Here is a 115,343-nt window from a genome sequence, read left to right on the forward strand (position 1 = left end):
TGCGAGTAAGCATAAATTAAGTTTACCTGGAAGGCTTCCTTCGCCTGGAGGGGCACGGGGCGCCCGGGTGCCGGCGACCGTGAGCCGCGCGACGCATCCGCGCGGGGAGGACGGAAGGGCGCGGAGGACGGCATGCGGCGCCCGAAGCCCGGCCGCTCCTCCTGGAGGGAGGAGAGAGGGAAAAGCGGCGTGAGACGCCGTGGGGGCCGTCCTCTCGCGGGAGGCCTTACCGGAAGGGCGAACGGCGGAATACGGCGGGCGGGCCGGCGGCGGTCCAAGAGATCGACCGGAGCGGAGAGATGAACGAAAGATATGACTTCAAGGCCATAGAGGAGAAATGGAGGCGCCGCTGGGAGGATTCGGACCTCTACCTTTCCCGCGAGCTTCCCGGCGTGCCCAAACGATACGTGCTGGTGATGTTTCCCTACCCCTCCGGGCCCGCCCATATCGGCCACGTGGCCAACTACAACCTCGGTGACGTGCTGGCGCGCTATCTGCGCCGGAAGGGGTTCAACGTGCTTCACCCCATGGGCTGGGACGGCTTCGGTCTCCCCGCGGAGAACGCGGCCATCCGCTCCGGGGTGCATCCCGCCAAGTATACCTGGGACAACATCGCGCTGCTCAAGGAGGGACTGCAGCGCCTGGGGTATTCCTACGACTGGGGTCGCGAGCTGGCCACCTGCGCGCCCGATTACTATCGGTGGACGCAGTGGCTCTTCCTGCGCTTCCTGGAGAAAGGGCTCGCCTACAAGGCGGAGGGATGGGCCAACTGGTGTCCATCGTGCCGCACCGTGCTGGCCAACGAACAGGTCATCGCGGGCCACTGCGAACGCTGCGACACCCTGGTGGAGCAGAAGGCCCTCTCGCAGTGGTTCCTGCGCATCACCGCCTACGCGGAGCGGCTGCTGGAGGACATGCGGGAGCTGGAGGGCTGGCCGGAGAGCGTGCTCACCATGCAGCGCAACTGGATAGGCCGCTCCGAGGGGTGTGAGGTCTTCTTCCGCATCAAGGGCATGGACACCGAGATACCCATCTTCACCACCCGCCCAGACACCCTCTGGGGGGTCACCTTCTTCCTCCTGGCGCCCGAGCATCCCCTGGTGGACGAGCTCACGCGCGGCACTCCCCGCGCGGAAGAGGTGGCGCGTTTCCGGGAGAGGCTGCGGGGGGTCTCCAGCATAGAGCGCACGGCCATGGACACGGAGAAGGACGGGGTCTTCACCGGCGCCTACGCGGTGAACCCGGTCAACGGCGAGGAGGTTCCCATCTGGACCGCCAATTTCGTGCTCATGGAATACGGCACGGGGGCGGTGATGGCCGTGCCCGCCCACGACCAGAGGGATTTCGAGTTCGCGCGCAAGTTCGGCCTCCCCATCCGCGTGGTCATCCAGCCCCCCGGGGGGGGACTGCGCCCGGAGGAGATGGAGGAGGCCTACGTGGATCCCGGCATCATGGTGGATTCGGGGGATTTCGACGGCCTGGACAGCGAGGAGGGGAAGCTGCGCGCCGTGCCCGACCTGCTGGAGGAGCGCGGCTGGGGGAGGCGCGCGGTGAACTACCGCCTGCGTGACTGGCTCATCTCCCGGCAGCGCTACTGGGGGGTGCCCATACCCGTGGTTTACTGCGGCGAATGCGGCATGGTGCCGGTGCCGGACGAGGAGCTGCCGGTGCTGCTCCCGGAGGACGTGGAGTTCGAGTTCGAGGGCCCCTCGCCCCTGGAGCGTTCGCAGGAGTTCAGGCGCACCGTCTGCCCCCACTGCGGGGGGGAGGCGGAGAGGGAGACGGACACCATGGACACCTTCGTGGATTCCTCGTGGTACTACATCCGCTACGCCAGCCCCCACTGCGAAGAAGCGGCCTTCGATCCCGAGGCGGTGCGCTACTGGCTGCCCGTGGACCAGTACATCGGAGGCATCGAGCACGCCATTATGCACCTCCTGTACTCGCGCTTCTTCACCAAGGTGCTCAAGGACCTGGGGCTGGTGGATTTCTCGGAGCCCTTCACCAACCTCCTCTGCCAGGGCATGGTGGTCATGGGCGGGGCGAAGATGAGCAAGTCCAAAGGGAACATCATCACCCCCGAGCAGTTCATCGACACCTACGGGGCGGACACCCTGCGCCTCTTCATCCTCTTCCTGGGCCCCCCCGAGGCGGACAAAGAGTGGAGCGATTCCGGCATCGAGGGGGCGCATCGCTTCCTCAACCGCGTCTGGCGCCTCCTGTACCGCTACCTGGATATCCTGACCTTGAAGACCCAGCCCGTCCCCAGTGACTCCGAGGTGCGCAAGCGCCTCTCGCACCTCACCCACCGCACCATCAAGAAGGTGACGGAGGACATCGAGCGCTTCGCCTTCAACACCGCCATCGCCGCCATCATGGAGTTCACCAACGGGTTGTACCGCGAGATCGAGGCGGCGCCGGATGCCTTCAACACCTTCGAGGGACACGAGGCCATGCGGACCCTCGTCCTCCTCCTCGCCCCCTTCGCGCCCTTCATCTGCGAGGAGCTCTGGGAGGAACTGGGAGGAGAGTTCAGCGTTCATTCCCAGTCCTGGCCGGAATACGACCCCGAGCTGGCGAGGGCGGAACGTATCACCCTGGTGCTGCAGGTGAACGGCAAGGTGAGGGAGCGCGTGGAGGTCGACGCGGACGTCACCCCCGAGGAGATGGAGAAGATCGCCCTCTCCTCGCGCCGCGTGGGGGAATATACCGCCGGAAAGGACATCGCCAAGGTGGTGGTGGTGCCGGGCAAACTGGTCAACGTGGTGGTGCGCTGATAACGCAAGGCGCGCCTCCTCCTCCCGGCGGCCACGGGGAGAGCCGCCACGGCGAGATCCCTGTATCACGCGATTGAAGCACGCAGGGTAACGCCGCGCTCGTTGTGCGCACGCGCCTTGGAGGCCGGCCGCTCAGGGGGACACGCCGCCGGCAGCGGGCCGGGGTGTCCCCGGGCCGCCGGGTCACCGCGTCGATCGCCTTCAACTCAACCTCAGAAGAGCCCTCCGGGGCGGGGCGGCGCCGCCTTCGGCGAACCGCCTGTCCGACCTTCCGGACCGAACGGCGGGCCATCCCGGCCGGGCCGCGGGCCGGTGCCCGAACGCCGGTCTCCGGGACGACGATACGGGAGGAAGACCTTGTCCACGATGGACCGCCTGACCGACCTTCTGGACCGCTTGGCGGACTTGCCCCGCTGGCAGCTGGCCGTCATGGCCCTTTGCGCGGCCGCCCTCGTCGCGGGGGGATACGTGCTCCTGCGTCCTCACTCGCGTACCGCCGCTGAGTTCATCTCAGCGGAGGGCGGCGGGGAAGAGTTATCCCCGGAGGCGCGGGAGGTGGTGGTCTATGTGGCGGGGGAGGTCGCGAGCCCCGGGGTGATGCGCCTACGCGAGGGGAGCCGCGTCGTCGATGCCCTGGAGCAGGCCGGAGGCCCCACCCCCGACGCCGACCTGGAGACCCTCAACCTCGCGCAGCCCCTGCAGGACGGACAGAAGATACAGGTTCCTCGCGCGGGCGAGGGGGCGGGCGCACCGGGTGGGGGTGGGAGCGGGAAGGTCAACATCAACCTCGCCGGCCGCCAGGAGCTCGAGAAATTGCCGGGAATCGGGCCGACTCTCGCGGAACGCATCATCGCCTATCGCGAGAGCAAAGGCGGGTTCAGAAGCGTGGAGGAGCTAAAAAAGGTATCCGGCATAGGGGAGAAGAAGTTCGCCGAGATACGGGACCTGGTGGAGGTCTAGGGTTGTCCGGGGAGGGGACAGCCTACCGGGGGCGCCTTCTGTGGTGCGCGTGCGCCATGGCCCTGGGGGCGCTGGCGGGATGCACGGGCTCTCCTCTGAAGGTCTGCACGGCGCTGGCATGCATGGCGGCGTGCGCCGTCGGCGCTCTCCTTGTCCCCCGGGGATGGAAACGGGGGACGGTGTGCGCCTGCGCCGTCTTCGCGCTGGCGGGACTGTGTCTGGGAGGCGCCCGCCAAGCCCGCTGGCGGGGCAGGGAGGGAGCGGCGGGGGAGGTGGCGGTGAGGGGGGTGGTGGAGCCGGGCTGCCGCGGAGACCGCAGCGATATCGCCAGCCTTTTTCGGGTGGAGGAGGTCCTGGAGAGCGTGGGCTCCGGAGGCGGGAAGGGCTCCGCCAGGGGAGACCTGTACCTGTTGCGGGCGGGAGAGGGGACGGTGGAGGGACTGCTCTGGGGAGACCGCGTGGAGGTCAGGGGCTCGCTATACCTGTACGGCAGGGCGAAGGGAGGGGTGGGCGGCAGTCTGGCGGCGGAGGAGATAAGGGTATTGGGCCACACCGGGAACCCCCTGCTGCGGGCCGCCAATGCCTATCGCGCCTCCCTGCGAAAAGCGGTGGCGGGAGTGGCTCCCGGAGAGGCGGGGCTCATCCAGGGCATGGTGCTGGGTGATTACCGTTTTCTGGAAGCAGGCGACCTGAGGGCCTTCCGCCTCTCCGGACTGGTGCACCTCTGCGCCGCGTCCGGGCTGCACGTGGCCATGTTGGCGGCTTTCCTTGACCGCCTGGGACGCCGGGCGCGCCTTCCCCGCCGCCTGGTCTTGCTCCTGCAGGTGCCGCTGCTGGCCACCTATGCGCTGGCGGCCGGCCTCACCGCTCCCGTTTTGAGGGCGGCGGCGGTGGCGGTGGTGGCGACCTGGGCCTTTCTGCGCGGGCGGGATTTCGACCTTCTGCCCGCCCTGGGAGCGGCCATGATCTACATGGTGGTGCGGGACCCCGGCGCCGCCGGGGGCACCAGCTTCCAGCTCTCCTTCGCCGCCGCGACGGGGATCTCGCTCCTGCACCGTCCGCTGGAGTCCCTTCTTCCGCGGACACCCCGCCGTGGTCCTTCCCTGCTCGCCGCCACCCTGGCGGCCCAGCTCTCCGTGGCCCCGTTGCTCCTGTACCGTTTCGGGGAGGTGTCGCTGCTGGCGCCAGCGGGCAACCTGCTGGCGATACCGCTGTTGGCGCCGCTCATGGCCCTGGCCATGCTCTCCCCCCTTCTGGAGATGGCGGGGATCCCCGCCGCCGGGATGCTCATGCGGGGGGCGGCCCTGTGCGCGCGTGCCCTCACCCGGGTGGCTCACTGCGTGTCCTCGCCGGGATGGGCGGCCCTGCGCGTGTTCCCCCTCTCCCCCGCATGGCTGGCGTTATATTATCCCGCGCTGGCGGCGGCTTTCCTGGGCGGCGGGAGATGGAGGAGGGCGGGAAGGGCGGCGCTCGCCCTGCTGCTGGCGGCGGCCATCCTCGCGGGCCTGCCATGGCCGTCTGGAAATGCCTTCCGGGGAGGCGGTGTTACGGTGACCTTCCTGGACGTGGGGCAGGGGGATGCCGCGCTGCTGCGGGCGCCCTCCGGCGCCTGCGTGCTCATAGACGGCGGCAGGGATGACCGGGTCCTGGCAGCGGGCCTGCGCTCCCGGGGCATCCGGTACCTCGAGGCGGTGCTGGTCAGCCACCTGGAGATGGACCACATCGGGGGCCTGGAGGGCGCCCTCGAGTCATGTGGGGTGGGGATGCTGGTCTACCCCGAGGTAAAGGAGACGGAGAGGGCGGGGGAGAGGCTGTTGTCCCTGGCGGGGGAGCTGGGGATACCCCTGCGGGCCATGCGCAGGGGCGACCGCCTCTCCCTGGGAGGGATGACCCTGCAGGCCCTGGGACCCGGCGGGGACATGCCCCCGGAGCTTCCCGCCAACGAGCGCTCTCTGGTGCTGAGGGTCAGCACCCCGGGTCTCTCGGTGCTCTTCGCCGGCGACGTGGAGGAGAACGGCGAGGAGGCGCTGATGCGGGACGCGGCCTCCCTGAAGAGCGACGTGCTCAAGGTCCCGCACCACGGCGGGTATGCCCGGACCGGCGCCGATTTTTTCGCGCTGGTCGATCCGAGGGTGGCGGTGGTCAGCGTGGGGGAAGATAACCCTTACGGACATCCCGCGCCGGGGACCCTTGAGGACCTCCGGCGTACGGGATGCGCCGTCTACCGCACCGACCGGAGCGGTGATATATTGGTCCGTGTCGGCGACGGGGGCTACCGGGTGGAGTGCGAGAGAGAGGGCGCGCCCCCGTAGTCCAAGCGCTCTTCGGAGGAGGGACGTAAGTGAGCCCCGTGGGCAGGACCCCCGTATATCTCATCCACGGAAACCAGAGGCTGCTGGTGGAGGAGGAGCTGACGAAGCTGCGCTCCGCCATGGCGGAGAAAGTGGACCCCGAGTTCAACCTCGACGTCTTCGAGGCGGGCGAGGACCCGCTGGAGAGAGCCCTGCAGTCGGCGGAGACGGTGCCCCTGGCCGCGGACCGCCGCTACGTGATCGTAAAAGAGGCCCAGAGGCTCACGCCCTCCGAGCTCAAGCAGCTGTCCGGCTACCTCGAGAACCCCGCGGAGAGTGCCCTCCTGGTGCTGGCGGCGGTGGACATCAAGCCCGGGTCCTCGCTCCTGCGCATGGTGGAGAAGGCGGGGAGGGTCAAGGAGGTGGCCCGGACCAGGAGTCAGATCCCGGGATGGGTGAGGGAGAGGTTCAAAAAAAAAGGACTCAAGGTATCGGGCAAGGCCTTGGCGTATCTGCAGGAGGCCCTGGGGGACGACCTGATGGCCATAGAGAACGCGGTGGAGAAGGTGGCCGCCTACCACGAGGGGGAAGGGGAGGTGGACCTGGACGAGGTCCTGGCCCTGGTCTCCCCCTCGGCGGAGAGCCCGGCCTTCGAATACGTGGACCGGGTGGCGGCCGGAGACACGGAGATGGCGGTGAAGCTGATGCGGAGGCTGCTCGAGCAGGGCGAGCGCCCCGCCAGCCTCCTAAACGCCCTTTCCCGCCGCTTCCGCGAGCTGCTCCTCTATCATGCCCTGCGCGAGGAGGGCAGGCAGGAGGGAGAGATCGCCGCCAGCATGTCCCTGCCCCCGAACCGCGCCTGGATGGTGTCCAGGAAGCTCAAACCGCAGTCCGTGGGGCTGGAGGAAAAGGACTTCCTGGCCATCCTCTCGCTCCTCCTCGACGCGGAATGGGGCATGAAGTCGGGGAGGTGGGAGGACGAATACGCCCTGGAGCGCGCCACCGCTGGCGCCGCGGGGCTGGTGGCGGCCGGGAAGCGGCGCAGACCCGCGCCCCGCGCCCGCTGAGTCCTCGCGGGCGTGCGTCCGCGGGATCTCTTCCCTCACCGAGGCCGTGGGCGTGTGCTGCATATAAAATAGCCCTTGCGTTTTTTGCAATAATATGCATCAATATACATATATGAACCGGAAAAAGAAGGGGTGAGGCAAAGGTATGAGAGCGGGCATCATCGGGGCTTCCGGATACACGGGAGCCGAGCTCATGAGGTTATTATGCCTGCATCCGGAGGTCGAGGTCACCTACTTGACCGCGCAGACCTACGCGGGAAAACGGGTGACGGATCTCTATCCTCATTTGCATAAATATGCAAATATGCGTTTCGAGAAGTTCTCCCTGGAGCGGGCGGCGGAGGCGGCGGACCTCCACTTCCTGGCCCTGCCCCACGGCGAATCCATGCAGGTGGCGCCGGGGCTGCTTGATTCGGGGGCCAGGGTCATCGACCTCTCGGCCGATTACCGCCTGCTTGACCCGGAGGAATACGGGCGCTGGTACGGCGCAGAGCATACCTCCCCGGGGCTGCTCTCGGAGGCGGTCTACGGGCTGCCCGAGATAGCGGGGGAGGGGCTGGCGGGGGCGAGGCTGGTGGCGGTTCCCGGCTGCTATCCCACCGCGGCGCTCCTCGCCCTGGCCCCCCTGGCGAAGGCGGGCGTCCCGGGACTGGACGGCGCGGTGGTGGACGCCAAGTCGGGGGTGTCAGGGGCGGGAAGGTCGCTGTCGCTGGCGGCGCACTTTGCGCAGGCGGAGGGGAGCGTGAAGCCTTACGGGGTGGGCTCGCACCGGCATATGCCGGAGATGGAGCAGGCCCTGGGGGGGCTGGCGGGCAAAAGGTGCAGGCTGGTCTTCACCCCTCATCTGGTGCCCATGAGCAGGGGCATCCTGGCCACCTGTTACGTGCGCGTCGGGGATGCGCTGGAGCAGGAGGAAGTGGACCGCATCTACGAGGAGTTCTGCGCTTCGCGGCCCTTCCTTGTCCCCCTGGGAAGGGACCGCTTTCCGGAGACCAAGGCGGTGTGCGGCAGCAATTACTGCCACCTGGGATGGCACCTGGATCCCGAACGCGGGATGCTCACGGTGGCCGCGGCCATAGACAACCTGGTGAAGGGAGCTTCGGGACAGGCGGTGCAGTGCATGAACCTGGTGTGCGGCTGGGAGGAGAGCGCGGGCCTCGAGGCCTTGGGGCTCTTCCCGTAGTACGCCATGCCGGCGGGGGCGCGGCGTGGGCAAGCGCCTCCGGCGCCGGGGATAGAAAGACATGAAGAGACAAGAGGAAACAGGAGGAAACAAGAAGAGGCAAGAAGAGGCAAGAAGAGGGACAAGAAGAGCATCTAAACGGAGCAGGATCGCGAGAGGAAAGGAAGGGCGGATCAGTTGGGATTTGCGAGGACGCGGGGAGGCGTATGCGCGCCCGCTGGGTTCAGGGCCGCTGCGGTGGCCTGCGGTCTGAAAAGGAGCGGGGAGCCGGACCTGTGCCTGATCGCGGCGGAGGAGAGGTGTGCCGCCGCGGGGACCTTCACCCGGAACGCCTTCAAGGCGGCCCCGGTCCTGGTCACCATGGAGCACCTCCGGGATGGATACCTCCGGGCGGTGGTGGTGAACGCCGGCAACGCCAATGCCTGTACCGGCGAGCGCGGGCTGCGTGACGCCGAGGCCATGGCCTCCATGGCCGCGCGGGAACTGGGGATAATCCCGGAGGAGGTGGCGGTGGCCTCCACCGGGGTCATCGGGCGCTTCCTGGAGATGGACAGGGTGGAGGAGGGCATCGTCAGGGCCGCGCGGCGCCTGGACGCGGGGAGCGGCGGCGAGGCGGCGCGCGCCATCATGACCACCGATACCCGGCCCAAGGAGGTGGCCCTGGACTGCGGCTCCTTCAAGGTGGGGGGCATGGCCAAGGGAGCGGGCATGATCAGGCCGGACATGGCCACCATGCTCGCCTTCCTGACCACCGACGCCCGGGTAGATCACGAGACCCTGGCCCGCGCCCTGCGCGGGGCGGTGGAGGGGACCTTCAACCGCATCACCATAGACGGATGCACGAGCACCAACGACATGGTGCTGTGCATGGCAGGCGGCGCATCCGGGTACCGGCCGGACGAGGAGGAGCTGGGGGCCTGCCTCCGGGAGGCATGCTCCGAGCTGGCCCGCGACATCGTGCTGGACGGCGAGGGCGCGACGCGGTTCGTGACCGTGCGGGTACGCGGGGCGGCCGGCGAGGAGGAGGCCAGGACCGCGGCCATGGCGGTGGCGGAGTCCCCCCTGGTGAAGACGGCGGTCTTCGGGGGGGATCCCAACTGGGGCCGGGTGGTACAGGCGGTGGGAGCGGCGCTGCAGCACATCGACCCCCGCGCGGTGAGCGTGGATATCTGCGGTATCCGGGTGGTGGAGAGGGGAACCCCCGCGGACACGTCCGAGGACCTGGAGGCGGCGGTGTCCGGAAGGGAGGTGACCCTGGAGGTGAGCCTGGGCCGCGGGGAGGCCGAGGTAGAGGTGTGGACCTGCGACCTGTCTTACGAATACGTGCGCATCAACGCCGAATACCACACGTGAGGGACGAGAGCGGGGACCTGTCGAAGGGGATTCGACGGAAGGCATCGCGAAGGCGGCTGAGCCGCCCGGAGGTAGGTGAGGCGACGCCGGTCTCTATAACCGGAAGGAGGCGAGCGGAGACCGGAGGGGATCGGGCACGTCAAGGTCGTCAAATAGGGGCATGACAGGAGAGAGAGGATGGAAAAGGCGCGGGAGAAGGCGAGGGTGCTCATGGAGGCCCTCCCCTATATCAAGGACTACTACGGCAAGACGGTGGTGGTGAAGTTCGGCGGCAACGCCATGGAGAACGAGGAGCTCAAGGAGCGTTTCGCCTCGGATATCGTGCTCATGCGCTATGTGGGCATGAACCCGGTCATCGTTCACGGCGGAGGCCCCCAGATCACGGAATATATGCGGCGCCTCTCCCTTGAGGTGCGCTTCGTGGACGGACACCGCGTCACCGACGCCGCGGCCATGGAGGTGGCGAAGATGGTGCTGGTGGGAAAGGTGAACAAGGAGATCGTCTCCCTCATCAACGGACACGGCACCCTGGCGGTGGGCCTTTCCGGGGAGGACGGCAACCTGCTCATGTGCAGGAAGCGCGTGCACCGCGGAGAGGAGGGGGAGGTGGACCTGGGTTTCGTGGGCGAGGTCGAGAGGGTCAACCCGGGCATACTGAACAACCTCATCCGCGACGAGTTCATCCCCGTGGTGGCGAGCATCGGGGTGGACGGCAGGGGACAGAGCTACAACATCAACGCCGACCTGGTGGCGGGGGCCCTGGCCCAGGCGCTGGGGGCGGACAAGCTCATCTACCTCACCGACGTGGACGGCATCTACCGCGACCTCTCCGACCCGCAGAGCCTCATCCCCGAGCTCGGGGTGGAGGAGGCGGAGGAACTGCTGGCCGCGGGCAGCCTCTCCAGCGGCATGCTCCCCAAGCTGCGGAGCTGCGTGGAGGCGGTGCGGGCGGGGGTGAGGAGGGCGCACATCATCAACGGCACCATCGATCACGCCCTCCTCCTGGAGCTCTATACCGACGCGGGGATCGGCACCATGGTGAGGGCGGCGGACGACGGCATCTGACGGAGGAGATCGAGGGATGACGGCGGGAGGAAAGATGGAATATGACCTGCAGGCGGCCAGAAGACAGGAGGAGCTCTTCCTGATCGGGAACTACGGGCGCCTCCCCGTGCTTTTCGTGCGCGGCCACGGCACGCGGCTCTGGGACGACACCGGGAAGGAATACGTGGACTTCGTCTCCGGGCTGGGGGCATGCGTGGCCGGCCACTGCCACGCCGAGATCATCGCCGCGGTGGCCAGGCAGGTCTCGCAGCTCATCCACGTCTCCAACCTCTTCTATACCCGTCCCCAGGGGGAGCTGGCGGAGATGCTGGCGCGCTACTCCTTCGCGGACAAGGCGTTCTTCTGCAACAGCGGTACGGAGGCCAACGAGGCGGCCATAAAGCTGGCCCGCAAGTACATGCGGGAGGTGAGGGGGCAGGAGCGCTACCGGGTGGTGTCCGCCCTGCGCTCCTTTCACGGGCGCACCCTCGGCTCCCTGGCGGCCACGGGACAGCCGGCCAAGGCGGAGCCCTTCGCCCCGGTGACCCCGGGTTTCGTGCACGTGCCCTTCAACGACCTGGAGGCCCTGGAGGAGGCGGTGGACGGGACGACCTGCGCCGTGCTCCTCGAGCCCATCCAGGGCGAGGGAGGTGTCTACGTCGCGGATGTGCCCTACCTGCAGGGGGCGCGGGAGGTATGCCGGCGCAAGGGGGCCCTGCTGGTGCTGGACGAGGTGCAGACGGGCATGGGGCGCACGGGAGCCCTCTTCGCCTACGAGCATTACGGCATCGTCCCCGACATGATGACCCTGGCCAAGGGGCTGGCGGGGGGGCTTCCCATCGGTGCCCTGCTCACCACCTCCGAGATAGCGGAGGGGTTCAAGCCCGGGGACCACGGCAGCACCTTCGGCGGGAACCCGGTGGTCTGCGCGGCGGCACTGGCGGTGATGACCGTGCTCAGGGAGGAGCAGCTCGTGGAGAACGCCGCGCGGGTGGGCGCGTATTTCCGGCAAGAGCTGGAGAGGCTTGCCGGGAAGACGGGCGCCTTCAGCGAGGTGCGGGGCATGGGCCTCATGCTCGCCGCAGAGTTGAAGGAGCCCGTGGCGCGCGAGGTGGTGCTACACTGCCTGGAGGCGGGGTACGTGGTGAACAACATCGGCGACTCCATACTGCGTTTCCTGCCCCCTCTCTCCGTCTCCACCCGCGAGGTGGACGGACTGGTGGAGGCGCTGGGGGGGATCGTGGCCGAGGCCGGTTCCGGCACGGGGACGGGAAAGGAGTGAGCGGATGAAAGATTTGTTCGGAAGGGATTTCCTTAGCGTGGCCGACCTCAATGCCGGGGAGCTGGCGGCCGTCCTCGACGCCGCCGACGCCTTCAAGAGCTCGCTGCGCGCCGGCGCCGTGAAGCGCAGCCTGGAGGGCAAGGCGGTGGCCTTGATCTTCCAGAAGCCGTCCACCCGCACCCGGGTATCCTTCGAGGTCGCGGTGCATCACCTGGGCGGACACCCCGTGGTGCTGAACGCCGCCGAGCTCCAGCTCGGGAGGGGCGAGACCATCGCCGATACCGGTAGGGTGCTCTCGCGTTACGTGCACGCCATAACCTTGCGCACCTACGGGCACCACGAGGTGGAGGAGTTGGCGCGGGCGGCCGAGGTGCCGGTGATCAACGCCCTGACCGACCTCGAGCACCCCTGTCAGGTGCTCGCGGATCTCATGACCATAAGGGAGCGTAAAGGCGAGCTGGCGGGCATACGCCTCGCCTACGTGGGAGACGGCAACAACGTCGCCAATTCCCTCGCCCTGGGATGTGCCCTGACGGGCATGGTCTTCACCGCCGGCTGTCCCGAGGGTTACGAGCCGGACGCGCGCATCATCGCCCTCGCCCGCTCCCTCGCCGGTCCCGATGCGGTGAGGGTGGTGCACGATGCCCGGCAGGCGGTGGCGGGCGCCCAGGTGGTATACACCGACGTCTGGACCTCCATGGGGCAGAAGGAGGACCAGAGGAGGAGGCGCGACCTCGAGCCCTTCCGCCTCGACGGCGAGCTGCTGGCGGCGGCGGATCCCGAGGCCGTGGCCATGCACTGTCTCCCCGCCCACCGCGGCGACGAGATAACCGACGATGTCCTGGACGGACCCCGCTCCGCGGTATGGGACCAGGCGGAGAACCGCATGCATGTCCAGGCCGCCCTCCTCCACCTGCTGGCGGGGAGATGAGAGAGGGGAAGACGTGGAGCGCCGCCGCAGGCTGGAGCTGGTGAGGGAGATCATCGCCAGCCGGGCGCCGTCCTCCCAGGCGGAGCTGGTCCAGGAGCTGGCGGAGAGGGGGGTGGTGGTGGACCAGTCCACGGTCTCGAGGGACCTGCGGGACCTCGGGGTGGTGAGGGTGCCGGGCCCGGGTGGGCGCCGCGTCTACGGGTTCGCCGCGGAAGGGCGGGGGACGGCGGCGGTGGACGAGGAGGGGCTCAGGCGGGGATTGAGGGAGTTCCTGGTGGGGATGGAGGTGAGCGGGAACCTGCTGGTGCTGCGCACGGGGCCCGGAAACGCGCATGCCCTTGCCGCGCTGCTGGACCGCAACGGCAGGGAGGAGGTGGCGGGGACGGTGGCCGGCGACGACACCATCCTGGTGGTGGTGCGCGAGGGCTACGAGGCGCGCGATCTGGCGCGGGTCCTCCGGGAGATGGCCGGGCTTTGAAGGGGCGGCCACGGGCGCTGTGGTGCCGGCACGATGCTGGGGCGGGCAGGACGCGGCGTGATACCATGAAGGGAAGCGGCGCACGCGCGGCGGCGCGTTCACCGGGCAAGGCGGGCGCGGGAAAAACGGGGACGGAGGAAAAGGGATAATGGGCTTCGCCCGCTCCGGGCGGTGGTTCATCCATCGGCGGCGGACGGCAGGACGGCGGGCACGATCTGCGGACGGCCCCTGAGCGTGGCGGCAAACAGGGTTACGGAGCGAAAAGGGAGACGGAGCATGAAGGAAACGGTGATCCTCGCCTACTCCGGGGGCTTAGACACCTCGGTGGCCATCAAGTGGCTGGAGGACAGGTACGGCATGCAGGTGGTGGCGCTGGCGGCGGACCTTGGCCAGCCCGGCGACCTGGAATCCCTGCGGGAGAAGGCCCTTTCCATAGGGGCCGCGGACGCCGTGACCCTGGACCTCAAGGAGGATTTCGCGCGCGACTACGTGCTCCCGGCCCTCAAGGCCAACGCGCTCTACGAAGGGAAGTATCCCCTGGCCACCTCCCTCGCCAGGCCCCTGATCGCGGCGGCCATGGTGGAGGAGGCGCGCCGGAGGGGAGCCTCCGCCGTGGCCCACGGCTGCACGGGGAAGGGCAACGACCAGGTGCGCTTCGACCTCACTACCATGGCCCTGGGCCCGGACCTGAGGATCATCGCGCCCCTGCGGGAGTGGAACATGTCGCGCGAGGAGGAGATCGCCTATGCCAGGGAGCACGGCATACCCGTTCCCGTGACCCTGGAAAGCCCCTACTCCGTGGACGAGAACCTGTGGGGGAGGAGCTGTGAGGCGGGCGTGCTGGAGGATCCCATGGCGGAGCCGCCCGAGGATGCCTACGCCTGGACGGCGTCTCCCCGCGAGGCGCCCGACGAGCCGCGTTACCTGGAGGTGGCCTTCGACGCCGGCCGGCCCACCGCCCTCGACGGCGAGGAGCTGGGCTTGGTGGAGTTGATAACCCGCCTCAACGCCCTGGGCGGCGAACACGGGGTGGGACGCATAGACATGGTGGAGAACCGCCTGGTGGGGATAAAGTCGCGCGAGGTCTACGAGGCGCCCGCCGCCACCATCCTCATCGAGGCCCACCGCGCCCTGGAGGCCCTCACCCTCACCAGGGAGACGCTGCATTTCAAGCCGGTGCTGGAGGCGAAGTTCGCGGAGCTGGTCTATTACGGGCTCTGGCACGATCCCCTACGGGAATCCCTGCAGGCGGCGGTGGAGTCCACCCAACGGAGGGTGAGCGGGCGGGTGCGCCTGAAGCTGTTCAAGGGGAACTGCACGGTGGTGGGCAGGGAATCCCCCCATTCCCTTTACGATTATTCCCTGGCCACCTACGACCGGGCGGACGAGTTCAGCCACCGTTCCAGCGAGGGCTTCATCGCCCTCTGGGGCCTTCCCCTCAAGGTGTGGGGGAGCAGGGGCGGGGAGCGGGAGTAGACGTCCCATGGCGGAGGGAGGCGCGGAGAGATGAAGCTGTGGGGAGGCAGGTTCGAGAAGGAGACCGAGGCGCTGGTGCATGCCTTCAGCTCCTCGCTGCCCTACGACCGCCGCCTGGCGCCCCATGACCTCCGGGTCAGCGCGGTCCACGCCCAGGCCCTGGAGGAGTGCGGGGTCATCAGCGCCGCCGAGAGGGAGGCCATCCTCGCCGCCCTGGGCGAGCTGCGCGCGGAGATGGAGAGGGGCGATTTCGCATACGCCGACGAGGAGGACATCCATACCGCCGTGGAACGGGCGCTGGTGGAGCGCCTGGGGGAGAGCGGCGCCAAGCTGCGGGCGGGGCGCAGCCGCAACGACCAGGTGGCGGCGGACATGCGCCTCTTCGTGAAGGAGGAATGCCGCCGCATCACCGGCCTCCTTCTGGAGCTCATGGAGGTGGTCCTGGAGCGCGCGCGCGAGCAGCTGGGGGTGGTGATGCCCGGCTTCACCCATCTCCAGCCGGCGCAGCCCGTGCTCCTCTCCCATCACCTCATGGCCTACTTCGAGATGTTCAAGCGGGACGCGGAGCGGCTGGCGGAGGCGGGGGCGCGCGCCGACGTTTGTCCCCTGGGCAGCGGCGCCCTGGCCGGGGTGACCTTTCCCCTCGACCGCGGGATGATGGCGGACGAGCTGGGGTTCGGAGGCATCTCCGCCAACTCCCTGGACGCGGTGTCCGACCGCGATTTCGTGGCCGACCTCCTCTACGCCCTGTGCATGCTCGCCGTCCACTTGAGCCGCATGGCGGAGGAGATGGTGTTGTGGTCCACGCCGCGCTTCGGCTTCATGGTTCTGGACGAGGCCTATGCCACCGGCTCGTCCATCATGCCCCAGAAGGCCAATCCGGACCTGGCGGAGCTGGTGCGGGGAAAGACGGGCCGCATGCTGGGCCACCTGGCCTCCCTCCTGGTGGTGCTCAAGGGGCTGCCCCTGGCCTACAACCGCGATTTGCAGGAGGACAAGGAAGCCCTCTTCGACGCCGTGGACCAGGCGGCGGCGATGCTGCGGGTGATGGCGGGAGCTCTGGCCACCGCGAGCTTCGATGCCGCGGCGATGGCCGTGGCGGCCATGGAAGGATATACCAACGCCACCGACCTCGCCGATTACCTGGTGCGCAGGGGCCTGCCCTTCCTGGAGGCGCACGCCGCCGCCGGGAAGCTGGTGCGGGTCTGCCTGGAGAGCGGGAAGAGGCTGGAGGACCTGGAGCTGGAGGAGTTCCGGGCCGTGGAGCCGCGGGTGGGAGAGGACGTGTACGACCACCTCTCCGTGAAGTCCTGCGTGGAGGCGAGAGACCTTCCCGGGGGCACGGCCACCGCGAGGGTGGAGGAGGCCATGGCGGCGGCGGCGGAGTGGCTGGAGGCGCGCAGGATGCGCCCGTGAGGCGGGAAAGCCCGCGTCGGCGGAGGGGGCCTTGTCCGTGAACAGGAGCGAGGAGCTCAGCCGGGCCTTCGAGGAGCTGGCGGAGCTCTCGGAGATCAAGGGCGAGGTGCGTTTCAAGGTCAACGCCTACCATAAGGCGGCGGAGATCGCGCGCGCCCGCGGCGAGGAGCTCCTGGCCTTGGACGACGTCAAGGAGCTGCGCAGGTACCCGGGTATCGGCGAGGGCATCGCCAAGAAGATCCTGGAGTTCAAGCGCACCGGCACCATCTCCAAGCTGGAGGAGCTGAAAGAGGAGGTGCCGGTGGAGCTCCTCTCCCTCCTCCAGGTCCCCAACCTGGGACCGAAACGCGCCAAGCTCATCTATGACGAGCTGGGGGTGCGCACGCTGGAGGAGCTGCAGGCGGCGGCGGAGGAGCATCGGCTGGCCGAGCTCCATGGCCTGGGGCCCAAGGCGGAACAGAACATCCTGGAGGGCATTAGACACCTGCAGTCCACCTCGGGGCGGCTTCTGCTCCACACCGCACACCGCATCCAGGAGGAGATCTCACGCGCCCTGGAGTCGGAGCTCCCCGGCCTGCGCATCAGCCCGGCCGGGAGCCTCAGACGCATGAAGGAGACCATCGGGGACATCGATATCCTGGTGGCCTCCCGCGAGCCGGCGGCGGTCATGGAGTCCTTCTGTTCCCTGGAGATGGTGGAGAGGGTGCTGCTGCGGGGTGATACCAAGAGCTCGGTGGTCACCGCGGAGGGGCTCCAGGTGGACCTCAGGGTGGTGAAACCGGAGGAATACGGCGCGGCGCTGCAGTATTTCACCGGCTCGCAGGCGCACAACGTTCACGTGAGGGAGATCGCCAAGAAGGCGGGCAAGAAGATCAACGAATACGGGGTCTTCCGCGTCAGGGACGACCGCAGGCTGGCGGGGGAGACGGAGGAAGAGGTCTACGCGGCGCTGGGCATGGCCTGCCCGCCCCCGGAGATAAGGGAGGACCGCGGGGAGGTGGAGGCCGCCCTGCGGGGCGAGCTGCCGGAGCTGGTGGAGCGTGGGGACATCCGGGGGGACCTGCACACCCACACCGACGCCAGCGACGGGGTAGCGGACCTGTTGGAGATGCGCAAGGCCGCGGAGAGGCTGGGGTACCGCTTTCTCGCGGTCACCGACCACGCGGCGGGCCTGAAGGTGGCGGGAGGGCTGTCCCGGGAGCGCCTGCTGCGGCAGGTGGAGGAGATCAGAAAGCTCAACGCCAGGGGGGATTCCCCCGTGGTCCTGCTGGCGGGAAGCGAGCTGAACATAGACGGCGAAGGGGGACTGGACTACGACGAAGAGGTCCTCTCCCTTCTGGACGTGGTGGTGGTATCGGTGCACGCGGGATTCCGTCAGGACCGCGAGGCGGTGACGCGGCGGGTGCTACGGGCCATACGCAACCCCCACGTCAAGGTCTTCGCCCACCCTACGGGGAGGCTCATCGGTCAGAGGCCTCCCTACGACATCGATCTCGGCGCGGTGATGGAGGAGGCGCGCAGGACGGACACCGCCCTGGAGCTGAACGCCTTCCCCGACCGCCTGGACCTGGGAGACGAGAACCTCATGCGGGCGTGTGCTCAAGGGGTGAAGGTGGCAATCGGCACCGACGCCCACCGGCCGGAGCACCTCGACTTCATGTTCTTCGGGGTGGCCACGGCGAGGCGGGGCTGGCTCGCCCCCTCCCACCTCCTGAACGCCCTCGAGCCGGAAGAACTGCTGGCCTGGCTGTGGCGCGGCCGCGACAGGCACTGAGGGGCAGGTTACCGGGCACGGTCGAAGATGAGTGCAACCTGCACGCCTCCCACCTCCTGAACGCCCTCGAGCCGGAAGAACTGCTGGCCTGGCTGTGGCGCGGCCGCGACAGGCACTGAGGGGCAGGTTACCGGGCACGGTCGAAGATGAGTGCAACCTGCACGCCTCCCACCTCCTGAACGCCCTCGAGCCGGAAGAACTGCTGGCCTGGCTGTGGCGCGGCCTTACCAGATGCCGGACGCGGGGCCGCGTGACTCCCGCGCTACCCCCGGGGGCGCCGACCCCATATAATAGGGCTGGATGAAGCGGCGTGGGCGAGGCCCCGGGGAAGACGCGGGAGGGGTGGAAGATGGAGATAAGGCGCAACGAGATCATCCCCCTGGGATATGGGAAATATTTCCGTTCGGACAAGATCGTGGGCCTGGAGCCCATAGGTGACAGCCGCGGCCCTGCCCGCAGGACCTACGTCTACGTGGAGGGACGCCCGGAGCCCGTGGTGGCCTCGCGCGCCGAGGGCACCATACTCAGGGACCTGGTGATGTCGCGCGAGGAGGTGGAGGCCTCGGTGGCCTTCGACCTCCTGGACCGCGTGCTGCACGAACTGGAGCGGGTGGGCCCCATACTCCGCAGGTCCATCCGAGAGGAGACTGGACTGGACATCGACGACCTGGTGGTGCGCATCCGGCGCGTGCTTACGCGCGAGGACGAGGAGGAGGAATACGACCAGGGCTCGCTCTTCTCCACCTGAGCCCGGGAGAGGGTGAGCCCGCGGTGCGGCAGGGGTAACGGAAAGAGGAGGAAGGTACTTTGAAGCTCGCCGAGATCCACAAGCTTGCGGTGAAGATGGGGATGGAGAAAGACCCCCGCGGCAGGGAGGAGATAAAGCGCCTGCTGGAGCGCAACCGCGAGAAATACGAGAAGCTCCCGGACAAGGAGAAGGAGTTCTTCGACCTCGACAGCCTGGAGAACCCCTTCCCCGACTCCCGCATCCTGGTGGGCGATCCCGATACCGAGGTGCGCTCGGCCCTGGTGGGTATCGATATGGAGGTCCCGGAGGTGCTGCTGGCCGACCGCCTGCGGGAGAGGGGCGAGCCCGTGGACCTCATCATCAGCCACCACCCGGAGGGCCAGGCGCTGGTGAACCTGGACAAGGTCATGGCCCTGCAGGCCGACGAATGGTACCGGCACGGGGTCCCCATCAACGTGGGGGAGGCCCTCATCGGCCCGCGCATGAAGGAGATCTACCGCGCCTTCTTGCCCCGCAACCACGAGCGTGCGCTGGACGCGGCGCGCCTGCTGGGTATCCCCTTCATGAGCATGCACACCGTGGCCGACAACCAGGTCCACGCCTTCCTCAACGACCACTTCGCGCGCCGGAAGCCCCGCACCGTGGGAGAGGTGGTGGACTGCCTTCTGGAGCTGCCCGAATACCGCGCCTCGGCGCGCATGCAGGCCGGCCCGGCCGTCATCGTGGGCAGCAAGGAGAACCGTTGCGGCAACATCATGGTGGACATGACGGGGGGGACGGAGGGTCCCCGCGAGGTGCTGGAAAAACTTTCCGCGGCGGGGGTGGGAACCATCGTGGCCATGCACTATTCCGAGAAACACAAGGAGGAGGCGGAAAAGCAGCGCATCAACGTGGTCATCGCGGGCCACGTGGTCTCTGATTCCCTGGGCATGAACCTCATCCTCGACCGCTTGGAGGAGAAGGGGGTGGCGATCATACCCGTCTCCGGGCTGGTAAGGGTGTCGCGCGCGCGGAAGAAAGCGACGGCGTCGGGAGGCTCTCGAGGGCGCACCTGAGGCGCATTCTCGCAAGGCTTGCTTGAAAAAAGTGAGCGCATGGCTTATGGCAGAGATAGAGAAAACCGCCCGCGGTCTCGAAGCCGCGGGGCCCGAGGCACGGAGGAGAGGATGAGCGAGGGATTCAACCTCCTTGAGCAGGGAGAACGGCTGCTGGCCGAGAACCGCCTGGAGGAGGCCATAGAGCGCTTCCGGCGCTACCTGGACGATTATCCCGAGGACGTTGACGGGCAGTACCAGCTGGGCATAGCCCTTTACGAGAAAGGGGAGCTCGAGGAGGCGGTGCTGCGCTTCGAGAGGGTGAGGGACCTGAACCCGGAGGACCCCCGCGGCTATGACGGCCTGGCCCTGGTGATGATGGAGCGCGGCGACTACGGGGCGGCGGCAGAGCTCTACCGCCGAGCGCTGGAGATGGACCCGGAGAACGTGGATCTCCTCAACGAGCTGGGCATCGCCTACCACGAGCTTGGCGAGGAGGAGATGGCCCTGGAGGCCTACGAGAAGGCCATCCAGCTCGAGCCCAACTTCGGCTATCCCTACTACAACAAGGCGAGGCTGCTGGCGGGAAGGGGATACCATGAAGAGGCCATCCACAACCTGGAGACCGCCATAAGCCTGTACAAGGGGGAGCGCGAGAAGCTCATCGACGTCCTCTTCGAGCTGGCGGCGGTCTACGAGGACATCCTCGACGACGAGAGAGCCACCCAGACCTACAGCGAGATCCTCCTCCTGGACCCCGAGAACCTGGAGGCCCTGGGCTGCCTGGGCTCCATCCATCTCGACAACTGCGACTACGAGAAGGCGGCGGCCTACTTCGACCGCCTCATCCGCCTCGACCCTCAGAACGACAACGCCTACCTCGAGAAGGGCTATGCCGTGGGCTGCATGGGGGACGTGGAGGCGGAGCTCCAGTACCTGGACAAGTGCCTGGCCATAAACCCCCGCAACAAGTACGCCCTCAGCAACAAGGGGGCGGCGCTCATGGAGCGGGGCATGCTCGAGGAGGCGGAGCGCTTTCTGCGCGCGGCGGTGGAGGTGGATCCCGGGTACTCCTGGCCGTACTACAACCTCGCCTGCCTCTATGCCCTGAGGGGGGACAAGGAGCGGAGCCTGGACCACCTCAGGCGGGCCCTGGACCTCGACCCCGAGCTCAAGGAGGACGCCCTGAGGGACTCCTGCCTGGAGGGCCTCCGGCATCACAAGTCGTTCCGGGAACTGCTCGAGTAGGGGCCCCTCCCTAGCGGCGGAAGCCGCGTCATCACCCCTGACGGTCCGGGGAGCGGCGAACCCCGGACAGCAGCGCCTATTACCTGCACAGCATATGGTATCCGCGAGAGGCGTTTTGCGCCTCAGGTCTTTCCCACGGTGATGATGACCTGCGCTCCGGGGCTCGCGGACGCCCCGGCGCCCGGGAACTGGCTGATGACCGTGCCCGCCAGGGAGGGATCCGAGGGACTGTAGACCACCTTGTAGGTGAAGCCGGCGCCCGTCAGGGCCTCCTTGGCCGCGGTCTCGCTCATGCCCACCACGCCGGGCACCCTGGACTGAGGCGAAGGCCCCTGGCTCACGGTTATGGAGACGTGGGAGCCCGCGCTGACGGTGGTGCCCGCCAGGGGGGACTGGCCGATCACCGTGCCCTTGGGGGCGGTGTCCGAGTAGGCGTAGTTGACCACCGGATTGAGTCCCACGCCGCGTATGGCCGCCACCGCGCCGCTCTCGGACATCCCCGTCACCCCCGGCACGTTGACGCGCTGGTTCTGAGGGTTGTGGATGGTGCACTGCTGGGTGGGCTCCTCGCCGCGCCGGAAGGTGCGCGACTCGGTATGAGGACACAGGGAGGTCGCCAGGAGCCCGCTCTCGGTGCAGATGGTCACGGTGACCCACTCCGATTCCTCCTCTTCGTCTCCGTACCCGAACTCCGCCCGGGGGAACTCGCTGGCCGGCACGTCCTTCAGGGCCTTCTCCATGAACTTCTTCCAGATCTGGGCGGGGAAGGTGCCCCCATAGACGGTGATGCCGTGCACGCTGCGCATGGGGACCAGGCCCTGGGGGTACCCCACCCATACCGCCGCCGAGAGGTCGGGGGTGTAGCCGCAGAACCAGGCGTCGGCATAGTTGTCGGTGGTGCCCGTCTTGCCCGCCTGGGGGCGGTCGATGCGAGCGGCGCGGCCCGTGCCGTGGCGCACCGCGTCCTGGAGGATGGAGTTGACCACCGCCGCCACGTCCTCGCGCACCACCCGCTTACCCTTGGGGGCATGCTCGTAGAGGACCTCTCCGCCGGCGTCGGTGATCCTCAGCACGCAGGTAGGGGGGACGTAGACGCCGTTGTAGGCCAGGGTCCCGAAGGCGCTGGCCATCTCCAGGGGATTGACCTCGCAGCTCCCTAGGGCGATGGAGGGGTAGGGAGGGATGTTGGATTTGATGCCCATGGCCTGGGCCATCTGCGCCACCCTCTGGGGGCCGACGTCGCGGATCAGCCGCGCGTATACCACGTTGACGGAGCGCACGGTGGCGGCATAAAGGTTTATGGTCCCGTAGCTCGAGCCCTCGGCATTGCCCACCTTCCACTTGGTGCCGTCGGGGAACTCCAGGGTGGTGGGGGAGGAGTCGTAGGTCTTGTAGGGGGAGATGCCGTTGCTTATGGCCGTGGTGAGCACGAAGACCTTGAAGGCGGAGCCCGGCTGACGCCCCCCCTGGGCGGCGATGTTGTACTGCTGTTCGCTGTAATCCTTTCCCCCCACCATGGCCTTGATCTCCCCCGTACGGGGGTCCACCGCGCACAGGGCTGCGGCGGGGTCTCCGGGCCGGTCCAGGGTGGAGGCGATGGCCTCCTCGGCGTAGCGTTGCATATCCAGGTCGAGGGTGGTGTAAACGCGCAGCCCTCCGCGGAAGATGATGTCGTCGGGGGATAGGTCGCCGAAACGCGCCCGCAGGTCCTGGTCGCCCGCGAAGAGGTTGTAGAGGTACTTCTTCACGTACTCTACGAAGTAGGGGGCGACGGTGCTGGGGCTCTCCTCGGGTATCGGTTTCACCATCTTGTCCTCGCCCACCTCCACCCGCTGCGCCTTGGCCTCCGCGGCCTCCGAGGCGGTGATGTAACCCAGGTCCCTCATCTTGTCCAGGACCAGGTTTCGCCGCGCCTCGGCGGCGCCGGGGTTGAGATACGGCGAATAGTAGTTGGGGATGCGGATGACCGCCGCCAGCAGCGCCGCCTCGCCGAGGGTGAGCTCCGAGGGCTGCTTGTGGAAGAAGACCTCGCAGGCCTTCTTAACCCCGTAGCAACCCTGCCCGAAATAGACGTCGTTGAGATACATCTCCAGGATCTTGTCCTTGGAGTATCTGCGCTCGAGCTGGAAGGCCAGGCTGGCCTCCTCCACCTTCCTCCAGTAGGTCCTCTCCTTGCCGGTAAGGGTGTTCTTCACGTACTGCTGGGTGATGGTGGAGGCGCCCTGCACCACCTGGCCCTGCACCACGTTGGTCCAGAAGGCGCGGGCGATGGCCCTCCAGTCCACTCCACCGTGCTGGTAGAAGCGCTCGTCCTCGATGGCGATGACCGCTTCCCGCAGGTTCTCGCAGATCTGGTCCAGGGTGACGTTCTCGCGGTTCTGCTCCCCGTGCAGCTCCGCGATGACCGTGCCGTCGGCGGCGATGATCTTGGAGGTCTGGTCCAGGCGCAGCTTGCCCAGGCTATCCAGACGGGGAAGCCCTATGCCGGTGTAGAACCAGAAGAGGAAGCCGCCCGTCATCAGCGCCAGGCAGAGGAAAACGATCAGGCCGATCCTGAGCATCACGCGCATTTCCGGACCCCTTTACGCGCAAAGGCCGTCAACAGGAATTGTACCTATAATTAGATTTCGTTTGTAGGGGCACGGTTCCTCTCGCCGCTTCAAAATGCCCGGCGCGGCGGCTCTGGGCGCGGACGGGAGCGCTTTACCGGCCGGGGTGCTTGCGGTATCCTTTTTTAGACATCGCGGAGGAGAGGCCGTGGCGCTGGTGAAGGACCCGGAATACCAGATGAAGGTGATCCTCTCGGGCGCGGCGGAGTGCCTGCCCGAGAAAAGCCCGTTGGACATCGCGTAGGAGAGGCCGTGGCGCTGGTGAAGGACCCGGAATACCAGATGAAGGTGATCCTCTCGGGCGCGGCGGAGTGCCTGCCCGAGGGAGACCTCGCGGCCAAGGTGGAGAGGGCCATTGCGGAGGAGCGGCCCCTGAGGGTAAAGCTGGGGGTGGACCCCACCCGACCCGACCTCCACCTCGGGCACGCCGTGCCCCTGCGCAAGCTGCGGCAGTTCCAGGACCTCGGCCACACCGCCATCCTCCTCATCGGTGACTTCACCGCCCTGGTGGGAGACCCCTCCGCGCGCGACGTCACCCGTCCCCAGCTCACTCCGGAAGAGGTCAGGGCCAATGCCGCCACCTACGCCGAGCAGGCCTTCCGCATCCTGGACAGGGAAAGGACGGTGCTGGAATACAACAGCCGCTGGCTGGCGCCCCTGACCTTCGCCGAGCTCCTGCGGCTCACCGCCCATTTCACCGTGGCCCGCCTGCTGGAACGCGACGATTTCGCGAGGCGCTACGCCTCCAACCTCTCCATCGGCCTGCACGAGTTCCTCTACCCGGTGATGCAGGCCTACGACTCGGTGGCCCTGGAGGCGGACGTGGAGATCGGGGGCACGGACCAAATCTTCAACCTCCTGGCGGGAAGGGAGCTGCAGCGCGACCTCGGACAGGAGCCCCAGAGCGTCCTCACCCTACCCATCCTGGTGGGCCTGGACGGGGAGAAGAAGATGTCCAAGAGCCTGGGCAACTACGTGGGCCTCACCGATCCCCCCGAGGAGATGTTCGGTAAGCTCATGTCCCTCTCCGACGAGCTCATGCCGGATTATTTCCGCCTCACCACCCCCCTGGAACCGGGGGAGGTGGACGCCCTACTTGCGGATCTGGAATCGGGAGCCATCCACCCCATGCGCGCCAAAAGGCGCTTGGCCGCGGAGGTGGTGGGCCTTTACTGGGGACCGGAGGCCGCGGAGGAGGCGGAGCGTGCCTTCGACCGCGTGCACGTGGAGAGGGAGGCGCCGGAGGAGATCCCGGTGGCGGAGATAGACCCACGGGAGCTCGCGGGCGGAGCCATCTGGCTTCCCCGCCTTCTGGCGCTGGCCGGGCTGGCCTCTTCCAGCAGCGAGGGAAAGCGACTGGTGGCCCAGGGGGGGATAAGACTGGGCGACCGCGTGGTGGACGACGTGGACCTGGAGCTCACGCGCGAGGAGCTGGAGGGCCTGCTCATCCAGAAGGGAAAACGGCACTTCCGCCTCATCAGGCTCGGGGAGGGGGACGGGAGTTGAGGCAACCCCCCGATGCTCCGCTCACCGCGAGACAGCGGGCGGGGACGCCGGCCTCCCCGTGGCCTCTCATGGCCCGTAGGTGACAACGCCCGGGTGCGGCGTGGCGGTGACGGTCGCTGCCGCCTTCTCTCGCGCGGCGGGAGGCGAAGGCGAGCGGGGGCGGTTCACCGATGGCCGCTGCATGTCGGACCTGCCCGCAGGCGGCGGTGTCCGCGCCGGATACGAGGCGGCAGCGGCAGATACACCCTTTGACATGCCCTTTTGATGGTGTTATCATAAAATTTGCGGCAAGCCCGCCGGGTTTTATCCCGATTGATAAAAAGGAGGCGGTATTCCGGATACTTTTGGAAACACTTCAAGGGTTATACGGGATGCCGCTGGAGAAGCGGCGTTTTTGATGCCGTGACGTTGACAGGGTATGCTGCGCGTGCTACTTTGTAGCCTTGTTGGATTCGGCGCTTGAGCCGTGTTCCTTGAAAACTAAACAGCGTAAAAGACAGAGAGAGTAGAGCTCCAATCAATTCCGTTCCGATCCGCCCCTGGGTGGATCGCGGCCGGTAGGGAGCCCGGATACGCTCCAAGTATGTAAGTCCGCAAGGACTGCATTTTACTCGGAGAGTTTGATCCTGGCTCAGGACGAACGCTGGCGGCGTGCCTAACACATGCAAGTCGAGCGGACCGACCCCGTCTCCTCGGAGACGGGTCAGGTCAGCGGCGAACGGGTGAGTAACACGTGGGCAACCTACCCCGAAGACTGGGATAACCCCGGGAAACCGGGGCTAATACCGGATACCTTGCCTTCACCGCATGGCGAGGGCAAGAAAGGTCGCTTTGCTTCCGCTTCGGGATGGGCCCGCGGCCCATTAGCTTGTTGGTGAGGTAACGGCTCACCAAGGCGACGATGGGTAGCCGGCCTGAGAGGGTGTACGGCCACACTGGGACTGAGATACGGCCCAGACTCCTACGGGAGGCAGCAGTGAGGAATATTGCGCAATGGGCGAAAGCCTGACGCAGCGACGCCGCGTGGACGATGAAGGCCTTCGGGTTGTAAAGTCCTGTCAGGAGGGACGAAGTGGCTTCGGCCATGACGGTACCTCGGTAGGAAGCCCCGGCTAACTACGTGCCAGCAGCCGCGGTAAGACGTAGGGGGCTAGCGTTGTCCGGAATCACTGGGCGTAAAGAGCTCGTAGGCGGCCTGTTAAGTCGGGTGTGAAAGCCCGCGGCTCAACCGCGGAACTGCACTCGATACTGGCAGGCTAGAGTCTAGTAGAGGGAAGTGGAATTCCCGGTGTAGCGGTGAAATGCGCAGATATCGGGAAGAACACCGGTGGCGAAGGCGGCTTCCTGGGCTATGACTGACGCTGAGGAGCGAAAGCTAGGGGAGCGAACAGGATTAGATACCCTGGTAGTCCTAGCCGTAAACGATGGGCACTAGGTGTGGGGGGTTACCAACTCCCTCCGTGCCGAAGCTAACGCATTAAGTGCCCCGCCTGGGGAGTACGGCCGCAAGGCTAAAACTCAAAGGAATTGACGGGGGCCCGCACAAGCGGCGGAGCATGTGGCTTAATTCGACGCAACGCGAAGAACCTTACCAGGGCTTGACATGCGCACGAAAACCGTGGAAACACGGTCCTCCTTCGGGACGGGCGCACAGGTGGTGCATGGCTGTCGTCAGCTCGTGTCGTGAGATGTTGGGTTAAGTCCCGCAACGAGCGCAACCCTTATCGCATGTTGCCAGCGGGTCATGCCGGGAACTCATGCGAGACTGCCGGTGTCAAACCGGAGGAAGGTGGGGATGACGTCAAGTCATCATGCCCCTTATGCCCTGGGCTGCACACGTGCTACAATGGCCGGTACAGAGGGCTGCGATACCGCGAGGTGGAGCGAATCCCAAAAAGCCGGTCTAAGTTCGGATTGGAGGCTGCAACTCGCCTCCATGAAGTCGGAGTCGCTAGTAATCGCGAATCAGCAACGTCGCGGTGAATACGTTCCCGGGCCTTGTACACACCGCCCGTCACACCACGAAAGTCGGCAACACCCGAAGCCGGTGGGCTAACCCGCAAGGGAGGCAGCCGTCGAAGGTGGGGTCGGCGATTGGGGTGAAGTCGTAACAAGGTAGCCGTACCGGAAGGTGCGGCTGGATCACCTCCTTTCTAGGGAAAAGCCGCATGGCATGCGGCGACCAACAAACGCATCCGTCTCTCGTCTTTGCGCTGTTTAGTTTTGAAGGAATCGGCGCCACGGCGCCGAATCCTTTTTTTCGGAAAGGTTGCTACGGAGTGCCGCCGTAACCGGTCCGCGTGGCGACGGGATACCGGGAGTGGAAGCACGCTTTCCCTCACCGGGAGGTGGAGGGCGGGCTTCAGGAGAGGAGCGTCCCGCGGGTCCGCCGGTAGCGCGGATGGGAGGAGTCGGCGGGTGCGTTTCTCCGCTGCGGGAGCAGATGCTCGGGACGGCGCGGATGGCGGTGGCGAAGATGTTCGATGAGGCTGCTCTTGATTGTGCTATAGTTTTAGAGTATTCATGCTGGGGAAGAATATCCGCGACAGGCGAAGCGGGGAGGCAACGGTATCCGCGACGGGAAAGAGGTATTTCGGGGCGCACGAAAAATAATATAGGAGGAAAGGCGAAGGCGTCTTGCCCGAAACGGGCGTAGAGGGAAGAAAGGAGCGTGTGATGGTACAGCAACCGCCAGGACCCCCGCCGGGAGGCATGCAGCCACCGCCCCCGCCACCGGGACAGCCGCCGCAGGCTCCCATGGGTCCGCCGAAGGTCCAGCTCGACACCTCGAAGCTGCCCATACCCGACCTGGTGGTGGCAGGAGGGGCTCTGCTCTGCTGGATCTTCGCGCTGCTGGGATGGTACAAGGCGAGCGTCGAGTTCTTTGGCTCCGCGACCGGCAAGGGCGGTTACCAGTGGTGGCCGTGGACCATCTACTTCCTGCTCTTCCTCTTCGCGGGGTTCATGATCGCCAACGAGATGGGCAACTTCATGTCCCTGAGCCTCCCCACGGGCTTGATCTACCTGGGATGGGGCGCGGCGGGGACCCTGTTCACCCTGCTCGGCTTCCTCTTCAAGCCCAGCGTGGGGTTCGGCATCGGGGTGAAGATGGGCATGAACTGGCCGGTTTGGATCATCATGATCCTCCTTTCCCTGGTGCCCATCGCCGGCGGCTTCATGAAGTTCAAGGAGGCGAAGTAGAAAAAACTCGAGGGTCACCTGGATGACCTATTGACCGCGGGCTTATAATTATTATAGGATTCGTTTTTGTGAGCGCATCTTCGGGGTGCGCTCTTGATTCGGGATCGTACCTTGAAAACTGCACAGTGATCGAAGAGGTTGTTTTAACCAAGCTACTAAGAGCATACGGTGGATGCCTAGGCGCCAGGAGCCGATGAAGGACGTGGCAGGCTGCGATAAGCTTCGGGGAGCCGCCTAACAGGCTTTGATCCGGAGATCTCCGAATGGGGGAACCCACCGGTGGTAATGCGCCGGTACCCACGCCTGAACACATAGGGCGTGAGGAGGCAAGCGGGGGAACTGAAACATCTAAGTACCCCGAGGAAAAGAAAGCAATCGCGATTCCCTGAGTAGCGGCGAGCGAAACGGGAACAGCCCAAACCCGGCGGATGCGATAGCCCGCAGGCGTTGTCCGTCGGGGGTTGTAGGACCCTCCAGGTGTCGCTGCGGAGGCACCGGGGAGTTACAAAGTCCGTCTCTAGTCGAATGGTTCTGGAAAGTCCAGCCACAGAGGGTAACAGCCCCGTAGGCGAAAGGGGCGGACCTCCCGGAGGGGATCCTGAGTACGGCGGGACCGGGGAAATCCCGTCGGAATCCGCGGGCACCACCCCGCAAGGCTAAATACTCCCTGGCGACCGATAGTGGACTAGTACCGTGAGGGAAAGGTGAAAAGTACCCCGGGAGGGGAGTGAAATAGTACCTGAAACCGTATGCTTACAAACCGTCAGAGCGGCGTCAAAGCCGTGATGGCGTGCTTTTTGTAGAATGAGCCGGCGAGTTACCGGTACGCAGCGAGGTTAAGGGAGATACCCGGAGCCGTAGCGAAAGCGAGTCTGAACAGGGCGATTCAGTTGCGTGCCGTAAACCCGAAGCCGAGTGATCTACCCATGGGCAGGTTGAAGCGAGGGTAAGACCTCGTGGAGGACCGAACCCACTTCGGTTGAAAACGGAGGGGATGACCTGTGGGTAGGGGTGAAAGGCCAATCAAACTCGGAGATAGCTGGTTCTCCCCGAAATAGCTTTTGGGCTAGCCTCGGGTGTTTAGTGTTGGTGGTAGAGCACTGATTGGACTAGGGGCCTTCACCGGTTACCAAACCCAGTCAAACTCCGAATGCCAGTACTTGAGAGCCCGGGAGTCAGACCGTGGGGGATAAGCTCCATGGTCGAGAGGGAAACAGCCCAGACCGCCAGCTAAGGTCCCTAATTCGGGCTAAGTGGGAAAGGATGTGAGACTGCACAGACAGCCAGGATGTTGGCTTAGAAGCAGCCACCATTTAAAGAGTGCGTAATAGCTCACTGGTCAAGTGGTTTCGCGCCGATAATGTAACGGGGCTCAAGCCCGATACCGAAGCTGCGGCATTGCGCCTACGGGCGTGATGGGTAGGGGAGCATTCCCTGGGGAGCGAAGTCGACCCGAAAGGGTTTCCCGTATGGGATTAATCGATGGACCGCAGGGAAGAGAGAATGCCGGCATGAGTAGCGAAAGACGGGTGAGAAACCCGTCCGCCGAATGCCCAAGGGTTCCTGGGGAAGGTTAATCCGCCCAGGGTTAGTCGGGACCTAAGGCGAGGCCGAGAGGCGTAGTCGATGGACAACCGGTTTATATTCCGGTACCACCAGTCAGCGCTTGACCGATTGGGGGGACGCGGAAGGATAAGCGAACCGCGGCGATGGTCGACCGCGGGCAAGCGTGTAGGGCGCTGCCGAGTCAAATGCTTGGCGGCATACAAGCCTGAGGCGTGATGCCGACCCGCCTATAGGGGAAGTCGCCGAATCCATGCCGCCGAGAAAAGCCCCTAGGGAGCTGCCTGGTGCCCGTACCCCAAACCGACACAGGTGGGCGAGTAGAGAATACTAAGGCGATCGAGAGAACCCTCGTTAAGGAACTCGGCAAATTGGCCCCGTAACTTCGGGAGAAGGGGCACCCCGCTAGCGTGACGGGACTCGCTCCCTGAGCGCGAGGGGGTCGCAGTGAACAGGCCCAAGCGACTGTTTACTAAAAACACAGGTCTCTGCTAAGTCGTAAGACGACGTATAGGGGCTGACGCCTGCCCGGTGCCGGAAGGTTAAGGGGAAGGGTTAGCGGCCGGCTTCGGCCGGTGCGCGAAGCTCCGAACTTAAGCCCCGGTGAACGGCGGCCGTAACTATAACGGTCCTAAGGTAGCGAAATTCCTTGTCGGGTAAGTTCCGACCTGCACGAATGGCGTAACGACTTGGGCGCTGTCTCAACGAGGGACTCGGCGAAATTGCATTGCCCGTGAAGATGCGGGCTACCTGCAGCAGGACGGAAAGACCCCGTGAACCTTTACTGCAGCCTGATATTGGGTTCTGGTTCATCATGTGCAGGATAGGTGGGAGGCTGTGAAGCGGGGACGCCAGTTCCCGTGGAGCCGTCCTTGGGATACCACTCTTGGTGTGCTGGGGCTCTAACCGGCAGCCGTTATCCGGTTGCGGGACAGTGTCAGGTGGGCAGTTTGACTGGGGCGGTCGCCTCCTAAAAGGTAACGGAGGCGCCCAAAGGTTCCCTCAAGCTGGTCGGCAATCAGCTGTAGAGTGTAAGGGCAGAAGGGAGCTTGACTGCGAGACCCACAAGTCGAGCAGGTGCGAAAGCAGGGCCTAGTGATCCGGCGGCATCATGTGGGAGAGCCGTCGCTCAACGGATAAAAGGTACTCCGGGGATAACAGGCTTATCTCCCCCAAGAGTCCACATCGACGGGGAGGTTTGGCACCTCGATGTCGGCTCATCGCATCCTGGGGCTGGAGTAGGTCCCAAGGGTTGGGCTGTTCGCCCATTAAAGCGGTACGCGAGCTGGGTTTAGAACGTCGTGAGACAGTTCGGTCCCTATCCGCTGCAGGCGTAGGAGAATTGAGGGGAGTTGCCCCTAGTACGAGAGGACCGGGGTGAACGGACCTCTGGTGTGCCAGTTGTCCCGCCAGGGGCACGGCTGGTTAGCTACGTCCGGATCGGATAACCGCTGAAAGCATCTAAGCGGGAAGCCGACCCCAAGATCAGTTCTCCCACCGGGTAAACCGGGTAAGACCCCTCGTAGATGACGAGGTTGATAGGCCGGATGTGGAAGCGCGGCAACGCGTGGAGCTGACCGGTACTAATAGGTCGAGGGCTTGGTCTTAAACCTCGGAGATCGCTGTGCAGTTTTGAAGGCACGTGAGGCGAGAGCTTTGAAAACCGAATACAAATGTTCTCGGTGGCCATGGCGGAGGTGATCACCTGTTCCCATTCCGAACACAGAAGTTAAGCCCTCCAGCGCCGATGGTACTGCTCGGGAGACCGTGTGGGAGAGTAGGTCGCCGCCGGAACACTTTTAAAGGGCCGGGAGACCGGCCCTTTTAATTTCCACTCCGCGAAACGTCGGGTGTGCCGTCCGGAAAACCCCCTATCCTGTGAGTGCTCACAAAGGGCCGGGAGACCGGCCCTTTCCTGTGTGCCGATGGGGCGGGTGAGGCGGCCGGGGCGGGGCTGCTTCCCCGGCTTCTCCTCGTTCCCGGGCCGCCTTAGATTGGCTTGCCCACGGTATTGACCTTCAGGAGCTGGTAGAGGGGGCAGTAGCCGGAGGCCACCGAGGAGATGAGCAACCCGGCATTGAGGGCCGCTATCACCGCCGGCTTACCCGGCCTGTTCCACGCCAGCGAGAGGAGGCCCAATGCCAGGGCCGCCCTTGCCAACCTGTCGAGGGTGCCCACGTTCTGCTGCATCACCATCACCTCCGAGAGAAGATCTCCGCGCCCCTCGCCGGGGGCGCACGGCGCCGCGAACAGCTATGGCTCGAGGGTAACGCCGTGTCCCCGGGAGGTCAACGACCCGGAGACACTTGCCCCGCGTCGATGCGGCTCCGCCCGCCCTGTGCCGATGGGAGGTTACAATATCCGCCTTCCCCGCACCGCCGCGGTGCGGCGGCCAGTGTTCCCGCGCAGCGATGAGCGGCGGGATCCGGGGCCGCCGAGTTGCAGGGAGCATCCCGTGCGCGGCCTCGACCCCAGGGCCTGCGGACGGCCGCCGCCCGTCTGCTAGAATGGGGGAGAAGGCGAGTCGGGATGTGACCCGTGACCCTCGCGCCGTCCAAGCAGGGAAAGAGGCCGCGGTATCTCTTAGGGGGCAGTCGGGTCACGGTGCGGGAGATGAGGTGCGATGCGGGAGGGTATAAAGTCTTCGGAAGGGCGGATGAGGGCGGCCCTCTTCCAGTTCGCCACCAACGCCACGGGCAAGGTCGCAGCGGTCTTCGAGCACCTCCTCGCGCTGTACCTCATGCACGGCCTGGAGCATGCGGCACATATGCAGGTGATCGACCTGCTCCCTCCCGCCCGCGAGGGGGAGGTCCTCTCCCTGGTCGGCGCGCATCGCGTCGAGGAGGTGAGGGAGGCGGCGCGGAGGGTCTCCGCCGATATCTGCCTCTGGGGGGAGCTGCGCTTCGGCCCGGAGGGCAGGCCCCGGGTGAACGAGGTGAGGGTCACCCTCATGATGGCCGCGTCGGGCGATGACGGCGAGGCACGGAGCGCCGGCTTTCATTATTCCGGCCTGCGCGGGGACGTGAGGAGCGGAGAGCTGGAGCTCGACCTCCCCGCCCTGGAGGATCTGGTGGAGGAGATGATCCGTGAGGTGGCCGGTTTCGCGGGCCTGGAAGAGGACTGCCTGGACCCGGCCAGGATAGGGGAGGGCCTGCCCCGCTCGGACGGCGCGGCGGTGTATTTCATCTACGCCCTGCGCATGGTCACCGACCCCGCCATGAAGTTGAGGCTCTACCTCAAGGCCATCGCCGCGGATCCCTATTTCCCCCTCGCCTATACCAATGCCGCCCAGCTCCTCCTGGGAGAGGGGAGGCACGGGGAGGCGCTCAAGCTGCTCCTCAGGGCGGAGTCGCGCCTCAAGGGCAGCGAGTTCGAGCCGGACGTCCTCAACCTCGCCGGCGTGGCCACCCTGCACATGGGCATGTGGGAAGACGCGGTGAAGCTTTGGCTGAAGGCCCTGGAGCTGTGTCCGGACCACGTGGAGACGCTCTGCAACCTCGCCGCCGCTTATGCCATGCGCGAGCTCTACGATGAGGCCGAGGGGTGCTACCGCGCCGCCCTCTCCTGGAGAGAGGATTATCCCCTGGCATGGTTCTCGCTGGGAAGGCTGCAGGCCCGCCGGGGCATGCACGAGGAGGCGGAGGCCTCCATGCGCCGCTACATCGAGCTCTGCCCCGGAGACCCCTGGGCTTATTACGTCCTCGGGACCAGCCTATCCCGGCAGGGGCGCGAGGCGGAGGCGGAGTTCTCCCTGGCGAAGGCGGCGCAGCTCGACCCCGACGGGGAGGCCGGCGCCCTGGCCAGGCGGGAACTTGACGAGCTCAGGCGCTGACGCCGCATCACCCGCCCGGGCGAGGGGGAGCTACCCGCGGCCACCCCGCGCTCAACGGCCCTTGAAACGCGGAGGGCGTTTTTCCGCCAGCGCCTGGATGGCCTCCCGGTGGTCCTCCGACACCAGGCACAGGGTCTGGGCGATGGCCTCGAACTCCAGGGCCGTCTCCGGATCCGAGTCCCAGCAGCGGTTAATGACCTGCTTGGCCAGGGCGATGCCGAGGATGGGCCCCTCCGCCAGCCGGCGGGCGAGCTTCAGCGCCTCCGGGAGCACCTGCTCCTTGGGGTACACGTGCTCCACCATGCCGATGCGGTAGGCCTCCGCGGCGTCTATGGTGTCGCCGGTGAGGATGAGCTCCTTGGCGTAGCCGTTGCCCACCAGCCGCGCCAGGCGCTTGCAGGCGCCGAGGTCCGGGATGATGCCGAACTTGATCTCCATGAGGTTGAACTTGGCATCCTCGGAGGCGATGCGGATGTCGCAGGCCAGCATGATCTCCATGGCCCCCCCGAAGGCGAGGCCGTTGACGGCGGCGATGACGGGCTTGTCCATCATCTCGTAGGCGAGGTAGGTGCCCTGGACCTCCTTGAGGAAGGAGTGTATCTGCAGGGCTGAGAGCTGCATGAGTCCCATGAAGCTCCCCAGGTCCAGCCCGCTGGAGAAGGACTTGCCCGCTCCGGTCAACACCACCGCCCGCACCTCGGGGTCGTTCTGCAGCTCCTTGGCGGCCACCCCCAGCTCCGCGAACATGGTCTGGTTCATGGCGTTGTGGGTCTCGGGCCGGTTCAGGGTGAGGACGGCCACGCCGTCCTCTTTCTCGATCTTTATCGCCTCGTAATCCATGCAAGCCCTCCCTCTTTCTCAAGGCCGGCTCCCTTTGGCGGCCCCGCCTTCCCGGAACGGATCGCCCCCGTTTTTCTGAGCGGCTCATGGGGCGATGTCGGTCACCAGTAGATTATCCCACCGCTACCGGGATTCGGCAAAGCAGGCTGCCTGGTTCGCGAGGACCCTGCCCACCCGCCTCCAAGCGTTCTTCCTGCGCGCTCTCCAGTGTTTACCGCCGCCCGTCACGTGCACCCGCCCCCAACGGCTCTTGCGGCAACCCGTCCTCCAGGGTATCGGATACCTCGTCTTCCTCCGCCGACCTCTGGAAGGGCCGGGTGGTCGTGGCGCGGAGATCGCCCCTGGAGGAGGCGAGTCCGCCGGCGCTTTGCCGGAACGCGTGCTCCCGCGCTTGCTATAATGATGTAACGGAGGTGAGCGATTTGCCCGTTTACGAGTACAGGTGCACGGGATGCGGATGCAGCTTCGACCTCATCCAGCCCGTGGACGCGGAGCGCGTGGCCGACTGTGAGCGCTGCGGGGCGCAGGCCAAGAGGGTTTTCAGCCCGCGCATTGCCATCCGCTACGAGGGCTGGGGATTCAACGCCACCGATAAGCTCCTGCCAGAGAGCAGCCGTGTGAAGAGGGACTTCAAGCAGCTGCGCGAGAAGGCGGAGCAGATCATGGACGAGGACTTCACGCCCTGAAAGCCGGCCTCCCGCGGTCAAAGAGGCGAACGAGGGGGAGAACATGCCCCAGCGGCCTACATCCTCTCCGGGCCGCGGCTCCGTGACCTCGGACGGACTGTGGCTGTATCCATCCCATGAGGATGCGGAGGAGGTCGAAGCGGCGGGACCTGCTCCCCGTCACCGGCCGGGCGTCTTCGTCGGCATCGGCCGAGGCCTCGAATCCGCGGACCTGGAGGAACGCCGTCTTTCCTGCGGGAGCTGGGTTTTACAGGGCTCTTTGGCGGAGGAAAAGCCCGTGCGCCTTCTGAGTGACCTCACATGGGCAGGTCTTATATCCATCCCATGAGGATGCGGAGGAGGTCGAAGCGGCGGGACCTGCTCCCCGTCACCGGCCGGGCGTCTTCGTCGGCATCGGCCGAGGCCTCGAATCCGCGGACCTGGAGGAACGCCGTCTTTCCTGCGGGAGCTGGGTTTTACAGGGCTCTTTGGCGGAGGAAAAGCCCGTGCGCCTTCTGAGTGACCTCACACGGGCAGGTCTTATATCCATCCCATGAGGATGCGGAGGAGGTTGAAGCGGCGGAACCTGCTCCCCGTCACCGGCCAGGTGAGCTCCTCCTTGGGGAGACGCAGTTCCCGGAATAGCTTCCCGGCCTCGCGCCGGAGCTTCTCCAGCTCCGCACGGCGCAGGGCGGCGTCCTCGATGGCCAGCACGTCGTCCACCAGCTTGAGCAGGGAGATGGTATCGCGGATGCGTCGGTCGTTGCGCGCGGCGAAGGAGGGCGACACGAGCCCGTTGTTCTCCTTGATGGCGTTGAGGGTAAGGAGGGCTTCGTAGGTGACGTCCACGATCTCCTGCCGCGACATCCACCGCGTCTCGTATCCCAGCATGTCTCGCCAGTGCGGGGAGAGGGAGGCATGGGCGAATTCCTCCAGTGTGCGGTGGATGATGCGGTAACCGTAACGCTCCGGATGGCGGTGGTAGGCGCATTCGGGGTCGATGAAGGGGGCGAGGGGGCCGATGCAGGGATTGACGCGGGGTCCGAAGCGGCGCAGGAGCTCCCCGCAGTATTCCACCGTCTCCATCACCGAGTCGCGGTCCTGGCCGGGAAGCCCGATCATGAAGAAGACGTCGAACTTGTCGCACCCTCCCTCCAGGGCCCAGGTGATACAGCGCTCCAGCTCCTCGTTGCCGTAGGGTTTGCCGATGACCTCGCGAATATCCTCGTCGTGGGTCTCTGGGGAGATCTGGAAGTCGAAGTTGTCGAAGCTAGAGGCCACGCGCTCGAAGTAGTCCCGGGGCGCGGGGGAGAAGAGCTCCAGCACGAGGTGGTTCCTGAGATCCACGTGGCTTAGCAGCTCCAGGGTCCGCAGGGCGTATTCGGTCCCCCCCTGCAGGAGGTCCCCGACCACGAAGATGGGTGCGGTGGTGAACCTGCTTATCAGCTCCACGTCGTAGGCGATGCGCTCCGGCGAGCGGAAGGCGGGACGCTCCCTGCCGCAGAGGCGGAGGAGCGCGCTGCGCGAGCCGCCGCAGAAGGCGCATTCACGCGTGCAGCCGCGGCAGGTCAGCACCATGGTGACGGGATAGCGCCACCAGTTCCAGAAGGCGCGCAGGCTCTTCCAGTCGCCGTATTTCAGCGCCGACCTGATCATGTACCGGTAGTTGTCTCCCAGATATTCGAGGCTGGCGGGAAGGTAGGAGAGAGGGTTCTCGATAACCGTTCCTCCCGGGCCCCGGAAGGTGAGATTGGGGATATCCGATACCGTGCCCCCTCCCTTGATGGCCTCCATGAGGCGAAGGAGAGGCTCTTCGGTGGAATCGCCCCTGAGCACGTAGTCCACGAAGGGATAGGAGACGAGCTCGCGGTGAAAATAGGTCGCGGAGTACCCGCCCATGATCACCGGTCTGGAGGGGTGGATCTCCTTGACCAGGCGAGCGACCTCCAGCGCTCCCTGGGAGTGGGTTAGCCAGTGCAGGTCTATGCCGAAGGCGGCGGGCTCGAGGCGCGAGAGGAAGCGCGGCACGTCGAAGCGGTGGTCCTCGAGCATGCGCTGCGCGAGGTTGACCACCCGCACGTTGATGCCGCGGCGCTCGAGATATTCTCCCAGATAGGTGAACCCTATGGGGTAGAGCTCGAAGACCGGCGTGGAGGGGACGAGGTCGCTGATGGGTCCGGGGACGATGGTGAGGCGGCGGAAGTCGTACACGCTGGGGGGATGCAGGAGAACGAGATCCGGCCTGGAAAAGAGCATCGTCCCACCTCGGTCCCACCTCGCCTGTCATGACGGTCAAGGAGAATGATAGACGCCGGGCTCCCCGCAGGCAAGGCGGGAACCCGGGCACGGACTGGGGCCGCCAGTCATGCGAGATGCTTGCCTTGACGCAAGGCGCCGCGACGGCGGCGCGACGCGTAGCGGCGCGGGGAAGAGTCGGCCCGCACCCGCGCCCTCAGGCCATGAGCCGGCAGAGAAAGTCCTCGCGGTCCCTGGCCATCTCCAGCAGGCGTGCGGAGAGCTCCTCGGCGATCCCGTCCACCGCGATGCAGAAGGCCACCTGCCCTCTGCGCAGGGTGTCCAGGATGCTGGATGCATCCTCGCAGATCTCGAAGATGGTGGATCCGTCCGTCACCAGCTTACACCCGGCGAGGGGACGCGAGCAGTCGGTGTGCTCGCGCAGGTATTGGAGGGTCTTGCGTATCTTCTGCAGCGATATGCCCCTCTGCTGCATGGCGACGATGGTCCGGAGCTCCACCAGGTTGCGGAAGTCGTAACGGTCTCTCCTGGCTCCTCCGGGAGAGAACTCCACCTCCGCAGGCTGCATGATCCCGGTCTTCTTCCAATAGCGCAACTGTCGCCGGGAACATCCGGACAGGCAGGCGGCCTGCTCCGAGTTAAAGGTCATGCGGGCCTCCCCAGGGCGTAAGATCGTGCAGTGAACACCGAGTGGTACGAGGATTTGCTCCGCTATCGGCAGGTCTATTTTTATAACAACCCGGCGCGTGCCGCAAGGGCATGACGAAAAAAAGTCGCGCTCGATTCCAGACACCCGCTCCGGGGTCGACACGGCGGCCTCGCCCCCGTGGGGCCGCCCTCGCGGGGAGCGGCGTTCAGCGCACCGATCGTGGCGCGGACATGCGGCGGCGGGCGCCACGCTGCCGCATCGGGAGGCCGGGGTGATGGCGGTGAAAAGTTGCGCAGGCGAGAATGGCAGTGCCGCGCCGCGCGTATACAAGGGGTCGCGCTTTGGATATAATGTTCAGACAAATAAGAGCTCCCTCACCTCATATGGTAGATTATGGGAGGTAAGGTTTGTCGTTTGACAGCATCAGGCCGCTGCGCGGGACCCTTTACCGGCGCGAGGTGGTGGGCGACATGGCGCGGGTCATCGCCCCCCCTTATGACGTCATCGGCGAGGAGGAGCAGAAGGTCCTGCTCGCGCGCTCTCCTTACAACATCGTCAGGCTGATCCTTCCCCTGCCGGGAGGGGCACCGGAATTCTGGGACCAGGCCGCCGCCCTCTTCTCCAGCTGGAAGCGGGAGGGGGTGCTCGGTTTGGACGATGGTCCGGGCGTATATGTCTACCGTCAGACCTTCGCGCATCCCGCCTCGGGGACTTTGAGCCGTACCGGCCTGCTTGCCGCCGTGAGGTGCACGGACCTGGAGAGCGGGATGGTCCTTCCCCACGAAAGGACCTTTCCGCGCACCCGCTCGCAGCGTCTTAGCCTGCTGCGCGCGTGCAGGGCGAACTTCAGCCAGGTGTTCATGGTCTTCCGCGACCCCGCTGGGGAGGTCCTGGAGCTCATCGAACGGGCGGTCTCCGCCGAGCCATTTCTCGCGTTCCGCGACTGCGAGGGGATGGAACATGAGCTTTGGAGGATGGGGTACGGCGCGGGCGCGGAGGAGATCTGCCGCCGCCTGGAGGGAAGAAGGCTGATCATCGCGGACGGACACCATCGCTACGAGACCGCCCTCGCCTACGCACGCGAGGACTCCGCGGCTTACGCGGCCGGGCACCCACGCGCATTCGTCTCCGCGGTGCTCTTCCGTTCCGAGGACCCCGGATTGCTCATCCTGCCGGTGCACAGGGTGCTGAGGCGCCTGCCCCTTCCCGCCCGGGAGACGGTCCGCAGACTCGACGGGATGTTCGAGGTGGAGAGGGTCGACGACGGAGAATGGAGGACGGGGAAAGGGATGCCGGGCGGCGCAGGTGCCGAGACGGAGGGCGGCAGGCCTGTCTTTCATATGCTCACGCGGGAGGGAGCATGGAGGCTGGTGCTCCGGGAGGGGGTGGAGGCGGCCGCGCGGCCGGAAGAGGGCAGCAGCGCCAGATGGAGGCGCCTGGATGTCAGCCTCCTGCATTCTCTGGTGTTCGGGGAGGCCCTGGGCATGGAGGCGGGGGAGCTGGCCGAAAAAGGAGAGCTCTTCTTCACCCCCTGGGAGGAGGAGGTGGCCGCCGCCCTGGAGGGGGGCGCGGCGGAGGCGGCATTCATGCTGCGCGCCACCAGCATGGAGGAGATCTGGGAGATCGCGGAGGGCGGGGAGCGCATGCCCCACAAGAGCTCCTATTTTCACCCCAAGCTGCCCTCGGGGCTGGTGGTCTACGACCACGAGACGGCCTTCCCTTGAGGAAAGCCCAAGGGGCCGCAGGCCGTGAACGGAGGCCCTCGGGCGCGATTTCGGAGACGGGGGTCCCGGGACGCGGATACCGCTGCAGACCGGGGGCGGCACATCTTGGGCAGGCGAAGGCAGTGGGATCGGCGTATTCCTTTTCCACTAGTGTTAACCTATACTTAACATATGTCTGAGAAGCCGGGAGGGAGAAGAGCGAAGAAAAGGGGGCCCGCGAGGGGAAACCTGCTGAAGGTCTCCCAGGTGGCGCGGGCCACCGGGGTCTCCACCTCTGCGATCAACTATTACGTGCGCATCGGGCTGCTGCCTCCGCCGGTGAAAACACATAAGAACATGGCCTACTACGACCCCTCCTATATCCAGATGATCAACTACATCCGGCGCCTGCAGGTGCAGAGACATCTTCCGCTGGAGAAGATCAGGGAGATAATGGCCGCCAAGGTGAAGATCTGGCGCGAGGTGGGCGCGGAGCCGGGGCGTCTGGTGGGAGAGATGTTCGGCGATGAAAGAGGAGAGCAGGAAGGTGGGGTCGAGGACGCGCGCCGCAGGATCATGCGCGCCGCGAGCAGGCTCTTCTCCGGCAAGGGATACTACGATACCACCCAGGAGGACATCATCGACCTGGCGGGGGTATCCCTGGGGGAGTTTCACCAGCATTACTCGGGCAAGGAAGACCTCCTGCTGGACCTGGCGGAGGAGGGAGTGCGCGAATTCCGCAAGCGGGTCTCGGAGGAGATAGCGGCGGTCCCGGACATGCTGGAGCGCATACGCATCGCCATCCCCGTGGCCTTCCAGGTTATCGTGGAGAACCGCGAGATATACACCCTCTATCTCGAGGATTCCGTGCTCTCCGATACCCCCTACGAGCGCAAGCTCTCCCAGATCATGACCCTCATCACCAATGACCTGAGGGTCACCCTCAGCCGGGGGATCAAGGAGGGTTCCATCAGGAAGCTGCACCCGGACATCGTGGCCTATGCCATCATCGGGCAACTGGTGAGGCTGGCGAACTACTGGATGGAAGACCCTCTGAAGCACAACATGGAGGAGATAACCAGGGAGGCGGTGGAGTTCGTCACCCGCGCGCTTAAGCCGTGACCTACTGTCTCTGTAACCCCGGCCACCGGATCGCCCTGCCTGCATGGATCGCATGGTCCTCGTACGCCGCGCCGCCCGGCCAGGCCCGCTCAGGGGTCATCCCTACACGGTCAGAGGAACGGCGGGAAGCCCCCGGTCCTTTTATGTGATATGGCGCCCGCTTCCCGCGCGGGCATGGGCCGGAAGACGCGGCTGCCTGCCCGTACACAGCGGTCCTCACGGCGGGACAGGGTGATGCGTGATGCCGGTGTAAAGAGAGGGAAAAGCCCGCCGGGCATGGTGAGGGATCAGGAAAGGCGGCGTATCACCCACTCGCAGTGACCGTCTCCGCGCGGCAGCGAACGCGTGATCTCGAAACCCAGGCTCGGGTCCACCGCCTGCAGCCAGTCGCGGAAGATGGTGTTGTCCACGAACTCGCAGGGGACGTGCTTCTCGCGGCCGGAACGCGAGAGGTTGTCCCACCAGGAGCATCTGCGCACGCGGAAGACTATGGATTCCCCGTCCAACTCCCCCTCGCACTCCGTTCCGTCCACGCGGCACAAGGTCTCCATGAGGAAGTTGACCGTCGCGAGGTCCACGGGCCCGCCATCCCCTATGGCCAGACCCTTCATGCGCGCCAGTCTCTTCATGAGCACCCTGCCGTAGGCCTTCCACACCTCGAGGTCGAGCTCCAGGGCCGCCTGGAACCCGTAACGCTTCTCGACCTCCATGAACCACAGACCGTCTATGGCGGTCAGGGCGCCCAGGCGCAGCTTCTCTAGCTCCTCCCCATCTATCTCCACCGTTTACCTCCCGCGGACTTGAGGGCCGAGGACAGCCCGCGTCCCCGGCACCATACGCTTTTCCTTCCTACGGGGACATGATAGCACTCCTCTCCGCCGCGCGGGCGGAGAGGGCGGGAGCGGCGTTTTGACATGGGGCGTTGTGCTCAGCGCCTCTTCCGTGGATCGGCGGTGTTGCCCGGGGTAAGGAGGGTCGCGGGAACGGCGAGAGAGCAGGGAAGGCGGGGCGACGCGTCCGTGCCGCACCGCGCCGGGTTTATAATAATTACGGCGCGGACCCCGAGCCGCGCCGCGGCGGATGGTTCACCGCGTGGCGGGACCGCGGGCAGGTCGTATCATCCTCGGGTGAGCGGGAAGAAGGAGATGAGGAACGAGGCGAGCTTCGGCGCGGGCAGGGTCGGACATCACCCGGTGCTGGAGACATTCAGCGGAGGACGCGAGGTGGTCATCTTCCTTGACGGTGAGCCGGTGGCGGCGAGGGAGGGCGAGCCGGTGGCAGCGGCCCTCTACGCCGCGGGCATGCGGACGATGCGCCGCGCGAGGCGCGGAGGCGAGCCCCGGGGTCCCTTCTGCATGATCGGCCGCTGCACGGAATGCTGCATGACCGTGGACGGGGTCTCCAACGTGCGCACCTGCCGCACCCCGGTGAGGGAGGGCATGCGCGTCGAGACGCAACGGGGGGAGCCAAGGAGTTGAGCCTGCCCGTGGAGGAACGGGAGATGGCGGTGGTGGGGTGCGGGCCCGCGGGCATGTGCGCCGCCTCGGTGGCTGCCGCAGCGGGTGTGGAGGTGGTGCTGCTGGACGAGAACGACCGCCCCGGAGGGCAGCTCACCAAGCAGATACACCGTTTCTTCGGCTCTCGGCGGCACGGAGCCGGGAGACGCGGCTTCGAGATCGCCGCGGAGCTGGCCCGGGAGTGCGAGGAGGCGGGGGTGGAGATGCGGCTGTCCTCCACCGTCCTGGGATTCTTTCCCAGCGGAGACCTGATGGTGGAGGGAGGCGAGGGGGTGTACCTGATGCGGGCTCGCGCCGTGGTGGTGGCCACGGGCGCCTCGGAGAAGAGTCTGGCCTTCCCCGGGTGGACCCTCCCGGGGGTGATGGGGGCGGGAGCGGCGCAGACCCTGGTCAACCTCCACGGCGTCCTTCCGGGCGGGAGGGTGCTCATGGTGGGAGCGGGCAACGTCGGCCTCATCGTGAGCTACCAGTTGCTGCAGGCGGGCGCGGAGGTGGTGGGGATACTCGACGTATCCGAGCGTGCGGGAGGATACGAGGTACACCAGCGGCGCGTGCGCAGGGAAGGGGTGCCTTTCTACCTCGGACACAGGGTGCTCGAGGCTCGGGGCGAGGAGGGTGTGGAGGAGGTGTTGTTCGAGAAGGTGGGGGGAGGGGGAAGGAAGACGGTAAGGGCGGACGCCGTCTGCCTTGCGGTGGGCCTCTCTCCCCTGGTGGAGCTGGCGGCGATGCGCGGATGCGGGATGGATTACCGCCGGGAGCTGGGCGGTTTCTTGCCCCGGCACGACGGGGACATGCGCACCGACCAGCGCGGCGTGTACGTCGCAGGCGACGCGGCGGGGGTGGAGGAGGCCTCCGTGGCCATGGAGGAGGGAAGGATGGCCGGGATCTCCGCCGCCGAGGACCTCGGCAGGCTGGATAGCGATGAGGCGGAGAAGGCCAGGGAAGAGGTACGCCGCTACCTGCGGGCCCTGCGGGGCGGCAGGTACGGAGAGGCGAAGCGAGCGGCGAAGGAGGACATGCATTGCGCGTGAGCGGGATGTCGCCCGGCGGGGACGACGCCTGGTCGCTCTCCTGGGAGAGGGCGGCCTCGGGGCCGGTGGCGGTGGTGGACTGCCGCGAGGAGATCCCCTGCGATCCCTGCGAGGAGGCATGCGCCAGGGGGGCCATCATGGTGGGCGAGGAGATATGCGCGCCCCCGCGTTTCGATCCCCGGCGCTGTGACGGATGCGGCAGGTGCGTGGCCCTGTGCCCGGGCATGGCCATCTTCCTCCTCGACCGTTCCGGGGGGGACGGGCGGGCGAGGGTCACCGTCCCCTACGAGATGGGCGGGGAGATAGGCGCGGGCCGCGAGATGTGGGCCGTGGACGGGGATGGGAATCCCCTCGGGAGGTGCGAGGTGGTGGGCGTGCGAAGGGTGGGCGGCCGCACGGGGACCTCCCTGGTCACGGTGGAGGTGGAGGAAGGCCGGGCGCTAAAGGTCAGGGGCGTGAGAGACCGACTAATCCCATGGGAGGCGCGGCCTGCGCCGGACGAGGAGCCGCGGGGAGGCGAATGTCTCCTCTGCCGCTGCGAGGAGGTGAGCGGCTCACGCGTGCGGGAGGAGGCGTCATGGCTCGCCTCTCTGCGTTCCCTGCGGCGCCTTACGCGCGCGGGACTGGGGTACTGCCAGGGCAGGTTCTGCCAGGACCTGGTGCGGGAGGAGCTGTCCCGGGCGCGGGGGTTCGATGAGGGCGCCGCGGGGACCTTCCGGTCGCGGCCGCCGGTGAGGCCGGTGAAGCTGGGAAAATTAGGGGGAGAAGATGCCTGAGGTGATGAGCTCGGAAGTGGTGGTCATCGGAGGCGGGGTGATCGGCGCCGCCATAGCCTATTACCTGTGCAAGGAAGGCGCCGAGGTGATGATCGTGGAGGAGGAGGACCTGGCGAGCGGGGCCTCCGGCGCCTGCGACGGGTTCGTCTCCCTGCAGACCAAGCAGCCGGGCGCGCACCTGGAGCTGGCGCGCGAGAGCGCGGCGCTCTTCTCGTACCTGGCCGAGGATCTCGACGACGACATCGAATACAATCCCTGCGGGGGCATGATGCTGGCGACCACGCAGGAACAGCTGAAGGAGCTGAAGGCGAGGGCCAAGAAACTGCAGGCCGCGGGGCTGGAGGTGGAGATGCTCACCCCCTCGGACCTGAAGTCGCGTCTTCCGGAGGTGGGCGGGGACATAAAGGGGGCCTCCTACTGCGCCCAGGACGCCCAGGTGAACCCCATAGCCCTCACCCTGGGGCTCGCGCGCAAGGCCCAGGAGATGGGGGCCACCATCCTCCAGGGCACGAGGGTGGAGAACATCGTGGTCACCAACAACCGCGTGCGCGAGGTGCACACCAGCCGCGGGAGCATCCACTCCCGGCGCGTGGTCTGCGCGGCGGGGAGGGGTTCCAACCAGATCGGGAAGATGATCATCGTGGACATCCCGGTGATGCCGCAGCGCGGCCAGATACTGGTGACCGAGGCCAGGGAGCGCATGCTGGACGTGATCCTCTACGGGGCGGAATATCTCGGGACCAAGGGGAACATCGCCGAGCTCATGCCCCGGGACGAGGAGGCGGTGAAGCTGGGTCTGGGCTTCACGGCGGAGCAGACCGCCAGCGGCAACTTCCTCCTGGGAAGCACGCGCGAGTTCGCGGGTGCGGACGCCAGCACCACCCCTGAGGCCATGAACGCCATCGCCAGGAACGCCATGTACTACCTACCCTGGATAAAGGAGCTGGACGTCATCCGCTCCTTCGCCGGGCTGCGACCGTATTCTCCCGACGGCCTTCCCATCCTGGGGACGGTGAAGGGAGTGCGGGGGTTCTTCATCGCCACGGGGCACTCCGGGGACGGCATCTGCCTGGCTCCCGTAACCGGCAAGCTCCTCAGCGAGCTGGTGCTGGACGGCGAGACCAGCCTGGATATCGAGCCCTTCTCCCTCTACCGCTTCAAGTGAGCGAAGCGGCCAGGATCACCTGCTGTCATGGTGAAGCGGCCCGGTCGGCCCGGGCCTGAGGGAAAAGATACCGGGGCATTTCCCTTTAAACCGGTAAGGTCTGCGGTTATGGTTGCGTCGCCGGGGGTCATCTATAATCGTAATAAACACCGACCCGCGAGGAGGGAGGCTTGAAGGTACTGTTCGTCTATCCCGATTACAAGGTGAACGTGGATCCCCATGACGGACGCATGCTGGGGGTGGAGGAGGGCGGCTGGTACATGGAGGGTATCGCCAGCCTCTCCGCGGTCCTCAAGCGGGCCGGGCACGAGGTCTCCCTCTATCACCTCACCGCTCCCGCGGCCAGGGAGACCTTCCAGGCGGAGCTGCGGCGCGAGGCGCCGGACCTGCTGGGGTTCGTGACCATGACCCGCGAGTACCCGCAGGTGAAGGAGTACGTGCTGTGGGCCAGGGACGCCGTGGAGGCCCCGGTGATCTGCGGCAGCTACCATCCCACCACCCTCCCCGAGGAGGTCATCGCCACCGAGGGGGTGGACATGTTGTGTCGGGGCGAGGGAGAGGCGGCGGTCCTGGAGCTGGTGCGGAGGATGGACGCGGGCGAGGACTACCGGGACGTGGAGAGCATCTGGGTGCGTGACGGCGGGACCGTGCACCGCAACCCCGTTCGGCCCCTCATCGAGGATATCGACACCCTCCCCCTGCCCGACTTCGGGGTGTTCGATTTCCGCAAGCTGCTGTCCACGCGGATCAACACCGGCGTGGTCATCCTCTCCCGCGGGTGCCCATACAGCTGCACCTACTGCTCCAACAAGAGGATGCGCGACATATATCCCAACAAGAACCGCTATTCCCGCTTCCACAGCCCCGAGTACAGCATCGAATACCTGAAGAAGCTGCTGGCCACCTACCCCCGCATCGAGTACCTGAACTTCCGCGACGATATCCTGCCCTGGAAGGGGGGTTGGCTGGAGCGCTTCACCGAGCTCTACCGCAGGGAGATAGCCCTTCCCTTCATCTGCAACTACCGCGCCAACCTGGTCACGCCGGAGATCGTGCGCATGCTGCGCCGCGCGGGGTGCTACCAGATGTTCTTCGGGGTGGAGAGCGGAAACGACTATATCCGCAACCAGGTGCTGAACCGCCACATGAGCCGGGAGAAGATAGAGCAGGCCTTCGAGGCCTGCAGGGAGGCGGGGATCAAGACCGTGGCCTACAACATGGTGGGGCTTCCCTACGAGGACAAGTCCCGGATCCTGGACACCATCAAGCTCAACGCCCGCATAAAGGCGGACCATTCCCTGAGCCCGGTCTATTATCCCTACCCCGACACCCCCCTTTTCGAAACCGCGGTGCGCGAGGGGTGGGTGCCGCCGGCGTACGACTACCGCGAGGACCGCTTCGTAGACCAGCCCACTCTCCCGCGGGAACAGCTCTACTTCGCTCGCTACTACTTCCGCCCCTTCGTGAGAATCTACCGCGGGCTGGAGCGGCTGCCCGCCTTCCTGGGGCGGAGGTTGGAGAAGGCGGTGGACGCGCTGTTCGTGAGCCCCCGCCTCCCCCACCGGACCCTGGTGAGGGCGGCGAGGGCGAGCGAGAGGGCGCGGGAGGGCGCAAAGGAGTTCCTGCGCCGGCGCTTCCCGGACCTCTTCCTCTGGATAAGGGACCACGTGCGGGGAGTGAGGTGAGGATGACGGAGGCCCGGCCGGCGTTGGCGGGACGCGCGAGGAAAGAGGCGCCGCAGGCCGCTGAAGGGCGGCGGAGAGGCTCCGATGGGAGCGGGGGGGCGAGGGATGGCGGAATGCGTTAGCTGCGGAAGGGAGATCCCCCAGGGCAGGCTGTTCTGCGACCAGTGTTACGCCCGCATGAAGGGAAGGATGGGTCCGCGCAGGAAAGGCGAGGTCCCGCCCGAGGCGGGGGCCGCGGCGAGCCCCCACTACCGTTCCTCCGCATCCGCGCCGGGGGGAGAGGCGGCGCCGGATAACATCTCCGTGCTGGGGGAAGGCAGAGCGTCCGGGTCGGCGGGGGCGAGGGCCGTTCTCACCCCACCCGCGCAGAAAAAGGTGGTATCCATGCGACCGCTGGCGGAAAAGGGAGCCGGGGAGAAGGGTAGAGCCGCGAAGAAGTTCACCATCACCATCACCTTCAGCGAAAAGACCTACGAGCGCATCTCGCGCATGAAGCGCAGGCTGAAGGGGGAGGGCAGAAAAAAAGGGAAGGAGAAGCCCTCGGGGACGGCGGTGACGCCCATGCCCCGGGAGGGAAGAAAACGGGGAAAGAGGGGCCCCTACGGAAGGCCGGCGCTGCGGGCGGTGGACGGCACGGGCGTGCCGGGCGGCGGGGGGCGAAAAGGCCCGGCGGGCATGCTCCTCCACCGCGCGCGTCCCTGGGACTGGGGAGACCGCTTCGCCGTGGCCACTGCCACCTGCGGGGCGGCTGCGGTGGCGGTCTTTTCCTTCCTGGCTTGGGTAAGGGTGAGATGGGTCTCCCAGGGGGGAGGCGCCCTTCAGGAGGTGGGGGTGAGGGGCGTGGACCTGGGAGGGCCGGTGTATGCGGCGATGGCGCTGGCGGTCCTGGCGTGGTGCTTTATGGCCGCCGCCCTCATCCTGGGAGGAGAGAGGCTTAAGGTGGATTTCGGGGTGGTGCTGCTGCTGGCGGGCCTGGTGATCATCCCCCTGGTGTTCGTGGCCCTGTCCGGAAACAGCGGCGTATACAACGCTGCCATGAAGGCGGCGTGGAGGAAAAACCTGGCAATACCCGCGGAGGCGGCCGGGTACGAGAGGCACGCCGTCTGGCCTTCCTATCTCATGGTCTTGGGCGGCCTCGCCGTGTCCTTCGCGGGCCTGGTCCGGCTCTCGGAGCGCGGACCGAAAGCGGCGGACAGAGGGGCCGCCGGAGGCGAAGGGGGGTCTTGATGGAAGAGGCGTATCGCCTGCTCTCCGAGGCGAGGGCCATGCTGGATGAGCACAGACACCTGGACGCCGCCCCCCTGCTGGAGAGGGCGAAAGCACTGGAGCCCGGCAGGGGGTCCATCGTGGAGGCGCTGGGAATCGCCTACTACAACAGCGGGCGCCACGAGCTGGCCATGCGGGAGTTCGAGGAGGCCCTGGAGATCGATCCCACCAACCATTTCGCACGCTACGGGCTGAGCCGCTGCCTGAGCAGCGCGGGCCGGCTGCAGCATGCCATCGGCCAGGTTAAGCTGGCCATGGCCATGGCCCCGGAGGTGGAGCTGTACGGCAGCGCCCTCGCCCGCTACCAGCGGGAGCTGGGACGTCAGGCCCGTGGCCGGGAAGAGGAGCGGGGGACGGGGTGGCGGCCATAGAACCTTACCGGGCCATATTCATGGACATGGACGGCGTGGTGTACCTAGACCGCGAGCCCATCCCCGACGCCGTGGAGTTCATAGCCGCGGCGCGTGCCGCGGGAAAGCGCCTGCTCTTCCTAACCAACAACTCCCGCCTCTCCCGCCGCCAGTACCGCGACAAGCTGGCCGGGATGGGTATAGCGGCAGAGGAGGATGAGATCCTCACCTCCGCCACCGCCACGGCGGATTTTCTCGCCGAGAACTACCGCATGGAGGGAAAGAGCGCATATTTCCTAGGTGGTCCGGGGCTGCAGGAGGAGCTAGGCCGGACCGGGCTCGCCCTGCCGACGGGGGAGGAGGGCAGGCACGCCGACTTCGTGGTGGTGGGATGGGACACGGAGCTCACCTATGACAAGCTGCGCATCGCCTGCCTAGCGCTGCACGCCGGAGCCGTCTTCGTGGGCACCAACGCAGATGCCACCTATCCCGCCCCGGACGGTCTCTGGCCCGGCGCGGGCTCCATCCTGGCGGCGCTGGAGAGGGCGGCGGGAAGAGAGGCCTTGGTGGTGGGCAAGCCCAACCCCTTTATGATGGAGATGGCCCTGGGACGGGCGGGGAGCCGCGCGGACGAGACCCTCATCATCGGGGACCGCCTGGAGACGGACGTGCTGGGCGGGTGGAGGGCGGGCCTCGACACCTGCCTGGTGCTCACGGGGGTGTCCAGGAGAGAGGACCTGGAGGGCTTCACCCCCCGGCCGGACATGGTGGTGGAGAGCCTGCGGGAGCTGTTGTGAGACGCGAGGGGGCGCGGGAGTGGACGCGGGGGCTCTACCGCCGGTGGCTGCCGCCGGGCCCCGATGCCCATACCACCTACCTGCATCTGGCCCGCGTGCACTGTCCCCTCGGGGGACGGGTGGTGGACCTGGGATGTGGGGAGGAGGACTATCTGGCGGAGCTGGAGGAGGTGGCGGGCGAGCTCGTGGGTGTGGATGCGAGGCCGGTGGCAGGCCGTTACGGGCGCTATCTCCAGGCGGACCTGGAGGGCGAGCTGCCCCTGGAGCCGGGAAGCGTGGACCTGGCGGCCTGCAAGTTCCTCCTCGAGCACCTGGAGGACCCCGTGCGGTTCATGCGCGCCGTGCGCGAGGCGCTGGTCCCCGGGGGGAGGTTACTCGTCCTCACCGCCAACGTCCTCTATTATCCCTACGCCGCGAACTTCGTCCTCTCCAGGCTGCTGTCCCAGGAGGCGCGCATGCGCCTGGTGGGGCGCGTGAGCGGGAGGCGGCCCGGGGAGATATTCCCGGTACGCTACCGCTGCAACACGCCCGGAGCCCTGCGCGCGGCCATGGAGGGTGCGGGGTACGAGGTGCAGCACCTGCGCACCTATCCGGATTACCTGGTGAGCGCGGTGAACCGTCCCCTGGGGGCGATGGCGGTGGCCTACGAGAAGGCCGTCGCGCTGCTCGGCCTGGAGGGGGCGGGAGGTTTCATGGTGGCCATGGGAGGCCGGCGGTGAGGGGGGGCGATAGGTGATGCTCCCCCTCTTTGACCGCAATCCCACCCGCAGGGTGCCGGGGGTCACCCTGGCCCTCATCCTCGCCAACTTCGCCGTCTTCCTGTTCGCTCTCACCCTCTCGCCCTCCCGCTACGACGCCTTCCTCTATCGCTATTCCGTGGTGCCTTGGGAGATCGTGCACGCCGCGCCCCTGCCCTATCCCGCGCTGCAGCAGCTCTTCTCGGGACCCGTGCCCGAGGTCTCCGGGAAGATCGTCTACCTCACCCTGCTCACCTCGCTCTTCCTGCACGAGGGATGGCTGCATATCCTGGGGAACATGCTCTTCCTCTGGATATTCGGCAACAACGTAGAGGACGTCATGGGCCACCTCGGCTTCGCGGCCTTCTATCTCCTGTGCGGGCTCTTCGGAACCCTGGCCCACGTGGCCGTCTATCCCCAGAGCTTCAGCCTCCTCCTGGGGGCGAGCGGGGCCATCTCCGGGGTCATGGGGGCATACCTGATCCTCTACCCGCGGGCCTGGATCTTCACCTGGGTGGCCTTCTTCATCCTTCCCGTGCCCGCCTTCGTGGTCATCGGGATATGGATCGCTTTGCAGGTCGTTCAAGGCCTGACCTCGGTGGGGATGAGCGCGGGGGGCACCGCCTGGTTCGCACATCTCGGGGGGGTGGCCATGGGACTCACGGTAACCGCGGCGTTCTACCCCGTGCTGCGACGGAGGCGGGACGAGCTCGCCCTGATGCCGGAGGCGCACTGGTGGCAGCGGGGAGGAACGGGCGGCGGGACGGACACGGGGCCCTTCTGACCGCGGCCGCGCCCGAAGGCATCTGCGCCCTGAAGTCAAGCGGTGGTCCGCATGGAGGAGCGGCATGCGGAAGGCGTTACTTGTCGGCGGCCAGGAGGATGGGATAGGGGTTGATGGCCGCGCCCCCTCCGGGATGGATCTCGAAGTGCAGGTGCGGAGGGCCGCCCACCGCATTCCCGGTATCCCCCACGTAACCGATCACCGTGCCCGCGGCCACGTGCCCCGTGGCTCCGAAGCGCTGCAGGTGCATGTAGTAGTAGACGTTGCCGTCATCCCCCGCCAGGCGTACGTAGAGACCCGCGTTCTTGCCCTCCCCCTGGTTGACGGTGCCCGAGACGCAGGCCACGCAGGGAGTGCCCATGGCCGCGAAGACGTCGCATCCCTGGTGGAGGTGGCCTCGCCGGGGGGCGTGCCAGTCGTTGGTGAAGGAATGGGGGCCGTTCACGGGGAAGATGAAATTGCCTATGGGGGTCATCCTCGGGGTTCCGCCCCCGCCCCGCTGGGCGAGGAGCTCGAGGATCTCCTTGTTCACCGCCTCGAGGTATTTCTGCTGCTCCTGCAGGGAAGCCTCCATGGCCTGGCGCTTGGCGTTCACCGATCCCACCAACTGCATCTGCCGGGCCTCCTGCTCCTCCAGGGACCTCTGCCGCTGCCCGATCTCCTCGCGCAGGCGCTTCATCTCCCGGAAGATCTCCGCGTCCCGGTTCCCGATATAGGAGAAGAAGTCGTAGCGGGAGAAGAGGTCCTCGAGACTGGTGGCCTCGATGAGCACCTCCAGGGAGGTCACCTCTCCCGACTTGTAGATGGAGCGCAGGCGCTCGTTGAGGATGGTGCGCGCTCGTTTGTAGTCCGCCTGGGCCTTCTCCAGCGCCAGCCGGTTCTCCTCAACCTGGGAGCGGATGAGTTCGTACTCGTTGACCGCGAGGGTGTATTCCTGGGCGAGCCTCTGGGACTCCGCCTTCATGCTCTCGATCTGGCGGCGCACGCGCTCCGCCTCCGCCTGCTTCTCCTCCAGGGTCGCGGCGCCGGCGTGGAGGGGGATCACGCACATCATCAACAGGCACGCCAGCGCCAGCACCCCCGAGCGCACAGACCTGGCCGCGGTCAAGACGCCTCCCTTTATATATGCCTTTCGTGGGGACCGTCATCCCCCGCTTTCCTACAGGGACAATATAGCATACGTCGGTGTCCCTTGACCGCATCGCGGTCGCCGGCACGCCGTGCGCTTGTCCCGGGGTCGCGAGGCCGCTCACCTCCGGGCCTCGCGCGTCCGTGGTCGATGCCGGCCGGGGTCCTTCTTTACCCGGGCTGCGGAGGCCCTCCCCCATGTGGGTTATCGGCAACTCCGTGGTTTGATATAACCATTGTTATTAGATCATGCTGTTGTTATTGATGTCATGTAAAGTAAATTACGGATACGAGTCGAGCCTCCGGGCGTCTGCTACAATCGAGGGCGTGGCCCGGCGACGGCGGGGGGCCGTTGCCTGACCGCCGCGCCGGCGGCGGGCGCGGGCGCGGATCCTCCTTCCTCGACATCGGTAGGAGTCGGGAGGAGCTGGGGCCCGGAGCGGCGGGATGAAGGTCGAGGGAGACTGGCCGTGCTGTCACTGCTGGAGGTGGAGAAGGAATACGACGGGATGATGGCCCTGGCGGGGGTGAGCATATCCATTCCGGCCGGGGAGACCTTCGGGCTCATCGGGCCCAACGGGGCGGGCAAGACCACCCTCATCCGCATCCTCTCCGGGCAGACGGCTCCCACGCGCGGCGAGATACGCTTTCAGGGTCGCAGGGTGGATGCCCGGGAGCGGGATTACCGTTCCCGCATCGGCCTCGTGCCCCAGGAACCCGCCTTCTACGGGCGCCTGACGGCGCGGGAGAACCTCGCCCTGGTGGGGAGGCTGTACGGGCTGGGAAAGAGCGAGACCGCCTCCAGGGTCGGGGAGCTGCTGGCCTGGTCGGGCCTGGAGGAGCATGCCGACCGGCAGGCGCGCCTGTTCTCCCGCGGCATGCTGCAGCGCCTCAGCCTGGCCATGGGGTTGGTGCACTCCCCGGAGATGGTGTTTATGGACGAGCCCACCTCGGGGCTGGATCCGGAGGCGCGCAGCGCCCTGTTGGAGCTCATCTCCCGCCTCTCCGCGGAGGGCAGGACGGTCCTGGTCACCACCCACAACATGGAGGAGGCGGACCACGTCTGCTCGCGCATCGCCATCCTGGTGAAGGGCCGCGTCAGGGAGGTGGGGACTCCGCGCGAGATAAAGGGCCTGCTGGGAGCGGACAGGCTGGAGCTGCGGCTGCAAGAGGGAGGCGAAGGCCCGCTCTCCCAGGTCTGCGGGCGTCTGGGCCTCGTCTGGAAGAGGGAGGGCGAGCTGTTCGTGATCACCGGCGAGGACATCCCCGGCAAGCTGCCCGAGATCGTCTCGGGGCTCTCCGGATGGCTGCGCGACCTCCGCTACCGCGAGGTGACGCTGGAGGACGCCTTTCTCCGCTTCATGCGGGAGGTGGAGGAATGAGAGGGTGGCGGTACCTCCTCATCAAGGACGGGAAGCTCATCCTGCGCAACCGGCTGCTGCTGGTGGTGCTGGTGGTCTACCCCTTCCTCATCATGGGGATCATGGGGGCGGCCTTCTACGACGCGGGGCGCCCCGTTCCCCTAGGCCTGGTCAACCTGGACCGCGCGGACGCGGGGGAGATCGCATGGGTGGGAGTGGCGACGGATGCCGCGGCCTCCCTGGAGAGGCGTTTCCGGCGCAGGGCGGTGCGGGTGACGCAGTTCCAGGGTCGGGAGGAAGCCGAGGAAGCCCTGCTCTCCGGTCGGGTAAGCATGCTCTTCGTCTCCCTTCAGGAAGGAGAGCCGTCATCCTGGCTGGGCGCCGACCTCACCGCTGAAGGCGTGGAGTTGACCCTGGAGGACGCGGAGAGCACCGCCTCGACGCGAGACTACGCCACCTGCGAGGAGGCCCTGAGGCCGCGCGGGGGCGAGGGCAACGACCTCCTGCTGGCCCTGCGCGAGGAGGACTTTCCGCACCTCGGGGAGAGCATCTGGCTCGACCGCGAGAGCTACGATGCCGCGGCCTTGATAAGCCGTTTTTCCTCCGGGGTTGCCGAGGTGACGGAGTACGGCAGCGAGGAAGAGGCCCGCGAGGCTCTGGCACGGGGCGGCGTCGACGCGGCCATCGTGCTTCCCCGCGCCTTCGTCTACCGCCTGAAGACGCTCAACGAGACGGCGCGGGTGCCGGTGGTCATCGACCAGTCCAACCTGGTGAAGGCGGAGTTCGCGGAGACGAGCATCCGGGGCTTCCTCTCGCACGTCAAGGACGGGGTGGCGGAGGAGAAGATGCGGGCGGTGGTGGCCGGCCTCTACGTGCTGGTGAGCGGGGGAGATTTTTTCGGCACCGAGGTGGTGGGCCTGGCCCAGATCAGGGAGAACCTGGAAACCATCAAGGAGGCCCTCGCCGACCGTCCCGAACTGGCGGGGCTGGTGGAGGGGGGCATCGACCTCGCGACCACGGTGGTGGAGGACATCGAGGAAGCGGCGGACTACCTCAAGGGCACCGCGCTCCCCATAGAGCTGGACATCTCCTCCACGGCGGGCAGACCGCTCTCGGCGCGGGACGCCGCGGTGCCCGCCCTCATCGCCCTCTCCATCCTCTGGACGGGGGTACTCTGCGGCGCCATCCTCATGGTCCTCGAGGACGAGGAGGGCATGCGGGCGAGGATAGCCCTCACCGAGACCGGCCCCCTGGCGCTGGTGGGCTCCAAACTGCTGCTGGCCACCGCCGTGGTCTTCGCGCAGTCGGCGGTGATGTTGGCCATCGCGGTCACCGTCTTCGGCGTATTCGCCTCCAACGCCCTCCTGGCCCTGCTGGTGATCGCGGCGGCCTCTTTTTCCTGTATCGGTATCGGGCTGGTCATCGCCGCCTTCGCCCGCCAGGTGGCGGGGGCGGTGATCATGAGCGTGCTGGTGAGTTTCCCCCTCATCTTCATGACCGGGGCGGTCTACCCCCTGTCGCAGATGCCCTCCTTCATGCAGTGGGCAGCGCACGCCGTGCCCCTCACCTATGCCATCGACGCCCTCTCCGGGGTCATGCTCAGAGGGGAGGGCGCGGCGGAGGTGGCGGGGCGGCTGGGCATCCTTTTGGCCTTCGGCGCGGTACTGCTGGCGGCGGGATCGCTCCTGGCGCGGCGGCGGGACGGCGGATGAGGGCGGCACGGCCGGTGGCGCCGGGCGGCGGCGACACCTCCATATGTTAAAATTACCCTGAGTTCAGGCGGCGGAAAGAGGGGAGAGCCATGGATTATTTCAACCCGGTGGAGATACTGGAACGGGGCGAGCTCGAGGAACTGAAACTGCGCAGGCTGCGGGAGACGGTGGAACGGCTGTATCGCCAGGTGCCCTTCTACCGGCGCAGGCTGGAGGAGGCCGGCTTCGAGCCGGGGGACCTGCGCACCCTCGAGGACCTGGAAAGACTTCCCTTCACCACCAAGGACGACTTGCGCGACAACTATCCCTTCGGGCTCTTCGCGGTGCCCATGCGCGACATCGTGAGGATCCACGCCTCCAGCGGGACCACCGGGAAGCCCACGGTGGTGGGATACACCGCCTCCGATATCCGGACATGGGCGGATCTGGTGGCGCGCACCATCGTCGCCGCGGGCGGCACGCCCGACGACATCGTGCACGTGGCCTACGGCTACGGCCTCTTCACCGGGGGGCTGGGGCTGCACTACGGGGCGGAGATGCTCGGCGCCACCGCCCTGCCCATGTCCGGAGGCAACACCAAGCGGCAAGTAAGGCTCATGGTAGATTTTGGCAGCACCATCCTGTGCTGCACGCCGTCCTACGCCCTCAACATAGCCGAGGTGATGCGCGAGATGGGCATCTCCCGGGAGCAGGTGAAGCTGAAGTCGGCCATCCTGGGGGCCGAGCCCTGGTCTGACGAGATGCGGCGCCAGATAGAGCAGGAACTCTCCCTCTCCGCCCACGACATCTACGGGCTCTCCGAGGTGGTGGGCCCGGGGGTGTCCATCGAATGCGGCGAGAAGAAAGGCCTGCACGTCTTCGAGGACTGCTTCATACCGGAGATCATCGATCCCGCCACCGGCAGGGTGCTGCCGCCGGGAGAGAAAGGGGAGTTGGTCTTCACCAACATCAACAAGGAAGGGCTGGCGCTGCTGCGCTACCGCACCCGCGACATCTCCCGCCTCCTGGTGGAGGAGTGCCCATGCGGGCGCACCCACGTGCGCATGGAGCGCATCACGGGCCGCACCGACGACATGCTCATCATCCGCGGCGTTAACGTCTTCCCCTCACAGGTGGAGATGGTGCTCATGCAGATCCCCGGGCTCAGCCCCCATTACCAGCTGGTGGTGGACCGGGTGGACAACCTCGACGTGCTGGAGGTGCAGGTGGAGGTGTCCCCGCAGGTGTTCTCCGACGAGATCAAGAGGCTGGAAGAGCTGGAGAGGAGGATACGCGACGAGGTGCAGAGTTACCTAGGGGTGGGGGTGAAGGTGCGGCTCATGGAGCCGCGTTCCATCCAGCGCAGCGAGGGCAAGGCGGTGAGGGTCATCGACAGGCGGAAGATCTAGGAGGTAGGGGAGTTGAAGGTAAGGCAGGTCTCCATATTCCTGGAGAACAAATCGGGGCGCCTCTACGAGGTGTGCAAATGCCTGGCGGACGCGGGGGTGAACATCAGGGCCCTCTCCGTGGCGGAGACCGCCGATTACGGCGTGCTGCGCCTCATCGTCAACGATCCCGACGCCGCCATGCGGGCGGTGAGCGAGAGCGGGTTCACGGTCAGCGAGACGGAGGTCATCGCCGTGGAGGTGCCGGACGAGCCGGGCGGGCTGGCCGGCGTGCTGGCGCCTCTCTACGACGCCAACGTGAACATCGAGTATATCTACTGCTTCGTGGAGAAGAGCGGCAGCAGCGCCATCGTGGTCTTTCGCGTGGAGCAGCTCGACGCCGCCATCAGGGCGCTGCAGGGCGGCGGCTACAAAGTGATGCGCGAGGAGGACGTGTACCGCATCTGAGACCGCGAAAGGGGGAGGAGATTGCCCGTCTACACCACCACCCTGGAGCTCTCCACGCAGGGAGACAGCGAGATAGTCGATATCACCGCGCGCGTTCAGGAGGAGGTCTCCCGCACGCCGCTCACCAACGGCCTGGTGACGGTGTTCGTCCCCGGCTCCACCGGAGGGGTGATCACCCTGGAATACGAGCCGGGACTGGTGCGCGATCTCAAGGACGCCTTCGAGCGCCTGGTGCCCCGCGACCTGCCTTACCGGCACGACCGCGCTTGGCGCGACGGCAACGGGCACTCCCACGTCCGCGCTTCCCTCGTGGGCCCCTCCCTCTCCGTCCCCCTGCGCGAGGGACGGCTGGCGCTGGGCACCTGGCAGCAGATAGCCTTCGTGGATTTCGACAACCGCTCCCGGCGCAGGGTACTGATCGTGCAGGTGATGGGAGACTGAGGGGGGAGAGGTAGAGATAGTCAGAGAAGCGGAGCGGAGAAGAGGGGCGAGAAGGCTTCGCGCCGCGGGCGAGGTCAGGCGGTTCCGGTCACGGTCATATTTCTGGGCATGGACCATCCCCTACTACGTCTGCGCGGTGCTCCTCTATCGCTTTCTTCTTCACTCCTACGTAGACGATTTCCTGCGCCGCCAGCTGATGGGCCTTTCCCGCACCCTGGGCACGGCTTCGGCGCTGGTCGCCTACCTGGCTGCGCTATGCCTGCCTCCTTTCCTGCTGGGAAGGCGAGATCCCCATCATCCCGTATGGGGCGGCCTGGAATGCCTGTCGGTGTACGCGGTGGTGGCGGTTTCGGTGGGATGGCTGTGCGTGGCCTTCGCCAATGACGGGTGGAGGATCCTGGGCGCGCTGGTGGCGGGAGGCGAGGCATGGGCGGCTGCGGGCTCCGCCCTTCTGCTGGCGGGAGCTTTTCTGGGAGCCGGAGTGGCCGGGAGCAAGGGGGCCTCGGCACGGGGCATGGTGTCCCAACGGAGGAATAAGATCGCGGGACGGGAGGGGAACTGACGCGCGGCGGACCTGTGGCATGGCCTCCGGCGGTACGACGGATCCCCTGCCGTCATCACGGGTCGGCCGTCATTCCGGGGAGGCGGAACCGTGGCGTGACCACAGCGTTGCGCGGAGGCCCGCTGGGCGGGCGGGAGCAGGGGCGCAACATCAATGGCCCGGGCACTCCTCGCATATGGACGTCTCCACGCTCGGCAGGGAGCGCCCAGTAAGGGTGGGGGTTCAGTCCAGCCCGCCGCGGTCGATGGCGTCTATTACCGCGATGACGAAATCCATGGCCGTTCTCATGGAGCGGGGATCGACGTTGTCAAGGTCATCCTTGCCCCACCTCCAGTAACGCGGGACGCGCGCATCCTCCCAGCAGCGCACGGTCACGGCACGGTGCCCGCGGGAGAGGAGCTGGAACCCCTCGCCAAGGTAGAGCCTGTTGTTCATGAGCCCGGAGCCGTGATGCACGTGGGTCTCGCAGACCCGTTTTATCACCGCGGTGAGGCGGCGGTTGGCGCGGAATCTCAAGAGCCTGCCCTCGCGTTTGAAACAGACGGGAAAACCCCTTCCCACGCCCTCCACCACGATGAAGTATGCTCCCCGTAGCTCGCGACGGTGCTTCTGCACCAGGCGGCGCGCTCCCAGCCCGCCGGCATCCGAGGCGCCGGTGGCCGCCAACCACAGCTCCACGTGGTGCGGCTTGCGGCGGGAGTAGATGCGGGAGGCCTCCACGAGCACGGCTAGGCCGGAGGCGTTGTCGTTGCCGCCAGGGGTGGGCCGGCCCGCCATCGCCTTGGTGAAGAGCGATAGGCCGGCCAGGAATGGAAGCACGGCGAGGGCCAGCCCCAGGTGCCAGAAAAGGGCGAGTAGGTCGCGGTCCATGCGCAGCAGGTGACCCCCGTAGGCCACGGTGAAGAGCATGAAGATGGCGGCATGGCAGAGGAAGACGACCATCAGGGCGGCGCGGTATAAGCCCATGAGGGAGGGGCGGTAATAGAAGGTGGAGCGAGGGGAGTCGAGGTGGGCCAAGATCACCACCTTGTGACGCGGTTCTCGCAGGGGTTCGACGCGGGCGGTGAGGTTCATAGACGGTCGGCGCGGCAGCAGCAGGGCCAGGGGGCTACGTCCGAACTCCTCGCAGAGGTAGAGGAGGAACCCCGTCACCACCAGAAGGTAGGAAAGGTGGCCTGAGGCCGGGAAGAGCGCGACGCCCGCCGCGGTCATGAGGTGGGGGACCATCTTGCTCCATGCGCAGGTCTCCGGCGTCCGGAAATCCATGCTCTGCACGGAGAGCCCCGCGGCCTCGATCTCCCTCTGCACGAAACGGGCGGCGGCGCGCTCCCCCTTGCTGCCGGGAGCGCGGGGTCCGATGTCCTTTGCCAGGTGCCTCACCATCCGGGAGAGGCCGCCCCTGGCGGTCTTCGCGTCGGTGTCCCTGCTCGCGCTTATGGTGTGGAAGAGTACGGGCTCTTTTCCGTCCAAATCATCTCCGTCTTCGTGCCGCCGGGGACCTGCTGGTGCCGGAAAGACCCGCAGCGTACCGCCCGTCCGGGCGTCACCGTCGCAGGCCGAGAACATCATATAATACTTTCAACGCCCGCAGGTCATTTACCTGCCCCCGGGCGACCGGGGTACGAGCGCCCTTGTGGGCGGAGGAAGGGGTCGGATAGAATCGCCTTATGGTGGAAGAACGGGCCGCAATGGCGAAGGCGGAGGCCCCGCCACCCTTGTTTGTTTTTTAAGGCTTCCAGTCACGGAGGGTGAGCATGAAGAACGGGGGAGCGCCGGGACGGGGCGGAGGCGAAGAGGATCTTGCGGCGGCGGAGTTGGTGCTGGAGGAGCTGCGCGCGGACCCAGACGGAGAGGCGGCCCTTGACCTCCTGGAGGAGGCGGTGAGGAGGCTGGAGGAGGCCGGGGGAAGGCTGGAGGAGGAGCGTTGAGCGGTACTCCGCTGCTGGATTCCCTCGCCGGCCCCGCGGACCTCCGCGCCTTGGACCACGGAGACCTCGCCCGCCTCGCGGAGGAGCTGCGCCGGGTGATCGTGGAGACCACCGCCCGCTGCGGGGGGCATCTCTCCCCCAGCCTGGGGGTGGTGGAGCTGACCATCGCCCTGCACCGCGTCTTCGACAGCCCCCGGGACCGCATCGTCTGGGACGTAGGCCACCAGGCATACGCCCACAAACTGCTCACCGGGAGGAGGGAGGAGTTCAGGCGCCTGCGCTGCTCCGACGGGTGCAGCGGCTTTCCCCGTCGCGAGGAGAGCCCCCATGACGTCAACAACGCCGGGCACTCCAGCACCTCCATAAGCTACGCCCTGGGGCTGGCCATCGCCCGCGACCTGCGCAGGGAGGACCACCACGTGGTCGCCGTGGTGGGAGACGGGGCGCTCACCGGAGGCCTGGCCTTCGAGGCCCTGAACCAGGCGGGGCACCTGAAAAAGAGGCTCATCATCGTGCTCAACGACAACGGCATGTCCATATCGCGCAACGTGGGCGCCCTCTCCACTTACCTCACCCAGCTAAGGCTCAACCCCAGGTATACGAAGGTAAAGGACGAGGTGAAGGAGATCATCGAGAGCGTGCCGGTGCTGGGTGCCCCCACCGACCGCCTTATCCGCTCCTTCAAGGAGCGACTCAAGAACTTCCTCATCCCGGAGTTCATCTTCGAGGAGCTCGGCATCCAGTACGTGGGGCCGGTGGACGGGCACGACATCGCGGCCATGGAGCGCGACCTCGCGCTGGCGAAGGCGGCGGAGGAGCCCGTGCTCATCCACGTGCTCACCACCAAGGGCAAGGGTTATCCGCCCGCCGAGAGGGACCCCGATCTTTACCACGGCGTGGGGCCCTTCGACCCCGAGACAGGAAGGGTGCACGGCGGCGGCAGGCCGTCCTATACCGACACCTTCGGGAGGGTGATGTGCGAGATGGCGCGCGCGGAGCCCCGCCTGGTGGCCATCACCGCGGCCATGCGGCTGGGGACGGGCCTGGACGATTTCGCCCGCCTCTTTCCCCGGCGTTTTTACGACGTGGGCATAGCGGAGCAGCACGCCGTTACCCTGGCGGCGGGACTGGCGCTGGGAGGCTTCCGTCCGGTGGTCTCCATCTATTCCACCTTCCTCCAGAGGGCGATCGACCAGCTCTCCCAGGAGATCTGCCTCCAGAACCTCCCGGTCATCTTCACCCTCGACCGCGCCGGGCTGGTGGGGGAGGACGGCCCCACCCACCACGGAGCCTTCGACCTCACTTACCTGCGCATGCTCCCCAACATGACCGTCATGGCCCCCGCCGACCAGGAGGAGCTGCGGGATATGCTGTGGGCCTCCCTGGCTCTCAAGGGTCCGGTGGCCATACGGTATCCGAGGGGAGCGGGGCCGTCCCGGACGGTGGACATCGAGCCCCGTGACCTGGAGCCGGGAAGAGCGGCGATGTTGCGCGAGGGGGATGACGCGTGCCTGCTGGCGGTGGGCAGGATGGTGGACGTGGCCCTGGAGGCGGCGGAGATGCTGGCGGCCATGGGCGTGGAGGCCGCGGTGATCAACGCCCGCAGCGTGAAGCCCCTGGACGAGGAGGCGGTGCAGGAGTGGGGGTGTCGCTGTCCCCTGCTGGTCACCCTGGAGGAGAACGTGCTGGCGGGAGGCTTCGGAGAGGGCGTGGCCTCCCTGGCGCAGAGGCTCGCTCTCCCCTGCCGGGTGATGAGCATCGGGCTCCCCGATGCCTACGTGGGCCACGGCAAGGTAGAGGAGCTCTTCCGCCGCCACGACATGGACGCCTCCTCGGTGGCGGGGAGGATCGCGGAGATGCTCGAGGGGAGCGGGGGCTGATCCCGGGCCCGCCGTGACCGCGGCGCCCAGCCCGCGCTGTAAGCGTATTTTGCCATGTAAAATCCTCCGCGGGTGTTAAATATGAAACGACTCGACCAGTGGCTGGTGGACGAAGGTCATTTCCCGTCCCGCGAGCGAGCCAGGCTCGCCATCATGGCGGGCGAGGTGAGCGTGGAGGGGAGGGGGAATGATCTCAAGGCCGGGACGAGGGTGAGACCGGGCGACCGCGTGACCGTCTCCCCAAGGCCACGCTTCGTGTCACGGGGCGGTGATAAACTCGAGGGAGTGTTGGAGCGCTGGGGGATAGAGGTGGCGGGCCGCCTGGCGCTGGATGTGGGCGCGTCCACGGGCGGGTTCACCCACTGCCTCTTGGAGAGAGGGGCGGCGAGGGTGATCTGCCTAGACGTCGGGAGGGGTCAGCTGCACTGGGAGCTGCGCAACCACCCCGGGGTGACGGTGATGGAGAGGACCAACGTACGCCACGTGCGCCCCGAGGACCTTCCCTTCGAGCCCGAGCTGGTTGTGGCGGACCTCTCCTTCATCTCCCTGCGCCTGGTGTTCCCGGTGCTGGGGAGGCTTATGGTCGGCGGCGGCGAGCTGATCGCCCTCATCAAGCCCCAGTTCGAGGCGGGCAGGGGCAAGGTGGGCAAGAAAGGGGTGGTCAGGGACCCCGACGTCCACCGGGAGGTGCTGGAGGCGGTGGCGGCGGCGGCGGCCGGTTGCGGGTTCGAGCTCCTCGACCTGGTGCCCTCGCCGCTGCGGGGAGCGGAGGGTAACATAGAATATTTTGGATGGTGGCGGAGGAACGAAGAAGCGCCGCCCGCCTCGCCGGGGGCGGTGGAGAAGGCGGTGCGAGAGGCATGGGAAAGATCTTCCGGAACATAGCTCTGCTTCCCCACGTGCAAAAGGAGGAGGCGGTGCGGGCAGCACGGGAGCTGGCGCGCTGGCTCGAGGACGCGGGCAGGTCGGTGCGCATGCTCAGCGAGGACGCCGTATGCGCGGGCATGGGGCTCGCGGGCATGGACCTAGAGGAGCTGGTGCGTGGACTGGACCTGGTGGTCTCCCTGGGAGGGGACGGCTCCATGCTGCGCGCCGCGGCGGTGGCCTATGCGGCCGACGTCCCGGTGGTGGGGGTGAACCTGGGCAAGAAAGGTTTCCTCACCGCCGTGGACGCGGGGGAGATGTTCGAGGGGATGGAGGACATCCTCGCCGGGCGCTACCTGCTCCAGGAACGCATGATGCTGGAGTGCTCCCTGCCCGGAGACGACGCGCGCCATTTCGCCCTCAACGAGGTGGTGGTGGGCAAGAGGGAGCTGCAGAGGATGATCCGCCTGGAGGTGGACATCGATGGCTGCTATTACCATTACTATTCCGGGGACGGCATCATCTTCTCCACCCCCACGGGTTCCACCGCCTACTCCCTCTCCTCCGGCGGCCCCATCGTGGATCCCCTGCTGGACTGCATCGTCCTCACCCCCATATGCAGCCACTCCCTGGTGGACCGCTCCGTGGTCGTTTCCCCGCGGAGCGAGATAGAGGTGCGGGTGGAGGCGGGAAGGGTCATGCCCTCCGTGTCCCTGGACGGCAGGGAGGAGGTAAGTCTGCCCGGAGGAGGAAAGATGGTGGTAAGGCGGGCGCAGCGGCGCCTGAAGATGATCAAGCAGAGGGGCTACTCTTTCTACGCCCTCCTGCGGGAGAAGTTCGATTTCCCGCCCGGAGAATCACGGTCGTATTGAACGATTCGGAAGGCAGGCGATGATAAGGGAACTGCGCGTGCGGAACCTCGCACTTTTGGAGGAGGCGAGCCTGGAGTTCGGCCCCGGCTTGAACGTGCTCACGGGGGAGACGGGCGCGGGCAAGACGGTGCTCGTGGAGGCGCTGTCCCTGCTCCTGGGGGGGCGGGGAGACAGCGGCATGGTCAGGGATGGCGCGGAGAGGTTGGAGCTGGAGGCCGCCTTCGATGTGAGCGGCCACCGGCGCCTACGCGAGCTCTTGGAGGCCGAGGACCTGGCGGCCGATGAAGGCGAGGAATTGATCCTGCGCCGCGTCATCGGCGCGGACGGGAAGAGCAGGTGCTACGTCAACGGGAGGCTGAGCACCGTGGGCACCCTCTCGCGCCTCGGCGATCAACTGGTGGACATCCACGGCCAGCACGAGCACCAGCGGCTGCTGCGTCCGGCGAGCCACCTCGAGTACCTGGACGAGTACGGCGGCCCCCAGCACCTGGAGCTCCTGCGCTCCTACCGCCGCCTCTATCTTGCCTGGCGGGAGGCGGAGCGGGCCCGGGAGGAGGCGGACATGGACGAGGCGGAGAGGCTGCGGGAGATGGATCTCCTGCGTTTCCAGGTCAGGGAGATAGAGGCGGTGCGTCCCGCCGAGGGGGAGATGGAGGAGCTGCTGCGGGAAAGAAAGCGCATGCAGAACCGCGAGGAGCTCTTCTCGGCCGCATGCCTAGCTCACGACCTGCTGGCGGGCGACGGGGGAGAGGGTGCCATCGACCGCCTGGGGGAGGCGGAGGCCGCTCTGCTCAAGGCCTCCTCCCTGGACGAGGAGGCGGCATCATGGTGCGGACGCCTGAGGGAGGCGCAGGAGACGCTGGCTGAGCTGGCCCGTGCCATGCACGACTTCGCCGAGGGCCTGGAGTTCGAGCCGGGGCGCCTCGAGGAGGTGGAGGCCCGCCTGCACGCCCTGACCGACCTAGCGCGCAAATACGGGGGAGACACGGCGGCGATACTGGAGCACCTGGAGCGCTCGCGCAGGAGGCTGGAGGAGCTGGAGAACCTGGACGAGCGGAGGGAGGATCTGTGGCGGGAGGCCGGCGCCGCCAGGGCGGCGGCGCGGGAGGCGGCGGAAAGGCTCAGCTCGTCGCGGCAGGAGCTGGCGCGCAGGCTGACGCAGGAGACCGGCCGCGAGATGGAGGAGCTGAACATGGCGGGCATGCGCTTCCGGGTGCACTGGGAGCGGGAGACGGAGCTGGGACCCACGGGCTGGGACCGTGTGGAGTTCCAGGTCACTCCGGGAAAAGGGCTTCCCTACCGCTCCCTCTCCCGCATCGCCTCGGGAGGAGAGCTCTCGCGCATCACCCTGGCCCTGAAGCTGGCGCTGGCGCGCGCCGATTCCGTCCCCACCCTGGTCTTCGACGAGGTGGACGCGGGGATCGGGGGGACGACCGCGGACGTCCTGGCGGAGAAGCTCGCCCGCATCTCCGCCTACCACCAGGTGTTCTCCATAACCCACCTGCCGCAGATCGCCGCCCGCTCCCATACGCACCTCGCGGTGAGCAAGCGGCAGACCGGTAAGGGCATCATCACCGAGGTGAGGAGGCTGGGGGCGGAGGAGCGCCTGGAGGAGCTGGTGCGCATGCTGGGAGGGGAGGAGTCCACCGCGCGGCGCCACGCCCGAGCGCTGTTGAAGGCGGGTGCGGCTCGGCAGCCGGAAGGTTGATCGCTCCCTGCGGTGAGAACGGCGGAGGGAGAGGAAAACGGGGGAGAGAGGGAAAAGAAGGACACGCGTGGGAGGTGGCGATGATCACGGTACGTAGCGGATCGGTAGCGGCAGTGACCGCCTGCATATGTGCCGCCGCATTGGCGGCGGCGGCGCTTTCGTCCGCGACCTGCGTGACGGGATGCGGAGGCGGAGAGAACGGGACGGGAAAGGTGAAGGTGGCGGCGGACATCATGCCCCTCGCCTATCTCTGCAGGGAGGTGGGCGGGGATATGGTTGAGGTCGAGGTGCTTGTGCCCCCGGGATCGAGCCCCCATACCTTCGAGCTCACGGGGGGGCAGATGAAGTTCCTATCCGATGCCGACCTGCTGGTCACCGTGGGCCTCGGGCTCACTCCCTGGGCGGAGGAGGTTTTCGGGCGGGTTGATAACCCCCGTATGGAGAAGCTGACGGTGGGGGATCTCCTGCCCGTGGGCGAGCTGATACCGGCCTCCGAGGCGATAGCCCTCGAGGATGGCGATCATGCGCACGGGGAGGGCGGGGAGCAAGGTCCCGAGGCGGCCGCGGACGATCACGGACAAGGGGAGGGGGATGAAGACCGCGAGAGCGATGGCGAGAAGGCCGGACCCGGGGAAGAGTATCCCCATGACCATGAACACGCCCACGGCCTCTACGATCCCCACGTATGGTTGGACCCACTCCTCTGCGAGGGCGTGGTTTTGGAGCTGGCGGAGGCCCTCTCGCGCGCGGATCCCGATCACGCCTCCTATTACCGGGAGAGGGCGGAGGAGAGCGTGGAAAAGCTGCGTATCCTCGACGCCGAGGTGGAGGAGATCCTCGCGGGGGTGGCCTCGCGCCGCTTTCTCTCCTTTCATTCCTCCCTCACCTATTTCGCGCGCCGCTATGGGCTGGAGCAGGTGGGGGTGATCGAGGAGCTCCCGGGGAAGGAGCCCTCGGCGGGCGAGGTAGCGGAGCTGGTGGACCTGGTGAGGGAGCTGGGGGTGAAGGCCGTCTTCGCCGAGCGCCAGTTCAGCCCCCGCGCTGCGCAGGCCATAGCCGAGTCCGCGGGTGGGGGGGTGGTGGTGGCGACCATCGACCCCTTGGCGGATCCCGGTGATCCCGAGGGGGGCAGCTATGAGGGGATGCTGCGTGAGCTGGCGGGAGAGGTGGCGGAGGCATTGAGGTGACCGTGCCCGCGTACGCCGCGAGGCGGCGGGAGATGTCGCGCCGGCGCCGGGGAATACCTGACGGCGAGGGTCCCGGAAGGGCGGCCCTTACGACCGGCCGGCCGGGGCTAGGCGGGTCGGCGGCGGCAGGGAACGGACTCGGCGGCATCGGCGCGGGAGACGGAGGGGCGCTTTTCGGATCACGTCTCTTTTCGACCGGCCTTTCGGGCAAGATAGGCGGCATGGGAGGAGGGAGTGCGGGATGAAGGGTTGCCGGGTGGCGGAATTCTTCTCCGCGCGGCGTGCCGGCGAGCCGGTTATCGAGCTCGCCGGGGTGTGGGCCGAACTGGACGGTCGCACGGTGCTGGAGGACATCAGTTTCTCCCTCCCCGCAGGCACCTTCCTAGGCCTCATCGGCCCCAACGGCGCCGGGAAGACCACCCTTATAAGAGTCATGCTGGGCCTGGTGAGGCCCTCCCGGGGCAGGGTTAAGGTGATGGGCATGGACCCGCGCGAGCTCCGGCACGAGCTGCACCATATCGGCTACCTGCCCCAGCAGGTGCTCTTCGATCCCTACTTCCCGGTGTCCGTATACGACGTGGTGATGATGGGGCGCACCTGCTGCATAGGGACCCTGCGCTTCCCGCGGCGGAAGGACAGGGAGGCGGTGATGGAGAGCATCTCGGCGGTGGGCCTGGAGGGGCTGGAAAAAAGACCCATCGGAGAGCTCTCGGGAGGGCAGCAGAAGAAGGCCTTCCTGGCCAGGGCGCTGTGCCTGGAGACGCGCATCCTCTTCCTCGACGAGCCCACTTCCGGCCTGGACTTCGAGGCCCAGGAGAGCTTCATGGACCTCCTGGCGCGGCTCCGGGAGGAGCGGGGGCTGTCGGTGATGTTCGTATCCCACGACGTGAGCGTGCTGGCGCGTTTCGCCGACGAGATCGTGTGCATCAACCGCACCATGCACATGCACGGCAGGCCATCGGAGGTGCTGGGAAGCGAGAGGCTCAAGGAGGCGTACCGGTGCGAGTTCGATTTCCTGGCCGCGGGGGAGGGAGGCGAGGGCTGACGCACCCGCCTTCCGCGGCGTCATCCCGGGTGACGCGCGGCGTGGCCCGGGCCGCCCGCGTCCTCTCCGCGTGGGGGCGTGAAAGGCGCGCGGCTCCCCGGAGCTCGCGTGCCGCCTGCCGGGTGAGGCCGGCAGGTGACCGTCTGCCCGGCGAGATGAGCCGGAAGGGGGACAGAGGATGCTAACCTACGGCTTCGCGCAGCGCGCGCTGGCGGGCGGGGTGCTCATCGCCGTGGTGTGCTCCCTCCTCTCTTTCTTCGTGGTGGTTAGGAGGCTGGCCTTCGTGGGCATGGGCATATCCCACGCCGCCTTCGGCGGGGTGGGTCTGGGGCTGGCGGCGGGAATCGACCCCGTGCTCACCGCGGGGTTCTTCTGCGCCGCCCTATCCCTGGGCATCGGCTGGTTCAGCCGCAGGGGACGCGTGCACGAGGACACCGCCATCGGCATCCTCTTCGCGGCCGCCATGGCCCTCGGGGTCCTGCTGGTGCGTATGGCGAAGGCCTACAACCTGGACCTCATGAGCTATCTCTTCGGTAGCATTCTCGCCCTGGGCTGGGGGGACGTGGCGACCATAGCGGCGGTCGCCGTGCTGGTCTCCGCCTTCGTCCTGCTCTTCTTCAAGGAGCTGATCTTCGTGTCCTTCGACGAGGAGACGGCCACGGCCAGCGGCCTGCCGGTGAGGTCCGTGTATTACGGGCTGCTGTTGGCCATGGCCGTCACCATCGTGGTCTCCATAAAGCTGGTGGGCATCGTGCTCGTCTCCGCGCTGCTGGTGATACCGGGGGCGGCGGGGATGCAGCTGGCCCGCAACTACCGCGGCGTTCTGGCGGTATCGCTCACGGTGGGAACGGGGTGCGTGGTGGCGGGACTTTACCTCTCCTTCTGGCTGGACGTCGCCTCCGGCGCCGCCATCGTCCTCACCCTCTTCGCCGCCTTCCTGTTGTGCATGCTCCTCTCCCCCCGGCGTTCCTATCTGCGGCGCCTGCGGGGCGGAGCCGGGAAGGCTTGAGCGCGGGATCGGGGCACGCGCCTGACGCCGGGTCCGCTCCGCCACGGGATACGCCGCCGGCCGGGGGACAGGGGAACCGCGCCTGCGTATTGTCTCATCAGCCGCCTTATAGCTCAGGGACTTCGAGAGACCACTCCGGCGTTCCGGCGTACCGGGCAGGTTCGCGGGGGGGGCGAACTCCCCGATGTTCGAAGCGGGGATCGCGGCGCCATGGCCGGTCTCCGTGGCGAAAGGTTGCCCGCCCTTGTTGATACCGCGGCGCGACCTGCACTATACTGGTTCCGTAGGCCGACGACGGTAAAGATGATGGCGGGAGGTGACCGGCTATAGACGGGCCGGATGAATCCCGGGAAAAAGCACACGGAATCCCTGACCGGTAGGGATTCCGTCTCTTTTTAGAGAATACAGGTTAAGCGAGGCACGCCGTCGGCGAGGGTCCGGGCGCCTCGGGAGCTCGCGACCAACGGGAAGCGCCGTGGCGGGCGGGCGCGCCGGCGGCGGGAGGTCGGTAATAGGGAAGGCGGCCCTGAGGGAGCCCAGAAAACAAGGTGAGCATGGAAAGGGGAGGTATGCAGAGATGCCGGTAAAATACATCTTCGTGACCGGGGGCGTGTCGTCCTCGCTGGGCAAGGGGATCACCGCGGCATCCATCGGTAGGCTCCTCAAGGCGCGCGGCCTGAAGGTGACCATGCAGAAGATGGACCCCTACATCAACGTGGACCCGGGCACCATGAACCCCTTCCAGCACGGTGAGGTCTTCGTGACCGACGACGGCACCGAGACCGACCTCGACCTGGGCCATTACGAGCGTTTCGTGGACGAGCACCTGGGAAGGGAGAACAACGTCACCACCGGCAGCGTGTACTGGTCCATAATCTCCCGCGAGCGCAAGGGAGAGTTCCTGGGGGGCACGGTGCAGGTCATCCCGCACGTGACCAACGAGATAAAGGAACGCATCCTACGCCTCACGCGCTCCAGCGAGGTTGACGTGGTGATCACCGAGATCGGGGGCACGGTAGGGGACATCGAGAGCCTGCCCTACCTGGAGGCCATCCGCCAGTTCAAGAAGGACGTGGGTCCGGAGAACGTCATGTACATCCACGTCAGCCTGGTCCCGTACCTGGAGACCACCAGGGAGATGAAGACCAAGCCCACCCAGCACAGCGTGAAGGAGCTCCGCTCCATGGGCATCCAGCCCGACGCCATCGTGTGCCGCTCCAAGGAGCCCATCGGCATGGACCTCAAGGACAAGATATCCCTCCTCTGCGACATCGACATCGAGGGCGTGATCTCCGCGCCCACCGCCGACTGCATCTACGAGGTGCCGCTCCTGCTGCAGGCGGAGGGACTGGGGGATTACGTGGCCAGGCACCTGGGCCTGGAGGGGCACGAGGAGGACCTCACGGAGTGGCAGGAGATGGTGCGCCGGATAAAGTCCGCCACCGAGAGGGTGAGGATCGGGGTGGTGGGGAAATACGTGGACCTCTCCGACGCCTACCTCTCCATCATCGAGAGCTTGCAGCACGGCGGCTACGCCCACGGCGCCAGGGTGGACATCGCCTGGATCGCCTCCGACGACATCTCGCGCGAGAACGTTGACGGGCTGCTGGCGGACCTTGACGGCATCCTCATCCCCGGGGGCTTCGGGGTGCGCGGCGTGGACGGCAAGGTGGAGGCCATACGTTACGCGCGGGAGAACAAGGTGCCCTTCCTGGGCATCTGCCTGGGGCTGCAGTGCGCGGTCATCGAGGCGGCAAGGAACCTGTGCGGCCTGGAGAAGGCCAACAGCTCGGAGTTCGACCCCGCCACCCCCCACCCGGTCATCGACCTCCTCCCCAGCCAGCGCGACGTGGACGAGATGGGGGGGACCATGCGCCTGGGACTCTATCCCTGCAAGCTGGAGGAGGGCACCCTGGCGCACTCCTGCTACGGCGAGGAGGTCATCTACGAGCGTCACCGCCACCGCTACGAGGTCAACAACCATTACCGCAGCCAGCTCCAGGAGGCAGGGGTCGTCTTCTCCGGCCTCTCTCCAGACGGCAGGCTGGTGGAGATCATCGAGCGCCGGGATCACCCCTGGTTCCTGGCCGGGCAGTTCCACCCCGAGTTCAAGTCCCGCCCCAACCGGCCTCACCCCCTTTTCAGGGACTTCGTGGGGGCTGCCCTGGGGCGAAGGTCAGCGGCGGAGGAGACCCCCAACCTTAAGGTGGTGGGATGATCCGCGCCGGGCGGGAGACAGGCAGCGTCGGAGGGGAAAGAGACCGGGTTTTCACGGGGAAGGCTGGCTTGGGGAGGTTGATACCGGCCAAAGGCGGCCGTGAGGACCGTTCACCCCGGACCGATGGGGATATCCGGGTATGGACACCTTTTTTCCTGGCACAAAGACCAGGTGAGATCGCAGGGGACAAAGGGAGGCAGGGGACATGGAAAGGGCGCTGAAGACCTTCCTGGAGTTGGCGGCCATCGACAGCGAGACCTACCACGAGGGGGAACTGGCGGCGTACGTGATGCGCACGGCGCGCGAGGCCGGCTTCGAGCCCTATATGGACAACGCGGGCAAGGCGGTGGGGGGCGAGGCGGGCAATCTCTATATAAACCTGCCGTCGCGAGGCGTGGAGGCGCCGCCGGTCATCTTCTGCGCCCACATGGATACCGTGTCGCCGGGGAAGGGAGTGCGGCCGGTGCTCAAAGAGGAAAGGGTCATCTCCGGCGGTAACACCATCCTGGGGGCGGACTGCAAGGCGGGGGTGGCCGCCATCCTGGAGCTCATGCTCCTGTCGGCGGAGGGCAGGCTGCGGCATGGACCTCTGGAACTGGTGCTCACGGTGGCGGAGGAGAAGCAGCTGCAGGGGGTGCGGCACCTGGAATGGGAGCGGCTGAAGTCGCGCCACGCCTTCGTGCTCGACGGCGAGGGGGGCGTGGGTAGCATCATCAACGCCTCTCCCACCCAGGACAACCTGGAGTTCGTCTTCCACGGCAGGGCGGCGCACGCGGGAGTGGAGCCGGAGAAGGGGAAGAACGCCATCTTCGGGGCGGCGTGGGCCATAAGCCTCATGCGCCTGGGGCGCTTAGACAGCGAGACCACCGCCAACATCGGCATCATCCGGGGCGGACGGGCGGTGAACATCGTCCCCGACCGAGTGGTGGCGGAGGGAGAGGTGCGCTCCCACGACCTGGGGAAGCTGGACGAGCAGAGGAAGTCCATGGTGCGGGCGGCGCTGGAGGCGGAGGGAGCGGTGGGCGTCGGCGTGGAGGTCAAGGTGGAGCGCGCCTACGACGGCTACCGCATCGACGCAGACGACCCCCTGGTGCTGCTGGCCAAAGAGGCGGGAAAAGCCATGGGGATGAGGATGGAGCTCAGGCCCTCCGGCGGCGGCAGCGACGCCAACTTCCTCAATGCCGCGGGTATCAGGGCGCTGGTACTGGGCATGGGCGCGAGGGAGCCGCATACCACCCATGAATACCTGGAGACGCGCGACCTCTCCAGGCTGGTGAGGCTGTGCTCGGAGATAGCGGCCGCGGCCGGCAGGTTGAGGACGGCATGAAGAGGGATGGGCGGGGATGAAAGAGGCGCGCGAGGAGACCCTGGAGAGAAGGACCGTCTTCGAGGGGAAGGTGGTCAGGTTGTACCTGGACCGCGTGCTGCTGCCGGACGGCAGAGAGGCGGAGCGGGAGGTGGTGCTGCACCGCGGGGCGGTGGGCATGGTGGCGCTGGACGGCGAGGGTCACGTGTTCCTGGTGAGGCAGTACCGGCACGCTCCCGGGGAGCACCTGGTGGAGATACCCGCCGGCAAGCTCGACGCGGGGGAGGATCCCCTGGAATGCGCACGGCGGGAGCTGCAGGAGGAAGTGGGGTGCGCGGCGGAGAGCTGGCATCTGCTGGCGTCCTTTTACACCTCGCCGGGATTCAGCGACGAGGTGCTGCATCTCTACCTGGCGCGCGGGCTGACCCGCGGGGAGGCGGCGCCGGACGAGGACGAGTTTCTGGAGGTCATGCGCGTCCCCCTGGAGGACGCCCTGGCCATGGTGGCGAGGGGAGAGATAAGGGACTCCAAGACGGTCGCGGGAATCGCGCTGGCCTCCCTGTATCTGGCCGGTTCATATCCTCCGGGCGGCGAGGGGGACGAAGGAGGTGAGGGAGCGTGATCGTCGGGGTGCCACGGGAGATCCTGGACCAGGAATATCGCGTGGCCCTCACCCCCCAGGGAGCACACGAGCTCTGTGCCGAGGGTCACCGGGTACTGGTGGAGGAGGGGGCCGGGGAGGGCTCGAGCATCTCCGACCAGGATTACCGGCGGGCGGGAGCGGTGCTGGTGCCGGGAGCGGAGGACGTCTACGGGGAGAGCGAGCTCATCCTCAAGGTCAAGGAACCCCAGCCGCACGAATATCCCCTCTTGAAGGAGGGGCTCATCATCTTCACCTTCCTCCACCTGGCGGCCCACCGCGAGCTCACCGAGGAACTCATGCGCCGGAGGGTGGCCGCCGTGGCCTACGAGACGGTGCAACGCCCTGACGGCAGCCTGCCGCTGCTGGCCCCCATGAGCGAGGTGGCGGGACGCATGGCGCCCCAGGTGGGGGCGCATTACTTGGAGAAGATGAACGGAGGCCGGGGCCTGCTGCTGGGAGGGGCCACGGGGGTCCCCCCGGCGAACGTGGTCATCCTGGGGGCGGGCATCGTGGGCTCGCATTCCGCCATCCTGGCCACGGGCATGGACGCCCACGTCATCGTCATGGACAAGGCCCTCGACCGCCTGAGGTACCTGGAGCATATCCTGCACGGCCGCATAACCACCATGGTCTCCAACAAGATGAACGTGAGGGAGATGGTCCGCGACGCCGACCTGGTCATCGGGGCGGTGCTCATCCCCGGCGCCCGCGTACCGGTGCTGGTGGACGAGGAGACGGTGAAGGACATGCGCCCGGGGTCGGTGGTGGTGGACATCGACATCGACCAGGGAGGGTGCATCACCACCGCGCGACCCACCACCCATTCCAGCCCGGTATACGAGGAATACGGGGTGCTGCACTACTGCGTGGGGAACATCCCGGGCATCGTTCCCCGCACCTCCACCTTCGCCCTCACCAACGTCACCTTACCCTACGTGCAGGAGATCGCGGGCCTGGGGCTCACGGAGGCGGCGAGGCGGGATCCCAGCCTGGCCGCGGGCATCAACGTCATCGAGGGGAGGGTGACATCGAGGCCGGTGGCGGAAGCCCACGGGATGGAATACGAGAGGCTGGAGCACGTCCTGCCCATCGGGCTGCCGGGGGAACGCTTCTTCGGCGTGTGAGGGCCATGGACGACCGGCATCCGCGGGAGGGGGAAGGCGGAGCCGCGCACGGAGGCTCCTGGGAATCGCTGCTCTCGGAATACCTGGTCTTCATCGGGGTGGAGCGCGGCCTGTCGCCTCGCACCGTGGAGGCATACCGCAGGGACCTGGAGAGGTGGATCGCCTTCGCGTCCGCCAGGGGCAGGGGCTCGCCGGGGGAGGTGGAGAGGGAGGACATCACCGCCTTCCTGGAGACCCTGCACGCGCGAGGGCTCTCTGCGCGGTCGGTGGCGAGGGCGGTGGCGAGCCTGCGGGGCTTCCAGCGCTTTCTGCTCGAGGAAGGGGAGGCACCGGGATATCCCGCGGCCGCGGATCTCGAGGCGCCCAGGCATGTCCGCCCCCTGCCCCGGGTGCTGACGCGCGAGGAGGCCGCCAGGCTCCTTGAACAGCCCATCCCCCGCGACCCCGCGGGCTTGCGCGACAGGGCCATCCTGGAGACCCTCTACGGCACCGGCATCCGCGTATCCGAGCTCACCGGCCTGGATCTTGAGGACCTAGACCTGGGGGAGAGGGAGATGCGCGTCCTGGGCAAGGGGGCGCGGGAGCGGGTGGTGCCGGTGGGGGAGTCCGCCGCCGCCGCCATCCGGGATTACCTCGCGCACGGGCGCCCCAGGCTTTCGCGCCGCCCCGGACAGCGGGCGTTGTTCCTGAACGCAAGGGGGGGAAGGCTGACGCGGCAGGGCGCCTGGGGGGTGGTGAGGAAATACGCCGCCCGGGTGGGCCTGGCGGAGCGCATGACCCCGCATACCCTGCGCCACAGCTACGCCACCCACCTGCTGGAGAGCGGGGCCGACCTAAGGCATATCCAGGAGCTCCTGGGACACGCCAGCGTGAGTACCACCCAGGTGTATACCCATGTCAGCAGGGCCAGGCTGCGGGAGGTCTATCTGAGGTCACACCCCCGCGCCTGAGCCGCCGCCGTACCGCGTCCCGCGTTTCGGGCATCGATGGTCGTCGGGATTCCGTTCCGCGGCGCCCGCGGCGATCATCCCGGAGGCACGTGTTCGGCATTTTGGCGCTCCATATGTTATGAATATATGCGTGCGCAAGGAGAGCGAGGCGGCCGGCGAGCCCGAAGCCGGCGAGGGGATCCGAGGTTAGGGCACGAAGGATTATGGGAATATTGCGAGTAAGCTATAGAAGGATACCGTCAGTTCCGAGGCCGTGAGGGCATGCGGCCTTATCAGCGACGAGCGTGAGGCGGAAAGGGAAGGAGACACCGGGTAGCGGCTACGGGAGGAGGCTCCTTTGACGGCGGCGCCGAAAACGGCCCCGCGGTATGATATGACCGGAAAAGAGAGACGGGTTTTGATGATCGGGGAGGTGATGCGAGAAAAAAAGAAGTTGCGAAACCAAAAGGAAAGGAGGTGAAAGCGATGCCGGACGTGTCCGTGATCAGGGATTACGCGATCAAGAAGACCATCAACGGCTTAATCTTCGTTCTTCCCAACATCCCCGACGACAAACTGCTCTCCTTCGCGGAGAAATTCCTGGGGACGGTAAAATGGCCCGACGGACAGGAGTTCCTGCGCTCGCTCATCCTGCAGGTGAAGAACCGCCTGCCGGAGCTGCACCGGAACGTGCGCCGGGGGGCCATCAACTTCCTCACCGACGCCCTTTTCTATAAGGCGAGGGTGAGGGAGGCATACGAGAAGGAGCATGGATACAGCCCGCCCCTTTTGCTGGTCATCAGCCCCACCATGCGCTGCAACCTCAAGTGCGTGGGCTGCTACGCGGGCATGTACTCCAAAAAGGACGACCTGCCGGTGCAGGTACTCGATCGCGTGCTCACCGAGGCCAAGGAGATGGGTATATACTTCATCGTCATCTCGGGAGGCGAGCCCTTCTCCTATAAGCCACTGATGAGCATGTTCGAGAAGCACCGCGATGTCACTTTCCAGGTCTACACCAACGGCACCCTCATAGACCGCGAGCTGGCGGGAAAGATCGCCGACCTGGGCAACGTCATCCCCTGCATATCCGTGGAGGGCTATGGGGAGGAGACGGACGCCAGGAGGGGCAAGGGAGTATACGACAAGGTGCTGCAGGCCATGGATAACCTGAAGGAGGCGAGGGCCCTTTACGGCTTCTCGGCCACCGTCACACGCTTCAATTCCGACCTGCTCACCAGCGAGGACTTCGTGGACTACTACATGGAGGAGAAGGGCTGCTTCATCGGTTGGTACTTCCAGTACATGCCCATCGGCACCCGCCCCTCCCTGGAGCTCATGACCACCCCGGAGCAGCGCATCCAGCGCCTGGAGCGCGTCACGCGCATGCGCAAGGAGAAGCGGGCGCTCATCTCCGATTTCTGGTGCGACGGGCCTCTCGTGGGGGGGTGCCTGGCGGCGGGTCGCCAGTACCTGCATATCAACCAGAACGGGGACGTGGAGCCCTGCGTCTTCGTGCATTTCGCGGTGGACAACATCAAGGAGAAATCCCTCTCCGAGGTGTTGGAGTCGGATTTCTTCCGCTCCATCCGCGAGCGCGCTCCCTACCATCCCAACCTCCTGCGCCCCTGTATGGTCATAGACCATCCCTACGTGCTCAGGGAATGCGTGGAGAGGTGCGGAGCCCGTCCCACCCATCCCGAGGCGGAGGGCATCATCACCGATCTCGCACCCGACCTCGACCGCTATGGGGAGGAGTACGGGCGCCTCGCTGACCCCATCTGGGAGGAGCGCTACCAGGAGACGGCGGTGGAGGTGAGGCGCCTCCATACCGCGTGAAGAGGAAGCAGAGACATGAAAAGGAGGTCGCCTGCGGGCGGCCTTCTTTTTGGGGTCAGGTCTTCGATCCATCATGCGCCGCGCCCCAAGAGCCCGGCCCCGAAGACCGGCAAGGAGCAGAGTATTCTCCGGGCAGGGGGAAGCCTGCAACCGCGTCCCCGGGAGCGCCCCGTCCTTTCTCGCCCCGACCGCGGAGCCGGGCTCGAGCCGAAGATGAGGGTTAAGGTCATCACTTCAATTGCGGCCGTCCGTTCTCGCCCCGACCATGGAGCCGGGCTCGAGCCCTTTCCCTAGCGGCGCCGGGGGACACGGACCCCGCGAGCCGCGTGACCTCGTGGGGCAGATCCCGTGAAGGCGCAGGGATACGCGACAATCCAACCATCGTCGGGCGGCCCTCCACCGGATGGTTGATGCCCGCGAGAGGTCGGGAAGGTCACGATGTCCATGCTTGCAACGCTCTTCCTAACGAGCTGCCGTCCGTCTCAAGCGCCAAGGGGGTGAGGGGATGTTGCCCGCCGACTGCCACCGCTGCGGAAGCGCCGGATGCGTGGAATTCGGGATGTGCCAGGTTTGTTACCAGGAATATTCTTCACGGGGTCAGAGCTTCGATCTTCGATCCGCGGAGAAGGGCGCGTTCATCCCTTACACGGAGAAGGGGTCGGCTTCCGTCCTGGTTTCATACGGCCCCGCGCTTTCCTACCGAACATGACCCGGGACCGCAGCCTCCATCTTCGATCCATGGAGAGGCGTTGATCTCTCCCTAAAGCGAAGAGCGGGCGGCATCCACCCCCCGGTCCGAGAGGGTCCGCGCCGCAGAGGCGTAGTCGCCGTCTCCGGTCCCTTTGCGGGCGGTGTCGGCGAGGAGATGAGAAGGCGTCCGCGGCTCTCCGCCTGTCATCCGCCCTTCTTCCGGGCCTTCGGGAGGGCGGTGTCGGGAGGGAGACAAAAGGCGTCATGCCTCCCGCGGCAGGGCGTTTTCCTCCTCCGGACATGCAGGGAAAAACGAGACCGCGCCTCACCGGCTCAAGGCCGTAGAGCGAAAGGTTGTTCCCGTGCTCCGGACGCCGAATCTTCCCGCGCGCTCATGGCGTAAGGACCGCGGCGCTCCTTACGCTCTTCTCCACCCCGGGTGTCGGCGATCCCCTCAAGGTCTCCGGCTTCTTTTCCGGCGGGATCTGGCCGATGCCGCCGCCGACAGCAACCCCATGAACGCGCCGAAGAGCAATGCCGCGCTGCCCGATCCCTGGCCGCAGGCCGCCTCCACCCGGAAGCCCTCGCGCATGCGCGCCCCCGTGCCGTCGGGGTTCACCACCACCACGTCGTAGGCGCCCGGCTCGGCCCCGAAGACGAGCAGGGAGCAGGTGATTCTCTGGGGGGAGGAAACGCTCACGCCGGCGGCCTCCAGGAGCGCGCCGCCCTTTCTCAGCCTGACCGTGGCGCCGGGCTTGAACCCGCTGCCCTTGAGCTCAAGGGATACGAAACCCGCGAACTGCGTGACCCTGTCAGGAGCGATCCCGTTGAGGTGCACGGGGTCAGGGTTGGGCAATACCGAGAATCCGCCCGGAAGCAGCGAGAGGTTGCCCGAGGCGTCGGAGACCGCCAGATGGTATTCGCCCTCCCGGACATCGTAGAGCTCGAAGGTGCAGACAATGAGGCTGGGGGAGACGACGGCGGTGGACGAGGCCGCGAGGCCGTAGCCGCCGGAGACCTCCATCAGCGAGACCTTCATGTCCGTACTGAACCCGCTTCCCGTCACCCTCACCGAGACCGCGGTGCCCTGCATCCCGCTGGCGGGGTCCGCCGTATCCACGCATACGGGGTTCTGGAGCACCGTGAATCCCGCGGGCAGCCTGGCCTCGCCGCCGTCGGGATTTGCGAGGACCACGTCGTAGACGCCGGGTTCGGCTTGTATGAGGTCGAGGACGCAGTGCACGCGGTCGTCGGCATCCGGCCAGGCGGCGACTTCGATGGATGAACCATCTTTTTCCATACGCACCGAAAAGCCCTCGTCAAATCCCGTGCAGTGGAGATCGGCCTCCAAGATGCAGCGGTTGTACCCCGAAGAGGGGGATATGCCGTCGATGCGCAGGGAAGGTTCCCAGCCCCCGCTGGAGGTGTGCATGATGTACCCGTGGCCGTACTGCCCGAGGTTGGTGGGGTCGCACCCGCAGGCCCATGCCGCCGTCCCGTCAGGGGTGGAGATGTCGCTGAGGACATAAAGACCGTCCGCCTGGATGTTCCAGGAGGCACCGCCGTCGTCGCTCCTGGCGATATGGTTGCCCCATCCCTGGGCGCATACGGCGAGGAACGCCGTGCAGCCGTCCACGGCGCAGAACCCTCCGTTGCCGTAGCTCCAGTAGCCGACGGGCGTTGGATGGATATCCCAGCTCACTCCTCCGTCGGCGGAGCGCAGGATCTCGGTGCGGGAGTTCGAGGGCGCGGAGAGGTCGGCGTGCAGCGCGGCTACCCATACGTCGAGGGCGTGGGGAGCGGACACCTTGAAATATGCGTATCCTTCCACCGTGTGGTCCTGCCAGTGCGACCCGCCGTCCGAGGTCTTCATCAGGCGTCCCGCCACCGTGGGAGGCACCGGCGGCCAGGTCATCCCGGGAGAGAAGAAACCTCCCGAAGCCCAGCAGGTCTGCCCGTCAACGGCGGAGACGCCGGTCATGGTACAGGGGATGCCTGCGGCCTGCACCTCCCAGGTCCCGCCACCGTCGTCCGTCTTGATGATGAAGCCGTTGAAGGCGGTACCGGAGGAGGTGGAATAGCCCACCGCCCAGCAGGTGCTCCCGTCCACGGCGGAGATGTCCGTGACGCAGTACCCGTCCGCGGCGATCGACACCTCCCAGCTCGAGCCTCCGTCCGCCGTCTTGACGATGCATCCGTATCCGCCGGCCCAGCATACCTCTTCGCTGACCGCGGAAGCGCAGGTGAGGATGGTGGGAAATCCCGGATAGGAGGGCGTCCAGGAGTCGCCGCCGTCGGTGGTCCTGAGGGCGAGAGCCCGCGGTGTCTCCCCCGTCGTCCGTCCCACCGCCCAGCAGGTGTTCCCGTCAACCGCGGAGACGCCGAAGATGCTCGCCGCGTCGTCCTGGAATTGAACCGACCAGCCGCCATCGACGCCGCCCTGCGCGCTTTCCGGCGTCCGGAAGACGGCCGGCGAGGACGCGCCCAGCAGCAGGAGCAGAACAACGCAGGCCGTCCGGCAGGCTTTTTTCCCTGGTCTCATCATACACACCCCCTCATGCCATGCAGCCCTGGACAGGCAGAGTCTGCAGCCCCTCTGCGACCCCTGAGCCCGGATCTGTCGCCTTGAACGAATGGAACAAGGATAAATTTATAAACCATAAGGTAACATAGTCCTTAATGGCGGTCAAACCCCCTCAGGCCCTAACCCGGTCAAACCGGCACTCAGGTGAACGCCGTACCGGGGAGGCCCCGAAAGCGCGACGAAGGGCTCCGAAGCCTCCCGGCGCAGGCGAGGCCTTCCGCGAAAAGCGTCCCGGAAGGCCAACGGGGCAGGAGAAGCGAATGATAGAATGTCCGTGAGGCGGCGTGTTCCCGGGGGGCGAGATGGAGTTCACGGTCTTCGGCGAGGGCTGGCTGGGCGAGATACTGGGCGCGGCGGGAGTCTCCGGCGCGATCCGGGAGAGGGTGAGAAACGCCCTCGCCTCCCTCGCGGAGGGGGAGAGGGGCGCCGTCGAGGCGGAGTGGAAGTCCATCGACCGCATGCTCAAAAAGGGCCGGTTAGCGGAGGCCCTGGGGCTGGCCCTGGAGACGGTGTCCAGGACGGCCGGGGAACTGCGGGCTCTCCTGGGCCAGGAAGCCGCCGTGCTCGAGAGGCCCCTCAGCCCCTTCCTCATCGGGGGCGGCGAGGTGAGGAAGGTGCTTTATGCCCCGGAGGACGTGCGAGAGCTGGCGCGCTCGGGCGACGAGCTGGACGCGCTGCGCGCCCTGGTGCTCATAAACGGCGCGCGACGCCTCCTGGTCAGCTGGGGGGCGGGGGTGGGCGGGAAAAAACCCCGCAGGCTCATACCCCGCCTGGAGAAAGACGTGGAGGACCTGCGCCGCATGCAGGCCGAGCTCCCGGGAGAGGACGAGTTCGGGGAGGACCTCGAAAGGGAGATGGAGTTCGCCGACCGTTTCGCCTCCACGGCCACGCGTTTCGCCCGTGATCTCATGGAGTTGCACGTGTCGAACACCGCCCATCCCGAGGTGCGCCGCCGTTTCGAGATCCTCTGGAACAACGTCCTCCAGCTCGCGGAGGACGGAGACATGGAGTCCGCGTCCCTGGAGGCGTTGCAGGTGCTTGAGGAGGCCTTCGAGCTGGCGGGCATGGGCGGCGGCGATACCCTGGAGAAAGTTGACCTGCTCTACGGCTTTTTCAGCGAGGTGGAGGGATTGCGCAGGGCCGTCGACCGCCTGACCGCCATCTCGCGCGACGGAGAGGGAAGCATGGGCGCGGAGGAGGGGCGTGCCTGTATAGAGGCCATCCGCGGGGCGCTGGCGGACATGGGCCTGGAGCTTGCGTAAGGACCCCTGCCCCTCCGCTTGCCCGCCTCTCGACCGCAGCACGCAAGAGTCCGGAAGGTACGGGGAGGGAGGCTTGGAGGTAATCCTCGGACACGTCAACGTGGACTTCGACGCCTTGGCCTCCATGGTGGCGGCGAAGAAGCTCTATCCCGAGGCGGTGATGGTCTTCGCGGGGTCGGTGAACCGCAACGTGCGCGAGTTCATCTCCCTGCATGGCGACGTGCTGGAGTTCATGGACCCCCGGGCCCTGGACGCCGAGGCCATCGAGCGCCTCATCGTGGTGGACAACCGCATCGCCGAGCGGCTGGGGGAGTTTCGGGACCTCCCGGGGCGCCCCGGGGTCGAGGTCTTCGTCTACGACCACCACCCTCCCTCGCCGCAGGACATGCGGGGGGTGAAGGACTACAGCGAGGAGGTGGGCGCCACCACCACCGTGCTGCTCAAGATCATCAGGCGCAAGGGGATATCCGTGACCCCCTTCGAGGCCACCCTGTTCGCCCTGGGCATCCACGAGGACACCGGTTCCCTCACCTTCGCGGGGACCACCTACGACGATGCCGAGGCCCTGGCCTACCTCATGCGTGAGGGAGCCAACCTCAACGTCATCACCCACTTCCTGGGCCCCGCCCTCACCCCCGCCCAGCACGAGCTCATGAAAAGGCTGCTGGAGGGCCTGGAGACCCTCCGCGTGCGGGGCATCCTGGTGGCGTTGGCGAGGGCGAGGATGGGGGAGTACGTGGAGGGCGCTTCCGTGGTCGCCGGCAAGCTCGCGGAGCTGGAGAACCTGGACGTGGTCTTCACCCTCAGCGAGATGGCGGGGCGGGTGGTGGTGGTGGGTCTTTCCAGGTTGAGCCAGGTGGACGTGCACGAGGTGCTCTCTGGCCTCGGGGGCGGAGGCCACTCCAAGGCCGGCTCCGCGGTGCTCAAGGGCGTTACCTTGAGGCAGGCGGAGAAGAAGCTCCTGGCCGTCCTGGAGGAGAAGGTGCGGCCGCTGGTCACCGCGGGGGAGATCATGAGCGGACCTGTGAGGACCATCGAGGAGGACACCCCCATCGCCGAGGCGTCGCGGCGCATGCAGCGCACCGGGCATACCGCTTTTCCGGTGGTGGACGCGGGAGGTGAGCTGGTGGGGATCATCTCCCGCAAGGACCTCGACAAGGCGGGGCACCACGGGCTGGGGCACGCCCCCGTCAAGGGTTTCATGACCCGCGAGCTGGTGAGCGTGGACGAGGACGCCTCACTGTTGGAGATCCAGGACCTCATGACCGCCAACGCCATCGGCAGGGTGCCGGTGGTGAGGGGACGCAGGGTGGTGGGCATCGTGACGCGCAAGGACGTGCTCAGGGCCCTGCATGGAAAGGATTACCTACGGGGCTTCACCGTCCCGGGGCGCGCCGCGGGATACAGCCGCTCGGAGATCATCGACCTCATGAGGCGAAGTCTCCCGGGGGACGTGCAGGGACTGCTGCACACGCTGTCCCGGGTGGCGGAGGACGAGGGGTTCGAGGCCTACCTGGTGGGGGGCGTGGTGCGGGACCTCCTGCTGGGCTATCCCAACCTGGACCTGGACGTGGTGGTGGAGGGTGACGGCATCGACTTCGCGCGCCTCCTGGCAAGGGCGCTGAAGGCCAGGGTCAGGAGTCACCGCAAGTTCGGCACCGCCGTGGTCATCCTGCCCACGGGGCGCAGGATAGACGTGGCCACGGCGCGCACGGAGTTCTACGAACGTCCCGCGGCCCTGCCCACGGTGGAGATGTCCTCCATCCGCCAGGACCTCTACCGCCGCGACTTCACCATCAACACCATGGCGGTGGCTCTGAGCGGCGACCGCTTCGGCGAGCTCCTCGACTACTTCGGGGGACTGCGGGATCTGGAGCGGCGGCAGGTGCGCATCCTCCACAACCTCAGTTTCGTGGAGGACCCAACGCGCATCTTCCGCGCCGTGCGTTTCGAGCAGCGCTACGGCTTCCGGCTGGAGCGGCAGACGGAGATGCTGGCGCGCCGCGCGGTGGAGATGGAGATCGTGGGCAAGCTCACCAACGCCAGGGTGCGGGACGAGCTCATAGACATCTTCTCCGAGCCCTTCCCCCTCCCCCTGCGGGCCATCGAGCGCCTGCAGGACCTCGGGGCGCTGCGCACGCTGCATCCCGACCTGGAGGTGAGCAAGGGGATGCGGGAACGTTACCGCCTCCTCGAGAGGCACGCCGCGGCGGCGCTGGAGCTGGCGGGGGAGAGGGCCAGGGCATGGATCCCCTCCCTGGCGGCCATGCTGGAGGAACTCCCGGCGCGCGAGGCGAAGAAATGGTGCCACCAGATGCGCTTCCGGAGCGAGGACACCCGGGCGCTCATGCAGTGCCTGGTGACGGTGCCGGAGGTCATCGGGGCCCTGCACGCGGTGGACCTTCGGCCCAGCGAGGTGACGCGTTTCCTTGACCCTCTGAGCGGGGAGGCCTTAGCATATCTCTATGTGCTCGGGGGCCCGGGCACGCGGAGGTACGTGGCGGACTACGTCAGGAAATGGAAGGATATTCCATTAGAGATAAGCGGCCACGACCTCGCGGCATTGGGATTGAAGCCGTCGCGGCGCTACGCGGAGATCCTGGAGCGGGTACGGTCGGAGAAGATCGACGGCCGGGTGAGGGGACGCGAGGAGGAGCTGGCGCTGGCCAGGCGCCTCGCCCTCGACGAGGGGGAGGAAGAGCGGGGAGGCGGCGTGGCGGCGGGTCCCCGGGGCGAGGACGATAAGAGAAGTCCTGGTGGTGAGCCGCGCCCGGGGCGGCTCGGTGACGGAAGCCGGTGACCATGAGCAACCTCGAACGCGCCGTCTATATGCTGGTGGGCCTGATAGTGGGGGTCATCATCCACGAGTACATGCACGGCTACGTGGCCTACCGCATGGGTGACACCACCGCCAAGCGCGCGGGTCGACTGACCCTGGACCCCCTGGCGCACATCGATCCCTTCGGGACCCTCATCCTCCCGGGCATGCTCCTGCTCCTGAGCATCATGGGCTACGGCACCTTCATCATCGGCTACGCCAAGCCGGTGCCCATCAACCCCTTCCTCTTCCGCAAGCCCAGGGGGATCGTCTGGGTGTCCCTGGCGGGCCCCCTCTCCAACCTGGGTCTGGGGGTGGTCTTCATCGGCATCATACGCCTGCTGCTCATGTTCGACGGCGGCGCCATCCTGGACAAGATGGTCTACACCTGCCTTTTCATCGCCTACATCAACATCCTCCTCTTCGTCTTCAACCTCATCCCCATCCCGCCCCTGGACGGCTCGCGGGTGGTGGGATACTTCCTGCGCGGCGAGGCGCGGCGCTTCTACCAGTCCCTGGAGCCCTACGGGTTCTTCATCGTGCTATTGCTGGTGATGACCTTCGGGTTCCTGCTCTCGCGGGTCGTGGGCGGGGTGGCCAATCTCATCACGCGGCTCTTCGGCTTGGGGAGCATCTTCTGAGCGGGGTGTCCTGAGGCGTGAACACCTGGCGCGACCTGCCCGGCAAGGCGCTGGTGGCACTGGCCGCGCTGGATCCCCGCCTGCGGGCCAGGGCGGCGAGGGCGGCGGAGGCCCTGGCGCCGGGAGAGCGTGAGCTCTTCCTCTCCCTGAAACGTTACGATATCGCCCATTCCCTGGCCGTGGCCCGGCGACTGCGCGACGACCCCCTGCTCCGACGCGCCGCGCTGCTTCACGACGCCGGCAAGCTCCCCTCCGAGCTGGGGCTGCCGGCGCGCTGGCTCTACACCGCCGCCGAGCTCACCGCGCCTCGCCTGCTGCGCGGGCTGTGCAGGAGGGCGGAGGAAAGGGCGAGGGGCGCGGGGGCCCTGGAGCGTGCCCGCAGCTTGCCGCGCGGCATGTGGAGGGGGCTCTACGTGCAGGACCACCACGGCGAGATCGCCGGGGAGCTGCTGCGGGAGCGGGGGAGCGAGGAGGAGCTGGTGCGCCTGGTGGCGGCCCACCAGGAGGAGCCCGCTGACGCCAAGGCCGCCAGGCTGCGCGAGGCCGACGACGCCTCGTGAAGGGCGGGCCCGTTCCCCACCCAATGCCTTCCAGTGCGGTCCGGCGCAGGCGCGTTCCCCACGAGACGGCGGAGGTCGCCGCAGGCGTTGGCGGCGCCACGCGCCGCGCCATGCAGGCCGAGGTTGCGGAATTGTAGAATAATGTGACGGACGAGACCGGAGCGGAGCCTTTTCTCCGCGCGGGAAACGAAAAGAGAGGAGAAAGGTTGACACAGAGGATACTCACCGGATACCGGCCGACGGGAAAACTCCACCTCGGGAACCTGCACGGCAACCTCAAGCGCATGATCGAGCTGCAGGAGGAGGCGGAGTGCTTCTTCTTCATCGCCGACTGGCATGCCCTTACCACCGATTACCAGGACCCCTCACGCCTGCGCTCCTACACCGAGGACATGGTGCTGGACTGGCTGGCGGCGGGCATCGACCCTCGGAAGGCGGCCGTCTACCGTCAGTCGGACCTGCCGGAGGTGGCGGAGTTCCACCTCTACCTCTCCCTCATCACCCCCCTGGGATGGTTGGAGAGGGTCCCCTCCTTCAAGGAGCAGCAGGAGCAGTTGCGGGGCAGGGACATCTCCACCCACGGCTTCCTGGGATATCCCGTGCTGCAGGCGGCGGACATCCTCATCGTGCGCGCCGACGGGGTGCCGGTGGGCGAGGACCAGCTCCCCCACCTGGAGTTGACGCGCGAGATAGCGAGGCGCTTCAACCACCTCTACGGCGAGACCTTCGGGGAGCCGCAGTCTCTGCTCTCGCCCAGCCCCCGCATCCCGGGCACCGACGGCCGCAAGATGAGCAAGAGCTACGGCAACTACATCTCCCTAACCGACCCCCCGGACGAGGTGAGGAAGAAGGTGCTCTCCATGATCACCGACCCCGCGCGGCGTACCCGCAGGGATCCCGGGGACCCCGAGAAGTGCAGCGCCTTCCAGCTCCACAAGCCCTACAGCGCCGATATCCTAGACGACATAGCGGAGAAATGCCGTACCGCCGCCAGGGGTTGCGTGGAATGCAAGAGCATGTTGGCGGAGAGGGTGGTGGAGTCCCTGCTTCCCTTCCAGGAGCGACGGAGGGAGATGGAGAGCAGGCCCGGCTACGCCTGGGAGGTAATGGGCGCGGGCCTGGAGAAGGTGAGGCCCATCGCGCGCGAGGTGCTGCGCGAGGTGAGGGAGCGCATGGGCATGGACTGAGAGAGGCCGGGGGATGGATGCGGACTGAGAAGGGGGAAGGTTGCCTTACCAGGTAAAGCTGCGCGTCTTCGAGGGGCCCTTCGACCTCCTGCTGCACCTCATCGGGCGTAAGGAGATCGACATCTACGAGATCTCCCTCGCCGAGATCACCGATGAATACCTCGCCTACATCGAGAGCATGCGCGAGCTGGACCTGGAGGTGGCCACGGAGTTCCTCCTCATCGCGGCCACCCTGCTCAAGCTGAAGTCGGACTCCCTCCTGCCGGCGCCGGAGAAGGAGGTGGAGGAGCTCGCCCCCCAGGAGCTGCGCGAGGAGCTGCTCTGGAGGCTGGTGGAGTACCAGAAGTTCCGCAACGCCGCGGAGGAACTGGCGGGTCGGCTGGAGCGCGAGGAGAGATATTACTACCGACAGGTGGACCTCGAGGAGCCCTTCCGAGACCTGGTCCCGGATGTACTACGGGGTCTGACCCTGGAGATGCTGGCGGCGGCGGCGCGGGAGTTCGCGCAGGGCGAGGACGAGGTGGACGTGGGCTATATCGCGCCCATACGGGTGAATGTGGAGGACTTCATGCAGCGGGTTCGCAGGGCGCTGGAACGCGGGGGACGCACCACCTTCCGCGAGCTGACCCAAGACTGCGCGCTGCGCATAGAGGTGATCGCCTTCTTCGTGGCGCTGCTGGAGCTCTTCAAACGAGAGGAGATCGACTTGCGGCAGGCCACGCGCTTCGGCGATATCGAGATATGCGCGATGGGGGAGGGCGGGGATGGAGATTAAACCTATCGGGGGCGCCATATGGCGGACCGGCGCGGGCCAGGAGGACATCCGGGAGATGGAGGAGGTGAAGGGAGCCCTGGAGGCCCTGCTCTTCGTGGCCGACGAGCCCCTCGCCCCGCGCCGGCTGGCGGAGGCGCTGGAGTGCGACGAGGGCAAGGTCCTCTCCGCCCTGCAGGAGCTGCGGGAAGAATACCTGCGCTACAACCGCGGCATGCAGTTGCGGGAGGTGGGGGGAGGGTGGCGCATGCATACCCATCCCGCCTACGCCTCGCAGATAGAGAGGCTGCTCCTCTCCTCGCGCCGCACGCGGTTGACCCGCGCCGCGGTGGAGACCCTGGCCATCATCGCCTACATGCAGCCCATCACCCGCACCCAGGTGGCCAACCTGCGCGGGGTGCAGTCGGAGAACATGGTAAAGGCCCTGGAGGAGATGGGGCTGGTTGCGGAGGCGGGCAAGGAGAGGGCGCCGGGAGGCCCCGCCCTCTACGTCACCACCGAGAAGTTCCTGGAGCGCTTCGGCCTCAACAGCCTGGAGGACCTGCCGCCGCTGGAGGATTTTCAGCCCGATGCCGAGACGGTGGAGCGCATCGCGCGCTCCCTATCCGGACAGGCGGATAGAGGCGCGGAAGAGGGGCCGGGGGCGTGCGGCGAGGGTGACGTCGTGGAGGCGGAAGAGGCGGAGGACGGGGCCTGAGGAGGCGTCGACACCGGCATGGCTCCCGAGGAGAGGCTCCAGAAATTGCTGGCTGCGGCGGGGCTGGGGTCGCGCCGCCGCTGCGAGGAGATGATCGCCGCGGGCCGGGTTAGGGTGAACGGCCGGACGGCCTCGCTCGGGGACCGCGCGGACCCGGAACGCGACGAGATAAGCGTGGACGGCGTGCCCGTCGATCCCGGAGTGGAGAAGAAGTACTTGCTCCTCAACAAGCCGGCGGGCTACGTGACCACCGCAAGGGATACCCGGGGCAGGCCCACGGTGATGGACCTGGTCAAGGGGGAGGGCAGGGTCTTTCCGGTAGGGCGACTGGACATGGACACCCGGGGGCTTCTCCTCCTCACCAACGATGGCTATCTGGCGTACCGAGTCATGCATCCCTCTTTCGGCGTCGAGAAGACCTACCTGGTGACCGCCGAGGGACGGCTGGGCCGACGGGGACTGGCGCGGCTGCGCGAGGGGGTTGAGCTCGAGGAGGGGGTCACCGCGCCCGCCAGGGTGCGGGTGTTGGAGAACGAGGGGGGGCGCTGCGTGTTGGAGATGACCATCCACGAGGGCCGCAAGCGCCAGGTGCGCAGGATGTGCGCCGCGGTGGGCCTCAAGGTCACAGACCTGGTGCGCATCCGCCTCGGGCACCTGGACATGCGGGGCGTGGAGGAGGGCAGCTACCGGGTCCTTTCGCGCCGGGAGGTGGAGCCCTTCCTGGCCGACGACTAGCACCTCCTCGTCGGAGGAGGTTTACCGCCGCCGGTCGTGCGCGTGGTCGTCGTGAACAGGTCCCCACCGCCGCCGGTCGCGGCCCGCTCTCCCGCGAAGGGAAGAGAGACGCATAAGGCAAGAGAGACGCATAAGGAAAGGTAAAGATGCTGTAACGTTTCGGTAGGCGCTTTGGGTTGAAAAAGTTTGAGAGACCACCCTATCATCCTGACAAACCAAGCAAATTCGACAAGAGGAAAAGGATGATCTCCCAAATATTCGATCTGGTAACCGTCGTACTACGTCTGGTGGAGGATGCGAAGGTAAAAACAGCGTTGCCTAACCCGGCTTATATGGTAAACTTTTGTCCTGACAAGGAGGCTGGGTCATGCAGTTGAGGGCTTTGCGCGGAGCGATCCTCTGCCGGGACAACACCAAGGAGGAGATCACCGAGAAGACGGCGGAGCTCCTGCGGGAGATGATCAAGCGCAACGACATCCGTCCCGAGGACATCGTGGACGTCATCTTCACCGCCACCGAGGACCTCACGGCGGAGTTCCCGGCCGCCGCGGCGCGCCACATCGGCCTCACCCACGTGCCGCTGCTCTGCGCGCGCGAGCTCTCCATCGAGGACTCGCCCCAGAGGTGCATCAGGGTGCTCATGCACTTCTACACCCGAAAACATCCGCACGAGTTGCGCCACCCCTATCTCGAGGGGGCGCGCCAGTTGAGGACGGACCTCCCCGAATGAGCTGGCAGCGCCTCACAACCGCATAAAGGACGGTGGGAAGTCGGAAGACGGTCTCTGGTTACCGGAAGCGAAAGGGGAGTTCGAGCCGGGGCTCGGGCTTTTTTGTTTGTTGGGGTCCGGGTTTGTTGGGGTCAGATCTTCGATCCCGATGAACGGATACGTTTGTGCCGGGGCGATTGAGGTAAGCGAAGATCGAGCATACGACCCCGGAAGAACGGCAAGGGGTTTGTTGGGGTCAGATCTTCGATCCCGATGAACGGATACGTTTGTGCCGGGGCGATTGAGGTAAGCGAAGATCGAGCATACGACCCCGGAAGAACGGCAACAGAAAAACGGAGACGTGGTGGGATGATAAGCCTCAGAAGAGAAGATCGGAGAAGGAAAACAACCGAAGGACTGCGATCGAAGATCGAAGATCTGACCCCAGGGAGGTGGTGGTGATGGTAATCGTCATGCGGGAGGGCGCGAGCGAGGAGGAGATAAAGGAGATCGTGGACCTCCTCCACAAGGTGGGGGCGGAGGCCCACGTCTCGCGGGGGGAGTTCCGCACCGTCATCGGGGTGATCGGGGACCGCGAGAAGGTCATGCAGATGCCCTTCGAGGCCTACGGGGCGGTGGAGCGGGTGGTCCCCATCATGAAGCCCTACAAACTGGTGAGCCGCGAGTTCCAGCCCGAGCCCACGGTCATCAAGGTGGGGAAGGCCCGCATAGGAGGCGGGTCCTTCACGGTCATAGCGGGGCCGTGCTCGGTGGAGAGCGAGGCGCAGGTGGTGGAGGCGGCGAGGGCAGCCCGGGAGGCGGGGGCGTCGCTGTTCCGTGGCGGGGCCTTCAAGCCCCGCACCTCTCCCTACAGTTTCCAGGGACTGGGAGAGGAAGGGCTTTCCATCCTCGCCAGGGCGCGCGAGGAGACCGGCCTTCCCGTGGTCACCGAGGTGCTGGACGTGAGGGACATCGAGCTGGTGTCGAGGTACGCGGACGTCCTCCAGGTGGGCGCACGCAACATGCAGAACTTCCTCATGCTCAAGGAGCTGGGAAGGCAGGAGAAACCCGTCCTTTTGAAACGCGGCATGAGCTCCACGGTGGAGGAATGGCTGATGGCGGCGGAATACATACTCAAGGAGGGCAACCGGAGGGTGATCCTCTGCGAACGCGGCATCCGCACCTTCGAGACCGCCACCCGCAACACCCTGGACATCGCCGCCGTACCGGCGGTGAAGGGCGCCTCCCACCTCCCGGTGATCGTCGATCCCAGCCACGCCACGGGGGTGCGCGAGCTGGTGCCGCCGCTGTGTATGGCGGCCCTGGCCGCCGGGGCCGACGGGGTGATGGTGGAGGTGCACCCGCGCCCCAAGGAGGCGCTGTGCGACGGCTCCCAGTCCTTGACCGTGGAGGGTTTCAGGGCGATGATGGATGAGCTGAGGGCCCTGGCGGGGTTCCTGGGAAGGAGTTAGGAAGGCGGAAAGGGGTTCGCTTGGCAGGAGAGAGCGCGTTCCGCCGCGCGGGGATCCTGGGGACGGGCCTCATCGGAGGTTCCCTGGGGCTGGCGCTGAAAAAGCGCGGGCTGGTGGAGGAGGTCCTGGGCTATGACCGCGACGCCTCCATGCTGGAGAGGGCATGCGGCTGCGGCGCGGTGGACGCCGCCGCGTCCGGGCCTCGGGAGCTGGCCCGCTCCTGCGACCTCGTCTTCATCGCCGTGCCGGTGCGCTCCATACCCGGCGCCATGCGGGAGCTGGCGACTCACCTGGGGAGCGGCACGGTGGTGAGCGACGTGGGGTCGGTGAAGGGCCCGGTGGTGAGGGCGGCACGCGAGGTCCTCGGAGGCGGGTGCCGTTTCATCGGCGGCCACCCCCTGGCCGGCTCGGAGCAGAGGGGGGTGGAGTTCGCGGACCCCGACCTCTTCCGGGACGCCTATTACGTCCTCACCCCGGGGAGGGACTGCGACGCGGATGCCTATGCCGGACTGCACGCCCTGCTCGGCTCCATGGGGGCCAGGGTCATCGCCATGGATCCCGAGCTGCACGACCGGGCGGTGTCGGTGATCAGCCACCTCCCGCATGTCCTGGCCGCCGCCCTCATGAACCTCGCCCTCGACCGCGCCGACGAGTACCCGCTGCTGCGCCTGGCCGCGGGGGGTTTCCGGGACATGACCCGCATCGCCGCCTCCCACGCGGGCCTGTGGCTGGACATCCTCGTGGAGAACCGCGAGGCGGTGAGGGAGACGCTGCGCGAGTGCATGACGGCGCTGGAGAGAGTGGAGGGCATGCTCCTGAGCGGGGAAGAGGGCGAGCTCTCGGCCTGGCTGGAGCGCGCCCGCGGCGGCAGGCAGAAGCTGGCGCCCGCCCTGCGGGAATCACTGCAGGAGCTGTACAGCTTGGTGATGCCGGTAGTGGACCGCCCCGGCGTGATCAGCGAGGTGACCCTGGCGGTGGGCGGGGAGGGGATAAACATCGACGACATCGAGCTCGTCCATCCCCTGGAGAGCGGCCGGGGGCTCCTGAGGCTGTCGGTGAGGGGCGGCGAGGCGGCGGCGCGCGCGGCGCGGGCGCTGCGGGAGAGGGGTTACCGGGTCAGCGTGAGCAAAGCCCTGGGCGAGGCATAATACCCCTCCGTCCTTCAGCCGATGGCGGCGTCCGTGGATCCGCGGGCATGGAGAGCGGTAGCGGGAGGCAGGAGAAATGATCTCCGAGGGTCCGCGAGAACGGGACCCGGATGGGGATGGCACGGTCAGGGGACGGGAGGCGAGGGGGCACGGCGCGTGCGGACGAGGTGATCCGGACAGAGAGGCGCCGCGAGGAGATCGCGGCGTTACGACAATCTGCTGGTAACTAGAAGGTTATGCCAGGAGGTCGCGGAGATGGACATGGTCTTCAACGGCGTATCGCGCGGGATACGGGGAGAGGTCCGTGTACCGCCCGACAAGTCCATCTCCCATCGCGCCGCCATCCTGGGGGCGTTGGCGGTGGGGGCCACCACCGCGCGTCCCTTCCTGCGCTCCGGGGACTGTCTGTCCACCATGGCCTGCCTGCGGGCTCTGGGAGTGGACCTGCGCCTGGAGGGCGAGACCCTGCGCGTGGAGGGCAGGGGCCCGGAGGGCTGGCGCGAGCCCGCCGAGCCCCTGGACGCCGGCAACTCCGCCACCACCATGCGCCTGCTCGCCGGGGCGCTGGCGGGGATGCCCTTTCGATGCGAGATCCGCGGCGATGCCTCGCTGTCGCGCCGTCCCATGGCCCGGGTGGCGGAACCCCTGCGGGCCATGGGGGCGGAGGTGGAGACCGTGGGGGAGGGAGGCCGTCCTCCCTTGGTCATCCGCGGGGGAGGGCTCAGGGGCATCGATCACGCCCTGCCCGTGGACAGCGCACAGCTGAAGTCGGCACTGCTCCTCGCCGGCCTACAGGCGGAGGGGGAGACGCGGGTGCGGGGGGGCAGGGCCTCGCGAGACCATACCGAGAGGATGCTCTCCCTCATGGGGGCGGACATCTTCTTCGAGGAGGAGGCGGTGGGGATCAGGCGTTCCCTCCTCACGGGCGGCGACCTGGAGATACCCGGGGACATCTCCAGCGCCTCCTTCCTGCTGGCGGCAGCGGCTCTGCTGCCGGGATCGCGCCTGCTTCTGCGAGAGGTGGGGCTGAACCCCACCCGCGCCGGGTTCCTCTCCGTGCTCAACTCCATGGGGGCCCTGGTCATGGAGTCCTCCTATCGCGAGAGGGACAACGAGCCCCGGGGCGACCTGGAGGTGGGGAGCGCGGGCCTCACCGGGGTGGAGGTGGAGGGGTGGCGCGTCCCCGCCCTCATCGACGAGGTGCCCCTGCTGGCGGTGCTGGGATGCCGGGCGCGCGGGGAGACGGTGGTGAGGGGGGCGGGTGAGCTGCGGGTGAAGGAGAGCGACCGTATCGCCGCCATGTGCTCCGAGCTGACCAGGATGGGGGGCAGGGTGGAGGAACTCGAGGACGGCTTCGTGGTCCACGGCCCCACCCGGCTCCAGGGCGCGCGCGTCGATTCACACGGAGACCACCGCATCGCCATGGCCCTGGCGGTGGCCGCCCTCTGCGCCGAGGGAGAGACGACTATCTCCGGGTGGGAGTGCGTGGACATCTCCTTCCCCGGCTTCGCAGCACTGCTGCGGTCCCTGCTGTGAGGGACTCTCCGGCGCGCTGGGGCGATAGGCGAGGACGCCCCTGGGTCTCCCCGGACTACCGTGCTCTCGGACGAGGTGGCTATGCCCATGACGCGGTCGAAGAGGTCCAGCAGCGGTATGGGGTCATCGCCTTGGTCAAGGGCACGAGGTAGGGGGACCAGGCGCACGCCGATGAAGGGGCGGTGCATCCCTCTCACCCCTCATTCATAGGCACAGGTCGTGCCGCCAGGGAGCCGCTTTTCCTTCAGATGAAACTTAAACCAGGTCGCCGCGGCGGGGGTAGAGGGCTCCTCAGAGGGGAATGGCGAAGCGGAAGGCGGAGCCGCCGCCCTCGCGCTCCGCGCACCAGATCCTCCCGCCGTGTCCCTCCACGATCTCCCGCGCGATGAAGAGGCCGAGCCCGATGCCCGGAAGGGAATGGTGGTTCACGTCCTCGACCTGGTAGAAGCGCTCGAAGATGCGCGTCCTCTCCTCCACCGGCACGCCCGGTCCGCGGTCGAGGACGGTGACCAGGAACTCGTCGCCGGCAACCGACGCCTCGACCTCCACTGCGGAGGCGGCGGGAGAATACTTTGCCGCGTTCTCCAGAAGTATGAGCAGCACCTCCAGGAGCCTCTCGCCGTCAGCATGCACCGTTCCCTCGAGGTGGTGAGAGAGGAGGAACTCGTTATCCGGGAAGCGCATACGCATCTCCTCCACGGCGCGCTCCAGCAGGGGCAGGGGATCGAGGTCCCTCTTCACGATGGAGAGGCGGGCACGGTCGATGCTGGCTACGTCCACCAGCTCCGCCACCAGGCTCTCCATGCGGTCCACGGCGCGGGGGATGTTTTCGAGGATCTCGGACTCCAGCTCCGGGTCCATACGCTCGCGGTAGGTGCGCAGCAGCTGCGAATAGCCGCGCAAGATGGTCATGGGATGCCTTATCTCATGGGAGACGATGTCCACGAAATCCTTGAGGTTGCGCTGGTGGGAGAAGCGCTCCTCCTCCACGGCCAGGGCGCGGGCGAGCATCCCCGAGACCTCCACCTCGCGCCTCGAGAATGCACGGGGAGCAGGGGAGAGGAAGCAGAGGGCGGCCACCGCCTCGTCCCGCACCCAGACCGAGCGCCCCAGCATGGACATGATGCCCAGCTCCACCAGACGCTCCCCGCCGCCGGGGGGAGCGCGCTCGGAGAGGTCCTGGACAAGGAGGGGCTCCTCGGGATCCCTGGCCATGACGCGGAGCAACGGCTCGCTGCGTGGAGGGTCAAGGAGCGACCACAGCACGGCCTCGGGGTCGGCGCGGTAGCTCACGTCGCGTCCGTCCATGCGCAGGTACAGGGCGAAGGGCATGTCTAGGATCTCCCTTCCCGTGCGCAGGATGAGGGAGATGTTCTCCTCGCCGTCCGCGCCCAGGGCGAGGAAGAGCCGCAGCAGTTTCTCCAGCATGTGGCGCGTGCGCTCCCTTTCCGTGACGTCGGTCATCACCACCGCCACCGCCGGCTCACCCCTGAGGTAGATGGTCTTGGAGAAGAGCTCCATGTACTTGAGCTCGCCGTCCTTGTGCCACAGGCGCGTAGTGTAGCGCGGCGCCTGGGGTTGCAGTCCCGACTGCTTGAGCCTCGCCTGTTCCAGCACGAAGGAGCGGTCTTCGACGTGGATGACAGGCGCGTAGCCGCCGGGCGGCGCGGAGAGGATCTCCTCCACGGAGTAGCCGGTCATCTCCGCCAGTGCCCGGTTGGCGTATATCACCCGGTCATCCTTGATGATGAAAAGGCCCATCACCGACTGTTCGCCGAGGGCACGGAAGAGCTCCTCGCTGTCGCGCAGCGCCTCCTCGGAGTGGGTCCGCTCGGTGACGTCGCGGAGGTTGACCACGATGCCGCGCACCTCGGGATGGTGGAGGAGGTTCCTCCCCGTGCCCTCCGCATGCCGGTACCCGCCGTCCTTGTGGCGGAAGCGGAAGGAATGGCCATAGGTCTCGCCATACGAGCGGACAAGGGAGGAGAACCTCTCCGCCAGCGCCTGCAGGTCCAGGGGATGCACGAATTCCAGGGCGCTCTTCCCCACCAGCTCTTCCGGCGCGAAACCGGTCATGCGCTGGAAGGAGGGGCTGGCGTAGAGTATGGTGGCATCCTCGCCCAGCACCGCGATGGATTCGTAAAGTCCCTCGATGAGGGCGTGGTAAAAACCCTCGCTCGCCTCCATGCCTTCCGCCTTTTCGTCGCCGATCGACATCCCGCCCCTGCGCCGGGGACGGAGCCCGAGCCCGCCGTGCGCCCGGGCGACCGCTGGACCCGGCTTGCGGATCGCGCGCCGCTCGCCGCTATTATATTGCAGCCGGAGCCGGGGCGCGAAATCCGCTCCCGAGGCGGCGCGAAAAAGCAATCGGGCTTAAAAATAAGATATGGCGGGCATTTCAGAGAAGCATACAAATCCGAGCGCTTTCCCACCGCCCGAATCTCAATCCTTTGCCTTCGCCTTTTCAACCATGTGATCGACACCGTGACGAGGGATGGCTCCCCCGCCACGCTCTCCGGGGACCGCCCCGCTACGGCGCCCGTCCTTGCGGAGCGTTTCACCTTCTGGAAGGGCCTCTAGGGGGAAATCAACCGTTATGGACACGGAGGACCACCGTTTGGAGGGTCTTGGACACGTGTGGCTGCCGTAATTTCGAGAAGCAAGGTCCGGGCACAGGCGGATGCGGTACGGGAGGAAGGGTGCTCGAGGAAGGACAGGTGCTGGAGAGCGAGCTCGACATCCTCCGCGAGGTGGCCAACATCGGCTCGGGACACGCGGCCGCCTCCATGGAGAGATGGCTGGGCAAGGACATGGCCCTAAAAGTGCCCGTTGCCGCCATGGTGCCCATCGAGGACGTGGCGGAGACCATAGGAGACCCCCTGGAGACGGTGATGGGGGTCTATTCGCGCGTCGGCGGCGACATGGAGGGGCACATCCTCTATCTCATCTCCCTGGAGGACGCGCGCGAGCTGCTGGACATCATCCTGGATCCCGAGGACCGCGGACAGGGATTCTCTCCCAACAACCTCTCGGCCATCGCGGAGACGGGGAACATTCTCTTCAACGCCTATCTGGGGGCGGTATCGGAGCTCTGCGGTCTAGAGCTCGTACCTGCGCCCCCCACCTGCACGGCGGACATGCTGGCGGCCATCGTCAACACCATCCTCCTCGAGGTGAGCGACGCGGGCGACCTCGCCCTCTACCTGAAGACGGAGTTCGAGGAGGAGGACTTCGCCTCCACGGGCAACGTCCTCTTCGTCACCGACTTCGAAAATCTCGCCCGCATGGTGGACATCCTGGAGGAGGAATAGGGCGGGAAGCAGAGAGCGGCGCCGGAGACGGTCGGCCGGATATCAGGGATGAGGACGGAAGATGACAAGGATCGTCGTCAAAATGGGGGAGCTGGAGGTGAGCGACCGCGCCGGAGACATCCTCACCGCCATCCTGGGATCTTGCGTAGGGGTATTGATCTTCGACGCCGGAGCCGGAAGGGCGGGCATGGCGCACGTCATGCTGCCGGAACGCATCGACCCCCAGGCGAGCCTGGAAAAGAGGGGGAAGTACGCCGTGCCCGCGGTGAAGGCGCTTTACCGGGAGATGCTGGACATGGGGTCGCGGCCCTCCTCCCTGGCCGCCAAGATCAGCGGAGGGGCGAGGATGTTCAGCGACAACAACCTGCAGAACATCGGGGAGCGCAACCTGGAGAAAGTGCGCTACGCGCTGGGGAAACTGGGCATCCCCGTGGTGGCGGAAAGGACGGGCGGCTGCAAGGGCAGGAACGTGAGCGTGGACGTGGCCACGGGCCGTATGAAGGTAAGGGACGCGGACGGGAACGAGGAGATCATCTGAGCCGGGAAGGGGTCAAATCCATGGCCGTGTCGATGGGCGCAGGAACAGGGTTTTTCCACCGCAGCCGGGGGAAGTGCTCCATGAGATCAAGGGAGCAACGCCGGTGAACGGCAGCGGCGCGTTTTTCCTCGAAAAGCGGGGAACGGGGACGAGACCGTTCTTAAGAATCAACCTTATAGGGTGGAGGCCTTAACCGAAAGGTTGATGGTGTCCCGGGCGGGGAGCATAGACTGGATGAAAGAGATGATCCGGCGATACGGAGGTCAAGGTGTCAGCGAGGATAATGATCGTGGACGACGCGGCCTTCATGCGTAAGCGCATCCGCAACATCCTGGTCAAAGAGGGATACGAGGTGGTGGCGGAGAGCGCCAACGGCCGCGAGGCGGTGGAGAACTACCAGGAACACCGGCCGGAGCTGGTCACCATGGACATCACCATGCCGGAGATGGACGGCATCGCCGCGCTGCAGGAGATCCGCAGCATCGACCCCTCGGCCCTGGTGGTCATGGTCACGGCCATGGGACAGCAGTCCATGGTCATCAAGGCCATCAAGGCGGGGGCGAAGGACTTCATCGTCAAGCCCTTCGAACCGGAGAGGGTGCTGGTGACCATCAAGAACGCCCTGAAGTCGAGGGACGGGGAGTCGGCCTCGGCCTGAGGGACGGGCAGGCAGCGGCCGGCGAGCACCTTGAAAGCGCAACATGTTCAGGGGAGAACGGACGCCGTAAAGAAAGCCGAGGGTCGCCACCAGGGGCGGCGCCTGCGGGGCGGAGCTGCGGGGGCAGCCGGCGCGGTTCTCTCCCGGGCGGTTAAGGAATAACCGCCGAGGCAGTGAGCCCGATATCCTTATCGTTCTTCTCAACTGCTGGATACGGATCCACGGAGGGCGATAGACGATGTACGGGCTCATTCCTTTTCCGACGTAGGACAGGTGAGGAGGAAGGGAAATGGCGGACGAGAGCCTCTCCCAGGAGGAGATAGACCGGCTGTTGCGGGAAGCGCAGGGCGGCGGACCGAGCGGCGGCGAGGAGCCCCCCGGGACGCCGGAAGGTGGGGTTGGAGAAGAGGGCGCCCGGTCCGATACCCTCCTTCCGCATGTATCCGAGGTGCTCAGCGAGGACCAGATGGACGTGCTGGGGGAGTTCTACAACATCGCCATGGGCAAGGCGGCCACCGTGCTCTCCTCCCTCCTCGGCAGGGCGGTGGACATCACCACCCCCACGGTGAGCGTGGAGACCTGGGAGGGCGTGCGGGGCAAGCACCCCGTCCCCTGCCTGCTGGTGATGATCGAATACACGCAGGGCTTGGAGGGGACCAACGTGCTGGTGGTGACCCAGAAGGACGCCAACATCATCGCCAACATCATGGACGAGGAGGAACAGGGGGAGCTCGACGCGCCCCTCGACGAATACCGCCAGGGGGTGGTGGGCGAGGCCATGAACCAGATGATCGGGGGCGCGGTGGTGTCCATCGCGGAAATGCTCGGCAGGGAGGTGGCCATCTCCCCCCCCACCCTTTATCTCCTCGATCTAAGGGAGGACGCCTCCGCCCTCGAGAGCCCCTTTTCCGAGGACCCGCTGGTGCAGATCGCCTTCCGCTTCGAGGTGGAGGAGCTGGTACACAGCGAGATGCTGCAGGTCATGAGCCTGGATTTCGCGCGGCGCCTCGCCGACGAGGTGATGGAGGAGGAAGAAGAGGAGGCGGCGGCGGAAGCCGCCGAGCGTCCAGCCCAAGAGGCCCGGGAAGCCCCTTCCGCGGTGGAATCCCCCGCCGACGAGGATGCGGAGCCCCCGGTGCAGGTGAAGAAGGCGGAGTTCCGGCCCGTAACGGGGGGGAACGGGGGACGGAGCGACGAGGACGAGAACCTCGAGATCATCATGGACATCGAGGTGGAGGTCACGGTGGAGCTCGGGCGCACCCAGATGAAGATCAAGGACGTGCTCGCCCTGGGAGAAGGCTCGGTGATAGAGCTGGACAAGCTGGTAGGAGAGCCCATGGAGATATATGCCAACGACAAACTGATCGCGCGCGGCGAGGTGGTGGTCATCGAGGAGGACTTCGGCGTGCGCATCACCGAGATCGTGAAGAACCGCGCCATGCAGGGCACCTTGAACTGAGGGCCCGGGCGCGGGTCGCGGGGAGAACCATGTCCGTGAAGAGAAAGCCGAGAAGACCCCCTGCCCCTGCACGCTCGTCCGGCGGTGCGGGAGGAGCGAGGTCGGGCCTTTCCCGCGCCGCCTGGGGCCTCGTGGGACTGGCGGCCCTTCTCCTCGCCATGTCCATGCTCTCGGGACGGCTGCGATCTGCCCCCTCGGCGGAGGACAGGCTGGCGGCGGGGGCGGAGGAGGCGGTCCGCGGGGATGGATCGGGAGACGGTACGTCCGTCCCCGGAGAGGACATGGCGGGCGCCGCGTCGGCGGAGGGCACCGCGGCGGCGGTATCGGTCGGCGGGGCGACCGCGGGAGAGGCAACGGAGGGCGGGAGCGGGATGGGCTCGGCGTCGGGGCTCCCGGAGGCGTCCGGATCGGGAACGGGCGGCGACGGCGGGCCGGATGCCCTGAACGGGGCGAAGGGTATGGAGAGTCCGCGCAGCCCGGTCGACGCGGAGAGAAGCGCGAACGGCGCGATGAGCGGCGAGCGCCGCGTCGCGACGTCGACGCCCGGGGCGGGAGGAGCCACGGCGGGTGCCGAAGGGGCCGAAGACCCCGGAACAGGTGACGGCGCGGGCGCGGAGCTCACTCCTGCAGCGGGCGCGGGAGAAGAGGAGGCGGGAGCCGGCGCCGGGAACCTCTACCTGGAGGGCGGGAGCGAGAGCGTTCCGGACCTGGGGGGCTCCCTCATCAAGGTGGTCTTGAGCATGGGGGTGGTGGTGCTCCTGGTGCTGGCGACGCGCGCTTTCCTCAAGAGGAGCAGGGCGCGCGCGGGCAGCGGAGGCGACACCCACCTAAAGGTCATCGGCTACACCAGGCTGGGAAACGGCACCGGCGTGCACGAGGTGAGGGTGGGGGATCGGGTGTGGTTCATAGGCGAGGGCGAAAAGGAGCTGCGGCTGCTGGGAGACTTCGACCTCTGCGAGCTGGAGCTCTCCCGCCTCGTGAGGGAGGAGGGCGACGGAGGGGCCTTCGGACGCGAGCTGGAGGAGGACCTCGCAGCGGGGAGCGGGGAATGGCGTGGGACGTTGCCGAGGGGTTGGCTGAATGCGCTGCGCTGGAAGACGGCGAGATAGCGGGGAGGTAGGGGATTGCCGCCGGGCGGACGAGCAGGGCTCCCCGGACCGCGTTCGCGGGAAGGGGACCGTGCCGCGCGGGAGGCGCGCGGCGTGGATGACCGCGGCGTTCGCCGTCGTCTTTTTTGCGACGCTGCTCCTCTTCGTCTTCCTCAACGCTCCCGCCGCACGCTGCCAGCCGGACCAGGACGGACGGCTGGGCGATGCGGTGGAAAAGGCTACCAGAGACAGCACCCTGGTGCAGATCCTGCTGCTGGTGACGGTACTGGCCCTCGCGCCGGCCATCCTCATCTGCGTCACTTCCTTCACGCGCATCATCGTCATCCTGTCCTTTTTGCGCAACGCCATCGGGACCCCGCAGATGCCGCCCAACCAGGTGCTCATCGGGACGGCCCTCTTCCTCAGCCTCTTCGTGATGTCGCCGGTGGTGGCCAGGGTGAACTCCGAGGCCATCCAGCCCTACATGCGGGAGGAGATGGACCGCGACCAGGCCTTCCAGCAAGGCCTGCAGCCCATCCGGGAGTTCATGTTCAGACAGACGGACGCCTCGGACCTCTCCCTCTTCATCTCTCTGTCCTCCCAGGAGAAGCCCGCCGCGCCGGAGGACGTGTCCACCCTGGTGCTGGTGCCCGCCTTCATCATCAGCGAGCTCAAGAAGGCGTTCATCATCGCCTTCCTCATCTATATCCCCTTCATGGTCATCGACGTCATCGTGGCGGGAACCCTGATGTCCATGGGCATGCTCATGCTCCCGCCCATGATTATCTCCCTGCCCTTCAAGCTGCTGCTCTTCGTGATGGTGGACGGATGGCATCTGGTGGTCAAGTCGTTGGTGAGCAGTTTCAGGTGAGGTACTGAATGCTTCAGATAGTGGGCAAGGCCTTTGTCACCGCCATGATGGTGCTGCTGCCCATCCTGGGGGTGACCATGGTGGTGAGCGTGCTCATCAGCATCCTGCAGGCCGCCACCCAGATCCAGGAGATGACCCTGACCTTCATCCCCAAGCTGTTCGTGACCCTGTTGATGATCCTCATAGCCGGGCCCTGGATCATGCGTACTCTGGTAACTTTTACCAAGGAAGTCATGGCCTCCATACCGGGCCTTCTCCCTTGAGGAGGGTCGTGCCGCGGAGGGCGCGGAAATGAGGACGGACGCGAGGAAAAGGACGCGTAAGAAAAGGTGGAGAGGACGGAGAGACAACGGACGCGAGGAGCGTGGAGATGTTCCCGGCGGACGAGGCGTCGCTGACCGCCTTCATCCTGGTGCTGGCGCGCCTGGCAGGGCTGGCCCTGGTGGTGCCCTTCATGGGACATCGCAGCATACCTGTGATGGTGAGGGCGGCGGTGGTGATGGTGCTGGCGCTGGCTCTCACCCCCCTGGTGGCGGTGCCCGCGGAAGCGCGCGTCCTGGACCTCGCCTTCGCCCTGAGGGTGGCCTTCGAGGTTCTGGTGGGGCTGTTCCTCGGATACCTCTTCCTGGCGGTTTTTATGGCCGTGACCATGGCGGGGCAGTTCATAGACTTCGAGCTCGGCTTCGGTCTGGCGCAGGTCTTCGACCCCTCCTTCGGCAACAACTCCACCGTCCTCTCGCGTTTCTATTACCTGCTGGCCATGGTGGTCTTCCTCACCTGCAGGGGCCACCACCTCATCGTGCTGGCGCTGGCCGGGAGCTACCGCGTCTTCCCCGCGGGCTCCCTGACCTTTCCCTCCCTGGTATCCCCGCCGGCGTTGCGCGCGCTCTCGGACGTCTTCCTGCTCGCCCTCAAGGTGGGAGCGCCGGTGATCGGCGCCCTTTTCGTGGCCGACGTGGTCTTCGGCATCGTGGCGCGCGCCGTGCCTCAGATGAACGTGTTCGTGATCGGCTTCCCGCTCAAGATCCTTCTGGGGCTGCTGGCGGTGGCCGTTACCCTTCCCTTCACCGTGGCCTTCATGAGGGACCTGGTGGCGGGACTGGAGAACCTGTTGGCCAGGGCATTTTAAGGGGGTGAGCTGTGCCCAAGGAGGAGAGGACGGAGAAGGCGACTCCCAAGAAAAGGGAGGACGTGCGCAAGAAAGAGGGGATGGTGGCGCGCAGCGCAGACCTCACCTCGGCGCTCATGCTCCTCTGCTCCGTGCTCATCCTGCGTTTTTGGGGGCCGGCCCTCTTCCGGCACTTCGCGGCGGTCATGGAGCGGGGCATGACCTCGGCGGCGTGGGCGGCGGGCAAGGAGGAGACGGGGGTCGCCCTGAAGACGGGCATCGTGGACGTGATGCTCCAGCTCGCTCCCCTGGTGCTGGCCCTCTTCGCCTTCGCCCTGCTGGTGAACGCGCTGCAGGTCAAGCTCTATTTCGTCCCCAAGGCCCTGGCCTTCAAGGGCGAGCGCATCAACCCTTTGCAGGGCATGAAGCGGCTGCTCTCGCCGCGCTCCCTGGTGGAGTTGGCGAAGAACCTGCTCAAGGTGGTTCTGGTGGCGGTGGTGGCCTATACCGCGGTGAGGGAAGGCTACGTGCGCCTGCACGCCATGACCGGGGCGGGAGCGGGAGAGCTGCTGGCCGCGTTCATGGGCCTGGTGTTCTCGGCATGCCTCAAGGTCGCCCTGGTGATGATCTTTCTGGGAGGGATGGACTACGGCTACCAGCGCTGGGAGTTCGAGAAGAACATCCGCATGACCAAGCAGGAGGTCAAGGAGGAGTTCAAGCAGACGGAGGGGGACCCTCACCTGCGCGCGGCTATCCGCCAGCGCATGCGGCAGCTCGCCCGACAGCGCATGATGCAGAGGCTGCCGCAGGCCACCATGGTGGTCACCAACCCCACCCACTACGCGGTGGCCCTCCTCTACAAGCGCGGCATGCGGGCCCCCAGGGTCATCGCCAAGGGCGTGGATTTCATGGCCCGGCGCATACGCGAGGAGGCGCGCAGGCTGGACATCCCCGTGGTGGAGGAGCCGGAGCTGGCGCGCAGCCTCTACCGGCTGGTGGACCTGGAGGACGAGATACCCCCCCAGTTATACCGCGCGGTGGCGGAGGTGCTGGCCTACGTGATGAGCGTGGATCGCAGGGTCGCGGAGCGCATAGCCTGAGGCAGGCATAAGGGAAGGGAAGGGGAGTTGAAGGAGAAGCTGGGACGCTACAGCGACTTCCTCATGGCGGGGATCGTGGTCATGATCATCGTCATGATCATCGTGCCCCTCTCCCCCTTCATCCTGGACCTCCTGGTGGTCTTCAACTTCTGCCTCTCCATGGTGGTGATGCTGGTGACCATGTACACCCAGGAGCCGCTGCACTTCTCCGTCTTCCCCACCCTGCTGCTCATCGCCACCCTTTTCCGCCTGGCCATCAACATCGCCCTCACCCGCCTCATCCTGGTGAGGGGGTTCGCGGGGGCCATGGTCAACTCCTTCGGGCATTTCGTGATCGGGGGGAACATCGTGGTGGGGCTGGTGGTGTTCTTCATCATCGTGGTGGTGCAGTTCGTGGTGATCACCAGCGGCGCCAACCGCGTGGCGGAGGTGGCGGCGCGCTTCACCCTCGACGCCATGCCCGGGAAGCAGATGAGCATCGACGCCGACCTCAACGCCGGCCTCATCAGCGAGGAGGAGGCGAGGAGGCGCAGGCAGGAGGTGGGCAAGGAGGCGGATTTCTACGGCGCCATGGACGGGGCCAGCAAGTTCGTAAAGGGCGACGCCATAGCGGCCATCGTGGTGGTGTTCATAAACCTGCTGGGAGGACTGGCGGTGGGGGCCTTCCAGATGGGCATGGGCCTCGGCACGGCGGTGCAGACCTATTCGCTGCTGACCATCGGCGCGGGGCTGGTCATCCAGATCCCCGCCCTGCTGGTCTCCACGGCCACGGGGGTCATCGTCACCCGCGCCGCATCCGACGCCAACCTGGGATCTGACCTCTCCATGCAGCTTTTGCGTCAACCCCGTGCCCTGCAGCTGGGAGCGCTGATCACGGGGGCGCTGGCGGCGCTCCCGGGGCTGCCCAAGATACCCCTTTTGGTCTTCGCGGGGTCCCTCTACGCCGTTTCCGTGGCCATGAAGAGGGAGCTCGAGAAAGGAGAGGCGGTGGAGGAGCCGCCCGGGCCGCCCGCTCCCGCCCCGGAGGAGGAGCTTGCGGGGCTGATCCGCGTGGACCCCATGGCCCTGGAGCTGGGATACGACCTCGTGCCCCTGGTGGACCCCGGCGCGGGCAGCGATTTCATGGAGAGGGTGGTGCTGGTGCGCAAGCATATCGCCACGGAGCTGGGGATAATCGTCCCTCCCATCCGCCTGCGCGACAACATCACCCTGCCCCCGGAGCGCTACCGCATCCTCATACGCGGCGTGGAGGTGGCGGGCGGGGAGCTCCGCGTCCACGCCTACCTAGCCCTGGAGTCGGGACTGAGCGAGGACATGGTACCGGGCACTCCCACCACCGAGCCGGCCTTCGGGCTTCCCGCCCTGTGGATAGAGGAGGAGGCGGTGGAGAGCGCCAAGGCGGCGGGCTACACGGTGGTGGATCCCGGGTCCGTGCTCCTGACCCACCTCACGGAGACCATCAGGCGCCACGCCGCGGACATCCTGAGCCGTCAAGACACCCAGGCGCTGGTGGACATGGTGAGGGAGACCAACCCGGTGGCGGTGGAGGAGGCGGTTCCCAACCTGCTCACCGTGGGCGAGCTGCAGCGCGTGCTGCAGGGACTGCTGGCGGAGGGCGTGCCCACCAGGGACATGGTGACCATCCTGGAGATCCTCGGGGACCGCGCGAAGGTGACCAAGGACACCGGTATGCTGGTGGAATACGTCCGTCAGGGGCTCGCCCGCACCATAGCGGGTCAGTACCTGGCGGAGGACGGCAAGCTGCATGTCCTCACCCTGGATCCGGGGGTGGAGAGGGCCATCATCGAGTCGCTGCATCAGGTGAACGGGGAGCTGGTGACGGGGCTGGAGCCCGGGCTCGCGGAGGCCTTGATCGCCAGCCTGGCCGCACGGGCGGAGGAGGCGGCCAACCGGGGTTTCCAGCCCGTTTTGCTGTGCTCCTCGTCGGTGCGGCGTTTCGTGAGGCGCCTCACGGCCAGGATACTTGCGCGCATGCCCGTGCTCTCCTACGACGAGCTGCCGCTGGAGGTGGAGCTGGAGAACCTGGGTATGGTGGAGGTGACGGTGGATGCCTGAGACGGCGGCGAGCGCGCCGGATATGGCGGGAGGCGAGGGGGGAGGGCGGCTTCCGGAGGTGGAGCGGGAGAACCCGGTACGGGGGAGGCGGCGGCGGATGCCTGAGCGGGAGGCGGAGGCCTTGGAGATCGTCCGGAGGTGCGTTCCATGAGGTTGAAGAAGTACCGCGGACGCGACGCGGGAGAGCTCATGGCGCGCGTCCGCAGGGAGCTGGGCGAGGACGCGGTCATCGTGGCCACGCGCCCGGTGATCGAGGGCGGGATGCTGGGCTTTTTTGGGCGCTCCATGGTGGAGATGGTGGTCGTGCTGCCCGAGGGCGAGGGAAGAGAGGCGTGCGGCGGGGGACGCGTGGACATAGCCGTCCCGGGCGAGGCTCCAGCGGTGAGCGCCGGGAGGCGTATTCCCGGCCCGCCGGTGGCGGCACGGAGGGAGCGCGGCGAGAGCGCGCCGGGGGGCGAGGCGTCGTCGACGGTCGGAGGTCGCGGATACAAGCGGGACGTGCCGGCGGGTGAGGATGGGGAGCATGACGGGAGCAGGGCGCCGCGCGGAAGAAGTCCCGTTAGGACGGACCCCACGGAAAGGCCCGTCGGCCGAGGCGGCGGCGGGGAGCCCCCCGACCCCTCATGTGCGCGACGCGGCGGTATTTCCGGCGTGCGTCCCAGTAGCGGGAAGAACGCCGAGCGGCGCTGCGGCGGGGAGAGGAACGGCGCGGGGCGGGAGGAAGAGGAGCGCGGAGACGCCGAGCATCCTCGTGAGGAAACCGGTCACCTCTTCGTGCCCCTGCGCTTCGCGGCGGGGACGGGCGGCGAAGGATACCGGGGGCTGCCGGAAAGAGCGCTCTTCCTGGGGCCCTCGGGGGCGGGAAAGACAACCTGCCTGGGACGCACGGCCTGGTCGCTGACGGTGCGCGGCCGCGAGGTCACAGTGCTGAGCCTGGAGGAGGAGGGGCGCCTGAGCGGCGCCAGGCGCTGGGAGGAGCTGTGGAAGAACATGGGAAGCGAGTACCGTCCCTGTCTGGATGCCGAGGAGCTTTTGAGCGAGGCGCGAAGGTCGACGGGCGCGGTGCTCATAGACACCCCGCCCCTGGCGGCGCGGGACGTGGGTCGGTGGCGGAAAATGCTGGAGGGAGGGCTGGCCGGTTTCACCGCGGTGGTGGTGCTGGAGGCGCGCATGGAGGAAGGCGAATACGCGGCTTGGCTGAACGCCTTGGAGCCCCTGCGGCCCTACCTGCTGGTGATCTCCAAGGTGGACGAGCTCTTCGACGCCGCGAGGGCGGAGAGGATGGCGGGGGCATCGGGCGCCGCGGAGGTCTACCTCGCAGGCGACCCCTCGGTGGTCGTGCCCATGGAGAGATTTGTGGCACGGGACGTGGTCGGACGGCGGCCGCCCCGGCGTGGGGAAGAGACCACAGCATGAGGGAACGCTTCCGCCCTTAGGAGGATATGGAGGATGAGGGAGCTCATCGAGCTGGTGAGCGTGTATCTGGCTCTGGCGGCGGGTTTCGTCTCCCTGTGGTACGGGGTGTTCTCCGGCGGCGATCTGGAGGCCTGCATCGTCCGCGCCCTCTGGTGCATGCTGGGAGCGCTGGCGCTGGGGATGGCGGCGAAGGCGCTCTGGGTGCTGGCCACGCTCCTGGGCGGCTCCGCCCGCCGGGGAGGCGGAAAAGGGGCGGGAGAGGCCGCGGCGGAGGAGGTGGAGGCGGAATGGCTGCCTCCCGGAGAGAACGAGGGCGCGGGGTGAGGTAGGATGAACGGGATCGAGGTGCGGTGATCGCGATGTCCATGCGACCCATAGACCTGCAGTCCATCCTCTCGGGCGTGAAGGAGACGGAGAGGGTGCAGCGCGCGCACGAGGTCCGGTCTCAGCAGCAGGCGCACGATTTCGAGGTGGACATGAAGCGCCGGGAACACGAGGACCCCAAAACGGTGCACGAGGTCGCGAGGGGTGAGGCCTCGCGGGCGGTGGCGCGGAAAAAGGAGGAGGAAGGGCGGGGGAAAAAGGGGAGCGGACGGCGTGAGGACGGCTTCCATCGCGAGGAGGAGCCGGGCGGAGAGGCGCGTGACCGGGAGGGGCACGCGGAGCTGTACAACGGCCACGGCAGGATACATCCCCTGGCCGAGGAGGGGCCGCACGATATCGTGGTCTGAGCGTCAGCCCCGGCGGCGGAGAACGGAGGCGGGATGCCAAACTCCGGGTGGGGGGTTAAAATATCCCTGTACGGAATGATGGTGTGAACGGCATGCGGAAGGGCGCGCTACGGTTTAGCGGGGAGAGGAGCTGATCGCGTATGGAGAGCATAAGGGTGATGGTGGTCGACGATCATACCATGGTCAGGGAGAGCCTGGCCACCGCGCTCTCCACCTCGCCGGACATAGAGGTGGTGGGGACGGCGGGCTCGGGCCGGGAAGCGCTGGAGAAGGCGAAATCGCTGCACCCCGAGGTCATCCTCATGGACATCAAGATGCCGAAGATGGACGGCATCAAGGCCTGCCGCCTCATCAAGAGCGCGCTGCCGGAGGTCAACGTGGTCATCCTCACGGTGATGGACGACGAGGCGAGCGTGATCGAGGCGGTCTCGGCGGGGGCCAGCGGTTACGTGCTCAAGAGCATGCCGGTGGCGGAGCTGGTGAAGGCGGTGAAGCTGGCCAAGAACGGGAAGTCCATGCTGCACCCCGAGGCGGCGCTGAAGCTCATCCGCCAGTTCCGCAAGCTCATCGACGACGAGGCCGCGAAGTTCAGCCTCACCGCCCGCGAGCTGGAGGTCCTGCAGCTCCTCGCCTACGGCTATACCAACAAGAAGATCGCGGAGAAGATGTTCATAAGCGAGCAGACGGTGAAGAGCCATGTCATCCACATATTCCAGAAACTGGGAGCCGCGGACCGCACCGAGGCGGTGGCCATCGCCCTGCGCAAGGGACTGGTGGAGTAGTGGCCGCCGGCCGGCGGCGTTTGACACCTTCCCGCCTAGTCACCGTCATCGCGGGTGTGCCGCGCTTGCCGCCGCGATGGATGCTGTAACGGCGGAACGGACCTTCCCGGGCAGCTTCCCGCGGCCGCGGGTAGCGGTTAGCTTGGGCAGAAAAGCGAAGGCGGGATGGAAACAGCAGGATATCATGGGGCAGGCGCCGCATCCCCGCACACATATGTTCTCCATGAGCGAAGGTTTTTCCGTCATCTTTCCGACCTTCTCTCCTCTCGCCCGATACCGCCGGGCGGTATCCCGCCGTCCTCTTATATGATCGCGTTGCCGACGCGGGACGTGGACCCCCGCATGGGGGTCGGGCTCGCGATAAGCGGTCCATTATGATGATGGGCGAGTTCCGGGCTTGATGGGCGTGAGCCGGGAACCATGAGCGCTGAACGTTTTTGCTCACCGCCAGGTCGCTAGATAAACGGTTCGAGCCGCTGGCGCAGTCTTTCGCTGACGTTAATGCGCACCCTCCCCTATATTGCCGGCGGGCCACGGGAGCCTTCTATATAAGATGCGCCGGGGTGGAGGGAAATTCATCGCGAGAGTCTTCTTCTCCATCTTTTTCCGCGGAGTGACCACTTCCCCAGGGAAGCAGAAGAGAGGAGTGCCCGCCGGGAGGCCTCGTGAACCCTCGCCCCGCCTGTCGCGGAAGGGGTGGCCGGACTCCTGCCCTCGGGGAAGCACAGTTTACGGTAAAAAGAGAAGGGAAGGGAGAGCGGGACGGCCCGCCCTCCCCGCGCGTCCTTTCCCGCGGGCAGGAACCCGCTTCCTCCTAGAACTCCGAGAAGTCGTCGTCGAAGGGGATGACCTCCTCGGGCCTCACCTTGAGGCCGCCGTCACCGCCCCCGTTGTCGGCCGCGGCCTGCGGCGAGGCGGCCGCTCCCACCCGGGCCGCCACCTTCCGGCGCGCGGCGGCGGGAGCCTTGGCCGAGGGAGCGGAGCCGTTGCCTCCCGCCAGGCGGAAGGTGGCCATCATCTCCGCCAGGGTGGCGCCCTGGGCGGCGAGCTCCTCCGCGGCGGCGGCGGACTCCTCCGCCCCCGCGGCGTTCTGCTGGGTGATCTTGTCCATCTCCGCCATGGCCTGGTTGACCTGCTCGATGCCCTGCAGCTGCTCCCGGGAGGAGGCGGCGATCTCCGCCACCAGGTTGTTGACCTTCTCGAAGGACTCGCGTATCTCCTTTAGGGCCGAGGCCACCTCGGCGGTGATCTTCACCCCCGTCTCGGTGTTCTGCACCGACTCCTGGATGAGGGCGGCGGTGTTCTTGGCCGCCTCCGCGGAGCGCATGGCGAGGTTTCTCACCTCCTCGGCCACCACCGCGAAGCCCTTTCCCGCCTCCCCGGCCCGCGCCGCCTCCACCGCGGCGTTGAGGGCCAGGAGGTTGGTCTGGAAGGCGATCTCGTCTATGGTCTTGATGATCTTGGAGGTCTCGTCCGAGGAGGCCTTGATGGTCTGGATGGACTCCTCCATCCTGCCCATGGCCTCGTCCGCCTTCTCCGAGGAGGCCCGGGCCTCTTGGGAGAGCTGGCGGGCGGACTCCGCCCCCTCGGCGTTCTGCTTGCTCATGGCGGTGATCTCCTCGATGGAGGCGGTGACCTCCTCAAGCGAGCTGGCCTGCTCCGTGGCCCCCTGGGCCAGGGACTGGCTGGAGGAGGAGATCTGGCGCGAGGCCGAGCTCACCTGCTCGGCGGTGGCGTTCACCTGGGAGAGGGCCTCGTTCAGCCCCTCCACCATGGCCAGGAAGGCGTTGCCGAAGACGTCGCGCTCCGAGAGGGGTTTGACCTCCCGGTCCAGCCTGCGGGAGGCGATGTCCTCCGCCACCCCCGCCATCTCCTTGAGGTAGCCCACCATCTGGTCCAGGCCCCGCTTTATGGCCAGGTAGGACTCCCTCGCCTCCCGCACGTCCTCGTCCCCCTCCTCCACGGAGAGGGAGATATCCAGGTCGCCCACGGCGAGCTTCTCCATGGCCGCGATGATCTTCTCCGTCTCGCGGGCCTGGAAGTCCCCCAGCTTCTCCATCCTGCGGGCGGCCCGCTTGATTTCCGTGAGGTCGTTGACCAGCTCGGCGCCTCCCACGATCTCCCCGGAGGCGTCTTTTACGGGAAAGCCGACATATCCGACCTCCATCTCGCCCCTGCCGCCGGGGTGGGCGGTCATCTCGCTGCTCACCGTGTTGCCCTCGCGCATGGCGCGCATCACCGCGCAGTTCTGGGTCTGGCAGTCGGTGCCCTGCACGTGCTGGTAGCATTTGCTCCCCTTGAGCTGTTCAGCGGGGGCGCCGATGGCACCCGCCGCCGCCAGGTTGGCGTATTTCAGGTTGAGCTCGCGGTCCATGACGATCACCGGCGCGGGCATGTTTTCGATGTAGCCCACCACCGCGTCCAGGGTGGCGTTGAAGCCCTCCATGATGGGGCGGAACTCCATGCCCACCAGGGCGGGATCGGCGCGGTAGGCGAGATCGCCCGCGATCACCTCTTTATATACCCTTTGAGCCGCGAGATTTATCTTCTTCACCTCGCCGGAGATCGATCGCCCCATGGAGAAAAAGAGGGCCGCCATGATCACCAGGAAGCCGCCCATGATGGCGAGCATGGCGTTGCGGAAACCCGCTACCGCCGCGTTGACGTCCTCGATATAGACGCCCGTGCCGATGATCCATCCCCAGGGCTCGAAGGCCTTCACGTAGGATACCTTGGGCACGATGCGGGTGGCATCGTCCTTGTACTGCCACATGTAATCGGAGAAACCCTCGCCCTGCGCGCGGCAGACCTCCACGAAATCGACGAACAGCCTCTTCCCGCGCGGGTCCTTGTTCTCCGAGAGGTCCTTGCCCTCCAGCTCCGGCTTGAAGGGGTGCATGATCATCACCGGCCCGAAGTCGTTGATCCAGAAGTAGTCCGCCGACTCGGGGCCGTAACGCAGGCCGCGCACCGCTTCTTTGGCCGCGAGCTGAGCCTCCTCGCGGGAGAGCTCACCTGCTTTCTCGAGGCGGTGGTAATGCTCCAGGACCGACCACGCGGTCTGGGTCTCGCCCCTGGTGGCCTGTTTTCTGGAGTCCAGGATGTTGCGGCGCATCTGGGGGATGAGCCAGACGAAGGTCAGCAGGACGAAGAGGACCAGCACCGCCAGCCCCGCCAGCAACACCTTTCCCCGGATGGTCCGCGCGGTTTGAGCGAGCTTTTTTGTATAACCGCTCATCCTTCACCTCCCAACAGAACGGTCATTACCAACCAGTCCCCTCGTGCGCCGCGTTCGCGCCGGCGCGGAGGGGGCTTTGGATCCATATGCGGGCCGGACTGCTCGAAGATGCCCGATCCGGCAGCGCCGGCACCTGACGGCGTCGAGCCGACCCTAGCCGCGGGCGCCGAGACGAATACCTGCGCGACGCGGGATTCTCGCCGAACGCATGCCGAGAAGGCCCAGCGCGAAAGCCGGGGGTCGAGACATCGTCTTTCCGCCCCGCCGACGGCCTTGAGAATACGTGCGGGGCGGGGCAGAAGCATCCTCAATGTGGGCCGCTATAGCACACTCTTTAGGTGGATTTTCACCCCCGGTAAGGGATGTGGGGCGTCCGGGAGACGACCGGGGGCGTGGTCTCGCCCCTCAGCCCTGCACCAGGGAGATGACCCGGGCGGCTATCTCCCGCAGGGGGACCACCTCCTCGGCGGCGCTCCGTTCGATGGCCGCCTTGGGCATGCCGAAGACCACGCAGCTTTTCTCGTCCTGGGCGATGGTGCGCGCCCCCGCCTTGCGCATGGCCAGCAGCCCCTCGGCGCCGTCGGAGCCCATGCCGGTCATGAGCACCCCCACGGCGTTGACCCCCGCGTACTCAGCCACGGAGCGGAAGAGCACGTCCACGCTGGGGCGCTGGTGGTGCACCATGGGCCCGCCCTTTATCTTTACGTAATAGCGGGCCCCGCTGCGCCGCAGCACCATGTGGTGGTTGCCGGGGGCGATGAGGATGACCCCGGTGCGCACCGCGTCCCCGTCCGCGGCCTCCTTCACCTCCATGGCGCAGAGCTCGTTCATGCGCTGGGCGAAGGAGCGGGTGAACCCCTCCGGCATATGCTGCACGATCAGCGTCCCCGGCCCCCCGGGAGGGAAGAGGGTGATCACCTCCCGGATGGCCTCCGTACCCCCCGTGGAGGCGCCGATGGCCACGATCCTCTCCGTGGTCCTGAGCATGGAGAGGCGTCGCGCGGGAGGCGTGCGCGGGGCCTCCTCGACGGCATGGGCCCTGAGCGCCTTGAGGTCCGCCTGGGCGGCGGCCTTGATGCGGTCGATGAGCTGCAGGGTGATGTCCTCCACGGAATAGGAGCCCCCCGGCTTGGTCATCACCTCCACCGCCCCCAGCTCCAGGGCGCGCATGGCGGTCTCGCTCCCCTGGGGGGTGAGGGAGGAGACCACCACCACCGGGAGGGGATGGTGGCGCATGAGCTTCTCCAGGAAGGTGATGCCGTCCATGCGCGGCATCTCGATGTCCAGGGTGATGACGTCGGGCTTGAGGCGCACGATCTTTTCCCGCGCGATGTAGGGGTCCGGGGCGGCCCCCACCACCGTGATGTCCGGGTCCCTCTCCAGCTCGCGCGTGAGTATCTGGCGCACCACCGCAGAGTCGTCCACCACCAGGACCCTGATCCTGCGCCTGGGCAAGGGCTCGCCTGTTTGCGGGGACATCTCACACCTCCTCCCGCGCGGGTTTTCGATAGGTGGCAGGCTGGACGTAGAGGAAGCCGTGCTCGTCCCCCGTGAGGCTCTCGGAATGTCCCACCAGGAGATATCCTCCCGGGCGCAGGATGTCGTGGAACCTCCTCACCAGCTCGCGCTTGGGCTCGCGCTCGAAGTAGATCATAACGTTGCGGCAGAGGATGAGGTCGAAGGGGCCGCGCATGGGCCAGGGGTCGAAGAGGTTGAGGTGGCGGAGGCGCACCAGCCGCCTCACGCGGGGGGCCACGGAGAACATCCCGGAGTCCTCCTCTTCCATAAAATACCTCTTGCGGTAGCGGGGCTCGCACTTGAAGACCGGCTCGGGAGGGTAGAGGCCCTCCACCGCCGCCGCCAGGGCGCGGGTGGAAACGTCCGTGGCCAGCACCAGCACGTCGCGCGCGTCGATGTCGGGAATGCCCTCCAGCAGCTCCATGGCAAGGGAATAGGGTTCCTCGCCCGTGGCGCAGCCCGCGCTCCACAACCTCACCTTCCGCTGGTCCCTCTCCAACAGCTCGGGGATGAAACGCCGGCGTATGAACTGGAAATGCTCCGGCTCGCGGAAGAAACTGGTGTAATTTGTGGTGATGGCGTTGATCATCGCCTCCAGCTCGTCCCCGTCCTCGTCCAGGTAGGCGAGGTAGGAACGGAAATCCTTCAGCCCCAGGCGGCGCAGGCGCTTGGAGAGGCGGTTCTGCACCAGGGGCAGCTTGCCCTCGTGGAGGTTGATGCGCGTGCGCTCATACACCAGGGCGCTTATCCTGCGGAACTCCCGCAAGCCCAGCTCATATTCCTGCAGCATTCATGCATCACTCCGTATTCCTCGCGCAGCCTCATGCCTTTATCGCCTCACCTCCGGCGACTCCTTGCGGGCGCGGGAACAGAAGAGATGGTCGCATCCTCTGCCCGCAGGGGGAGGGGAGAGCGGGACGGCCCGCCCTCCCCGCGCGTCCTTTCCCGCGGGCAGGAACCCGCTTCCTCCTAGAACTCCGAGAAGTCGTCGTCGAAGGGGATGACCTCCTCGGGCCTCACCTTGAGGCCGCCGTCACCGCCCCCGTTGTCGGCCGCGGCCTGCGGCGAGGCGGCCGCTCCCACCCGGGCCGCCACCTTCCGGCGCGCGGCGGCGGGAGCCTTGGCCGAGGGAGCGGAGCCGTTGCCTCCCGCCAGGCGGAAGGTGGCCATCATCTCCGCCAGGGTGGCGCCCTGGGCGGCGAGCTCCTCCGCGGCGGCGGCGGACTCCTCCGCCCCCGCGGCGTTCTGCTGGGTGATCTTGTCCATCTCCGCCATGGCCTGGTTGACCTGCTCGATGCCCTGCAGCTGCTCCCGGGAGGAGGCGGCGATCTCCGCCACCAGGTTGTTGACCTTCTCGAAGGACTCGCGTATCTCCTTTAGGGCCGAGGCCACCTCGGCGGTGATCTTCACCCCCGTCTCGGTGTTCTGCACCGACTCCTGGATGAGGGCGGCGGTGTTCTTGGCCGCCTCCGCGGAGCGCATGGCGAGGTTTCTCACCTCCTCGGCCACCACCGCGAAGCCCTTTCCCGCCTCCCCGGCCCGCGCCGCCTCCACCGCGGCGTTGAGGGCCAGGAGGTTGGTCTGGAAGGCGATCTCGTCTATGGTCTTGATGATCTTGGAGGTCTCGTCCGAGGAGGCCTTGATGGTCTGGATGGACTCCTCCATCCTGCCCATGGCCTCGTCCGCCTTCTCCGAGGAGGCCCGGGCCTCTTGGGAGAGCTGGCGGGCGGACTCCGCCCCCTCGGCGTTCTGCTTGCTCATGGCGGTGATCTCCTCGATGGAGGCGGTGACCTCCTCAAGCGAGCTGGCCTGCTCCGTGGCCCCCTGGGCCAGGGACTGGCTGGAGGAGGAGATCTGGCGCGAGGCCGAGCTCACCTGCTCGGCGGTGGCGTTCACCTGGGAGAGGGCCTCGTTCAGCCCCTCCACCATGGCCA

General features: G+C 66.8%; 91 protein-coding genes and 3 rRNA genes (1 of these 94 running past the window's edge). 80 read left to right on the forward strand and 14 right to left on the reverse strand.

Annotated features, from left to right (window positions below; all coding sequences use genetic code 11):
- The first annotated feature begins 299 nt into the window (after positions 1 to 299).
- The 16 genes from H5T74_03770 (at position 300) to H5T74_03845 (ending at position 21,062) form a co-directional block, all read left to right on the forward strand.
- Positions 300 to 2,777 (forward strand): leucine--tRNA ligase, encoded by a 2,478-nt coding sequence (locus H5T74_03770; protein MBC7229496.1) that lies wholly within the window; start codon positions 300 to 302, stop codon positions 2,775 to 2,777.
- Positions 2,778 to 3,143: 366 nt separating this feature from the next.
- Positions 3,144 to 3,737: a helix-hairpin-helix domain-containing protein gene (locus tag H5T74_03775; protein MBC7229497.1), complete on the forward strand. Its 594-nt coding sequence runs from the start codon at positions 3,144 to 3,146 to the stop codon at positions 3,735 to 3,737.
- A gap of 2 nt (positions 3,738 to 3,739) precedes the next feature.
- Positions 3,740 to 6,049 carry a ComEC/Rec2 family competence protein gene (locus tag H5T74_03780; GenBank protein ID MBC7229498.1) on the forward strand — a complete coding sequence of 770 codons (2,310 nt, stop codon included), beginning with the start codon at positions 3,740 to 3,742 and terminating at the stop codon, positions 6,047 to 6,049.
- A 29-nt stretch (positions 6,050 to 6,078) separates the two neighbouring features.
- Complete coding sequence (gene holA, locus H5T74_03785) at positions 6,079 to 7,095, forward strand: DNA polymerase III subunit delta (protein MBC7229499.1); 1,017 nt, start codon at positions 6,079 to 6,081, stop codon at positions 7,093 to 7,095.
- A 145-nt stretch (positions 7,096 to 7,240) separates the two neighbouring features.
- Positions 7,241 to 8,278: an N-acetyl-gamma-glutamyl-phosphate reductase gene (locus tag H5T74_03790; GenBank protein ID MBC7229500.1), complete on the forward strand. Its 1,038-nt coding sequence runs from the start codon at positions 7,241 to 7,243 to the stop codon at positions 8,276 to 8,278.
- A gap of 177 nt (positions 8,279 to 8,455) precedes the next feature.
- Positions 8,456 to 9,631 (forward strand): bifunctional glutamate N-acetyltransferase/amino-acid acetyltransferase ArgJ, encoded by a 1,176-nt coding sequence (gene argJ, locus H5T74_03795; GenBank protein MBC7229501.1) that lies wholly within the window; start codon positions 8,456 to 8,458, stop codon positions 9,629 to 9,631.
- A 177-nt stretch (positions 9,632 to 9,808) separates the two neighbouring features.
- Entirely contained in the window at positions 9,809 to 10,696 is an 888-nt protein-coding gene (gene argB, locus H5T74_03800; protein ID MBC7229502.1) for an acetylglutamate kinase, read from the forward strand.
- 34 nt (positions 10,697 to 10,730) lie between these two features.
- Entirely contained in the window at positions 10,731 to 11,957 is a 1,227-nt protein-coding gene (locus H5T74_03805) for an acetylornithine transaminase (protein MBC7229503.1), read from the forward strand.
- A gap of 4 nt (positions 11,958 to 11,961) precedes the next feature.
- Complete coding sequence (gene argF / locus H5T74_03810) at positions 11,962 to 12,888, forward strand: ornithine carbamoyltransferase (protein MBC7229504.1); 927 nt, start codon at positions 11,962 to 11,964, stop codon at positions 12,886 to 12,888.
- Positions 12,848 to 13,366 carry an arginine repressor gene (argR, locus tag H5T74_03815; GenBank protein ID MBC7229505.1) on the forward strand — a complete coding sequence of 173 codons (519 nt, stop codon included), beginning with the start codon at positions 12,848 to 12,850 and terminating at the stop codon, positions 13,364 to 13,366. The genes argF and argR overlap by 41 nt, the downstream gene beginning before the upstream one ends.
- A 276-nt stretch (positions 13,367 to 13,642) precedes the next feature.
- Complete coding sequence (locus tag H5T74_03820) at positions 13,643 to 14,842, forward strand: argininosuccinate synthase (GenBank protein ID MBC7229506.1); 1,200 nt, start codon at positions 13,643 to 13,645, stop codon at positions 14,840 to 14,842.
- A gap of 30 nt (positions 14,843 to 14,872) precedes the next feature.
- Positions 14,873 to 16,258: an argininosuccinate lyase gene (gene argH, locus H5T74_03825; protein MBC7229507.1), complete on the forward strand. Its 1,386-nt coding sequence runs from the start codon at positions 14,873 to 14,875 to the stop codon at positions 16,256 to 16,258.
- 37 nt (positions 16,259 to 16,295) lie between these two features.
- Complete coding sequence (gene polX / locus H5T74_03830; protein ID MBC7229508.1) at positions 16,296 to 18,032, forward strand: DNA polymerase/3'-5' exonuclease PolX; 1,737 nt, start codon at positions 16,296 to 16,298, stop codon at positions 18,030 to 18,032.
- Between the two features lie 349 nt (positions 18,033 to 18,381).
- Positions 18,382 to 18,780: a hypothetical protein gene (locus H5T74_03835; protein MBC7229509.1), complete on the forward strand. Its 399-nt coding sequence runs from the start codon at positions 18,382 to 18,384 to the stop codon at positions 18,778 to 18,780.
- Positions 18,781 to 18,839: 59 nt separating this feature from the next.
- Positions 18,840 to 19,835: an NGG1p interacting factor NIF3 gene (locus tag H5T74_03840; GenBank protein MBC7229510.1), complete on the forward strand. Its 996-nt coding sequence runs from the start codon at positions 18,840 to 18,842 to the stop codon at positions 19,833 to 19,835.
- A gap of 111 nt (positions 19,836 to 19,946) precedes the next feature.
- A complete protein-coding gene (locus tag H5T74_03845; protein MBC7229511.1) occupies positions 19,947 to 21,062 on the forward strand; it encodes a tetratricopeptide repeat protein in 1,116 nt (371 codons plus the stop codon).
- Positions 21,063 to 21,184: 122 nt separating this feature from the next.
- Here the strand turns inward: H5T74_03845 and H5T74_03850 are convergent, their stop codons facing one another.
- Positions 21,185 to 23,632, reverse strand: a complete 2,448-nt coding sequence (locus H5T74_03850; GenBank protein MBC7229512.1) for a PBP1A family penicillin-binding protein — start codon at positions 23,630 to 23,632, stop codon at positions 21,185 to 21,187.
- 321 nt (positions 23,633 to 23,953) lie between these two features.
- Between H5T74_03850 and H5T74_03855 the strand changes: the two genes are divergently transcribed.
- The 5 genes from H5T74_03855 to rrf all read left to right on the forward strand — a co-directional run bounded on the left by H5T74_03855 (position 23,954) and on the right by rrf (position 31,735).
- Positions 23,954 to 25,177, forward strand: coding sequence for a tyrosine--tRNA ligase (locus H5T74_03855; GenBank protein MBC7229513.1), 1,224 nt, complete (start codon positions 23,954 to 23,956; stop codon positions 25,175 to 25,177).
- Positions 25,178 to 25,789: 612 nt separating this feature from the next.
- Positions 25,790 to 27,337: ribosomal RNA gene (locus tag H5T74_03860) — 16S ribosomal RNA — on the forward strand.
- A gap of 516 nt (positions 27,338 to 27,853) precedes the next feature.
- Positions 27,854 to 28,378 (forward strand): hypothetical protein, encoded by a 525-nt coding sequence (locus tag H5T74_03865; GenBank protein ID MBC7229514.1) that lies wholly within the window; start codon positions 27,854 to 27,856, stop codon positions 28,376 to 28,378.
- A 147-nt stretch (positions 28,379 to 28,525) separates the two neighbouring features.
- A 23S ribosomal RNA gene (locus tag H5T74_03870) occupies positions 28,526 to 31,553 on the forward strand.
- A gap of 66 nt (positions 31,554 to 31,619) precedes the next feature.
- Positions 31,620 to 31,735 (forward strand): 5S ribosomal RNA (gene rrf, locus H5T74_03875).
- The 16S, 23S and 5S rRNA genes sit together here, the layout of an rRNA operon.
- A 195-nt stretch (positions 31,736 to 31,930) precedes the next feature.
- Here rrf and H5T74_03880 read toward each other — a convergent pair.
- A complete protein-coding gene (locus tag H5T74_03880; protein ID MBC7229515.1) occupies positions 31,931 to 32,137 on the reverse strand; it encodes a DUF2892 domain-containing protein in 207 nt (68 codons plus the stop codon).
- Between the two features lie 460 nt (positions 32,138 to 32,597).
- On the opposite strand from H5T74_03880, the gene H5T74_03885 reads away from it, so the two are divergent.
- Positions 32,598 to 33,773 carry a tetratricopeptide repeat protein gene (locus tag H5T74_03885; GenBank protein MBC7229516.1) on the forward strand — a complete coding sequence of 392 codons (1,176 nt, stop codon included), beginning with the start codon at positions 32,598 to 32,600 and terminating at the stop codon, positions 33,771 to 33,773.
- Between the two features lie 51 nt (positions 33,774 to 33,824).
- Here H5T74_03885 and H5T74_03890 read toward each other — a convergent pair whose 3' ends face one another.
- Positions 33,825 to 34,613, reverse strand: coding sequence for an enoyl-CoA hydratase (locus H5T74_03890; GenBank protein MBC7229517.1), 789 nt, complete (start codon positions 34,611 to 34,613; stop codon positions 33,825 to 33,827).
- Positions 34,614 to 35,026: 413 nt separating this feature from the next.
- Here H5T74_03890 and H5T74_03895 point away from each other — a divergent pair, with 413 nt between their 5' ends.
- Positions 35,027 to 35,299, forward strand: a complete 273-nt coding sequence (locus H5T74_03895; protein MBC7229518.1) for a hypothetical protein — start codon at positions 35,027 to 35,029, stop codon at positions 35,297 to 35,299.
- A 519-nt stretch (positions 35,300 to 35,818) separates the two neighbouring features.
- On the opposite strand, the gene H5T74_03900 is transcribed toward H5T74_03895, so the two are convergent.
- Both H5T74_03900 and H5T74_03905 read right to left on the reverse strand, forming a co-directional pair.
- On the reverse strand, positions 35,819 to 37,534 hold the full coding sequence (locus tag H5T74_03900; protein MBC7229519.1) for a TIGR04190 family B12-binding domain/radical SAM domain protein: 1,716 nt from the start codon (positions 37,532 to 37,534) through the stop codon (positions 35,819 to 35,821).
- A 196-nt stretch (positions 37,535 to 37,730) separates the two neighbouring features.
- Positions 37,731 to 38,183, reverse strand: a complete 453-nt coding sequence (locus H5T74_03905) for a MerR family transcriptional regulator (protein MBC7229520.1) — start codon at positions 38,181 to 38,183, stop codon at positions 37,731 to 37,733.
- A 407-nt stretch (positions 38,184 to 38,590) separates the two neighbouring features.
- Here H5T74_03905 and H5T74_03910 point away from each other — a divergent pair, with 407 nt between their 5' ends.
- On the forward strand, positions 38,591 to 39,907 hold the full coding sequence (locus tag H5T74_03910) for a DUF1015 domain-containing protein (protein MBC7229521.1): 1,317 nt from the start codon (positions 38,591 to 38,593) through the stop codon (positions 39,905 to 39,907).
- 246 nt (positions 39,908 to 40,153) lie between these two features.
- A complete protein-coding gene (locus H5T74_03915; protein ID MBC7229522.1) occupies positions 40,154 to 41,008 on the forward strand; it encodes a MerR family transcriptional regulator in 855 nt (284 codons plus the stop codon).
- A 287-nt stretch (positions 41,009 to 41,295) separates the two neighbouring features.
- Here H5T74_03915 and H5T74_03920 read toward each other — a convergent pair whose 3' ends face one another.
- A complete protein-coding gene (locus H5T74_03920; protein MBC7229523.1) occupies positions 41,296 to 41,790 on the reverse strand; it encodes a hypothetical protein in 495 nt (164 codons plus the stop codon).
- A 363-nt stretch (positions 41,791 to 42,153) separates the two neighbouring features.
- Here H5T74_03920 and H5T74_03925 point away from each other — a divergent pair, with 363 nt between their 5' ends.
- The 9 genes from H5T74_03925 to H5T74_03965 all read left to right on the forward strand — a co-directional run bounded on the left by H5T74_03925 (position 42,154) and on the right by H5T74_03965 (position 51,116).
- On the forward strand, positions 42,154 to 42,486 hold the full coding sequence (locus tag H5T74_03925; GenBank protein ID MBC7229524.1) for a (2Fe-2S)-binding protein: 333 nt from the start codon (positions 42,154 to 42,156) through the stop codon (positions 42,484 to 42,486).
- Positions 42,487 to 42,509: 23 nt separating this feature from the next.
- Positions 42,510 to 43,556 carry an FAD-dependent oxidoreductase gene (locus H5T74_03930; GenBank protein ID MBC7229525.1) on the forward strand — a complete coding sequence of 349 codons (1,047 nt, stop codon included), beginning with the start codon at positions 42,510 to 42,512 and terminating at the stop codon, positions 43,554 to 43,556.
- Positions 43,547 to 44,332, forward strand: coding sequence for a (2Fe-2S)-binding protein (locus H5T74_03935; protein MBC7229526.1), 786 nt, complete (start codon positions 43,547 to 43,549; stop codon positions 44,330 to 44,332). The genes H5T74_03930 and H5T74_03935 overlap by 10 nt, the downstream gene beginning before the upstream one ends.
- Entirely contained in the window at positions 44,325 to 45,497 is a 1,173-nt protein-coding gene (locus H5T74_03940) for an FAD-binding oxidoreductase (protein ID MBC7229527.1), read from the forward strand. Before H5T74_03935 ends, H5T74_03940 begins: the two co-directional genes overlap by 8 nt.
- Positions 45,498 to 45,667: 170 nt before the next feature.
- Entirely contained in the window at positions 45,668 to 47,182 is a 1,515-nt protein-coding gene (locus H5T74_03945; protein ID MBC7229528.1) for a B12-binding domain-containing radical SAM protein, read from the forward strand.
- A 1,046-nt stretch (positions 47,183 to 48,228) separates the two neighbouring features.
- Positions 48,229 to 48,819, forward strand: a complete 591-nt coding sequence (locus H5T74_03950) for a tetratricopeptide repeat protein (GenBank protein ID MBC7229529.1) — start codon at positions 48,229 to 48,231, stop codon at positions 48,817 to 48,819.
- Positions 48,807 to 49,595 carry an HAD-IIA family hydrolase gene (locus H5T74_03955; GenBank protein ID MBC7229530.1) on the forward strand — a complete coding sequence of 263 codons (789 nt, stop codon included), beginning with the start codon at positions 48,807 to 48,809 and terminating at the stop codon, positions 49,593 to 49,595. The genes H5T74_03950 and H5T74_03955 overlap by 13 nt, the downstream gene beginning before the upstream one ends.
- Positions 49,592 to 50,314, forward strand: coding sequence for a class I SAM-dependent methyltransferase (locus H5T74_03960; protein ID MBC7229531.1), 723 nt, complete (start codon positions 49,592 to 49,594; stop codon positions 50,312 to 50,314). Before H5T74_03955 ends, H5T74_03960 begins: the two co-directional genes overlap by 4 nt.
- Before the next feature lie 16 nt (positions 50,315 to 50,330).
- Positions 50,331 to 51,116: a rhomboid family intramembrane serine protease gene (locus H5T74_03965; GenBank protein MBC7229532.1), complete on the forward strand. Its 786-nt coding sequence runs from the start codon at positions 50,331 to 50,333 to the stop codon at positions 51,114 to 51,116.
- 76 nt (positions 51,117 to 51,192) lie between these two features.
- Here the strand turns inward: H5T74_03965 and H5T74_03970 are convergent, their stop codons facing one another.
- Positions 51,193 to 52,224 carry a peptidoglycan DD-metalloendopeptidase family protein gene (locus tag H5T74_03970; GenBank protein MBC7229533.1) on the reverse strand — a complete coding sequence of 344 codons (1,032 nt, stop codon included), beginning with the start codon at positions 52,222 to 52,224 and terminating at the stop codon, positions 51,193 to 51,195.
- A gap of 490 nt (positions 52,225 to 52,714) precedes the next feature.
- On the opposite strand from H5T74_03970, the gene H5T74_03975 reads away from it, so the two are divergent.
- From H5T74_03975 to H5T74_04000, 6 genes are all read left to right on the forward strand, one after another.
- Positions 52,715 to 53,626: an ABC transporter ATP-binding protein gene (locus H5T74_03975; protein MBC7229534.1), complete on the forward strand. Its 912-nt coding sequence runs from the start codon at positions 52,715 to 52,717 to the stop codon at positions 53,624 to 53,626.
- Positions 53,623 to 55,317, forward strand: a complete 1,695-nt coding sequence (locus H5T74_03980) for an ABC transporter permease (GenBank protein MBC7229535.1) — start codon at positions 53,623 to 53,625, stop codon at positions 55,315 to 55,317. The genes H5T74_03975 and H5T74_03980 overlap by 4 nt, the downstream gene beginning before the upstream one ends.
- An 89-nt stretch (positions 55,318 to 55,406) precedes the next feature.
- Positions 55,407 to 56,705 (forward strand): phenylacetate--CoA ligase, encoded by a 1,299-nt coding sequence (locus H5T74_03985; protein MBC7229536.1) that lies wholly within the window; start codon positions 55,407 to 55,409, stop codon positions 56,703 to 56,705.
- A gap of 12 nt (positions 56,706 to 56,717) precedes the next feature.
- On the forward strand, positions 56,718 to 57,149 hold the full coding sequence (locus H5T74_03990) for an ACT domain-containing protein (protein MBC7229537.1): 432 nt from the start codon (positions 56,718 to 56,720) through the stop codon (positions 57,147 to 57,149).
- A 21-nt stretch (positions 57,150 to 57,170) separates the two neighbouring features.
- Positions 57,171 to 57,590 carry a YjbQ family protein gene (locus tag H5T74_03995; GenBank protein MBC7229538.1) on the forward strand — a complete coding sequence of 140 codons (420 nt, stop codon included), beginning with the start codon at positions 57,171 to 57,173 and terminating at the stop codon, positions 57,588 to 57,590.
- Positions 57,591 to 57,726: 136 nt separating this feature from the next.
- Positions 57,727 to 58,152 (forward strand): hypothetical protein, encoded by a 426-nt coding sequence (locus H5T74_04000; protein MBC7229539.1) that lies wholly within the window; start codon positions 57,727 to 57,729, stop codon positions 58,150 to 58,152.
- Between the two features lie 222 nt (positions 58,153 to 58,374).
- Here the strand turns inward: H5T74_04000 and H5T74_04005 are convergent, their stop codons facing one another.
- On the reverse strand, positions 58,375 to 59,622 hold the full coding sequence (locus tag H5T74_04005; protein ID MBC7229540.1) for a M28 family peptidase: 1,248 nt from the start codon (positions 59,620 to 59,622) through the stop codon (positions 58,375 to 58,377).
- Between the two features lie 284 nt (positions 59,623 to 59,906).
- Between H5T74_04005 and H5T74_04010 the strand changes: the two genes are divergently transcribed.
- The 14 genes from H5T74_04010 to H5T74_04075 all read left to right on the forward strand — a co-directional run bounded on the left by H5T74_04010 (position 59,907) and on the right by H5T74_04075 (position 76,704).
- Positions 59,907 to 60,080: a hypothetical protein gene (locus H5T74_04010; protein MBC7229541.1), complete on the forward strand. Its 174-nt coding sequence runs from the start codon at positions 59,907 to 59,909 to the stop codon at positions 60,078 to 60,080.
- Positions 60,081 to 60,091: 11 nt separating this feature from the next.
- Positions 60,092 to 61,960 (forward strand): 1-deoxy-D-xylulose-5-phosphate synthase, encoded by a 1,869-nt coding sequence (locus H5T74_04015; protein MBC7229542.1) that lies wholly within the window; start codon positions 60,092 to 60,094, stop codon positions 61,958 to 61,960.
- An 81-nt stretch (positions 61,961 to 62,041) separates the two neighbouring features.
- Positions 62,042 to 62,845, forward strand: coding sequence for a TlyA family RNA methyltransferase (locus H5T74_04020; protein MBC7229543.1), 804 nt, complete (start codon positions 62,042 to 62,044; stop codon positions 62,843 to 62,845).
- Positions 62,821 to 63,696, forward strand: coding sequence for an NAD(+)/NADH kinase (locus H5T74_04025; protein ID MBC7229544.1), 876 nt, complete (start codon positions 62,821 to 62,823; stop codon positions 63,694 to 63,696). The genes H5T74_04020 and H5T74_04025 overlap by 25 nt, the downstream gene beginning before the upstream one ends.
- Positions 63,697 to 63,715: 19 nt before the next feature.
- Complete coding sequence (gene recN / locus H5T74_04030) at positions 63,716 to 65,404, forward strand: DNA repair protein RecN (protein MBC7229545.1); 1,689 nt, start codon at positions 63,716 to 63,718, stop codon at positions 65,402 to 65,404.
- Positions 65,405 to 65,484: 80 nt separating this feature from the next.
- Positions 65,485 to 66,591, forward strand: coding sequence for a zinc ABC transporter substrate-binding protein (locus tag H5T74_04035; protein ID MBC7229546.1), 1,107 nt, complete (start codon positions 65,485 to 65,487; stop codon positions 66,589 to 66,591).
- Positions 66,592 to 66,832: 241 nt separating this feature from the next.
- Positions 66,833 to 67,636, forward strand: a complete 804-nt coding sequence (locus tag H5T74_04040; GenBank protein MBC7229547.1) for a metal ABC transporter ATP-binding protein — start codon at positions 66,833 to 66,835, stop codon at positions 67,634 to 67,636.
- Positions 67,637 to 67,814: 178 nt separating this feature from the next.
- A complete protein-coding gene (locus H5T74_04045; GenBank protein ID MBC7229548.1) occupies positions 67,815 to 68,645 on the forward strand; it encodes a metal ABC transporter permease in 831 nt (276 codons plus the stop codon).
- A gap of 577 nt (positions 68,646 to 69,222) precedes the next feature.
- Positions 69,223 to 70,863 carry a CTP synthase gene (locus H5T74_04050; GenBank protein ID MBC7229549.1) on the forward strand — a complete coding sequence of 547 codons (1,641 nt, stop codon included), beginning with the start codon at positions 69,223 to 69,225 and terminating at the stop codon, positions 70,861 to 70,863.
- Between the two features lie 205 nt (positions 70,864 to 71,068).
- Positions 71,069 to 72,190, forward strand: a complete 1,122-nt coding sequence (locus tag H5T74_04055) for a M20/M25/M40 family metallo-hydrolase (GenBank protein ID MBC7229550.1) — start codon at positions 71,069 to 71,071, stop codon at positions 72,188 to 72,190.
- Between the two features lie 16 nt (positions 72,191 to 72,206).
- A complete protein-coding gene (locus tag H5T74_04060) occupies positions 72,207 to 72,791 on the forward strand; it encodes an NUDIX hydrolase (protein ID MBC7229551.1) in 585 nt (194 codons plus the stop codon).
- Positions 72,788 to 73,936, forward strand: coding sequence for an alanine dehydrogenase (ald, locus tag H5T74_04065; GenBank protein MBC7229552.1), 1,149 nt, complete (start codon positions 72,788 to 72,790; stop codon positions 73,934 to 73,936). Before H5T74_04060 ends, ald begins: the two co-directional genes overlap by 4 nt.
- A gap of 5 nt (positions 73,937 to 73,941) precedes the next feature.
- On the forward strand, positions 73,942 to 74,886 hold the full coding sequence (gene xerD, locus H5T74_04070; protein ID MBC7229553.1) for a site-specific tyrosine recombinase XerD: 945 nt from the start codon (positions 73,942 to 73,944) through the stop codon (positions 74,884 to 74,886).
- Positions 74,887 to 75,342: 456 nt separating this feature from the next.
- Positions 75,343 to 76,704 (forward strand): radical SAM protein, encoded by a 1,362-nt coding sequence (locus tag H5T74_04075; GenBank protein MBC7229554.1) that lies wholly within the window; start codon positions 75,343 to 75,345, stop codon positions 76,702 to 76,704.
- Between the two features lie 1,144 nt (positions 76,705 to 77,848).
- Here the strand turns inward: H5T74_04075 and H5T74_04080 are convergent.
- Positions 77,849 to 79,939 (reverse strand): hypothetical protein, encoded by a 2,091-nt coding sequence (locus tag H5T74_04080; GenBank protein ID MBC7229555.1) that lies wholly within the window; start codon positions 79,937 to 79,939, stop codon positions 77,849 to 77,851.
- A 341-nt stretch (positions 79,940 to 80,280) separates the two neighbouring features.
- On the opposite strand from H5T74_04080, the gene H5T74_04085 reads away from it, so the two are divergent.
- From H5T74_04085 to aroA, 12 genes are all read left to right on the forward strand, one after another.
- On the forward strand, positions 80,281 to 81,240 hold the full coding sequence (locus H5T74_04085) for a hypothetical protein (GenBank protein ID MBC7229556.1): 960 nt from the start codon (positions 80,281 to 80,283) through the stop codon (positions 81,238 to 81,240).
- Positions 81,241 to 81,313: 73 nt separating this feature from the next.
- Positions 81,314 to 84,040, forward strand: a complete 2,727-nt coding sequence (locus tag H5T74_04090; GenBank protein MBC7229557.1) for a CBS domain-containing protein — start codon at positions 81,314 to 81,316, stop codon at positions 84,038 to 84,040.
- Between the two features lie 2 nt (positions 84,041 to 84,042).
- Positions 84,043 to 84,699 (forward strand): site-2 protease family protein, encoded by a 657-nt coding sequence (locus H5T74_04095; GenBank protein MBC7229558.1) that lies wholly within the window; start codon positions 84,043 to 84,045, stop codon positions 84,697 to 84,699.
- A gap of 17 nt (positions 84,700 to 84,716) precedes the next feature.
- The gene (locus H5T74_04100; protein ID MBC7229559.1) at positions 84,717 to 85,259 is read left to right on the forward strand and encodes a hypothetical protein; all 543 of its coding nucleotides are present in this window, start codon (positions 84,717 to 84,719) and stop codon (positions 85,257 to 85,259) included.
- Between the two features lie 206 nt (positions 85,260 to 85,465).
- The gene (gene trpS / locus H5T74_04105) at positions 85,466 to 86,446 is read left to right on the forward strand and encodes a tryptophan--tRNA ligase (protein MBC7229560.1); all 981 of its coding nucleotides are present in this window, start codon (positions 85,466 to 85,468) and stop codon (positions 86,444 to 86,446) included.
- Between the two features lie 40 nt (positions 86,447 to 86,486).
- Positions 86,487 to 87,221 carry a segregation/condensation protein A gene (locus H5T74_04110; protein MBC7229561.1) on the forward strand — a complete coding sequence of 245 codons (735 nt, stop codon included), beginning with the start codon at positions 86,487 to 86,489 and terminating at the stop codon, positions 87,219 to 87,221.
- Positions 87,211 to 87,915, forward strand: coding sequence for an SMC-Scp complex subunit ScpB (scpB, locus tag H5T74_04115; protein MBC7229562.1), 705 nt, complete (start codon positions 87,211 to 87,213; stop codon positions 87,913 to 87,915). The genes H5T74_04110 and scpB overlap by 11 nt, the downstream gene beginning before the upstream one ends.
- Before the next feature lie 18 nt (positions 87,916 to 87,933).
- Complete coding sequence (locus H5T74_04120; GenBank protein ID MBC7229563.1) at positions 87,934 to 88,650, forward strand: rRNA pseudouridine synthase; 717 nt, start codon at positions 87,934 to 87,936, stop codon at positions 88,648 to 88,650.
- A gap of 367 nt (positions 88,651 to 89,017) precedes the next feature.
- A complete protein-coding gene (aroH, locus tag H5T74_04125; protein MBC7229564.1) occupies positions 89,018 to 89,380 on the forward strand; it encodes a chorismate mutase in 363 nt (120 codons plus the stop codon).
- Positions 89,381 to 89,820: 440 nt separating this feature from the next.
- Positions 89,821 to 90,831, forward strand: coding sequence for a 3-deoxy-7-phosphoheptulonate synthase (aroF, locus tag H5T74_04130; GenBank protein ID MBC7229565.1), 1,011 nt, complete (start codon positions 89,821 to 89,823; stop codon positions 90,829 to 90,831).
- A 20-nt stretch (positions 90,832 to 90,851) separates the two neighbouring features.
- Entirely contained in the window at positions 90,852 to 91,979 is a 1,128-nt protein-coding gene (locus tag H5T74_04135; GenBank protein MBC7229566.1) for a prephenate dehydrogenase/arogenate dehydrogenase family protein, read from the forward strand.
- A gap of 255 nt (positions 91,980 to 92,234) precedes the next feature.
- The gene (aroA, locus tag H5T74_04140; protein ID MBC7229567.1) at positions 92,235 to 93,515 is read left to right on the forward strand and encodes a 3-phosphoshikimate 1-carboxyvinyltransferase; all 1,281 of its coding nucleotides are present in this window, start codon (positions 92,235 to 92,237) and stop codon (positions 93,513 to 93,515) included.
- Positions 93,516 to 93,806: 291 nt separating this feature from the next.
- Here the strand turns inward: aroA and H5T74_04145 are convergent, their stop codons facing one another.
- Positions 93,807 to 95,732 carry a PAS domain S-box protein gene (locus H5T74_04145; GenBank protein MBC7229568.1) on the reverse strand — a complete coding sequence of 642 codons (1,926 nt, stop codon included), beginning with the start codon at positions 95,730 to 95,732 and terminating at the stop codon, positions 93,807 to 93,809.
- Positions 95,733 to 96,214: 482 nt separating this feature from the next.
- On the opposite strand from H5T74_04145, the gene H5T74_04150 reads away from it, so the two are divergent.
- From H5T74_04150 to H5T74_04215, 14 genes are all read left to right on the forward strand, one after another.
- Positions 96,215 to 96,826: a chemotaxis protein CheC gene (locus H5T74_04150; GenBank protein ID MBC7229569.1), complete on the forward strand. Its 612-nt coding sequence runs from the start codon at positions 96,215 to 96,217 to the stop codon at positions 96,824 to 96,826.
- A 61-nt stretch (positions 96,827 to 96,887) separates the two neighbouring features.
- Entirely contained in the window at positions 96,888 to 97,364 is a 477-nt protein-coding gene (locus H5T74_04155; GenBank protein ID MBC7229570.1) for a chemotaxis protein CheD, read from the forward strand.
- Between the two features lie 268 nt (positions 97,365 to 97,632).
- Positions 97,633 to 98,022, forward strand: a complete 390-nt coding sequence (locus tag H5T74_04160; protein MBC7229571.1) for a response regulator — start codon at positions 97,633 to 97,635, stop codon at positions 98,020 to 98,022.
- Between the two features lie 289 nt (positions 98,023 to 98,311).
- Complete coding sequence (gene fliY, locus H5T74_04165; protein MBC7229572.1) at positions 98,312 to 99,481, forward strand: flagellar motor switch phosphatase FliY; 1,170 nt, start codon at positions 98,312 to 98,314, stop codon at positions 99,479 to 99,481.
- Positions 99,482 to 99,510: 29 nt separating this feature from the next.
- Positions 99,511 to 100,590, forward strand: a complete 1,080-nt coding sequence (locus H5T74_04170) for a FliO/MopB family protein (protein MBC7229573.1) — start codon at positions 99,511 to 99,513, stop codon at positions 100,588 to 100,590.
- A gap of 97 nt (positions 100,591 to 100,687) precedes the next feature.
- On the forward strand, positions 100,688 to 101,440 hold the full coding sequence (gene fliP / locus H5T74_04175; protein ID MBC7229574.1) for a flagellar type III secretion system pore protein FliP: 753 nt from the start codon (positions 100,688 to 100,690) through the stop codon (positions 101,438 to 101,440).
- An 8-nt stretch (positions 101,441 to 101,448) separates the two neighbouring features.
- Entirely contained in the window at positions 101,449 to 101,703 is a 255-nt protein-coding gene (locus H5T74_04180) for a flagellar biosynthetic protein FliQ (protein MBC7229575.1), read from the forward strand.
- A gap of 107 nt (positions 101,704 to 101,810) precedes the next feature.
- On the forward strand, positions 101,811 to 102,569 hold the full coding sequence (fliR, locus tag H5T74_04185) for a flagellar biosynthetic protein FliR (protein ID MBC7229576.1): 759 nt from the start codon (positions 101,811 to 101,813) through the stop codon (positions 102,567 to 102,569).
- 11 nt (positions 102,570 to 102,580) lie between these two features.
- The gene (gene flhB / locus H5T74_04190; protein ID MBC7229577.1) at positions 102,581 to 103,648 is read left to right on the forward strand and encodes a flagellar biosynthesis protein FlhB; all 1,068 of its coding nucleotides are present in this window, start codon (positions 102,581 to 102,583) and stop codon (positions 103,646 to 103,648) included.
- Between the two features lie 63 nt (positions 103,649 to 103,711).
- Entirely contained in the window at positions 103,712 to 105,724 is a 2,013-nt protein-coding gene (gene flhA / locus H5T74_04195) for a flagellar biosynthesis protein FlhA (GenBank protein ID MBC7229578.1), read from the forward strand.
- A gap of 147 nt (positions 105,725 to 105,871) precedes the next feature.
- Positions 105,872 to 107,140, forward strand: a complete 1,269-nt coding sequence (locus H5T74_04200; protein ID MBC7229579.1) for a hypothetical protein — start codon at positions 105,872 to 105,874, stop codon at positions 107,138 to 107,140.
- Positions 107,141 to 107,173: 33 nt separating this feature from the next.
- Positions 107,174 to 107,464, forward strand: coding sequence for a hypothetical protein (locus H5T74_04205; GenBank protein MBC7229580.1), 291 nt, complete (start codon positions 107,174 to 107,176; stop codon positions 107,462 to 107,464).
- A 35-nt stretch (positions 107,465 to 107,499) separates the two neighbouring features.
- Positions 107,500 to 107,871 carry a hypothetical protein gene (locus tag H5T74_04210; GenBank protein MBC7229581.1) on the forward strand — a complete coding sequence of 124 codons (372 nt, stop codon included), beginning with the start codon at positions 107,500 to 107,502 and terminating at the stop codon, positions 107,869 to 107,871.
- A gap of 140 nt (positions 107,872 to 108,011) precedes the next feature.
- Positions 108,012 to 108,653: a response regulator transcription factor gene (locus H5T74_04215; GenBank protein MBC7229582.1), complete on the forward strand. Its 642-nt coding sequence runs from the start codon at positions 108,012 to 108,014 to the stop codon at positions 108,651 to 108,653.
- Positions 108,654 to 109,467: 814 nt separating this feature from the next.
- On the opposite strand, the gene H5T74_04220 is transcribed toward H5T74_04215, so the two are convergent.
- The 4 genes from H5T74_04220 to H5T74_04235 form a co-directional block, all read right to left on the reverse strand.
- The gene (locus tag H5T74_04220) at positions 109,468 to 111,891 is read right to left on the reverse strand and encodes a cache domain-containing protein (GenBank protein ID MBC7229583.1); all 2,424 of its coding nucleotides are present in this window, start codon (positions 111,889 to 111,891) and stop codon (positions 109,468 to 109,470) included.
- Between the two features lie 405 nt (positions 111,892 to 112,296).
- Complete coding sequence (locus tag H5T74_04225; protein ID MBC7229584.1) at positions 112,297 to 113,370, reverse strand: chemotaxis response regulator protein-glutamate methylesterase; 1,074 nt, start codon at positions 113,368 to 113,370, stop codon at positions 112,297 to 112,299.
- A gap of 1 nt (position 113,371) precedes the next feature.
- Entirely contained in the window at positions 113,372 to 114,199 is an 828-nt protein-coding gene (locus tag H5T74_04230; GenBank protein ID MBC7229585.1) for a protein-glutamate O-methyltransferase CheR, read from the reverse strand.
- A gap of 179 nt (positions 114,200 to 114,378) precedes the next feature.
- A protein-coding gene (locus H5T74_04235) for a PAS domain-containing protein (GenBank protein MBC7229586.1) crosses the window boundary here: on the reverse strand, positions 114,379 to 115,343 show its end. The gene runs 1,516 nt beyond the window's last position; the window shows 965 of its 2,481 coding nt (coding positions 1,517-2,481); its start codon lies beyond the right edge, outside the window — the gene reads right to left on this strand; it ends in the stop codon at positions 114,379 to 114,381.

Source organism: Actinomycetota bacterium, from assembly GCA_014360645.1.
GTDB lineage: Bacteria > Actinomycetota > Geothermincolia > Geothermincolales > RBG-13-55-18 > Solincola_B.

Coding starts and splice junctions, on each gene's coding strand:
- H5T74_04085 (MBC7229556.1), top strand. CDS start 80,281: ATGGAGTTCACGGTCTTCGGCGAGGGCTGGCTGGGCGAGATACTGGGC.
- recN (MBC7229545.1), top strand. CDS start 63,716: ATGATAAGGGAACTGCGCGTGCGGAACCTCGCACTTTTGGAGGAGGCG.
- H5T74_04080 (MBC7229555.1), bottom strand. CDS start 79,939: ATGATGAGACCAGGGAAAAAAGCCTGCCGGACGGCCTGCGTTGTTCTG.
- argB (MBC7229502.1), top strand. CDS start 9,809: ATGGAAAAGGCGCGGGAGAAGGCGAGGGTGCTCATGGAGGCCCTCCCC.
- H5T74_04095 (MBC7229558.1), top strand. CDS start 84,043: ATGAGCAACCTCGAACGCGCCGTCTATATGCTGGTGGGCCTGATAGTG.
- H5T74_03835 (MBC7229509.1), top strand. CDS start 18,382: ATGGAGATAAGGCGCAACGAGATCATCCCCCTGGGATATGGGAAATAT.
- aroA (MBC7229567.1), top strand. CDS start 92,235: ATGGACATGGTCTTCAACGGCGTATCGCGCGGGATACGGGGAGAGGTC.
- H5T74_03905 (MBC7229520.1), bottom strand. CDS start 38,183: ATGACCTTTAACTCGGAGCAGGCCGCCTGCCTGTCCGGATGTTCCCGG.
- H5T74_04180 (MBC7229575.1), top strand. CDS start 101,449: ATGCTTCAGATAGTGGGCAAGGCCTTTGTCACCGCCATGATGGTGCTG.
- H5T74_04025 (MBC7229544.1), top strand. CDS start 62,821: ATGGGAAAGATCTTCCGGAACATAGCTCTGCTTCCCCACGTGCAAAAG.
- H5T74_04225 (MBC7229584.1), bottom strand. CDS start 113,370: ATGTCCCCGCAAACAGGCGAGCCCTTGCCCAGGCGCAGGATCAGGGTC.
- fliY (MBC7229572.1), top strand. CDS start 98,312: ATGGCGGACGAGAGCCTCTCCCAGGAGGAGATAGACCGGCTGTTGCGG.
- H5T74_04035 (MBC7229546.1), top strand. CDS start 65,485: ATGATCACGGTACGTAGCGGATCGGTAGCGGCAGTGACCGCCTGCATA.
- aroF (MBC7229565.1), top strand. CDS start 89,821: ATGGTAATCGTCATGCGGGAGGGCGCGAGCGAGGAGGAGATAAAGGAG.
- H5T74_03980 (MBC7229535.1), top strand. CDS start 53,623: ATGAGAGGGTGGCGGTACCTCCTCATCAAGGACGGGAAGCTCATCCTG.
- H5T74_04205 (MBC7229580.1), top strand. CDS start 107,174: ATGAGGGAGCTCATCGAGCTGGTGAGCGTGTATCTGGCTCTGGCGGCG.
- H5T74_03890 (MBC7229517.1), bottom strand. CDS start 34,613: ATGGATTACGAGGCGATAAAGATCGAGAAAGAGGACGGCGTGGCCGTC.
- flhA (MBC7229578.1), top strand. CDS start 103,712: ATGGCGGGGATCGTGGTCATGATCATCGTCATGATCATCGTGCCCCTC.
- H5T74_03940 (MBC7229527.1), top strand. CDS start 44,325: ATGCCTGAGGTGATGAGCTCGGAAGTGGTGGTCATCGGAGGCGGGGTG.
- H5T74_03770 (MBC7229496.1), top strand. CDS start 300: ATGAACGAAAGATATGACTTCAAGGCCATAGAGGAGAAATGGAGGCGC.
- H5T74_03965 (MBC7229532.1), top strand. CDS start 50,331: ATGCTCCCCCTCTTTGACCGCAATCCCACCCGCAGGGTGCCGGGGGTC.
- H5T74_03790 (MBC7229500.1), top strand. CDS start 7,241: ATGAGAGCGGGCATCATCGGGGCTTCCGGATACACGGGAGCCGAGCTC.
- argF (MBC7229504.1), top strand. CDS start 11,962: ATGAAAGATTTGTTCGGAAGGGATTTCCTTAGCGTGGCCGACCTCAAT.
- H5T74_04040 (MBC7229547.1), top strand. CDS start 66,833: ATGAAGGGTTGCCGGGTGGCGGAATTCTTCTCCGCGCGGCGTGCCGGC.
- argH (MBC7229507.1), top strand. CDS start 14,873: ATGAAGCTGTGGGGAGGCAGGTTCGAGAAGGAGACCGAGGCGCTGGTG.
- H5T74_04045 (MBC7229548.1), top strand. CDS start 67,815: ATGCTAACCTACGGCTTCGCGCAGCGCGCGCTGGCGGGCGGGGTGCTC.
- xerD (MBC7229553.1), top strand. CDS start 73,942: ATGGACGACCGGCATCCGCGGGAGGGGGAAGGCGGAGCCGCGCACGGA.
- H5T74_04155 (MBC7229570.1), top strand. CDS start 96,888: ATGACAAGGATCGTCGTCAAAATGGGGGAGCTGGAGGTGAGCGACCGC.
- H5T74_04220 (MBC7229583.1), bottom strand. CDS start 111,891: ATGAGCGGTTATACAAAAAAGCTCGCTCAAACCGCGCGGACCATCCGG.
- H5T74_03855 (MBC7229513.1), top strand. CDS start 23,954: ATGAAGGTGATCCTCTCGGGCGCGGCGGAGTGCCTGCCCGAGGGAGAC.
- scpB (MBC7229562.1), top strand. CDS start 87,211: ATGGAGATTAAACCTATCGGGGGCGCCATATGGCGGACCGGCGCGGGC.
- H5T74_04170 (MBC7229573.1), top strand. CDS start 99,511: ATGTCCGTGAAGAGAAAGCCGAGAAGACCCCCTGCCCCTGCACGCTCG.
- H5T74_04020 (MBC7229543.1), top strand. CDS start 62,042: ATGAAACGACTCGACCAGTGGCTGGTGGACGAAGGTCATTTCCCGTCC.
- H5T74_03930 (MBC7229525.1), top strand. CDS start 42,510: ATGGCGGTGGTGGGGTGCGGGCCCGCGGGCATGTGCGCCGCCTCGGTG.
- argR (MBC7229505.1), top strand. CDS start 12,848: ATGTCCAGGCCGCCCTCCTCCACCTGCTGGCGGGGAGATGAGAGAGGG.
- H5T74_04145 (MBC7229568.1), bottom strand. CDS start 95,732: ATGTCGATCGGCGACGAAAAGGCGGAAGGCATGGAGGCGAGCGAGGGT.
- H5T74_04200 (MBC7229579.1), top strand. CDS start 105,872: ATGAGGTTGAAGAAGTACCGCGGACGCGACGCGGGAGAGCTCATGGCG.
- H5T74_03925 (MBC7229524.1), top strand. CDS start 42,154: ATGAGGAACGAGGCGAGCTTCGGCGCGGGCAGGGTCGGACATCACCCG.
- H5T74_03775 (MBC7229497.1), top strand. CDS start 3,144: ATGGACCGCCTGACCGACCTTCTGGACCGCTTGGCGGACTTGCCCCGC.
- H5T74_03900 (MBC7229519.1), bottom strand. CDS start 37,534: ATGCTCTTTTCCAGGCCGGATCTCGTTCTCCTGCATCCCCCCAGCGTG.
- H5T74_04050 (MBC7229549.1), top strand. CDS start 69,223: ATGCCGGTAAAATACATCTTCGTGACCGGGGGCGTGTCGTCCTCGCTG.
- fliR (MBC7229576.1), top strand. CDS start 101,811: ATGTTCCCGGCGGACGAGGCGTCGCTGACCGCCTTCATCCTGGTGCTG.
- H5T74_04215 (MBC7229582.1), top strand. CDS start 108,012: ATGGAGAGCATAAGGGTGATGGTGGTCGACGATCATACCATGGTCAGG.
- H5T74_04055 (MBC7229550.1), top strand. CDS start 71,069: ATGGAAAGGGCGCTGAAGACCTTCCTGGAGTTGGCGGCCATCGACAGC.
- H5T74_03845 (MBC7229511.1), top strand. CDS start 19,947: ATGAGCGAGGGATTCAACCTCCTTGAGCAGGGAGAACGGCTGCTGGCC.
- H5T74_03885 (MBC7229516.1), top strand. CDS start 32,598: ATGAGGGCGGCCCTCTTCCAGTTCGCCACCAACGCCACGGGCAAGGTC.
- H5T74_04010 (MBC7229541.1), top strand. CDS start 59,907: ATGAAGAACGGGGGAGCGCCGGGACGGGGCGGAGGCGAAGAGGATCTT.
- H5T74_03805 (MBC7229503.1), top strand. CDS start 10,731: ATGGAATATGACCTGCAGGCGGCCAGAAGACAGGAGGAGCTCTTCCTG.
- fliP (MBC7229574.1), top strand. CDS start 100,688: ATGACCGCGGCGTTCGCCGTCGTCTTTTTTGCGACGCTGCTCCTCTTC.
- H5T74_04120 (MBC7229563.1), top strand. CDS start 87,934: ATGGCTCCCGAGGAGAGGCTCCAGAAATTGCTGGCTGCGGCGGGGCTG.
- H5T74_04060 (MBC7229551.1), top strand. CDS start 72,207: ATGAAAGAGGCGCGCGAGGAGACCCTGGAGAGAAGGACCGTCTTCGAG.
- H5T74_04230 (MBC7229585.1), bottom strand. CDS start 114,199: ATGCTGCAGGAATATGAGCTGGGCTTGCGGGAGTTCCGCAGGATAAGC.
- aroH (MBC7229564.1), top strand. CDS start 89,018: ATGCAGTTGAGGGCTTTGCGCGGAGCGATCCTCTGCCGGGACAACACC.
- H5T74_04210 (MBC7229581.1), top strand. CDS start 107,500: ATGTCCATGCGACCCATAGACCTGCAGTCCATCCTCTCGGGCGTGAAG.
- H5T74_03820 (MBC7229506.1), top strand. CDS start 13,643: ATGAAGGAAACGGTGATCCTCGCCTACTCCGGGGGCTTAGACACCTCG.
- H5T74_03985 (MBC7229536.1), top strand. CDS start 55,407: ATGGATTATTTCAACCCGGTGGAGATACTGGAACGGGGCGAGCTCGAG.
- H5T74_03880 (MBC7229515.1), bottom strand. CDS start 32,137: ATGGTGATGCAGCAGAACGTGGGCACCCTCGACAGGTTGGCAAGGGCG.
- H5T74_03865 (MBC7229514.1), top strand. CDS start 27,854: ATGGTACAGCAACCGCCAGGACCCCCGCCGGGAGGCATGCAGCCACCG.
- H5T74_03850 (MBC7229512.1), bottom strand. CDS start 23,632: ATGCGCGTGATGCTCAGGATCGGCCTGATCGTTTTCCTCTGCCTGGCG.